Below are 113,944 nucleotides of genomic sequence, written 5' to 3' on the forward strand. Positions count from 1 at the left end.
CCGACACGGAGACGTGAAGCCGACATCGCCATGAACGCATCAGACACATGGTCCGGGGCGCCCGTGCTGGTGCCCGCCCCCGCTCCCTCGCTGGAAGTCGGGATCCCGTCCGCCTGGAACCACAACGGCAAGTCCTCGGGGCGCCTCATCGGCGAGATCGACCTCGCCGCCACCCCGCCCGCCGTGCGGCTCGGCCGCTCCTACGTCCGCGAGCTCGTCGGGCAGCACTTCGGCGCCGACCGGTCCGAGCTCGGCGACCTGGAACTGCTGACCAGCGAGGCCATGACCAACTCGGTGCTGCACGCGCGGCCGCGCCGGGACGGGACGATCACGCTGACCGTGCTGCACGTCGACCGGTACGTGCGGGTCGAGATCACCGACGGCGGCGCCGCCCACGGGCCGCCCCGGGTCGTGGACGATGCGCTGCCGACCGGCGGGCGCGGGCTCACCCTGATGAAGGCCCTCGCCACCGACTACGGCACCTGCCGCGGCAAGAGCGGGACCTCCACCTTCTGGTTCGGCGTCGGCGTCCGGGACGGATGGCGGCTGCCGTGACCTCCGGGGCGGCGCTGACCCCGACCCGCCGGGCCGACCCGTCCCCTCCCGGGGGCGGGCCCGCGCTCAGCACGACGTCGGCCAGCGTCGCCCGCATGTGCAACTACCTCCTCGGCGGCAAGGACAACTACGCCGCGGACCGCGAGTCCGCCGAGCGTGCGCTGCGCAGCTGCCCGTCGGTGCTGCGGCTCGTCCAGGCGAACAGGGGCTTCCTGGACCACGCCGCCGCACTGCTCGCCGGGGAGGCGGGACTGCGGCAGTTCGTCGACGTCGGCTGCGGGCTGCCGACCGCCGAGAACCTCGGCGACCTCGTCCGGAGGACCGACCCGGACTGCCGCGTCGCCTACGTCGACAACGACGCGATGGTGCTCACGCACGCGCGGGCACTGCTCGCCGTGGACGCCGGCACCGGCGCCTTCGCCGGGGACGTCCGCGACCCGGCCGCCCTGCTCGCCGACCCCGGCCTGCGCCGTCTGATCGACCTCTCCGAGCCCGTCGCGGTGTTCCTGCTCGGCGTCCTGGACTTCGTTCCCGACGAGGACGACCCGGCCGGGATCGTCGCCGCGCTCGCCGAGGGCCTCACCCCCGGCAGCCATGTGGTGATCAGCCACGCCGAGCGGTCGCCGGAACTGGACCCGATCTCCGGGCCGTGCGAGGGCGTCGACACCCCGTTCCGGCCGCGGAGCGCGGACGAGATCGCCCGCATCTGCGCGAGCCTGCGGATGCTCGACCCCTACCCGGCCCGGCTGCCGGGGCCCGCCCCCCTGACCGACCTGCGCCCGCTGCCGCTCATCGGCTGCGTCGGGCGCGTACCGGGGTGACGACGGCATGTCCCCCGCGGTACTCGCCGAGACTTCTGTCGATCGTCCGTCCCCCGCCCGCGGTGCTTCGCTACCATCGAACCGCCAGCAACTGCCACATCTAGGGCGAGTGATGACAGCGGACGGCGAGCCGAAGTCTCTCTCCGACATCACCAGGGACATGGGACTCAACATGTCCGACGTGGCGGCCTTCTCCGGACTCGACGAGAGCACGATCTTCCGGTTGTGGGACAACGCGGAATGGCTCGACCGGGTCAGCGGGCGGTCGCTGCAGAGCCTCATGTCGTCCGTGCCGGGAATCGCCGAGTACTCGATGGCGCACGCCGTCAGGAAAAGGCGCGACGGGCTCGTCGCCGACCTGCACGGCCAGGGGCTCACCGTCGATCTGGAGGCATTGCAGAACTCGTCCGTCGCGCAGCAGCACCTGCTGAACGCGCTGGAGGCCGGGCTGCACATCATGCGCGGCCAGGCGACCCAGAAGACGTCCTCGTTCATCGCCCGTTTCTGGGGGCGCGAGCAGGACACCGCACTGGAGGCGCTCTATTCCACCGAGGCCGGCCACGGCCTCCTGAGGGACCCCCAGAAGCTCTTCGACTCGTCCATCGACCTGGCCCCGCGGCTGAACCGCAAGACCTACTCGTTCCATTCGATCCTCGCGCTCAACATCCTCACGCACCAGGTCAGCAAGGTGACCGGGGCACTGGAGGCCGACCTCGGCTTCGAGGTGCCCGGGCGGCAGACCGCCTTCATGATGCGCGGCGTGGTGATGGGCTCCCTGATCAGCTCGAACGACTTCGACCTGGCCGAGCGCTACCGCCAGGAACTCGACGCGACGCCCGTCTACGCGGCGCTTGAGGAATGGTCGTTCCCCACCTATACGCGAGACGGCCGGATCAGCAGCGACTTCACCCTTCCGAGCTCCCTGTCGCTGCGCAACACGGCCACCGAGGTGCTCCGCGAGATCGCGGTCTACAACGACGCCTACCTCTACTACCTGGTGTCGACGTACATTCCGCTGGCGCTCAAACGCGATCCGGCGTTCGGCGGAAAGCTCCCCGAGTTGATCCAGGCGCTGGAACTGCGCGGGGTCGACTGCCGGGACAGAAGGATCAGACAGACCTGCAACACGCTGGTGCGGCGGCTCAAGGGCCTTGCCTGAGCCAGGCCTTGGAGAATGGGGAGCCGGTGGAGGACACGGCGCAAGCCATCGCGAAACTGACGCGTGCGCGATGGGAAGCGAACGCGCAGTACTGGGTCAAGGTCATCAGGGAGCGCCGCGACCGGTACCGGACCGAACTGACCGACGCCGCCGTCCTGGAGGCCGTCGGCGACTGCGCCGGCCAGAGCGTCCTGGACGCCGGATGCGGCGAGGGCTACCTGTCGCGCAGGCTCGCCGCCATGGGCGCCGAGGTCACGGGCGTCGACGCGGCGCAGGGCCTGATCGACGCGGCCGCGGCGCACCCGGCGCAGGAGGGCAAGGCCACGTTCACCCGCGCCAGCGTCGAGGACCTGCCGCTGGAGGACGACCGGTTCGACCTAGTCCTGTGCAACCACCTGTTCAGCCACCTGCAGGACCCGACCCGCGCCATCGGCGAGTTCTCGCGCGTCCTGCGCAGCGGCGGCCGGCTGGTCCTGCTGACGCTGCACCCCTGCTTCTACGTGGAGAACGCCGAGCAGGGCGCGGCGAGCAGCGTCCCGGCGTCGCAGTACTTCACCCCGCGCGGGATCGACCAGCGGTTCATGGTGGACGGCCTGGAATCCCCTTCGATGATCACAAGCTGGCTCCGGCCGCTGGAGTACTACGCTGGAACGCTCCGAGACGCCGGATTCGTCATCGCGGACCTGCGCGAGCCGCACCCGACGGAAGAGCAGCTGCGGGACGACCCGTGGTGGCGCAAGGGCTTCCCCACGGCCATGTTCATGCTCTTGATCGCGGAGCGCCGTTAGAGTCGTCCCATGGAGGACGTGCCGGCGGAATTAACGGGGCATCCGGACAGGCTCCGGTGGAACGAGAAGTACGCAGAGTCGTCCGGGTCGTCGCGGGCCCACCCGCTCGCGGAGCGGGCGCTGTCGCTCGGGATGCCGGACGGCGGAGTGCTCGACCTGGCGTCGGGACCCTCCGGCAGCGCCCTGCTGGCCGCCTGGACGGGACGCCGCGTGACGGCCGTGGACATCTCCGAGATCGCCCTCGCGCGGCTTGCCGCGGAGGCCCGGCGGCGCGGGCTCGGCCCGCTGGTCACGCTCGTCCAGGCCGACCTCGGCGCCTGGCGGCCGGGCCCGGACCGGTTCGCGCTCGTCCTGTGCACCGGGTTCTGGGACCGCGCCGTGTTCGAGCGCGCGGCCGGCGCCGTCCTGCCCGGCGGCCTGCTGGCCTGGGAGGCCTTCACCGAGGCCGCCCGCCGGGACCGGCCGCGCCTGCCCGCCGAATGGTGCCTCAAGCCCGGTGAGCCCGCCTCGCTCCTGCCGGACGGCTTCACCGTCCTCGACCAGTACGACGAAGGCGGCAAGCGCCGCTTCCTCGCCCGCCACGACGGCTAGCGCCCCGGATCTGGCCGAAAGAAGATGTTCCGGCGAGCGGGTGCGGCACGAAGCCGCCCCACTCGCCGGAACACTGATTCACCTGCCGCGAGGCGTCAGACCTTCAGGCGTCAGCCCTCGGACTTGACCTCTCCGGCCGTCAGGAACGCCTCGACCAGGGGGTCGGGGGTACCGGATTCGACCGGCGCGGGCTGCTCGGTACGCCCGGTGTCCGCGGCCGAACCGGCGCTGCTCCCGCTGCTGTGCGGAGCGACGCTGTAGGAGCGGCCGGTCGGAGCCCTGTCGTAGTCGCCGTGGTTCGGGGCGTTGTTGATCGCCATGGTCAGTTTCCTTCCCATATCTCTCGGTTGCGTCCTGCTGATGATCAGCCGGACCTCGGCAAGAACCGTGCGGCGTTCGGCGCGATCCGCAAGGCGCGAGGTCAGTCGAGGTCGACGACGACCGGGGCGTGGTCGGACGGGCCCTTGCCCTTGCGGGCCTCGCGGTCGACGTAGGCGGAGGCGACACGTCCGGCGACGTCCTCGCTCGCGTAGAACAGGTCGATGCGCATGCCCAGGTTCTTGTGGAAGGCGCCGGCCCGGTAATCCCAGTAGGTGTAGGGGTGGGGGCCCTTCAAGATCGTCGGGACGACGTCGTGGAGGCCGAGGGCCTGCAGGTCGGCGAGCGCCTGCCGCTCGGGGGGCGTGACGTGGGTGGAGCCGGCGAAGACGGCCGGGTCCCAGACGTCCTCGTCCGTGGGGGCGACGTTGTAGTCGCCGCAGGCGACCAGCGGCGCCCCCACGGCCAGTTCCTCCGCGAGGGCGTCGCGGAGGGCCGCGAACCACGCCAGCTTGTAGGTGTAATGGGCCGATTCCGGGGTGCGGCCGTTGGGCGCGTACAGCGACCAGACCCGCACGCCGCCGCACGTGGCGCCGAGCGCGCGGGCCTCGGGCGCCAGTAGGACGGGCTCGCTCAACTCCATCTGCTCGTCCTCGCCTTCGGCCCCCGCCTCGCCCGCGTAGGCGGGCTCGCCCGGAAAGCCGTTCGAGACGTCCTCGATGCCGACCCGCGAAAGGACGGCCACACCGTTCCATCGTCCGTCGCCGTGCGCGGCCGTGGCGTACCCGAGTTCCTCGACCTCCGCGGCGGGGAACTGATCGGCGCGGCACTTGGTCTCCTGGAGGCAGACCACGTCCGGCTTCGTCTCGTCCAGCCAGGTGAGAAGGCGCGGAAGGCGTGCCTTGACGGAATTGACGTTCCACGTCGCGAGGCGCATCCTCCCAGCCTGCCATCCCCGGCGGAGCTATCCCGTCAGGTTGCAGTCGGGGACCCAGCCGACGACGTTAGTGGCCACGTTCCGCCCGTAGATCCAGAAGTTGCTGGTCACTCCGTTGTCGCAACGGTAGTAGTCCCAGGGGCCGCTGCCGCGGATCGCGTCGAACTTCTGGCCCGGATAGCCGAGGTCACCCAAGGTCCCCACCCTGCGCCAGATCACCTCTCCGCAGGGCCTGGCCCAGGACGGCGCCCTGGAGACCATCCAGTGGCGCAACGGCGGGCAGGTGCGTCTGATCGAACAGATCCCCGTCCGGCTGGCCGTGTTCGACCGCACGACCGCCATCATCCCGCTCGACCTGGACGTGTTCTACAACGGCCTGCTCGTCATCCGCGACCCCGCGGTGGTCAAGGCGCTGTTCCGCCTGCACCACCACTCGTGGGGTTCCGGCGACGCCCTGCCCGCCGACCAGGGCCCCGACCTGCCGCCGGCCCATCTGGTCCCGATCCTGGTCTGCATGCGGGACGGGCTGCCCGACCGCGCCGCCGCCGCACGCCTGGGCCTGTCGGCACGCACCTACGCCCGCCGGGTCAGCGAGCTGCTGAGCCTTCTCGGCACCACGAGCCGCTTCCGAGCCGCGATCACCGCCCAGCGCCGCGGTTGGATCTGACCGCCCCCGGCACCGTCTCCGGCGGCGTGGGGGGCGTGTGTCACTCGCGCGACGGGGATATCCTGACGCCTTCCCCTGTCCCCTGCCAGATGACACCGCTCCTTGTGTGTGACCGGTAGATTGCGGGTCGGCCTCCTTTACCCGGTTTTCACGCTGTGCTTAGCCCGGCCCTGGAAGGGTGGTCACGGTTGTGGTGTCGTCGAACCCGGAGCAAGTGAGGAAACATGTCCGAGGATGACAAGCCCCGGGGCAAGCCGGCGGTCAAGGCGAAGGCGAAGATTCCGAACGCCCAGAGCATCCGCAGCCCCGAGTTCACTCCGCACGGCATCAGCGCCGGCCGCGGCAGCGGGCTGAACCGGCCGTCCGCGCTGACCGCCAAGGAGGCCAAGAAGCGCCGGCTGATGGTGATCGCCGGGATCGTGGTCGCGGCGCTCGCGGTCTCCGGCGGGGTGTACTGGTGGGTCAGCCGCCCCGGCCCGAAGATCGAGGTGACCGGCAAGTTCGCCGCCGAGCCCAAAGTCGCGATCCCCACGAAGCTGGAGCCGACCAAGACGCTCAAGGTGAGCACGCCCATCAAGGGCGGCGGCCCCGTCGCCGCCGAGGGCGACACCGTCTACGTCCAGTTCGCCACCTACAAGTGGTCGAAGGACAAGGACGAGGAGAACTCGCGGGTGAAGAGCTCCAGCGAGAAGGTCCGCTCGTCCTACGAGGAGGGCCAGCAGCAGGGCGGCGGCGGCCCGATGCACCTCGTCATCGGCAAGAGCGGCCTCAAGGACATCGACAAGAGCCTCGTCGGCAAGTCCGCCGGCAGCCGGCTCGTCATGCAGCTCCCGCCGTCCAAGGAACTCACCCAGCTGAGCCCGCAGCAGATCACCGCCAAGGACGCGATCCTGTTCATCATGGACGTCCAGGCGGTCGTCCCGAAGAGCCAGCAGCCGCAGGGCACCGCGCAGAAACTGGACGACGCGTCGCTGCCCAAGGTCGAGGACAAGGGCGCCGGCAAGGAGCCCAAGGTGACGGTCCCGGACAAGGACGCGCCCAAGAAGCTCCAGGCCAAGACCCTCGTCGCCGGCAACGGCCCCGCGCTGGCCAAGGGCGACGAGGCGGTCGTCAACTACACCGGCAAGATCTGGAAGTCCGGCGACAAGTTCGACTCCAGCTGGGACAACAAGCAGCCCGCGACCTTCCCGATCGGCACCGGGCAGACCATCCCCGGCTTCGACAAGGGGCTCACCGGCGCGAAGGTCGGCAGCCGCGTGCTGCTCGTCCTGCCGCCGGAGGAGGGCTACGGCAAGAAGGGCAGCCCGCCCAAGATCAAGGGTGACGACACCCTGGTCTTCGTGGTGGACATCCTCGCGAAGGTCTACAAGTGAGCTGACCGAGGCGCGGCCGTGCGCGGGAGCGGCGGGGCACCCGGTCGGGGTCCCCGCCGCTCGGCTTTTCACGAAAGACCGCCTACTGCGACATCCGTCACGACAACCGGAGAGGCGGATTGCCCGTCCTCCTTTGGGAGGCCGCGGAAGCGCATTGGGCGGTCGACGCACGGATTCCCTCAGGTATCGTCTGTAACGCATTAATCACGGGGGGCTTGTGAGCGACAGCGAGAAGATCCCGGAGCGCGAGGAACGCTCCGGGACGGGCCAGGCGGACCGGCACGAAACCGCGGCCGGGGCACCGGCCGGCACGGACGGTCCCGCGACCGCCACGCTGACAGCGGACATCGAAGGCGCCGCCGGAGAATCCACCGGCGACGCCGAATTCGTCGACGAGAGCGACATATCTCGAAACGGCGACAAGGAGCGCGAAGAGGCCGCCGGCGCGAGCGAGGGTACCGAATCGGACGCCGCCGATAACGCCACGACCTCCGCCGATACCGCCGCGGATTCCGCCTCCGACGCCCCCGGCACCGCTGAGACGCCGCCCCCGCCCGCCGAGGCCGGTGACCCCGAGGCCACGACGACGACCGCCGACACCCCCGCCTCCGACGCCCCCACCACGCCTGACGACGTCACCGCATCCGACGATGACACCGCGTCGACCGAAGCCACCGCGATCGATCAGGTGATCGTGCCTGACGACGTGATCGCTTCGGACACTGGCGGCGCGGCCGATGGGGTGGGTGCGTCTGTCGAGGTCAGCGCGGCGAACGAGGTCGGTGCGTCTGATGAAGTCACTGCGGTTGATGGTGTCGATGGGGCGGTGGCCGGAGATACCAAGAGCATGGCCGCCGCCAAGCGCGACTCGACCCAGCGGGGCTCCCATGAGGGGGGCCAGCCGCCCGGTTCCGGGCGCGGTGGGGGCGGCGGGGGCAAAGGGCCCGGCAAGCCGCGCAGCCGCAGGTCGCGGTTCCTGCGCCGGGCGCTGTTCCTGATCCTCGGCTTCATCGGGTTCTGCATCGCCGCGTTCGGCGTCGCCTACGTGTTCACGCCGGTGCCGTCGGCGCAGGAGCAGGCGATCGCGCAGGGGCCGACGTTCTACTACTCCGACGGCAAGACGCAGATCGCCAAGACCGGGATGAACCGGGACGCGGTCAAGCTCGACAAGATCCCCGAGAGCACGCGGGCCGCGGTGATCGCCGCGGAGAACCGCAGCTTCTACGACGACCCCGGGGTGTCGGTCCAGGGCACGGCGCGGGCGCTGTGGTCCACCGCGACCGGCAAGCAGCTGCAGGGCGGCTCGACGATCACGCAGCAGATGGTCCGCAACTACTACGGCGGCATCGGCAAGGACCGCTCGGTCACCCGCAAGCTCAAGGAGGTCATGGTCTCCCTGAAGGTGGGCCGGGAGAAGGACAAGGACTGGATCCTCGAGCAGTACCTCAACACCATCTACTTCGGCCGCGACGCCTACGGGGTGCAGGCCGCCGCGCACGCGTACTACAACAAGGACGTCTCGAAGCTGACGCCCGCGGAGGGCGCCTACCTCGCCGCCGCGATCCAGCAGCCGAGTAACTTCGCCGACCCGACCGGTCCCCGCCGCGCCTACTCCGAGCAGCGCTGGCGCGCGATCGTCGGCAACATGGTCCGGGACGGGGCGCTCACCTCGTCCGAGGCGGCCTCGCTGACCTTCCCGGCCCCCGGCAAGGAGAAGATCACCGACGTCCTCAAGGGCCAGCGCGGCTACATGGTGAACGTGGCCAAGAAGGAGCTCACCGAGCGCCGCGGCTACAGCGAGGACGAGATCAACCGCAGCGGGCTGAAGATCACCACGACGTTCGACAAGCGGCTGATGGACGCGATGAAGCAGGCCGTCGCGAACAACGCCCCGAACGGGATGAGCAAGAAGATCCGCACCGGTGCGGTGTCGGTCGACCCGAAGACCGGGCAGGTGCTCGCCTTCTACGGCGGCCGCGGCTACCTGGAGGAGGCGCTGAGCAGCGCCTTCGGCGACTGGGCGCAGGCCGGGTCGGGGTTCAAGCCGATCGCGCTGGCGGCCGCGCTGGACGACGGCAAGACGCTGTCGACCAGCTACGACGGCAGCTCCCCGCAGTACTTCCACGGCTCGTCCATCCACAACGACAGCAACGAGAACTTCGGGACGGTCAACCTCGTCACCGCCACCGAGCACTCGATCAACACCGCCTACGTCAACCTCGGCCAGGACATCGGCAACAAGAAGATCGTCGCCATGGCCGAGAAGATGGGCATCCCCGGGTCGCAGATGAAGCCGGCGCAGCGGGACGCCGCCACGTTCCCGCTCGGCGTCGTGTCGCTGCACCCCGTCCAGCAGGCGGGCGTGTACTCGACGTTCGCCTCCGAGGGCGTGCACCGGACGCCGTTCGTGGTGAAGTCGGTCACCGACAACGAGAACCACAAGCGCACGTTCGCCGAGAAGGGCGAGCGGGCGTTCAGCCAGCAGGTCGCCCGTGACGCCACCTACGCCATGCAGAAGGTCGTGCAGGGCGGCACCGGCACCGGCGCGCAGCTGCCCGACGGCCGCGACGTCGCCGGCAAGACCGGAACCACCGACGAGGGCCGCGCGATCTGGTTCAACGGGTTCATCCCGCAGATGGCGACGACGGTCTCGATGTTCCGCAGCGACGGCAAGCCGCTGAACATCCCCGGGTACGGCGCGTACGGCGGGCAGCTGCCCGCCCAGATGTGGCGCTCGTACATGTCGGACGCGGTGAACATCAAGGGCTACGAGCCCGAGTCCTTCGGGGAGCCGTCGATGACGCCCGGCGGCGGCTGGGGCGGGCCGACGCAGGACGTCCCGCCGGGCGGCACGCAGCCGCCGGACACGGGCGGGCCGGTCGAGCCGCCGCCGTCCACGGAACGTCCCGACATCCCGACGCCCCCCACCGACCTGCCGACCATCATCCCGCCGCAGCAGCCCGGCGGTGGCGGCGACGGGGGCGATGGAGGCGACGGAGGCGACGGTGGGACCGGCGGCGACCCCGGAGGCGGAACGGGCGACGGGCCGCTCGGCCGCCCCGGCACCGGCGGGTAGCCCCCGCGCCCGCCTCTAGTCGCAGGCCTTGCCGATGGTGGCCGGCGTCTCCCTGATCACACTGTCGAGCTGGGAGACGTCGCCGGTGCCGACCCCGGGCGCGGCGGCGCGGAGCCTGCCCGCCTCCGCCTTGAGCGCCTTGCTCAGGTCGGCGTCGTCGGCCTGCTTCGCGAGCCCGTCGACGCGTCCGGCGAGCTGCTCGGTCGCCTGCCGCCACTGCGCGGGCTCCGCCGCCGGAAGGCTCCGCACCTGGGTGACGTACTGCTGGAACGCCTTCTTCGTGTCGGTGCACACCTGGCCGGAGTTGCCGCCGCCCAGCGCCCCGCACCCGCTGAGGGCGCCGAGCACCAGCGCGCCGCCGGCCAGCGTCCGAACCACCCCGTACCGCATCGCACCCTCCCCTTGATCCCCGATCGGCTCCGCATATACTTCCGCATGAGGTCATGAGCGCCAGCGCAAAGCCCCGGCTTGCTGGCCGGCAACCCTTCGTCCGCGATGGGGTGCCCCGGGTGAGGACCTGGCCGGACGCGGCACCGCGTTCCGGCAAGCGCGGATCCCGACGGACATCCCGGGGTCCCCGACCCGGAAGGTTCCGGCATGCCCACGCTGCTCGCCCGCTCCCCCATCACGCCTGCTGTGACGCGCCCCGAGGGGGTCCGGGTTCGCCCGCTTCCCCGCGTCATCGGAGCGGACGTCCCGGTTCCGGTGCGGGACGGCCGCCACGTCCCCTACGCCAACTTCGACTACGCCGCCAGCGCCCCCTGTCTGGAGGCGGTGCACGAGGCCGTCACCCGCGCGCTGCCGTACTACAGCAGCGTCCACCGCGGCGCGGGGTACGCGTCCCAGGTCACGACGTCCGCCTACGAGGACGCGCGGGAGACCGTGCGGTCGTTCCTCGGCGCGTGGCGGCGCTCGGCCGTGGTGTTCACGCGCAACACGACCGACGCGATGAACCTGCTCGCGCACGCCGTCCCGGCCGGGACGAGCGTCGTCGTCTTCGAGAGCGAGCACCACGCGTCGCTGCTGCCGTGGAAGCGCGCCGTGCGCCTCCCGGCGCCCGCCACCCCGGCCGAGGCCCTCTCGGCGGCCGACCGCGCGCTGCGCTCGTGCCCGATCGGGTCGCGGCTGCTCGTCGTCACCGCCGCGTCCAACGTCACCGGCGAGCTGTGGCCGATCGAGGAGCTCGCGCACGTCGCGCACCGCAACGGCGCCCGTATCGCGGTGGACGCGGCGCAGCTCGTCCCGCACCGCCCCCTCGACATGACCGCGCTCGGCCTCGACTACGTCGCGTTCTCCGGGCACAAGCTGTACGCGCCGTTCGGTGCGGGCGTGCTCGCCGGGCGGGCCGACTGGCTGCGCGCCGCCGAGCCCTACCTCAAGGGCGGCGGCGCGAGCGCCTCGGTCGGGGAGACGACCCGGTGGGCGCCCTCCGCCGAGCAGCGGCACGAGGCGGGCTCCCCGAACGTCCTCGGCGCCCTCGCGCTGGCCGCCGCGTGCGAGACGCTGTCCCCCGCCTGGGACGACCTGGCCGCTCGCGAAGAGGAGCTGGTGGAACGTCTGCGGTCGGGACTCGCGGCGCTCCCCCGCGTCAGGGAGCTGACGCTGTGGGGGGAGCGGGCGCCGCGCGTCGGAATCGTGTCGTTCACCGTGGACGGCTGGAACGCGCGGGACGTGGCGCTTACGCTGTCCGAGGAGCACGGCATCGGGGTACGCGACGGGAAGTTCTGCGCCCACCCCTTCGTCCGGCACCTGCTGGGCGAGGACCGGAGCGCCGTCCGCGCGAGCATCGGCATCGGGACGGACGAGGAGCACATCGACCGGCTGCTCACCGCCCTCGCCGCGTTGACTGCGCGCTGACAGCCTCCGACCTGGGAACTCTCGCGCGCAGTCAGATGATTATGCTCTTTGGTCCTGTTCGCCCATGTAGCGTAGGCAGTCGCGCGGGGACGAGCACGCTAGAAACAGGGGGTGGCGACCGTGGCCGACGCGTGGCGACCCACGTCGGAACTGGAGCACCGACTGCAGGAGACCGTACGGGCCGGCGACCAGGAGAGCTACTTCCGCCTCCTCGCGGACGCCGACCTCGTCGTTCCCGTTCCGCCCGACCTGGTGGACGGCGTCCTCGCGGGGGAGGCCCAGCCGTCGTGGCCCACCCAGGAGGAGGACGGCCGGGTCCACGTCCTGGTTTACACGTCGGCGGCGGCGATGCGGGCGTGCCTCGGGCCGTCCTACCAGCACTTCATGACCGTCCGGTTCGGCGACATCGCCGAGAGCTGGCCGGACAGCCGCTGGTGGCTCGCCGTGGACGCCCCCGCGCGCGGAGTCCCCGCCGCCCTGCCGATCGAGGCGCGGCTGCCGGCCTGGTTCGTCCGGCAGGTCGCCGAGGGCGACGGCCGCCCCCCGCAGGTCGGCCGCGCGTCCCCGCCGTGGGAGGAGCTGCGCGACCAGCACCGCGACCTGCCCCGCGAGGCGCCGCGCCCGGAGTTCCAGCCGGCCAACGACGTGGAGCGCGAGCTGCTGCGGGCCGCCGCGAACAACGACCACGACCTGTTCCTGCAGACGCTGGCGGCCACCGACGTGCTGCTGCCCGTCCCGGACGACATGGACTTCTCACTGCGTCCGGGCCGCCCCGGCTTCCCGTGGCAGACCCGTGAGGTCGACGGCTCCACCGTCGTCCCGGTCTTCACCTCGCCCGAACGCCTGGCCGAGGCGTCCGGGCCCGGCACCGAGCACATCGCGCTGCCGTTCACCGTCGCGCTGCGCTACTGGCCGGACCACCACTGGCTCCTCGCCATCAACTCCGGCTCGCCCGCGGGCGGCACCGTCCTCGCGCAGCAGCTCCCCGGCCTCGCCACCTGGGCCGACCAGCGCGCCGCCCAGCGGATGACCGACCGCTTCGAGCCCCAGAACGACATCGAGCAGCGCCTCTTCGACGCCGCCCGCCGCCGCGACACCGAGACGTTCTTCAAGATCCTCCTCGGTGCCCAGGTGCTCGTCCCGGTGGACGCCGAGACCCCGTGGGGCATCGTCCCCGGCGACCCCGAGTTCCCGTGGCGCCCCGTCCCCGTCCACGGGCGGACGTCGATCCAGATCTTCACGTCGCTGAAGTGGATGAACGAGGCGATCGGTTCGTCGCGCTTCATCATGCCGAGCCTTCTGGAGATGGTCACCGCCTGGCCGGACGCCTCGTGGACGCTCGTCCTCAACCCGGGCACGCCCATCGACGCGTCCATGCCGGGCGAGCAGGTCCGCACCCTCAGCGGCCCGCCCGCTCCCCCGTCCGCCGCGACGCCCCCGCCTCCGGACGCGCCCTCGGTTCCGGTGGCCCCCGCCGTCCCGGCCGCCCCCGCCGCCGGCCCGGGCCGGCACGCGGGCCCGCCGCCCGCGGACGAGCCCGCCGTCCCCGCGCCCGCGGAATCAGGCCGCCACCATGCAGGAACACCTGGCGGCGCCGCGCAGCTCGGCCTTCCTGAAGCCGTGCCCCCGGCCCCCGCGCACTTCGGCGAGGCGGCCGCACCCCATCCGGCCGCACCCCATCCGGCCGCGCCCGACACGGCGGTTGAGGCGGGCGACGTCTCGGCCGCCGATGTTCCGGGGCCCGTACCGGGCGTTCCGGGGAGCCACTTCGCGGATCCGTCCAGCACTGCCATCGACCCAGGCCACATGGCCGGACCTGTGCCGGCGGCCACCCCCGGCACGGCCAACCCGCCCGGCGGCCTCCCCGACCCCGCATCTCAGGGCACCGACCCCCTCAGCGCCACGCCAGGAGCGCCGGCAGACGCGGGCCGTCCTTATTCCGGCGCGCCCACTCCCGTCACGCCCGACCCGTCCGGCATCGAAGAGCCCGGCCTCCCCGAACCCGCCCCTCAGGGCACCGAACGCCTCGGTGCCGCGCCAGGAGCACCGGGAGACGCGGGCCGCCACCTCGCGGACGCGCCTTCCAGCGCCCCCGCTCCTGGACCTGCGCCCCAGAGCACCGAGCCTCCAAGCACCGCACCGGGCCTGCAAGACGACGCCAGCCGATCCCACCTAGGCGCACCCAGCGCAACCACCCCCGGCGGCGTCCCGGAGCCTGGCCTCCCCGGGCCTACGGCTCAAGGCGCCACGCCCCTCAGCGATGCGCCGGACAAGCCGGACGACACGGACGCGCCCAGCGCACCGCCGCTCCCAACTCCTCCCGGACCTTCGGCTCAGCGCGTCGAGCCCCTCGGTGCTGCACCGGGTGCGACAGACGACGCGGGCCGCCACCTCGCTGACGCGCCTCCCAGCGCCCCCGCTCCCCAAGGCACCGAACCACCAGGCGCCGCACCGGGCCTGCAAGACGACACGAACCGACCCCACCTAGGCGCACCCAGCGCCACCACCCCCGGCGGCGTCCCGGAGCCCGGCCTCCCCGGGCCTACGGCTCAAGGCGCCACGCCCCTCAGCGATGCGCCGGGCAAACAGGACGACACGGACGCGCCCGGCGCACCGCCGCTCCCAACTCCTCCCGGACCTTCGGCTCAGGGCGTCGAGCCCCTCGGCGCCGCACCGGGCGGCCGAGACGACGCGGGCCGCGCGCCCGGAATACCGTCGGGTGCGGCCGACGATCCGGGGCATATGGCCGGGCTTGGTGGCGCCGTCCCCAGCCCGCCGGAAGGCACCGACCGTCGCGTTGCGGGGTCCGACCACGGCGTTCCCTCGTCGAGTGGCGGCCCCGTGGAAACCGGGCCCACTGGTGTCGGCGCCCAGGGCAACGAACCTCCAGGTGCCACATCTGGCACCCCGGAGGAAGCGGAAGTTCACCACGCGGGCGCGCCGACGGTTCCGCATGGCGCGTCCGGCGGTGAAGCGGCGCCGAGCGGCCTCGCGGCGGTTCCTCAGGATGCCGCGCACCCTGGCCGGCCGGAGAGGCATGATGCGGCCGACGCCGCCGGCGGGGGTGACGGCGGTGGAAGAGGTGCGCCCACTGGAGGGCCGGGGGCGGGCCGGGCGCTGCGTGCCGTCGGGGAGCCGGAGCCCGCGTTCGAGCCGGGGAACCGGATCGACCAGGACCTGTACGAGGCGGCTTCGAGCGGTGACTCCGACGCGTTCCTGCGGGTGCTGCTGAACGCGAACGTGCTCGTGCCGATTCCCGATGACGCGCCGCTTGAGGTCACGCCGGTACAGCGGGAGTTCCGATGGGACGCGGCGCTGCGGGACGCGGTGTCCGTGCAGGTGTTCACGTCGATGGTCCGGTTGCGCGAGGTGCTGCCGGAGTCCCGGTTCGTGTACGCCGACTTCCGGGAGCTGATCGGCGCGTGGCCCCGGGAGGACTGGGCCATGGTGCTCAACCCGGGGACGCACATCGGGGCGTCGCTGCACGGCGACCAGGTGCGGTCGCTCAGCGAGTGGGCGGTGCGGGTCGGGCTCGTCCAGGCGCGGCCGGAGGTTCCGCTGCCGCCGCCGCGGCGGGAGCCGGTGCCGCAGATGCCGTCCGACCCCGAGGACCGCGTCGCCTCGCCGGTCATCATGCAGAAGGTCGTCCCGCACAGCCACGTCTCCTGGTACCTGGAGCAGGGGTACGACCGCGTCGGCGGCTTCGTCCACTCCACGAACGACGTGGCCGAGTTGCAGACGCCCGCCCAGATCTACGAGGCGCTGGGGCTGCTGTTCTCCGACTCCTCGTTCTCCCCCGACGACGAGGGCGTGTACGTCATCCGGTGGCCGGCGTACTGCCCCGACCTCTACCTCGTCCCGTTCGGCGGACGCGACGAGGAGGAGATGGCCTCCTGGGGCGAGTCCGGCTGGGTCATCGAGCGGCCGCCGTTCACGGGGAGCGGCTTCGCGCCGGGAAGCGCCGGGTCCATCCGCGAGTACAAGGTGACCAGCGTCCGGCTGCCGTACGGAGCGGAGATGTACTTCATCGGCAGGGACCGCTCCGAGCGCTTCATCGCGATGTACGACCCCGACCGGCTCGCCTGGCTGCGGCCGGACGCCGGCGCCGAGGCATGGGACGGACGGACGGAGGCCGCGCAGTGATCCGGGACGGGTACGTCGCGCGGTGGCTCGGCCGCGACTTCGAGGCCGCGCCGGGCGCCGACGGCGAGATCAGGCTGTACGCGCCCGAGCCGACGGACGGGTTCGAGGAGCTGCGGCCGGGGCGCTTCCGCCGCATCGTCCCCGCGTCCGAGGTCGAGGAGCTCCGCTACGTCCGGACGACGTGCCGCTGGCGCGGCGAGCGCTTCGTCATCGTCGGAGAGCACGAGACGTGGGTGCGGGTCGAATACGCGGGAGGGCGGGCCCCGGTCGCCGAGAGTCTCGGGCTCGACCGCGTCGACCAGGGCATCTGGCAGGCGTGGGCGCCCGGGGCAGAGATTGAGGACGTCCGGGAAGAGTTCGTCTGACCCGGGCGGGGTTGATTTGGCCCTTGGATCCGTGTTCGCATGTGTCCCGAGGCGATCCCTCGGACACAAGCGCTCAACGGCGACGCGACGGAGGTGCGGCGGCAGTGATCTGCCGAGCGACGGTGAAACCGATCTTTGTTGGGCTCGGCACGGCGGCCATCCTCGCCGCCGGCGGCGCGTCCGCCGTGGCCGACGCCGCGCCCTCCCCCTCAGGGTCGGATCCCGAGTCCCCCGCGACGGGCCGGCTCCAGCTGAACGTCGCCTCGACGGCGACCAGGCTGGACCCCGGTGACTCGCTCGACATCACGACGACGGTCACGGCCGTCGGCGGCGCCGTGGCGAACATCAAGGTCACCAACATCACGGCGACCCTCAAGGGCACGACGGTGACCGGTGACTGCGGCGCGCCGTTCGAGTCGGCGGGGTGCGCCGTCGGTGACCTGGCCGAGGGCAAGAGCGGGGCGCCCGTCAAGTCGCACGTGACGGTCCCGAAGGAGGGCCCGGACGCGACGACCGTCTACACGATCATCGTGACCGTCGACGCGACCGACCTCTCCCCGGTCGCCGGGACCACGACGTTCAAGTACGTCGTCCCGTCCAAGCCGCCCACGAAGACGCCCACCCCGACCCCCACGCCCTCGAAGACGCCCACGAAGTCGCCGTCGCGCACGCCCACGAAGCCCTCGCCCACGTCGTCGCACTCCTCGTCGTCGGGGACGTCGCACGGCGGGTCCGGCGGGGGAAACGGCTCCTCCGGGAACGGCACGGGGACGAGCGGGTCCGTCCAGACGTCGCCCAACTCGTCGTTCGAGGCGCAGAACCCGCAGGTGGCGCTGCCCTCCATCCAGGCGCCCAACCCGTCCGTCGCGCCGAGCCCGGACCCCGGGGCGGGGACGCCGCAGAGCCGGCTCCAGGGCAACAAGGCGCCCGTCGCGCAGGACCTGACGTTCGAGCGGATGGCCAGCACGCAGATCGCGTGGCTGGCGGCGCTGATGGTGGCGTTCTCGCTGCTGCTGACGCAGCTGCGCCTCGGCCGCCGGCGGCTGCCCGCCGGGGCCCCCAGGCGGCCCAGGGGAACGCACCGCCGGCCGCGAGGCGGCATGTTCGGCCGGTGACGCCGGGACGCGCGCGTCTTCACCCAGATGATCAGCGCAGGTCATGCGCCGGTCGCGCATTCGACGAGTGGCGCGCGTTCGTTTATGGCATGCCCCGTGGAACTCGACCGCCGGTGCCGGCACCACATCGAGGACGGCCCCGGAAACGGCGGATCCTCGAAAGAGAATCTCACGCACGCCCTTCCCAGACGTCGGGGAACGGGGCCCGGAAATACCCGTACCCGGTGACCCCGACCGTCCGGGCCGACGCGCGTCGTTCCCCGGCGAACGGCCGAACCCACTGATGCGGAACGACGGACTCCGCGTCCGCCGTCGGGCGGCGCGGCGCCGATCGTCCCGTTCCAAGCCGAGCGAAAACCCCGATTCGCGTAGCGCGTCTTGACGATTGTGGGCAGGCGTGCGGGATGCCCGGCGAAACGGCGGCGACCGCGTGACCGTCCTCTCGGATTCAGGAGCACGGATCGGCCAACTCGCTGGAAGGAAGCGGTTTGAGGCCCTCTGAAATGGACACTTTCCCGAAGCGACTGTTCCTTGCCAGCGCCCTTGCTGCCCCCGGAAGAGGTGACCGGTAATGGAAATTCGGACAAACGGTGACGTGCCGAACCAGGACGAGATCGCGGAGCTGCGCGCCCGGGCGGAGGCCGGCGACCGGAACGCCGCCGGACGGCTGGGTGAGCTGCTGGCGAAGCACGGCGACCTGGAAGCGGCGTTGCACGTGTGGGCCCGCGCCTACGGGGAGGCCTCGCCGACGACGAGGCGCCTGGCCGACCTGCTGGCCGACCGCGGCGACCTGAGGGCCGCCGTGGAGGTGTGGCAGTTCTCCGACCCGGTCAGGCAGAACCCGTCCGGCCTCCACGAGGAGTTCAACGCCGGCCTGGACGTCGACGAACGCGTCGACTGGGAGGACGACCCGGAGGACTGGGCGTTCATGGAAAGGGAGCGCCTGACGAGGCTGCTGGCCGACCGGGACGACGAGGCCGCCGTCGCATAGACGGCGCCCCAGCGCCCCGTCCTCCTCAGGAGGGCACCCTGCGCATGAGGGTGTGGCAGGCGATCGCGGCCGCCGCGGTGACGTTGAGCGAGTCGACTCCGTTGGACATGGCCTCCGCGCTCATGGGGATGCACACGCGCTCGTCGGCCTCGTCCAGCCAGTGGGAGGAAAGGCCGTCCCCCTCCGACCCGAGCATGAGCGCGGCGCGGTCGCCGATGGGCACCTCGTCCAGCGGCGTGACCGACTGGTCCGGAGTCAGCGCCAGGAGGCTGAACCCCGCCGCCCGCACCTTGCCGAGGCCGTCGTGCCAGCTGGTCATCCGGGCGTAGGGGATCGCGAAGACCGCGCCCATGGAGACCTTGACCGCGCGCCGGTACAGGGGATCGGCGCACCTCGGCGACAGGATGATCGCGTCGACGCCCAGCGCGGCCGCGCACCGGAAGATGGCGCCGACGTTGGTGTGGTCGACGATGTCCTCGCAGATGACGACGCGGCGGGCCGTGCCGAGGACGGTGTCGACGGGCGGCAGGGGGAGTCGTTCCAGGGAGCCCAGGGCGCCGCGGTGCACCTGGAAGCCCGTGATCGCTTCCATGGTGGCGTCGTCGGCAAGGTAGGCGGGGGCGTCCACGCCGTCCAGCAGGTCGGCCAGCGGTCCGGTCCAGCGGCGGGCCATCAGCAGGGAGCGGACGGGGTGCCCGGCGCCGACCGCGCGGCGGATCACCTTCTCGCCCTCGGCGACGAACAGGCCGTGCTCGGCCTCCAGGCTCTTGCGGAGGTTGACGTCGCGGAGGCGGACATAGTCCGCGAGGCGCGGGTCGGCGGGGTCGGAGACGGGGATCAGGCTGGCCATCCCCCCAGTCTGCCGCCGGGCACGCGGTGCCCCGGCTGCGTCGCGGCCGGATCCGGCCGCGAGAGGCCCTGAATCCGGTTCTAGAGAGAGATTCGCGTACTCTCGTACCCCTCCGATCGCTGGGCGGGGCGGCCGCGTACGCTGCCAGGTTCGTCGGGGCTCACGCTCATGACCTGCGTCATTATCAGTTTTGAGTCCTTTGTAACCTCTGTGGCGTACTACTACAGTGCCGGGGAACATCGGCGGGTTTCAGGCGAATCGAGGGCAGCCGTGAGCGGACGTCATCGCAATGACTTCCCCGGAGGGGCGGGCGAAGGCGGGTACGACCCGTCCACCCCTGTCTTCGGCCCGGCCAACGACGGGTCGTCCGACTGGTTCGGGGCGCGGGACAGCCAGGGCCAGCCGCTCGCCCAGCCCCAGGCGGGCCCGCAGGGCGCCCCGCCCGGCATGGCGCCGGGCGCGTCCGGTGAGACGCCCGAGTGGTTCACGCCCCGGAGTTCGTCCGAGCAGCCGGTCTACGGGCAGGGCCGGTACGGAGAGGAGCCGGGGACCGCGTCCCCGCAGGGGCCTCCCCCGGAGTCCTCGCCGCTGGCCGGGACGGGTTACAGCGAGTACGACGCCATCAGCAGGTCGGACGGCGGCCAGGCCGGGTTCTTCGGCGGTTCCGGCGGGTCGGGTGACTCCGGCGGATACGGCGGCGGTTCTGGCGGTTCAGGCGGTTCTGGCGGTTCAGGAGGCTCGGGGGGCTCGGGCGGCTATGGCAGCGGATCGGGCGGCTACGAGTACGGGCGGCGCAGGCGCAAGCGCAGCGCGACCGCGCTGATCGGGCCGATGGCGGGCGCCGTGGGCCTGGCGCTGCTGCTCGGTGTGGGCGTCTACGCCTTCGCCGAGAGCGGCGGCGGCTGCTCCGGCGACGGCGCGATGAACCTGTCCGTGGCGGCCGCGCTCGACATCGCGCCGGTCGTGGAGAAGGCCGCCGGACGGTTCAACGACGGCAAGCACGAGGTCGACGGCAAGTGCGTCAAGGCGACCGTGAAGCGGGTCGAGCCCTCGGCGGTGACGACGCAGCTGTCCGGGCAGGCCGTGGCGAACGACCGGCCGGACGTGTGGATCCCCGACTCGTCCCTGTGGATCTCGCTGGCGCAGACCGACGGTGAGAACGGCGACAAGAGCGGCGTCGTGTCCACCAAGACCTCGCTCGCGACCAGCCCGATCGTGGTGGGGCTGCCGCGGACGCTCGCGCTGCAGCTGAAGGAGCAGGGCATCACCGCCAGCCCGTCGTGGGACAACCTGCTGAAGGCCGCGGGCGGCGTCGCGGGCGGCGCGGTCACCAAGAACCAGATGATCCCGGCGGGGTCGGTGCGGCTCGTCGTGCCCGACCCGATGAGGAACGCCGCGGGCATGGGCTCCCTGATGGTCACGAGCACGCTGCTGGCCAACGACCCGAACCGGGACTCGATCTTCACGGGCATCGTCCGGACCGTCCGGGAGAGCACCGTCCCGAACGTGAAGGCGGAGTTCGAGCACTTCCGCAAGGACCGCACCGGCAAGCAGCCGATCTCGCTGTCGTCGGAGCAGTCGCTCTACTCCTACAACCGGAGCAAGCCCGCCGAGCCCGCGGTCGCGCTGTACCCGATCGAGGGCACGCTGTCGATGGACTACCCGTTCACCGTCACCGCCAAGGGCGACGGTGAGCGCAAGGCCGCCCGCCTGCTCGAACAGGCGATGCGGACCGAGGCGACCCGCAAGGACGTCCTCGACGCCGGGTTCCGGGCGACCGACGGCAAGGCGCCGCCCGGGTTCGGCGAGGCGGCCGGCGTCAGCCCGGCCCGGCCGCGGCAGCTGCCCGCGCCGAAGAGCGAGGACGTCGCGAAGGTCATGCAGGCGTGGTCGAAGCTGTCGCTCGGCCTGCGCATGCTCACCCTGATCGACGTGTCCGGGTCGATGGCCGAGAAGGTCGGGCCGGACGTCAACCGGCTCCAGGCCATCGCGCAGGTGTCGCAGGGCGGGCTCAGCATGATGTCCAACGACACCGAGCTCGGCCAGTGGCTGTTCTCGACGAACATGGACGGCAAGACGCCGTACAAGGAGACGGTGCCGGTCGGCCCCCTCGGCGAGCGGGTCGGGTCCAACACGCGGCGCGGCCTCGTCCTGTCCACGCTCAACCAGATGAAGCCGAAGCCGGACGGCGACACCGGCCTGTACCGGACGATGCTGGCCGCGTACAAGAGCATGAACGACTCCTACAAGCCGGAGTTCGGCAACTCGATCCTGCTGCTCACCGACGGGAAGAACGACGACCCGGACGGCCCGTCGCTGAAGGACACGCTGGAGCAGCTGAAGGACATGCAGGACCCGAACAAGCCGATCCAGGTGAACATGATCGGGTTCGGCAAGGGCGTGGACCGGGGCGAACTGGAGCAGATCGCCGCGGCGACGAACGGCAACGTGCAGATCGCCATGACGCCCGGCGAGATCTCCAAGATCTTCCTCAAGATGCTCTCCCGCCGGATCCAGTGATCACCATTCGGTGATCTTCCGAATGCGCCAGGTAGTTCTTGATTTTTCCCTGAAATCCGTGTCAACCGGGCGCCCGATTCGACCGTCAATCTATGTGGAGGCCCGACGGGGAGCGGGGCCGTCGGGCCTCCGACCTACATCCCTCCCTGGCCCGTGACGGGGAGGCGGCCGCCGGTCGGACGACCGACCGGGGCCGGGAGAGCGAACCGCTCCCTCTGAGATCTTCCAGCCCGTCCCCGGCGTCCACGACGCCCCGGACGAGGATTCCCAGCACAGCCCGCGGGAGGACTTCGTGTCCGGTTGGCCCAGTCTCGACCGCGCCGACGACGAGCGCCTGGCGCGGACGCTCGCGGCAGGCGATCCGAGCGCCCTCATCCAGGTCATGGACCGCTACGCGGCCCGCCTGTACGACTACTGCCACGCGCTGCTGCGCGACCAGGACCAGGCGGCCGGCGCACTCCACGACGCGCTCATCGCCGCCTACGCGCACGTGTCCGGCCTGCGCGAACCCGACCGCTTCCGCGGCTGGCTGTACGCGCTCGTCCGCAACGAGTGCATGCGGCGGCTGCGCGACCCCGACCGTCCCGCGCAGCGCCACGAGGCGCCCGAGGTCGAGGACGGCTTCCTGGACGACGCGGAGCTCGCCCGGCGCCAGGAGGCCCGGCGGCTCGTCCACGCCGCCCTGTCCGGCCTGCGCGGACGCGAGCGCGAGTCGGTCGACCTCATGCTGCGGCACGGCCTGGACGCCGACGAGATCGGCGGCGTCCTCGGCATGGACGCGCAGCAGGCCGCGGGGCTGACCGCCGAGGCCCGCGCCCGTCTGGACGACTCGCTCGCCGCCGCCTACATCGCCCGCGCGGGACGCGACGACTGCTTCGAGGCCGCGGCGATCGTCGACGACGCGGGGTGGCCGCTCCCGCCGCCGGTCGTGCACAGGCTCGTCCAGCACATCGAGTCGTGCGGCGTCTGCGGCCCCCGGCGCGACCGCACGGTCTCGGCGGCGCGGCTCCTGCAGGTGCTGCCGGTCGCGATGATGCCGAACGACCTGCGCGGGCTCGTCATGGCGACCGCCACCGACCCGGCGCTGGCGCCGGACCTCGCCGCCGTCGCGCACGCGGCCCGGCCGTTCGACGACTGGGGCTGGCCCGCCATGGTCGAGCAGGAGCCCGTGCGCGCCGCGTCGTCCGGAGGCGGCGGCCGGCGCGGGGTGTGGGCCGCGCTGGCCGCGGCCGCCGCCGTCATCGCGGTCGTCGCGGCGGCGTACTACCTGATGTCCGGCTCGTCCGGCGAACCGACGGCCGCGCAGGGCCCCTCGGACGGGACGTCGGCGTCCTCCGTCTCGCCGTCCTCCCCGACCGAGTCGCAGGAGCCGTCCGACACCCCGACGCCCACGCGGTCGGCCACCCCGACGCCGACGACCTCCTCGCCGACGCCGACCCCGACGAAGACGCGTGAGCCGTCGCGCTCGCCCCGCCCGACCGCGACCCGTACCCAGCCCAGGACCGGACGGTTGTCGATCGGCTCCTGCGCCATCGAGGGCGCGGGGCCGGGCAGCTGCACCATCACCGTGCGGGCCGTCGGCGGCACGGCCACCTGGTCGGTCACGGGCGCGTCCGGCGGACTCAGCGCCAGCGGCGGCGGCACGCTGCGCAGCGGCCAGGTCGGCTACGCCCGCGTCAGCGGGACCTGCACCCCGCCCGGCGGCTCCGGGACGGTCGGCTTCTCCAACGGGGACGTGCGCACCGTGACGCTGACGTGCCCGCCGGAGGACGGAGACGGCCCCGGCGGCGGCCGGCGGTCCAGCTGATCGAAAGGTGATCCAGATCACTTTCGCGCGCGGGAGGGCCGCCCCACGAGGCGATACGGCCACGGGGCGTACCGGATTCGTCACTTAAATCTGCTCATAAGGGAGAAATCCCAGCAACTTGGTGGCAAGATCAGGCAACCTGAGCCGGCCGACGCGCGTCGGGGCTCGTCGGGGGCAGATCTTCGATGACCGATTTCGACTGGGAGGGTTCCCGTGGCCGGTGAGTCAGGGGCCGCGCAGAATGACGACCTCAGGCTGGCGGACTCGCTGCGAGCCGGGGACGTCATCGCGCTGACCGAGGTCTACGACACCTACGCGCCGTTCCTCTACGACTACTGCCACGGCCTGCTGCGCGACCGCGTCGAGGCGTCCGGGGCCCTGCGCAACGTCGTCATCGCCGCCCGCGAGCACGTGGACCGGCTCACCGAGCCGGCCCGGCTGCGCGGCTGGCTGTACGCGATCGCCCGCAAGGAGTGCATGCGGCGCCGCGACAGCCCGAACCGGCACACCGGTCAGGAGGCCCCGGAGGCCGAGGACGAGCTGACGCCCGAGCAGCTCGCCCGCCGCGAGGAGCGCCGGCTGCTCGCGCACAGCGCGCTCGCCGCGCTAAACGGGCGGCAGCGCGAGGCCATCGACCTGTCGGTCCGCCACGAGCTGGACGAGGTGGACCTGTCCGGCATCTTCGGCATGCCGCTGGAGGAGACGCTCGCCCTGGCGCAGCAGGCCCGCGAGGACCTCGCCGCCGCGCTGCACGCGTCCCTCATCGCGCAGAACCACTGGAAGGACTGCCCGAGCGTCGCGGCCCTGACCGAGTCGTGGCCGCTGTCCCCGCAGACATCGGCGGCGCTCGTCCGGCATGTGGAGAACTGCCCGGTGTGCGGGGCGCGGGAGACGCCGCCGCTGCCGCCGGACCGGCTGCTGTCGGTGCTGCCGATCGCGGCGATCCCCGCCGACCTGCGGCTGGACGTGCTGACCGCGGCCACCGCCGAGGACCGGGCCGGGAACCGCCGCGCCATCGCCGCCTGGACCGAGCCTTTCGACGAGTACGGCTGGCCGCTCCCCTACCAGCAGACCGCCCCGCGCGCCCGGGACCGCGCGCCCGCGCGGCGGCGCGGACCACTGCTCGCCGCCGTCGCGGTGGGAGTCGGCGTCCTGGTCCTGTTCGCCGGCGCCATGGCGTGGCTGGGCGGCGGGGACGAGGGGACGAACGCGGCGGCGACCGGGCCCGTGACGCCCGGCGGCACCCCGCCCGGCGGTTCGTCCGCGCCGGAGCCGATACCGACCGACCCGTCGTCGCCCACGTCGCCGACGGCGTCCCCGACCGAGTCGAAGTCGCCTTCGAAGTCGCCGTCGCCGTCGGCGTCCAAGAGCATGTCCAAGCCGCCGTCGAGCAGGCCGCCGGCGCCGCCCACGACCAGCGCGCCGAAGCCGCCCAAGCCGGGCACCCTGTCGGTGAGCGGCTGCGACATGGACAGGAACGACGCGTGCACCGTCACGGTCACCGCCGTGGGGGGCTATGTGAACTGGCAGGTGACCGGCACGTCCGGGCCCGTCAGGGCGGGCGGCTCCGGCCACCTCGACGCGGGCCAGAGCGGCGGCGTGCGGGTGTCGCGCGCGTCCGGGTTCTGCTGGGGCAGGCAGACCGGGACGGTGTCGTTCTCCTCGGGCGGCTCGGCGACGGTCACCTACCGCTGCTGAGCGGGGCGGCTACCAGACCGAGCCCGCGTCGAGGGTGCGGTGGGCGCGGTCCAGCAGGAGCGGCACGCCGCCGCCGACCTGGTCGAAGCCCTCGCCTACCGTCGCGTTCTGCAGGTAGCGGGCGTGGATGCCCTCCAGGATGACCGCGAGCTTGAAGCACGCGAAGGCGACGTAGAAGTCGAGGTCGGCGAGGTCGAACCCGGTCAGCTCGGCGTACCGCCCGGCGAACTCGCGGCGCGTGAGGAAGCCGGGCGCGGAGGTGATCGTGGCGCCCACCGGGAGCTGCTCGGCGTCGGCCGCCTCCGCCCAGTAGACGAGCGTCAGCCCGAGGTCGGACAGGGGGTCGCCGAGCGTGGACATCTCCCAGTCGACGACGGCGGCGATCTGCGGGCGCGGCTCCAGGCGCGCGAGCGCGTTGTCGAGCCGGAAGTCGCCGTGGACCAGGCGGGCGGGGGCGTCGGCCGGCAGCCTCTCGGCCAGCCGCGCGACGAGCCGGTCGTACTCGGGCAGGTCATGGGTGTCGCCGGTGGCGCGGACGGCCTCCTGCGAGCTGTCCCACTGCTTGCCCCAGCGCTTGAGCTGGCGCTCCATGTAGCCGCTCGGACGCCCGAAGTCCCCCAGCCCGACGGCCTCCACGTCGACCGTGTGGATCGCGGCGAGCGCCTCGGCCAGCGCGTCGCTGAGGCCGCGCGCCTGCTCGGGAGTGATGTCGGCGGCGTCCTCCCGGGTGCGCAGGACGCGGCCCTCGACGAAGTCCATGAGGTAGAAGCGGGCGCCGACGACCTCCTCGTCGTCGCAGAAGGCCAGCGTCGTCGGCACCGGCACCGCCGTCCCGTGGCCGAGGGCCGACAGCACGCGGTACTCGCGGCCCATGTCGTGCGCCGTCGGCAGGACGTGGCCGAGCGGCGGCCGGCGCAGCACGATGCGGCGGCCCCCGTCCAGCGTGAGGCCGTACGTGAGGTTGGAACGCCCGCCCGCGATCAGGTCGATCGCGCTGATCCGTCCGGATCCGGGCAGCTCACGGGCCAGCCAGGCCGCCAGCCGGGGGACGTCGATACCGGGCACCCCGGCGGGCAGTTCTGCGTCAACGGTCATGACGCACTATTAGAACGCGGCTCGGTCAGGGCTGTGAACCCCACCCCCGTACCGGCGTCCGGTCCCTGAAACCCCGGCCACTTCCGGCCGACTTGCGGCCGCGTGTAATCCGTTTTCCAGAGTAGGGCTTGACCTGCGAGAACACGGGGAGCCTCAGCCTCTCTTCCGCCCAGGGTGAGCAACTCGACCGAACCCCCGGAGGAAAAATGTGACACAAGGTGGAATGCTCGGACACGCGGGGTGCCCGTCTGCCACCACACCGGATCAAACCCGGCTCAGTGGGCGTCAGCCGTCATCCCGCCACAAGGCGGCGGGCTGGACTTATGGGTCTCGCTGGGCTAAGAGAAGTAACTGATACCACTCGGGGGTCAGACCGCCCGATTGGGGGGGACGCACCGTGGCAGACGCATGGCTGCCAACAGCCGGCCGCATGCCGGCACCGAACGATGGCGGAGCGTTGCGGGGAGGTGCTCCCCGCGTCGTCTGGTGCGCCGAGGAGCACGACCCGCACACCGTCTCCGCGCGCTCGGTGGCCGCCGACCTGCTGAAGGAGAACCGGCCCGCCCACCTGGTGTGGCACCCGGGCACCGGTGAGATCGTCCAGCTCCTGCCGATCACCCGCGCGGCCCGGCTGCTCGGCGGCGCCCTCGGGCGGGAGGGCCGTGTCTGCGCGCAGATCATGGTGGTGGGCCAGTCGCGTTCGCCGTTCACCGGCTGGCCGCTCAGCGGCGTCGAGGCGATCGTCCAGTGGCTGGACGCGTGGGGCGTCGCGCGCCGCTGGCCCGCCGGCCCCCCGCTGCCGTCGCCGCAGTCCTACCACGCGCAGCGCAGCCGCAGGGACTGGGCGCGCGGCGGGCACTACGGCGCGTCCCAGGTGCCGCTCCTGGACCGTCCCGACCCCGGCGGGATCGACGTCCGGCGCATCACCGGGCCCGACACCCCGGTCGCCCCCATCCCGAAGCCCCGGCTCCCCGGCACCCCCGCCGGCCCCCGGCTCGTGACGGCGCGGCCGCGCACGCCCGAGACCGTCCGTCCGGCGCCGAGCGACGCGCCGTCCGCGCGTCCCGGACCGCTGCACCCCGCGGTGGAGCCCGTCCCGGTAGGCCCCCTGTCCAACTGACCTGCGGCGCTACCCGGCGAGCGTCCGGACGACCTCGCACCCCGCGCGCAACTCGGCCAGGGTCGCGGCGGAGCCGTAGCCGATCACCAGTCCGGAGGCGCGCACCGGGCCCATGTGGTGGCGGTCCAGCGTCTCCACCACGACACCGCGCCGGGCGGCCTCGTCCACGGTGCGCGCGGCCACCGTCTCCGGGACGTCCACCACGAGGTGCAGGCCGGCCGTGTCGCCGCGCAGGGGCAGGCCGTCCAGCGCCTGCACCACCACCTCGCGGCGCCGCGCGTACTCCCCGCGCATCCGGCGGACGTACCTGTCCAGGTCACCCCGTTCCAGGAGGAGCCTCAGCGCGTCCTGCGGCACCACGGCGGTGCGGTCGTTCAGCTCCTCCCTCCGGAGCGCCACCTCCGCCACCAGGTCGGGACGGCCCCCCAGCCAGCCGACGCCCATGTCCGCGGTGAGGATCTTGGCGGTCGTGCCCAGGTAGACGACGACGTCCGGGTCCAGGCCGTAGAGCGCGGGCAGCGGCGCGACGTCGTAGCGGAACTCTCCGTCGTAGTCGTCCTCGGCGATGAGCGCCCCGTTGCGCCTCGCCCATGCCAGCAGGGCCTGCCTGCGCGGGACGGGCAGCACGCCGCCCATCGGAAACTGGTGCGACGGCGTCGTGTAGACGATGCGCAGGTCATCGGGCAGGGCATCGACAACGAGGCCGTGCTCGTCCACAGGGCAGGGAACGAGCTCCGCGCCACGTCCCGTCAGGACAGCACGCGCTCTGCTGTAGCCGGGCTCTTCCACACCCACCCGGTCCCCGGGGCGCAGGACGGTCGCGGCAAGCAGATCGAGCCCGTTCGTCGCTCCACGCGTGATGAGAAGGCCGTCCAAGGGACAGGTCACGCCGCGACTACGCCTGATGTAGTCGGCGAGAGCCTGCCGTAGGCCGAGCAGACCATGCGGGTCCTGACGCTGCTGCGGCGGCATCCCCGCAGCGAGCCGCCATGCCCTACGCCAAGCGGGTGTGTCCAGGGCCCCGATCCAGGCGAGACCGGGCCTCAGGTCGATCTCGTGTGGGGCCGCAGCCCTCCGCACCGATATCGTCTCCGGCACCTCATGCCTCGGCACAGGCGCGGCGGCGACACCCTCGGTCACATAGGTGCCGGACCCATGCCGCCCTTCCAGCCAGCCCTCCGCATAGAGCTGCTCATACGCCTCCGTCACCACCGTCCGGCTCACACCGAGCAGACCGGCCAGCGCCCTGCTGGACGGAAGCCGCTCGCCCGCGGCGAGCCGTCCCTCCCCCATGGCGGAACGCAACTGCGCGACGAGTTGCGCGCTCATCGGCCGCCGAGCGTCCCGCTCCACGGAAAGAGGCAGATCGATCGACAAAGTGGTCACCTGCTATACGCGCCAAGTGGCCATACCGGCCAGGCCACTCGCCTCCTAGCGTAAACGGACATGAACCCGCTCTCCTCAACCGCCCGCACCCGTCTCGGCCGCCTCCCCGAACGCTCCAGCACCGACCGTTCCGTCCTGTACGAGATCCTCGACGACGGCATGATCTGCCACCTCGGCCTCATCGTGAACGGTTCACCCCGCGTCGTCCCCACCGGCTACGGCCGCCTGGACGACACCCTCTACCTCCACGGATCCACCGGGGCGAGCAGTCTCAGGGCCGGGCCGTCCCAGGACATCTGCGTCACCGTCACCCACCTGGACGGGCTCGTCCTCGCCCGCTCCCTGTTCCACCACTCCATCAACTACCGCAGCGCCGTCGTCTACGGGACGCCCCGCCTCGCCGACGACCCGGAGGAGAAGCTGACCGGCCTCCGCGTCATCACCGAGCAGCTGACCCCCGGCCAGTGGGACGTGGCGCGCCGGCCCAACCGCAAGGAACTGGCCGGCGTCTCCGTCCTGGCGCTCTCCCTGGACGAGGCGTCCGTGAAGGTGCGGCAGGGCCCGCCCGGAGACGAGGACGAGGACCACGCCCTCGACGTCTGGGCCGGCGTCCTGCCCGTCACCCAGGCCTTCGGCACACCGGACCCCGATCCGCTGCTGCGTCCCGGCATCCCCATCCCCGGACATATCGCCCAGCGCGTGACCTCCTAATTCGATCGCCCGCTATGCCCCGCGCAGTCGTTCATGGCCGTAGGGTGAGTGCATGAACGAGCGGCTGGTCTGGATCGACTGCGAGATGACGGGACTCGACCTGCGCGACGACGCGCTCATCGAGATAGCCGCCCTGGTCACCGACAGCGAGCTCAACATCCTCGACGAGGGCGTCGACGTGGTCATCAAGCCTCCGCCCGAGTCGGTCACCCAGATGACCAAGGTCGTCCGCGACATGCACACCACGTCGGGCCTGCTGGAAGCGCTCCCCGGCGGGGTCACCCTCGCCGAGGCCGAGGACATCGTCCTCGCCTACATCAGGGGCCACGTGAAGGACGCCAAGAAGGCGCCCCTGTGCGGCAACTCCATCGCGACCGACCGCTCGTTCCTCGCCCGCGACATGCCGGCCCTCGACTCCCACCTCCACTACCGCATGGTGGACGTCTCCTCGATCAAGGAGCTGGCCCGGCGCTGGTACCCGCGCGTCTACTTCGCCAGCCCCGAGAAGAAGGGCGGCCACCGCGCCCTCGCCGACATCACCGAGAGCATCCAGGAACTGCGCTACTACCGCGCCGCCGTGTTCGTCCAGCAGCCCGGCCCCGACTCCGAGACGGCCCGCGCCATCGCCTCCCAGGTCGCCTCCGGCTGACCCACCCCGAAGAAACCGCTACACTACTGGGAGCCGGGATCGATCCCGGCCACGGTGGGTGTAGCTCAGCTGGCAGAGCACTTGGTTGTGGTCCAAGATGTCGGGGGTTCAAGTCCCCTCACTCACCCCAACGAGAAGCCCTGGTCATCACGAAGACGACCAGGGCTTCTCTGCGTCCTGCGGCAGGCTCCCCCTCTCGGACGTCCGATTCCGGGAGCGATCCCGCGTTGACGGCGGCCACGAACTCACTCATCGCGGTGGACATCCGCCTTCGGTTGCGCACGGTCTTCACCAGCCCTGGTCATCAAGGGCTGCTCCGCACATGCGGAGGCCGAAACAAAAGACCGAAGGTCGTATTTTCATGCGCAAATCCGTGAACGCCGCGTTGAACACCGCGGCGGCCATCACTGCCTCTGCCCTGGCCCTCTCCACCGGGGGTCTCTATGGCCTCACCATCGACCTGGCGAACGGCGGCTTGAACGACCCCATCGACGATGGCCTGTCGAAGGGGGTCCTCGCCGTCGCCGTCGCTCTCGTCGTCGCTCTCGTCGTCGGCAGTGCGCTCCACCTGAGCGGACCGTACGTCGCCAAGATCAAGAAGCGCCGCGTGGCCACCCGGAACAGCCGGGACGCGGCCAAGCGCCGGAACGAGGCAAGGCGGGACCGCCAGCACTGGAAGATGGTGTACTGGAACCGGACCCACTGAGCCCCAGCCCAGCAGTACCTGGGGCGTAAGCCCCTTCCAACAGGAGCGGCCCGCCAGGGCCGCTTCTTCATGTGAGCCATCGAGCCAGGCTCGCCGAGGACGCCCGCTACAACGGCGCCCGGCCATTCCTGCCACCGCCTGGCGGAGTCACGGGAGTTCCGGCCTGGCTGCCGGCCGCCGCGGTCGAACGGCTCACCCCGCCACGAGTGGACGCGGCCCGCAGCAACGAACAAGCACGGTCCCCGCAGAACGGCCACTCCCTCGCATCGCCGCCCTGGTCGCACGAGGCCAGCGGCCTGGGCGTCCGACGATCAGGTCCTGACGTCGTTCCGGTCTCGATAAGGCGTCCGTAGTGGCGGGCTCATCGACCTTCGAAGATCATCCGGTTATGCTCCGACCCTAGAAATGTCAACGACACGCCAAGGGCGATGGATGAGCGTCGACGAGACGGCCCCGCTGCGCGTACTCGTGGTGGACGGTGACTCCCAGGGCAGGGCCGGCGTCATCGCCGTACTGGAGGCCAGCGACGAGTTCCAGGTCGTGGCCGAGTCCCCCGATCCCGCAGCGGCGGTTCCGCTGGCCGAGCGCCTGCGGCCCGACATCGTCCTGCTGGACGCGGCGGCCGCCGACCACGTCCTGCCCCTCAGCACATCCTCCCGCGTCTTCGTCCTCGGCTCGGACGACCAGCCCGCCGTCGAGGCCGCCCTCCGCGCCGGCGCCTGCGGCCACCTCGTCCCCGGCTCGTTCACCGCGCACGACCTCGTCCGCGGCGTCCGCCACGCGTCCCGCACCACCCTCGGCCTGTCCGCCCGCGAGGCCGAGGTCATGGACCTCATCGCCACCGGCCGCTCCAACGGCGAGATCGCCCGCCAGCTCTTCCTCAGCGAGAAGACGGTCAAGAACCACGTCAACCGCATCTACGCCAAGCTCGGCGTCGGCTCCCGCGCCACCGCCATCGCCCTCTGGCGGGGCATGATGAGCGTCCTCCCGGCCAGGGACTAAACCGGTTCGCACTGGTCCGCAGGGCCTGATACTGTTCTTCCTGTCGCGAGGGACCCCGGCCCACCGCCGAGGCCCGTACGACAGGCGCCGTTAGCTCAATTGGCAGAGCAGCGGACTCTTAATCCGCGGGTTCGGGGTTCAAGTCCCTGACGGCGCACCCGCTACCACCAGCGACGACGTCCCTCCCGGGAGTCGTCGCTGCTTCTGTATGGGGCCGAATTGAGGCCGACCTGCGCCCGCCACTGTGCGTGCGATCAAGGCGAGATCGTTTCGGCCCTTTTGAGGGCGTCCAGCGTCCGGGACGCACGCACGTGGACCCATTCGGATCGCCCCCGCATGGTGTTCAGTCGTCCTTTCGGCATCGCCGGGTCAACGCCATGGAACCGAAAAGCGCCCCTTTCGCCCGCGTCGTTTGTTGCGGGCCGAGGCGCGTCGGCGGTGGGCAGGACGTAGATCTCATCGGCGGCGTTCGCGGACGAGCGGCCCCGGCGACCCGGAACGCGGAGGTCCCGCCCCCCTCGTGCAGCCAGACCAGCCGCTGGAAGTCCGGGTGGCGCGAACCGACCTTCTCCATCCGCGACGGCGGAAGGTGACGGCGTGGTGACGGATGACTGCGGATGCCTCCACAACGATCAATCAGACGTTATTGTCTTTTTGAGAGGGAGGTGTGCCGTGAGACCCCTGGAGGCGTCCGATCCCCGCCAGATCGGGCATTACCGAATGCTGGCCCAGCTCGGCCGCGGAGGCATGGGACGGGTACTGCTCGGCAGCGCGCCGGACGGGCGGCTGGCCGCGGTCAAGCTGGTCGACGAGCAGTTCGTGCACGACGACGGGTTTCGCGGCCGGTTCCGCCGCGAGGTCCGCGCCTCCCGCCGGGTCGCCGGGGCCTACACCGCGGCGGTGATCGACGCCGACCCCGAGGCGGCCGAGCCCTGGCTGGCCTCGGTGTACGTTCCGGGCCCGTCGCTGCACGAGGTCGTCGCCGCGACCGGTCCGCCGGCGGCCGGATCGGCGCTCCGGCTCGCCGCCGGCCTCGCCGCCGCGCTGACCGAGGTGCACCGCACCGGGCTGGTGCACCGCGACCTGAAGCCGTCCAACGTGCTGCTCACCGAGGACGGCCTGCGCGTGATCGACTTCGGTATCGCGCGGGCCGTCGAGGGCGAGGAGGGCACCCAGCTCACCCGTACCGGCGCCCTGGTCGGCACGCCCGGCTTCATGTCCCCGGAGCAGGCCCTGGGGCGGGATCTGACCACCGCCAGCGACGTCTTCTCGCTGGGCTCGACGCTGGTGTACGCCTGCACCGGCCACGGCCCGTTCCACGCGCGGAGCACCCCGCAGACCCTGCAGAACGTGATCCACGCCGATCCCGTGCTGGGCGACCTGCCGGACCGGATCCGCGAGATCGTTTCGGCCTGCCTGGCCAAGGACCCGGCCGCACGGCCGGCGCCCGCCGAGCTGCTGCGGTGGATCGGCGATGTACCGCCGTCCGCGCGGCCCTGGCCGGACGTGGTGCACGATGCGATCGCGCGGCAGGGCACCGAGGTCGCGTGGCTGCTTCAGGCCCCGCAGGCCCCGGCGCCGCACGTCCCGCCCGCACCGGCGCCTACACCCACGGCCGTCGCGCCGGCGCCGGACAGGAGGCGGTTCCTGCTGATGGCGGGCGGTGGCGCCCTCGGCCTCGCCGCGCTCGGCGGCGCCGCCGCCTGGGCACTGCGCGGTGACGGCGAGCCGGCGTCCGGCCGGAAGAGCGTGTCCGGCGGGAGCGGCGGTACGGACGCGAAGCCGCTGGCGGTCTTGGAAGGCCATGCCGGTTCCGTGCACCACGCGGAGTTCGACCGCGCGGGTGCTCTCCTGGTCACCGCCGGGGAGGACGGCACCGTACGGTTGTGGGACGCCAAGACCCGGCGGCCGTCCGGCCAGCCGCTCAAGATCGCCCCCAAGTCGGCCCTCAAGGCCAGGTTCGACAGGGCGGGGCGGCTGCTGCTCACCGCCAGCATGGACGGCGGCGTCAAGGTGTGGGACGTGCGGACCCGCCGGCAGATCGGCGCGACCCTCGGCATCCCCATGTTCGACTTCAGCGACGATCCGGCCCCGGTGAGCGACGTGGCCTTCAGTCCGGCCGGGGACCGGCTGGCGGCCACCGGCTCCCACCTGAAGGTGTGGGACACCGAGTCCCGCAAGGAGGTGAGCGGGCTCACCTTCGACAAGGCGAACATCATGTCGTTCATCGCGTTCAGCGGGGACGGGCGGCTGCTGGCCTTCACCGAGCGGGATCTGGTGCGGGTGTTGGACGTGAGTTCCCGCAAGGTGGTCGGGCAGCCCCTGCGCGGGCACACCGTCCAGATCACGGAGGCGGTGATGAGCCCGGACGGCCGGACGCTGGCGACCGGGGGCGCCGACATGACCGTGCGGCTGTGGGACGTCCGGCGTGCGGCTCCGCTCGGTGAGATAGTGCCCGCGAGTGACCATGCCCCGCAGGGTCTCGCGTTCAGCGGGGACGGACGGCTGCTGGCCAGCGTGGGCAACGACACCACGGCGCGGCTGTGGGACGTGGCCGGGCGCAAGGAGGTCGGGAAGCCGATCAGCCTCCCGAGCAAGGCATCCGCCGTGGCGTTCAGCCCGGACGGGAAGGTCCTCGCGGTCGGCGGCGACGAGAAGGTGTGGCTCTACGACGTCGCCGGCCGCACCCGCGCCTGAACCACCGGTGAGCGAGGTGACCATGCGACCGCTCGCCGCGTCCGACCCGCGGCGGGTCGGGCACTACCGGATGCTCGGCGAGCTCGGCCGCGGCGGGATGGGCCGGGTGCTGCTGGGGGCCGCGCCCGACGGGCGGCCCGTCGCGGTGAAGCTCCTGCACGCCCGGCTGACCGGCACCCCCGGCTTCCGGGAGCGGTTCCACGCCGAGGTGGCGGCCACCCGCAGCGTGTCCGGCGCGTACACGGCCGCCGTGCTCGACGCGGACGCCGACGCGCCGACCCCGTGGCTGGCCTCGGTGTACGTGCCGGGGCCGTCGCTGCGGGACGCGGTCCGGGCGGCCGGGCCGCTGCCGGAGCCGGCCGCGCTGCGGCTGGCGGCCGGGCTCGCGGCCGCGCTCGTGGAGATCCACCGGGCCGGGCTGGTGCACCGCGACCTCAAGCCGTCCAACGTGCTGCTGGCCGCCGACGGCCCGAAGGTGATCGACTTCGGGGTCGCACGGGCGGCCGAGGGCGACGGCCGCGACGGGCAGACCGGCGTGCCGGCCGGAACGCCCGGGTACATGTCGCCGGAACAGGCCGAGGGAGGGTGGGCGACCGCGGCCGACGACGTCTTCTCGCTGGGGGCGGTGCTGGTGTACGCCTGCACCGGCCGCGGCCCCTTCGACGGGCCCGGCCCGGCGCAGGCGCTGTACAACGTCGTGCACGCCGAGCCCGACCTGTCCGCCGTACCGGACCGGCTCCGCCCGGCCGTCGCGGCGTGCCTGGCCAAGGACCCGGCCGGGCGGCCGAACCCCGTCCGGCTGAGGGCGATGCTCGGTGCGGTCGCCCCGGCCGCGCAGCCGTGGCCGCCCGCGGTGCAGCGAATGATCGACGAGCGGCGGGCCTGGATCGGGTGGGTGCCCGGCCCGGAGCCCGTGGCGACCCTGGTCTACGCGCGCCGCCCCCGCTCCGGCCCTTTCACCGTCCTCGGCTCCCCGCGCGGTGCGCTGGCGGCGTGCGCGGCGGTGGCCACGGCCCTGGTGGTGGCCCTCGTGGTGACGGCCCTGGTGGTGGCGCCTTGGTCGGGGTCCGCTGCCCGGAGCGACCCCGGGGCGCACCGGTCCACTGCCCCGCCGCCGAGCCGATCGCTGCGCGGGCACACCGCGTCCGTGCGCGACCTGGTGTTCACCCCGGACGGCCGGACTCTGGCCAGCGCCGGCGACGACGCCACGGTGCGGCTCTGGAACGTCGCGGACGGGAAGCAGCGCCGCGCGCCCCTCGACCACCCCGACGGCGTCAACGCGCTGGCGATCAGTCACGGCGGCAGCACCCTGTACACCGCGGGCGACGACGGTAGCCTCCGCCTCTTCCCGGTGTCGGGCAAGGGTGAACCAGGCGACCTCGACATCGATCTCGGGCCCCTGACGTCCCTGGCCCTGAGCCCGGACGACCGCGTCCTGGCCACCAGCAACACGGACCAGTCCGTACGGCTGTGGGACCTGGACGACGGGAAGGTGGGCCCGCTCCTGGAGACCGGCGCCGGCAACGTGCAGGCCCTGGCGTTCGCCCCGGACAGCCGGATGCTGGCGATCGGCACGACCGGCACCGAGGAGGATCCCGGCACCGGGAACACCCGCGGAGTGACGCAGCTGTGGGAGGTGTACGACCGCAAGAAGCTCAGCGGGGACCTGTCCGGGCACGACTCCTGGACCGAGGACGTGGCGTTCAGCCCCGACGGGCAGACACTGGCGACGGCGGGCGGTGAGACCGTCCGTCTGTGGGACGTGGCCCGGAGCCTGCAGAAGGGCACTCCGTTCCATTGCGACGGCCGCTGCCACACGGCGGTGTTCAGCCCGGACGGCCGCATCCTCGCGGCCGGGGGCTCGGAAGGGACCGTCCGGCTGTGGGACGTGACCCGCCACCGGCAGCTCGGCCCGACGCTCACCGGGCACGACGGCGCCGTCCTCAGCGTGCGCTTCAGCCCGGACGGCCGTACCCTCGCCACCGGCGGCCAGGACGGCACCATCCGCCTGTGGAAGGTGCCCGGTTCGTTGGGGCCGTGACGTGAATCGTGCAGGCGGTAGGCGTCACCTGTCAGGTGTCGCGGCGTGCCGTCGTCACGACCCCCATGACGGCAGGCACGCCGCGAACACTTGGTATTCGGAGGGATGGTCACGGTTGGATGCGTGACCAGATCCACTTTCCGCCGGCCGGGTCGCCCGTGACGCCGCACTTGCTCGACAGCGCCTGGACGATGTGGAGGCCCCAGCCGCCGTTGTCATCGAACGCCTCCGCGGACAGGTCCAGGTCTTCGAGGGTGAGCTCCTTCATCGGCTTGGACTGAGGGAGGGCGTAGTCCGCGTCCCAGACGGCGATGACGATGCCGTGCGCGTCCCGGCTGAGCTGGAGGCGGATCTCCTGGTGCGGCGTCTGGCGCGCCGCGTTGGTGACGAGCTCCGAGACGACGAGAAGCGCATTGTCGAGAATGTGGAAATAGGTCCAGTTGCGGATTCTTGCGTCCACAAGGGTACGCGCCAGCCCCACCGCGGACGGTGTGCCCATAAGGGGCAAAAGTAGATCCCCGGTAGCCGTCATCACCATCGCCCCACCCTTGCCCGAATTTTCGAATTCATGCGGCAAGGGTCACCGCCACGTTCTACGGTTTCGTTGTTAACGGGAGAAGTGGAAACAGGAGGAACGATGCCGATCGTCCGGGACCCTCTCGACCCCAAGATCTCCATGTGGCACTTTCTGGCCTTCTGCATGCGCTTCTTCAGAGAGAAGATGGGGCTGTCGCTGACCCAGTGTGGCGAGATCATCGGTGTGGCTCGCTCGACTGTTTCCAATCTGGAGGCCGGACGACGGCGCCCGCAGGATGATCAAATGCGGCTGCTCGACCATGCGTACGGGACCGGAATGCTTTTTCAGGTTCTTCTTTGGTTTGCCCGAATGGCGCATGATCCAGACTGGGCCCGCCAAATCGACAAGTACGAGGAGGAAGCCGTCTCGATCAAGACCTACCACGGCCAGGTCGTCCCGCTTGCACTACAGACTGACGACTACACCTGGGCGTACGTCAAGGCGAGCAGATTCAAAGACCTGGACGCGATCATGGCGGTCCGCATCGCAAAGAAGAAGGCGTACTGGGAGAAGGGTGACTCGCTACTCACCTGGACAGTGATCGACGAGGGTGTCCTGGCTCGCCCGGTGGGCGGGGTAGAGGTCATGAAGAGGCAGCTGGAACACCTGCTGAAGATGGCTGAACTGCCCCACGTGAGCTTGCGGGTCATCCCCTTCACTTCAGGGGAGTACATGGGCGTTGACGGGTCTATGCAGATCATCGGCCTTGAGGACCGAGACGTCGCGTACTCCGCCGCTCAGAACGGCGGACGGTTGATCGAATCACCTCGCGAGGTTCGGGAGCTGTCCGTTATGTTCGATCGCATCGGAGTGAAGGCTGCTTCCGAGGAAGCCTCCCAAGAGATCATCAAGCGGTACTTGGAGCACTACGAATGATCGTCAAGTGGCGCAAGAGTTCGTACACCGGTGGAGCAAACGACAATCAGTGCGTTGAGCTGGGACGACTTGCCCCAGGGGTCGGAATCGGCGTGCGGGATTCGAAGGACCCGGATGGAGGCCGCCTCGCCCTCTCCCCCGCCCAGTTCGCCAGCCTGATCGAGCAGATCAAGCAGGAACCGCCCCGCTGACCGTCCTCTCGTCCGACTCGCTCTCCACACGCCGTTTTTCAGTCGTCCGTGCGCCGGATGGTGAGAGCCTCGTCGAGCAGGGCGAAGGAGCGCACTACGTCCTGGTCGATGATCGTTTGCGGGTGCTGGGGGCCGTCGAAGGCGGTCGTTTGGAGGCGGAACCGGCCGGTGTTGCCGATCTTCAGCGCGCGCAACTTCCAGGGTTCGTCCGGGTCGGCTTCAGCGTGGAGCCGCTCAAGGCTGGGCTTGCTCTCCGGCCTCGAAGATCGCGGCCGTTCTCGTGCCAGGGCCGCACCGTCCAATGAGCTTGATGCACCTACACCTGAGCGCTGATCCGCACCGGTCCGAACCATCGCGTGTAACCCCACGCCGCCGCGTTCACCTGGCGCTCGCTCGGCGGCCTCGGTACGAACCTCTCGTCGAGGGCCTCTCTGCCCATCCTGAGACCTGGCGGAGGAGGTTGCCCCGGCCAGTTCGCATGCCCGCACCCCTTGGAGGAGCCGAAGACACTAGGTTAAGGCTATCCTTAATTTTCGAAGGGGGACGTCTTGGCCTGGGCGGTGAAAGTGACCGAGGAGTACGCGACGTGGTTCCGCACCCTGATCAAGGAGGATCTCGGCTCCGCCACGCAGGTCGCCCAAGCCGTGGCGGCGCTACGTGAAGAGGGCCCGACCCTGGGCAGGCCCCTGGTCGATCGCCTCAAGGCAGCAAGCTGCATCACCTCAAGGAGCTACGACCCGGTTCTCGCGGCCGATCCGAGATCAGGACAATCTTCGCCTCCGACCCGTCCCGGTCAGCGCTCCTATTGCTCGAAGGCGACAAGGCGGGCAACTGGGAGCGGTGGTACCGCGACAAGATCTCACTGGCCGAACAGCTCTACGTCGACCACACCGCCCAAGAGGAGGAGTGACCGTGCCCAAGCGCACTCCGCAGGACTGGGAGACCCTAGAACAGGAACTGCACGCGGCCGGCGTCTCCCCCTCCGAGGTCGAGGCCGGAGCGCGCAGGCTCCTCGCCGAAGCGCGCGGACACCAGCTCGCCGAAGCCCGCAAGCATGCCGGCCTCGGCCAGAAAGACCTCGCCGCCGGGATGGGCGTGAGCGTCGCCCGCGTCTCCCAGATCGAGCACGGTGAGGTCACCTCCATCGAGGTCATCGCCCGATACGTCGAGGCGCTCGGAGGCCACCTTGACCTGGTGGCCGACTTCGGCGACCACACCATGAGGCTCCCCGTCACCGACCGGCCCACCAACGCCGCCTGACGCCGCACCGCAACCACCATGGCATCAGACGCCGGTGGTGGATTTCGTCTTAGCTGCGGCGGCCTTGTCTCGGCGTGCTCGGGGTGAGCGTCGGCGGCCGCGCCGTGTTGGTGGCCGGGAGCCTGTTGCGGCGGGGTGGAGGGTCAGGAGGTCGTTGTCGCGTTGGATCGCCTCCAGGGACAGCGTGCGGTAGCCGGCCTCCTCGAAGAGGACGGTGATCCGGTCGGGTTCCACCCGCATGACCGTTCCGGTTCCCCACGCGGCGTGCTGCACCTCGGAGTGCAGAGGGAACGGGGCCTCGTCGGTTTGGTCCGGCGGGGTGGCCGTTTCGTTGGGACGGTCCGGGGTGGCGGTCGCCCCTGTTTGGCAGACGTCGCAAGTCCCGCATGAGCCCGCGTGGGGCTCGCCCAGGTATTCCAGCAGGAAACGGCGGCGGCAGTCTGTTGTCTCCGCGTAGGCGCGCATCATGTCGATGCGTGAGTCGTCGACGCGGCGGCGGTTCTCGTCGAGTTCCGTGGCGCGTGCGACGGCCTCCTCGGGCCGTGGCCCCTCCTGGACGTATCGCAGATCTCCCCGGCCGGTCGTCTCCACAGCTCCGGTCTGCTCCAGCAGATTCACCAGGCTGGTGAGCTTGGATGCGCCGACGCCGAGGGTGGTGCGCATCTCGCTCGCCGGAACAGTGCCACCATGGGCCTGAAGGAGCGTCGCGGTCTGGAGCATTTTCTCTTCGTCCGGCTTACCTGCGGCGAAGAAGCGGCGCAGTCCGAGGTCCTGCGACCGGTAGAACAGGACGGCGGCCGCGGGCTCCCCGTCTCGCCCGGCACGGCCGATCTCCTGGTAGTACGACTCCGGGGACTCCGGCGGGGCGGCGTGCAGCACGTAGCGGACGTCGGGCTTGTCGATTCCCATGCCGAACGCCGAGGTGGCCACCACGACATCGAGCTCGTCGCCCTGGAACGCCTCGTGCACCCGGTGACGGTCGGCCGCCTTCATCCCGGCGTGATAGGCGGCCGCACGCAGCCCGGCCGCGGCCAGCTCCTCGCCGTAGGCCTCGGCGTCGCGCCGGGTGGCGACGTAGACGAGGCCCAGCCCCGTTCGACCTGCGGCGTCCTCGACCAGCGCCCGCCTCTTGTCCGCCTCCTCGTGGAACCGCCGTACCTCCAGGGACAGGTTGGGCCGGTCGAAACCGCGGACGATCTGCCGTGCCTCGCCGAGCCCGAGCGTCGCGAGGATGTCATCGCGTACCGGCGGCGAGGCGGTCGCGGTCAGCGCGATCACTGGAGGATGCCCGAGGCGCTCGATCACCCGGCCGAGCCGCTGGTAGTCCGGCCGGAAGTCGTGGCCCCACGAGGAGACGCAGTGCGCCTCGTCGACGGCGACCAGCGAGGGGCGCACGGCGGCGAGCCGCTCCACGACCGACGGCTTGGCCAGCTGCTCGGGTGAGAGAAAGATGTACTCCGCTCTGCCCGCCCGGATCTGGTCCATGGCGTCCTCGCTCGCGCCGTCGGACTGCGCGGAGTTGACCATCACGGCGCCGCCGGCGTCGCGACCGGCGAGCGCGACCATCTGATCCCGTTGCAAGGCGATCAGGGGCGAGATGACCACGGTCGGCCCGGGAAGCAGTTGGGCGGGGACCTGGTAGACGGCGGACTTGCCGCCGCCGGTCGGCATGACCAGCAGCACGTCACGCCCCCGCAGCAGGTGTTCCATCGCCTCGCCCTGGCCCGGACGCAGATCCGGCCAGCCGAAGACCTCCCTGGCCACCCGGCGCAACCGGCGACGCCTGCCCAGCCGGCCCCAGACAACCCGCTTGCCCATCCAGTCCTCCTTGCGCAGTGTCCCCGCCGCCGAGTTCGAGGAGCGTGTGTCGGCGCGGCGCCGACCGTCCTCCCTCGCCGGAAGCGACGAAACACGCGGATCTCTCCCTCAGGAACACTCTGCGGAAACCTCCGGCGGCATTGCGCTGCGGAAACGTCCGTCGGCCACCCGCAGGCGGGCCCGCTACGAGAGGTCGGCGGCGGTCGTTACCGGGAGGTGCGTACGCGGTGGACGAGGTCTTCGGCGGCCTCTTGCCAGTGGGGGTGGTGGAAGGTGAAGTCTGCTTCGAGTAGGCGGCCTGGGATGACGCGGCGGCTTTTCAGGAGGAGTTCGGTGTCCGAGCCCAGTGCGAGGGCGCCGAGTTCGGCCATCCATTTCGTTGCGGGCAGGCCCACCGGGACGCGGCATGCGGTGCGCAGTGTTCGCATCAAGGTGCGCTGCGGGACGGGGTCGGGAGCCGCGAGATTCACCGGTCCGGCGAGGTCGTCCTGGCCGATCAGGAACTCGACCGCGCGGACGAAGTCCTGGTCGTGGATCCAGGACACGTACTGGGCACCGCCCGCGACCGGGCCGCCGAGGCCGAGCCGGGCCAGCCAGAGCAAGTAGTCGAAGACGCCGCCGCGATCGGGGCTCATCACCATGGCGGAACGTAGGGCGACCTTGCGGGTGGACGGTGTCTCGGCCTCCTGCTGCGCCCGCTCCCACTCCTTGGCGATCTTGACGCTGTAGGCCCAGTAGCCGGGCACTCCGGGCTCGGTGCCGCCGAGCACGCCGGACGCCTCGTCGTTGGGCGCGTCGTAGCGGTGGGCGTAGATGGTGGCGGTGCTCATCTGGAGCCAGACCCGGGGAGGCTTCGCGGCGCCGGCGATCGCCGCACCGACGACCTTGGTGGAGCGCACCCGCGAATCCATCATGGCCTGCAGGGTGGCCGGGGTGTACCGGCAGCTCACGCTGCGTCCGGCCAGGTTGATCACGACATCGCTGCCATCGATCGCCTCGGTCCAGGGACCCGGCGTCTCGCCGTCCCACGGGATCTCGTGCTCGTGTGACGGGCGCCTGGTCAGGACCACGACGTCATGGCCGGCGGTCGTCAGCGCGCGGTTCAGGATCGCGCCGATCTGGCCGGTTCCCCCAGGTATCACGATCCTCATGGCGGCTCTCCCCGTCTCGTGCACGAGCCTGACCTCTGTATTTGAACACGTTCAATAGCTGGTCGCAAGGCGATCAGACGGGGGGCGACCGTCGCAGGGCGCGCAGGAGAGCGGTCGACAGCGCCGGCGGGTGGCAGTCGAGATGCGAAGTTACGCCGTGGCGTCGCGGTAGGCGTAGAAGGACAGGAACATGTCGACTCCGGAGTCGATGAGGCGCTCGGTCGTGTGGCGGTCGAGCGTCGTTCCGTAGGTGCCGTGCACCAGGTGCGGGTAGAGGACGAGCGCGTAGAGCTGGAGGATCGCGGTCTCCACGTCCGGCATGGTCAGCCGCTCGGCGGCGATGAGGCGTTCGAACGCCGCCGCCAGCGCGGGACGGGCGCGGTCCGGGCCGTGGTGGCGCCAGGCTTCGCCGAGTTCCGGGAAGCGGCGGACCTCACTGGCGACCAGGCGGCGCAGGGCCACCATGTCGGGCCGGGTCATGCTGTCCACCCACGCGCGGGCGGTCCATTTGAGCGCGGCCCGCAGGTCGTCGGAGTGTTCCAGCCGTTGCGCGGTGCCGGAGATGGCGTCGGCGAGGGCCTCCTGGAGGGCTTCGCCGATGACGGCGACGAAGAGGGTCTCCTTGCTCCCGTAGTGGTTGTAGACGGTGACCTTGGAAACGCCGGCGTCGGCGGCGATGGCGTCCATCGCGGCGTCGAAGCCGTCCCGGACGAAGGCCGATCGGGCCGCCTGGATGATCACCTGCCGCTTGCGCGCCGCCCGGTCGCCGGTGAGAACGCGCGGAGACTCGGCGCGTGACCCTGCGCGCTGCGGGGGTGCCGGCATCATCGCTCCTTCGTCGTCGAGGTCCAGCGTACCAAAACCTGAACTGTACGGTTGAGTTCAACTGAACTGTTCCGTACAGTACAAGACAAGGCCGCGGGCTGGACGTGTCCTCCCCGCGGCAAGACCTGAACACTGGAGTGACGCCATGCACGACACCCGTGTCCCACCGAAAGCACGCGACCCGCACGGTCGAGGTGGTGCTCACTCCAAGACGGCCGCCTTGGCGCTGCTGTCGTTCGCGATGCTGATCGTTTCCCTCGATCAGTACATCGTCGTCGTCGCGCTGCCGGACATCGGCCGCGAGCTGGGATATTCGACGCGGACGCTGCAGTTGGTGGTCAGCGCGTACGCCGTCGCCTCAAGCGGATTCCTGCTGCTGGGCGGCCGCGCCGCCGACCTGCTCGGCCGGCGCCGGATGCTGGTCGCCGGGCTGACCCTGTACGCCGTGGCCTCGCTGGCCGGCGGGCTCGCCACCGGTCCGGCGCCGCAACTGGCGGCCCGGGCGGTCCAGGGGCTCGGTGGGGCGCTGGTCTTTCCCAGCACGCTGGCGATCATCAACACCACCTTCGCGGAGGGTCGTGATCGCAACCGCGCCCTGGGCGTCTGGGGTGGCTCCGGCGCCGCCGGGCTGGTGGTCGGCGTGCTGCTCGGGGGCGTGCTCACCCGCATGCTCGGCTGGGAGGCGGTGTTCTTCGTCAACGTCCCCCTCGCCGGAGCGGCGCTGGTCTCGGCCTTCCGGCTCCTTGAGCCGGACCGGTCGCGGGAGGCGGGCCGGGTGTTCGATCTGCCGGGCGCGCTGACCTCCACCGGCGCGGTCACCCTGCTGGTGTTCTCCCTGGTCCAGGGCCCGGCCCTCGGCTGGGACTCGCCCTGGACCATCGGCACCGCGGCCGGGGGGCTCCTGCTGCTCGCGGCGTTCGCCGTCGTCGAGCGGCGCAGCCCGGACCCCCTCGTGCCCATGCGGCTTCTCGCCAACCGCGTTCTGTGCGTGGCCCTGGTGGTCGCTTTCATGTTCACGGCGACATTCGGGGCCCTCCTGTATTTCCTGTCCATCTACTTCCAGGATGTCCGCGGCTATGACCCGCTGCAGACCGGTGTGGCGTTCCTGCTCCCCACCGCGGTGGTGGTGGCGGGCTCGACCTTCGCCGGCCAGGCCGTGACGCGCTTCGGCCTCAGGCGCACCCTGGTCGCCGCGCTCGCCGTCGGCGCGGCCGGCGCGGTGGCCGTCGGCCTTGCCGTCTCCGCCGACGGCTCCTACGCCGCGCTCGTGCCGGGGCTCGTCGCGGTCAGCATCGGCGACGGCGTCGTGTTCACGATGATGTTCATCGCCGCTGGCACGGGGGTGGCCGACCACCGGCAGGGGGTCGCCTCGGGCATGGCCTCCACCAGCTCCGGCATCGGCGCCGTCGTCGGGCTCGCCGCACTCGTCCTGGTCGCCAACGCCCGCACCGATGGACTCGCCGGTGAAGAACTGCGCGTCGCCACCGCCGAAGGCATACAGGCCGCCGTTCTCGTCATCGCCGGAGGGATCGTCGCCACCCTCCTCGTCGCCCTCAACCTCCGCACCCCGTCCACTCGCGTCCGCCGGCCCCGGACCGGTCCCGCCACCGATTCGCAGCCGTCCGTCACAATGTCGGAATGATCCGCTCCCGGCTCGGTGTAGGGACTGCCGCCCTCGTGCTCCTGGTTTCCACGGCGGGGGCCTCCTGCTCTGGTACCTCTCTGAAGCTCCCGACCCGCGAGGGCCCGCCCGCGGCCTGGTCCCTGACCGTGCCGACCGGCGAGAACTCCACGGCGGTCACCGGGCGGGTCGCGGTGATCGCCAACGACCGGGCGGTCCTCGGCGTCGACCCCGGGTCCGGCCGGGAGCTGTGGCGGGTGCCCTCCGGGGAGGACGATGAGGTCGATGTGGCAGGCGCCCTGATCGTGCACCGGCGCAAGGCCTCCACGACCGACGCGGTCCGGTTCAGCGTCATCGACCCGGCGAACGGCCGGACGCTCTGGCAGGACGGTCCGGTCACGAAAGTGCAGGTCACGACGGACGCCGTCCTCACCACCGTCTGCGGCGCCGGGGCCACCTGCAAGATCACCCGGAAGGATCTCCGCACCGGGAAGGTCGGCTGGAGCCTCCGGGGCGACGACGTGCGGTTGGCGAACGCGGCGGTCGGAGTGCGGCGGCCGTCCGTCCCGGACACCGGCCAGATCTTCGTTTCACACCGCGGCGACGACCGGCCCCTGCCACCGGCCGAAGAGGGTGGACCCGACAGGAGCGGCTGGTACTCGGTGGTGGTCGGGCGGACGCTGATCAGCACCGACCACGATCCTCCGTCCGGCGACGAGAACTGCACGGTCACCGTCTCCGCGGCCGAGGCGGGGGCCGCCCGCCGCACATGGACCCGGAAGGTCTACGCGGGTCGCAATGCTGATGGCGAGTGCGAGAAGCGGCTCGCCCCGTCCAGCACGGGACTCGACCTCATCGGCGACGGCCGACGGATCGCCGCGTCCACCGACACCGGAAGGCCGCAGGTCTTCGATCTCGGCTCGGGACGGACGGTCTGGCGCGGCGACGCTCCGGGCGTCCCGATCGACGGTGACGGGCACACGCTCCTGGTCCGTCAGCACGCGGACACCGGCGCCCTTTCCCTGCTGGACTTCGTTTCCGGCCGCGTCCTGTGGAAGGCGCCCGATCCCGGCCTGCCGGGGGAGTCCGCCAGCTGGGAGACCGCCGTCACGCAGCGGCGCGTCGCCGTCAGCGGAGCCGAGGGCGACCGCCCGTTCGTCCTCGTCTACGACGCCGCCACGGGCCGTCGCCTCGGCCGCTTCCCGGGATGGCTGCAAGGGCTCGGGAACGACTGGGTCGCGATAGGCCACGACGCCAAGGTGAACACGCTCACCTTGGACTTCATCCGCGTCTGAACGGCCTGCCGCGGCCCGCTCAGGCGAGCGGAACACGATGGGCGTCGGACTCCGGCGTCACCGGCACCTTGTCAGGCGCCGAGGAGATCGACGGTGGCCGGAGCGATCCCGATATCGGGGGTGATGGACCAGGCCGTGCGCAAGGTCGCCGTCAGCGCGCTGATGGTGAGCCGAACGAGATCTTCTCGCGGGATGTCGTGGTGGTGGATGTGGTCGACGATGAGTTCGTCGAGGTAGCCGACCCAGCCGCGCATGGAGGCGCGGAGCACGGGGTGGACGGGCTGGTCGACGCCGAGGGCGTTGAGGATGCGGAGAGCACCCTGCCAACGCAGCTCCTCGATGATGGCGCGGACCTCGGGGTCCGAACCGTTGCCGCCGCGGATGAGGGTGAGGAACCCCGCGGCGTGGCGGTCCATGTAGGCGATGTGCCGGCTGATGGCGTTGCGGAGCCGCTCGGCCGGCGTCTCGCCGTCGGGCGGGGTCTCCTGAAGAGTCTGGAGTGCTTCGCCGGCCGCACGGATGGTGGCCAGGTAGAGCCCGCGCTTGTTGGTGAAGTGGTGGGCGATGAGCCCGTACGCGACGCCCGCCCGGCCGGCGATCTCGGTGGTCGTCACCTCGTCGTAGGCGCGCTCTGAGAACAGCTGCGAGGCGGCCGTGATGAGCCGGGCACGCCGGTCGATGCGGGGTGTCCTGGTGCCGTCGAGGCGCGGGCCGGTCATGGAAAAAGCCTAGAGCGCGGCGGCCGACGGCCGCGTGGGCTCGGGCATGGCGGAGTTCGCCGACGACAGCGGCAGGGCGCGGGCCGACAGGGGCCTGAAGGTCACCGGTTTCATCGAGGTTCCCCTTGCTTGACGATCCGGAACGGCAGGACTACCGTCCCAAACTGATTGATAATCAGTCAATAGGGAGGCCCGGATGGGCAGCGGCACTTCGGTGGGAGCAGGAGGGTGAGCCGCCGATCGGTGGCAGAGGCGCCGATCCTGGTGACGGGCGCTTCGAGCGGGATCGGCCGAGCGGTGGCGTTCGCCCTGGCCGAGCGGGGTGGACGGTTGGCGATCGCCGCTCGTCGCCGGGCGGTCCTGGAGGAGACCGCCGACCAGATCGAGGGCGCCGGCCTGGTACGGCCACACGTGATCGAGGCGGACCTGTCCCGTCCCGGCGCGGCCGCCGAGCTGGCGCGGAACGCGATGTCCGCGCTGGGCAGGGTGCAGATCCTGATCAACAACGCCGGCACCGGCCTGGTGGCCGCGCAGTGCGCCATGGGTGACGACGATCAGGCACGGGCGCTGTTCGAGACGAACCTCTGGTCTCCGCTCGCCCTGACCCGGCACCTGTTCCCGACTCTGCGCTCCAGCGGTGGTCTGGTGGTGAACGTCACCTCCACCCTGCGGGCCGTGCCGATCCCGCTTCTGGGCTACTACGGCGCGTCAAAGGCCGCCCTGGCGCATCTGACCGTCACGCTGCGACACGAACTGCAGGGCACCGGTGTGTCGGTGCTGGAGATCGTGCCCGGTGCCACGGACACCGCCGCCCGTGACATCGATCTGCTCCCCTGGCGGGCCGGTCCGATGCGAACCCCGCCGCCGGTCTCGCCCGAGTCGGCGGCCAAGGCGATCGTGAAGGCCGTCGAGCGTGGCGAGCATCGCCGCAGCCATCCGGCGACGTCGCTCCTGCCACTGGAGATACCGGCCCTGGGCCGGCTCATCGCCATGGTCGTGACGCGACGGGTCGACCTCAGGTGAGGGGGCCGGTGGCCACCGTGATGGTGCCGCCGGGGAGCCAGCTGGTGCCGGTGTGCGGGTGTCGCGCCGGGGCTCTCGACGGCATGAAGGTGACGAGGGAGGCCGAGTACAGCCGAGGCGGGCCGGCGTCTCCCCTGCCGCCGCGCCATGCCCGGTAACCGGCGGCGGAAGGGGTTTCGTCAGGGAACCGGGCCCGTAGCTCGGCGGCGTAGCGAAGCGGTTCCGGGTCGCGTGGGGAGAAGCGCAGCGGGAGCATCTGGGCGGCCGGGATGGCCAGCAGCGGTGCGCTGAGCAGCCAGGGCGCCAGGTAGGCGCCCTGCCCCCGCAGACTGCCGCGCGCCATCTGGCGGAGGGCCGCCTCCCCTTCGGACCAGCCTGAGACGAGGATGACCGGACGGTTCGCGCCCGCCGCCGTGAGCTTCATCCCGGCCCGCGTGCTCGCCTCCCGGACGACCAGCGCCGCGGCCCGCGAGCGGGGTGACCCGTCGCCGACCAGGTGAACGGAACGGACCCCGCGGCCGGCGAGGAACGCGACCGTCGCGCGGAGGGCGGCGGCGTCGGCGGCGTCGAGCCGGCCGGCGGGGCACGGGACCGCCGTGCGACCGCCCGAGACGAGAGCGCCGAGGGCAGCGCTCGCGCATTCCGGGCCGTCCGCGCCCAGCTGCGGCGACGTGGCCGGGCCACGGCCGGTGTCGACCGTGAGGGAGGTCGTCCGGCCGCCGGAGCCGAGGCTGATCCGGCTGCGGCCGGTCGGGAGCCACACCTGCCGCCAGGTTCCCGGCGCGCCCGGCATGCGCGCCGTGGCGCTCGCCGGAGCCCGGGAGGTCCCCACCGAGACCGGACGGTCGCCGGTGTGGACGAGGTTCCAGCCGGGGCGCTGCGGAGTCACCAGGATCGGCAGGCGCTCCCCGGCCAGGTCGACCTCGCGCAACAGCGGAACACCGGGGGTGACCCGGTCCCGAACCACCGTGAGCGAGCCGCCCACGGTGAGCGCCGCGAGCGCGGCGGCCAGCACCGCGCCGGACGCGACGGAGCGCCGGGGGTGCTGGAGCGCGCGGGGCGTCGTGAGCGCCACCGCGGCCAGCGCGAGGGCCACGAGGACGCGGTCCACGGCCACCAGGTACCCGACCGCCGCGACGGCCGCGACGACGGAGACGAGCACGGTGAGCCCGCGGGACGGCGGGCCGGTGCGCGGACGGAGCAGCGCGGCGCCCGCCACGACGGCGGTGGCGAGCAGGGCGACGACGCGGATCGCCGTGGTGGCCCGGCCGCCGTCCGGCACCGCGCCGTGACCGCCGTGACCGCCGTCCGCCCACGCCGGGGAGGCGAGGAGCAGCAGCGCCGCGGCCGTCCACACCCCGGTGGACGGCAGCGCGCGTCGGACGTCAGCGGACGTCGGCATCGGAGACCGCGAACAGCACGCCGTGCGGCCGGGCGTCGCCGGTCTCGCCGTGCGGCCACGCGGACCGGTCGAACTCCACGCAGGGGCGGCGGGTGTGCTCGTCCTTGAAGCTCCGGTCCAGGGAGAGCTGCTGCCGCGGCGAGATGTCGACCATGCAGACGCGGTGGTCGCCGTCGAACGGCGACGCGGCGACGAAGTAGTTCGCCAGCACGAGCCGCGTCGGCTGCCGCGTCTCCTGGTAATGGCCGCCGGGGCCCTGCCGGAAGTTGTCCAGCGCCGCCCAGTGCGGGGCGCCGGTCGTCGGGTCCTCGACGGGCAGGACGCTCACCAGGGACGGGCAGTCGGGCTCGGCGCCGCCGCGCGTCACCTCCTCCAGGGTGTCGATGTTGCACCGGGTCCGCCTGCCCGCGTCGACGAGCTTGCGGACGTCCAGCACGTACACCATGCCGGTGTCCTTGCCGCCGGACGACTCGTCCCCCCGGCGCATGACGACGTGGTACAGGTACCGGTCGTCCGCGCTGGTCTGGAGCCAGGAGCCGCCGTCCATGCCGACGCGGTTGTCCAGCTCGGGGGCGAGCCTGGTGAACGCGGTCGTGTCGTCGAAGACCTCGCGCCACGTCGGCTTCGGGTCGGTGATGTCGGGGGTGTAGTAGACGGACGCCCCGCCCATCGTCGACACGAACCCGCCCCGGTGGCGGCGTTCGTTGGTGAGCGCCGTCTCCATCACCACGCGCGGTTCCTCCTCGATGAGGAACGGCTCCTTGCGCGGGCCGTCCGGGAGGCGGGAGACCGACAGCAGCCGGGGGCGGTCGCGGTGCGCGATGTCGTAGATCCGTACCGTGTCGCGGGCGATGTAGAAGTCGGCGGTCGGGAGCAGCATCAGGCTCCGCACCTCGGCGAAGTCGCTGGTGACCAGCCGGTCCAGGTCCTCGCGCACCCGGATGCCGTGCGGGTTGGCGCAGGTCGGCGGGTCCACCTGCGGGATGCTGTGGCAGGTGTCGGGCTCGGCCGCCTCCGTGGCCGCCGGGTACTCGACCCGCACCTTGCCGGTCTGGTCGATCCGGAGCACCTCTCCCGGAGTACCCGCCGCGCCGTTACCGGTCCTGACCTCGCCGTGCGTGTACGTGCAGGGGCCGGGGACGTTGGGGCCGCCCATGTAGGCGCCGTAGACGGTGCCGTCCTTCAGGGTCGTGAACGCGTCCGGGGCCGTGCCGCAGGGGGTGTCCGTGGCGGTGGTGACGCCACTGAGCCTGATCCGGGGCAGCCGCCCCACGTCGAACACGTAGGTCGTGTCGCTGAGCAGCCCGCCGGCGAACACCTTGTCGCCCTTGTGCCACACGTACTGCATGTGGTGCGGCTCGTTCTGCAGCAGCGGGCCGATCGTCGCGGTGTTGACGACCTTGCCGTAGTCGCGGGACCCCTTCGTCGCGTCGATCACGGCGAGGAAGTCGGGGTCCCCGGAGCCCTCGACGTCGGACTTCCGGTGGGCGGTGTGGCCCGCGGCGCCCACCGGGCCGCCCGGGACGCTCGCGTCACCCGTCCAGACCAGCAGCCATTCCTTCCGGCGGCCTTCGCCCTTCGTTCGGACGACGTGGTTCGTGACGGTGTAGGTGGTGCCGTCGCGTCCCTTGACGCTGGACGTGCTGACGGCCACGTCACCGGCCCCGGCGTCGGCCCCTGCCATGGGCTGGAACGCGAGCAGACCGGCGGCCGCCGCCGCCGCGATGAGAACGATCACTCTTCGGCGCAGGTTCGTGAACGGTGCAATGCCGACCATGGCCTTCTCCCCCGTGTTCCTGCAGGCGGGATCGCCGATCGGCGTCAATTTACTATACTAATTACTAGCGATCCAGAGTCCGGCGCACAGTGCCCCACCCCGAAGGCGGAAGGGCGCGCGGATTGCCTCGCTGCCGTCCACAGATGCCCGGACGTGAAGGATTCCGCGTCCCACGACGCCATTCCGCACGGTGCAGCCAGTCGGCGACCTGGCCGGCGGTCACGCCGCACCTCCCCGCCATTCCCCATAAGCCACGCTCGCGGGCCGCGACTTTGCTACATAATCCTCCAGTTGACCGAATCCGGCCCGCCGTCCGAGGTTTGAGCGAAGCGCTTCGACGACCCTTACGCACGGACCACATTCTTGGGCGTCGAGTTCACTGCCCGATCCGCCCTGCGGCTCGCCTCGCTCGACAGTGCGAACTCGGTTGAGGGTCTCGCCGCAGCGGTGTCGATTTCGGGGGCGGGCGTTCGTGTAGGGGGTGAGGGGCCGCAGCAGGACGGCCCTCGCTACGGAAGGGATCAGCTCGATGCGTTCGATCAGCGTCACGATGTTCGTCACCCTCGATGGAGTGGTCCAGGGGCTGGGGCGCCCGGACGAGGACACCCGCGGCGGCTTCGCCCACGGAGGCTGGGGCCCGCGGTACAACGACGAGGTGATGGGCCGCGAGATGGCCAAGGGGATGGCCAACGCCGGGCACATGCTGTTCGGCCGCCGGACGTGGGAGGACTTCCTCCGAGCGTGGGGACGGGCCACCGACGGCAACCCGTTCACCGAGCACATGAACGCGGCCACGAAGTACGTGGCGTCGAGGACGCTGGACGACGTGGACGCGTGGCAGAACTCGATCCTCCTGCGCGGCGAGGCCGCCGAGACGGTCGCGGAGCTGAAGGCCCGGCCGGGCGGCGATCTCGCGATCAACGGCAGCGCCTCACTGGTCCAGAGCCTGCACGCCGCCGGCCTGATCGACCGCTACACGCTGCTCATCCACCCGCTGACCCTCGGCGCCGGCAGGCGCCTCTTCGAAGGCCCCGCCCCGCTGACCGAGTTCGACCTCACCGGAAGCGTCACCACCCCCAAGGGCGTGATCATCGCTCACTACACCCGCCACTGAGACCGGGCGAACCGCTTTTGCGGGTCTCCGTGCCCAATGCGCGCCTAGCCGCGGTCTTACGAATCTATCCTGGGGGTCACCCCGGTCTCCGGTGCGGCGGCTCAGCGAAGATTGGCCTGCAACCCGTGACCTGGCGTCACAATGACGCCTGCGAAGTACCTGTTCAATGAACCGAGGCGTGACTTGTGTCCGGTGCCTGGACGCTCATCGCCGGCCGGAGGGCGGGTCTACGGGGTGGAGCCCGAAGACGTACCGCCCTTTCGGCGTGTCCGCAGCCCTTCCGATCTTCATTGGCTGAGGGCTACCTTCCAAAGTAGCTCGCAGCCCGAGCTCGCTGAAGACCGTGGAGGCTCCACCCTCCCTCCTCTCAGCACCGTGAGCACTGGCGGCGGGTCAGCCCTGCATCGGCACGTCCAGGCACCGGCACAAGAGGAGACCGCCCTTGGCCTCACAGGATCCGAACACGGGCGTGGTCATCGCCGTCGTGGTGATCGCAATCGCGCTCTTCGTCCTTATCGGTTTCATCGTGCATCGCGCTCTCACCGCCCCGGCCCTCAGGCCCGTGGCGGTACTCACGGCCGCCGCCGCCGTTCTGGCGGCGGTCGCCAGCGTCATCGCCGTTCTTCCCGTCATCATTCGCGCCCTCAACGGCGGGTAGATGGCCGAAGAGATCTCACGCAGGGGAGGACGCGGACGCGCCTCCGCGGACGCGTCCTCCCTCCGGCGTGGATTCTGGTACGCCCTCCAGCCCGAGCAGCGCGCCGCGCTCCGCGACGTGGGGCGTCTACGATCCTTCGAAGCCCGGACGCCCTTGGTGTATGAAGGCGACGAGTCCGACCACGTGCTCATCATCCAAGAGGGCTGGTCCAAGGTGACCAGCAGCACGGAAGACGGTCACAACGTCGTCTTGGCCGTGCGGGGCCCCGGCGACCTGATCGCCGAAAGTGCGGTTCTAGGCGCCCGGACTCGTTCGGCGACGGTCACTGCCCTTTCCCCCGTGTACGCCCTAGTGTTTCCCGCAGCGAGATTCATCGCCTTTCTGGACGCTCATCCCGAAGCATGGAAGCTGGTCAGCGGAACGTTCGTGAGACGACTCGATGACGCGGATCGGCGCCTGGAAGTACATGTCACCAGCACGGGGGCCCAGCGCCTGGCAATGCTGCTCCTCGATCTGGCCGAGTTCTCCGCCATGCACAGCCCCCCAGGGGCGGACGGCAGCATCGACATAGCACCTCCTCTGTCCCAAGAGGAGATCGGCAGTTGGATCGACGCCTCCCGCGAAACCGTCGCGCGATCCTTGGCGCGCCTGCGCAGCCGAGGTCTGATTCGTACTGGCTGGCGCAGAATCACGGTAGTTGATCTGCACAAGCTAAGGGCCTTCGCCCAGAACAACGAAGACACAAGCCCTCACGAGCAGTAGCGAACTCGCAGTCTCAGCGATTCCACCAGGTAGCACGGCATCCATATGAGGCGGTACGAAATCCCCTGGGCCTGGGGGTTGGTGGGGACGTGGGGGGTTGGTTAGCTTTTGGGCTGACTGCTCCTGGTGAGGAGACTCATGCTCCCTGCGAAAGCGTCTGGTCGGCGTCCTGCGGCTGCGGGCGGTGGGGGGGCGGCGCTGGCGTTGCTGTGCGGGTGCCAGCTCACGTTGGTGGTCGACGCCTCGATCGTGAACATCGCGTTGCCCGGGATCCAGCGGGGGCTCGGCTTCAGCGACGCCGGGCTCTCGTGGGTGGTCAACGCCTACACGCTCGCGTTCGGGGGGTTGCTGCTGCTCGGGGGACGGGCCGGTGATCTGCTCGGGCATCGGCGGGTGTTCGTCGCGGGGGTCGGGGTGTTCACCGTCGCCTCGCTGGTCGGGGGGCTCGCGGTCTCGCCGGGGTGGCTGCTGGCGGCCCGGGCGACGCAGGGGGTCGGGGCCGCGCTCGCGGGTCCGGGGGCGCTGGCGCTCATCGCGACGACGTTCCAGGACGCGGAGCGCAGGAGCCGGGCGCTGGCCGTGTTCTCCATGGTCGCGAGTGTGGGGATGGTCGCCGGGCTGGTGCTCGGGGGCGTCCTGACGGCGTGGGCGTCCTGGCGGGCCGTGCTGTTCGTCAACGTGCCGGTGGGCCTCGCGATCGTGCTGCTCGTGCCGCGGGTCGTGCGGGAGTCGGCCAGGCAGGAGGGGCGGTTCGACGTGGGCGGGGCGCTCACGTGCACCCTCGGGTCGACGCTGCTGGTGTACGGGTTCATCCGCGCCGCCGAGCAGGGATGGTCCGGGGCGCTCACGGTGGGCGCCTTCTGCGGGGCCGGGGCGCTGCTGGTGCTGTTCCCGGTGGTCGAGGCGCGGGCGCGGCAGCCGATCGTGCCGCTGGGGCTGTTCGCCGACCGGGACCGGGTGGGCGCCTTCCTCATGCGGTTCCTTCTCACGGCGGCCATGAGCGGGATGCTGTTCTTCCTGACGCTCTACGTCCAGGGGGTGCTGGGGTACGGGCCGCTGGCGACGGGGTTCGGGTTCCTGCCGACGACGATCGCGCTGATCGCCGCCAGCAGGGCGGTGCCCGGGCTGCTGCCCCGGTACGGGCCGCGGCCGATCATGGCGGCCGGGGCCGTGCTGTGCGTGGCCGGGATGGTGTGGCTGACCCAGGTGGCGCGGGACAGCTCCTACCTCGCGATGATCCTCGGGCCGGTGCTGCTGTTCGGGGCGGGGACGGGGCTGGTGGCGGTGGCGGCGACGTTCGTGGCGATGCGGTCGGTGCCGCCCGGGGAGTCCGGGGCCGCCTCGGCACTGCTGCAGAGCATGCAGCAGATCGGCGGGTCGCTGGGCGTCGCCGTCCTGGTCACCGTGGACCACGCCGGTTCGTCCAAGGTGGACGGCATGCGGGACGCGTTCACGGCCGGGGTGGCGTTCACCGGCTGCATGCTCCTGGCGCTGGTCGCCTTCCGCGCTCAGGGACGTTCCGGATCGCAGAGCTGAAGGCGCAGCTCGCAGCTGTAGCGCCGCCCCTTCGCGTCGGGCAGCCACGCTTCGTCCAGGTCCGGCAGGAGTTCGGTGAAGACGACGGGGACGTCGTCGCCGGAGGACGCGCGGGCGGCGCGGAGCAGCGTGGCGAACGAGGAGACGTACCGGGGGCCGGTGAAGTCGACGTACACCGGTTTGACCTCCGTGCCGACCTTCGCGAAGACGCGTTCGGGCATGCCGAGGGAGCGGCGCAGGCGCCGGGCGGCGAGGTACTCGCGGGCGCCGTGCGCGGGCGCGATGCCCGTCCCGCCGACGGTCGTGCGCCAGGTCTCGCGGGCCACGACGAGCCCGTCCAGGGTGAGCCGCGGGTGGTGGGGGCCTGCGCCGGCGAGCTTGAACGCCTCGGCGCCGAGCCAGCCGAACAGCAGCGCGAACACCTCGCGGAGCGGGCACCGGAGCCCGTCCGGTCCGGTGACCTCCAGGGTTCCGGCGTGCTCGGACACGGTGAGCGCGACCAGCGGCAGGGCGCGGGCGGGATCGGCACCGGGGGCCGCGGCGAACGCGAGCTGGCGGTCGGTGACGCCGAGGACGGGCGCGATGCGCGCGGTGTAGTGGGGCCACCAGGTCGGGTACAGCGGCCGGAACTGGGGGCCGATGTCCTCGGCCGCCGCGGCGCGCAGCCGGCCCGGGTCGGGGTGCCGGTCGGCGAACACGGCGCAGTCGAGGGTCGGCCACGCGGTGTGCATCTCGCCGAGAACGAGGGTGAACTCCCCCGCCGCCATCGCCTCGGCGCCGGCCGCGCCGAGGCAGAGGTCGGGACTGTGGATGCGGGCGCCCGCCCAGCCGGGACGCTCGGCGGCGAACAGCCGGGCGGCGGGCTCGTCCAGGTCGGCGGCGGTGAAGGCCAGGCGGCGCTCGCCCGGCGCGCCGTCCAGGCCGAACAGCGCGTTCCAGCGGCGGGCGAACTCGGCGGCGACCGCGTCCACCGGGCGGTCGTGCCCCGTCAGCAGGGCCTGGGCGGCGTCCCAGAACACCGGCATCGGCACGCCGTCGGCGCCCGGTTCGAGCAGGTCGCGGTACAGGTCGCGGAAGGCGGCGTCGTAGGCGTCCGCGAGAGTGGCCGAGAGCCAGCGCGCGGCGGGCAGCAGGACGGACCCGAACGGGCCGGACAGCGCGTCCAGGAGCGGGCGGCCGAACGTGACGTCCAGGTCGCGGACGGTGTCCTCGTAGCAGAGCCGCCGCCCCGCGTACATCTGCCCGCTGCGCCGCTCCGGCTCCGCCCCGGTGACGGCGGTGAACTCGGTGTCCAGGCGTTCCAGGGCGGCGGCCAGGGCGTCGGCGTCGCCCGCCGCGGCGGCCACGGACGCGCGCGCCCGGTCGAGCCGGGCGAGTCCGGCCAGCGCCCGCTCCCGGGCCTTCGGCTCGGGAATCGCGTTGAGGGTGTCGCGCAGCACGCTTTCCGCCCTCGGGTTGTACGGCATGTTCACGCCCCGCCAGACGATTCCGTCGTCCACCAGCCGATCCAGCGCGGTGGCCAGGTGCGGGTCGGAGGCGATCTCGGCCACGGCGCGGGTGCCGTCGCAGCGGGACACCACCTCGGCCTCGGCGGCGGTCAGGGGGCGCGGGCCCTCCCCCGGCCGCAGGACGCGGTCTCCGTCGGCGAGCAGGTGCGGGTGGACGCCGGCCGGCAGCCACCGCGCCACGTCCAGGTCGTCCAGGAGTGCGGCGACGTACGCCTCCAGTGCCCAGAACTCGTAGTCGACCCTGCGGGACCGCACCAGTCCCCCGCCGGGCCGCGCCTCGACCGCGTCCGCCGCCTCGGGGTCGAGCGTGCCCCAGGCGACGGGGCCGAAGAACCCGGCGGTGTCGTTCTTGCCGCAGTAGCGCTGCCAGTAGCGGACGAGCGTGTTCTCCCGCCCCCGCCGCTTCTTGCGCTCCAGCCTCGGGTTCTTGCCCGGCCGGACGGCCGGGCCGTCGGCGAGACGTGCCAAATGCACCGCCGCGGCGGGGTTCTGCCATGTCACCGCCTCGCGGAAGAGCGGATCGGCGGCGATCTTCGCGGCGGCGCGGCTCGCGTCCGCCAATGCGGTGTCCATGGCCTGCGTGAATTCGGTTTCACCGGTGGCGCCGTCGAGAAAATCGTCGGCGGTGGCGGCGCATTCCGGCGCGGCGAAAAGCGCGAGCCCGTCCGCGGGGAATCCGGTGGAGCGGATCAGCACATCTCGCCAAACCGACCATCGCGTTCCGGGTAGCGGCACCGAGTGCCGTCCGTCGCCCACTGCGATCTCCCTCCGCCACCGGAAACGGCTCTCGCCCCGCAAAGAAGATCAACATAATGTGTGATTTGTTTGCCGTCACCCTCTCGGAGGTCCGCACATGCGCTGCGACGGTCTGTTCCTCGCCGGGCTCGCCCACCGGCTTCCCGAGGCCGTGGAGGTGGACGGGGCGGTGGACGGCGGCCGCTACGACGCCGACGACCGGAAGGCCGACGCGTACGCCTCCGTCGCCGTCGCCACCGACGAAGCCCCGCCGGAGATGGCGGCCGCGGCGGCGCGCCTCGCGCTGGACCGGTCCGGGCTCCCGCCGTCCGGCGTCGCGCTCCTGCTGCACGCGTCGGCCTGGTTCCAGGGGGTCGACTACTGGCCGACCGCCTCGTACGTGCACCGCGAGGTCCTCGGCGACGACGGCCGGCGCGCGCCCGCGCTGGACGTCCAGCAGATGTGCGCGGGCGCCCTCGGCGCGCTGGAACTGGCCGCCTCCTACCTGGCCGCCGACGCCTCCCGCGCGTCCGCCCTGGTCACGACCGCGGACCGGTTCACCGACCCCGGGTTCGACCGGTGGCGCGGGGACGTGCGCGGCATCGTCTACGGGGACGGCGCGGCGGCGGCGGTGCTGGCCCGGGAGGGCTTCGCCCGGCTGCTGGCCGTCTCGACGGTCGTCGACACCGCGCTGGAGGGCATGTACCGCGGCGACGAGCCGTTCGCCGCGGCGCCCGGCCGCCGGGTGGACGTGCGCGCCCGCCGCGCCGCCTTCGCCGCGCACGCGAGGCAACTGGTGGGGAGCCTGGCGGAGCGGACCACCGCCGGTCTGAGCGAGGCCGTCGGACGGACGCTGGACGAGGCCGGGCTGAAGCTCGCCGACGTCTCCCGCTTCGCCTTCCCCAACGTCGGCCTGCACGTACTGCGCACCCGGTACGCCGAGCCGCTCGGCCTGGACGTGGAGCGCACCACCTGGGACTGGGGCCGCCGCACCGGCCACGTCGGCGCGGCCGACCAGCTCACCGGCCTGACCCATCTGGTCGAGACCGGGCGGGTGGGGCCGGGCGACCGGGTGCTGCTGGTCGGGATCGGCGCCGGGTTCGCCTGGACGTGCGCCGCCGTGGAGATCAGCGAGCGTCCCGGCTGGGACGGCTGACGGCCGCCGATATTGCGGAGCGCTGGTCGCCCCCGCCATCACGACCGCCCTCTGTTATGTCATGAAGTCACAAAAAGACGAATCAATCCTGTTCCTCGCGTGACGGTTCCACTTTACGGAAGATCATGTTTTTATGTTCCCGACCAGCTTGTGCCGGTACACCCCGGAGGGTCGCAGTTTGCCAATGAAGGTGCTTTACATCACCGGTTGGTGTCGCAGCGGCAGCACCATGCTGGGCAACGTCCTCGCCGAGGCCCCGGGCATCGTGCACGTCGGCGAACTGCGTTTTCTCTGGCTGAACGGGGTCCTCGGAACGGGCAGCAACGGCAGGTGCGGCTGCGGGCTCGGCCACCGCGAATGCCCGTTCTGGTCCGAGGTGCTGGAGGAGGTCCGCCCGCCCGGGACGTCCCTCGAACGGCACGCCGCCGAGGTCGTCGCCTGGCAGGAGGCCTACCGGACCCGGCACACCTGGCGGGTGCTGCGCGACCCGCCGCGCAACGGGTGGCCGGACGCGCTCGCCGCCACCTACCGCGCCATCGCACGGGTCTCGGGGGCGCGCGTCATCGTCGACAGCTCCAAGTTCGCCTCGGACGCCGCGCTGCTGGCGTCCCTGCCGGGCGTCGAGGGCCGTTACGTCCACCTGATCCGCGATCCCCGCGCGGTCGCCTGGTCGTGGCTGCGGCCCAAGGCGTACACGGGCCGCCGCTCCGCGCTGAACAGCACCTGGCACTGGACCGGCTTCAACCTGGCGGCCGAGGCGGTCGGCCGCGCGCACCGGGACCGCTCGCTGCACATGCGCTACGAGGCCCTGGTGCGCAGCCCCCGCGCCGCCGTCGGCACCATCCTCGACCTGCTCGGGCACGAGGGGCCGAACCCCGTCGACGCCGACGGGACGGTCGAGTTCGGCGGCAACCACACGGTCACCGGCAACCCCGACCGCTTCGGCCGCGGCCGGACCCGGATCGAGGAGGACCGCAGGTGGCACGCCGCGCTCCCGCGCCCCCAGCGTTCCGCGACCACGCTCATGGCGCTCCCGCTGCTGCACCGGTACGGCTACGAGAAGAGGGTGTGACGTGGACCTCGGACTGAACGGCAAGGTGGCCCTGGTCGCGGGCGGGTCGGCGGGCATCGGGCTCGCGATCGCCCGCGACCTGGTGCGCGAGGGCGCCACGGTGTCGATCGCGGGCCGCGACCCCGGCCGGCTGGCCAAGGCCCGCGACGGGATCCTCGCGGACCTCGGCGCGGAGGTCGGGACCCGCGCGCTGGACGTGCGCGACACCGCGGCGGCGCGGGCCTGGGTGGACGACGCCGCGGCCGAGCACGGCGCCGTCCACATCATGGTCACCAACGCGGGCGGGCCGCCCGCCGGGCCGACCGGGGCGTTCGGCCCGGACGACTACCGCGCCGCGCTCGACCTCGGGATGGTCTCCCACATCGGGCTCGTGCAGGCGGCGCTCCCGCACCTGCGGGAGGCCGGCTGGGGCCGGGTGCTGATGGTCACCAGCGAGACGATCCGCGACCTCATCCCCGCGTTCGCGCTGTCGGGGATCGTGCGGACCGGGCTGGTCGGCTACGCCAAGACCCTCGTGCACGAGCTCGGCCCCGGGGACGTCACCGTCAACGTCCTCGCGCCCGGGTACACCGCGACGGACGCGCTGCTGTCCGGCATCACCGGCGAGCCCGAGGCCGAGACCGCCCGCGTCGCGCGGGAGGCGGGCATCCCGCTCGGCCGGGTCGCCCGTCCGGAGGAGGTCGCGGCGGCCGGGGTGTTCCTGCTGAGCGCCCGCGCGAGCTTCGTGACCGGCACCGTCCAGGTCGTCGACGGCGGCCGTTCCCTGGGGGTCTGACCATGTCCGATGTGCCCATGTCCGACGTGCGCATGATGCTGGACGATCCCGAGCTGACCCGGCGCAGCCCGGGCGAGGAGTTCGCGCTCGCCCACGCGCGGCACGGCCCGGACGCGGCGGTCGGGCTGCGCGCCTCCATCAGCGACCTGTTCCCGCCGGCCAGGCGCCGTCCGCGCCTCACCGTCCGGCACCTGCTCCGCAAGGCCGTCGTGGACGCCGACGAGGTCACCGTCTTCACCGAGCGGGCCGAGAACACCTCGCCGGACGACGCCGCCCCCGAGTGGGAGTTCGAGGTGGGCTCCGCGACCGTCCGGACGCAGGTCGTGCGGGCCTCGGTGCCGGTGCCCAAGGAGATCCTCGCCGACCCCGCCGCGCTCGCCGCGTTCGTCGACTACCGCCTGCTGGTGCGGCTCGGCACGGCGGAGAACGACGTCCTGCTCAACGGAACGGGACCGATTCAGGGCCTGCTGCGCGTCCCCGGGTTACGGCGGCGTCCCGCCGACCCGGCGGACGGCGGGTCGGCGGCCCGGACGCTGCTGGCGACGGCGGCGCTGTGCGAGTGGTACGGCGGGTCGGCGGACGGGATCGTCATGCACCCCGACGACTGGTGGCCGCTCGTGGGGGACGGCGCGTTCCTGGAACGGCTCGCCGTGCAGGGCGTCAAGGTCAGCCGGACCCGCATGGTGCCCGCGGGCATGGCCCTGGTCGGCGACTTCACCGCCGCGGCGACGCTGCTGGACCGCAGGTCCTCGACGATCCGGCTGGACGGGGACGCGCTGGTGGCCGAGATCCGCGAGGGGCTCGCCGTCCACCTGCCCGGCCATTTCGTGCTCACCTCGCTTCCCGGCGGGCGCTGATGGGCGCGCCGGCACCGGCCGGTCCGCCGGCGGCGGACCTGCCGGCGGTCGCCCACCGGGTCCGCGAGCACATCGTGCGGATGTGCGCCGGGCCGGAGGGCGGCCACCTCGGCGGGTCGATGTCGCTGGTGGAGATCCTCACCCTGCTGTACTTCGAGGTGATGCGGGTCGATCCGCGCCGTCCCGCCGCGGTGGAGCGTGACATCTTCCTCCTCAGCAAGGGGCACGGCGCGATGTGCCTGTACGCGGTGCTGGCCGAGCGGGGCTTCTTCCCCGTCGCGGAGCTGGCGGAGTACTCCCGGCCGGGCAGCAGGCTGATGGGCCATCCGGTCCGCGCGGTGCCCGGGGTGGAGATGCCCACCGGATCGCTCGGGCACGGGCTCGCGCTCGCCAACGGGTTCGCGGTCGCCGACCAGGGCCGCCGCTGCTTCGCCGTCCTCGGGGACGGCGAGCTGCAGGAGGGCGCGGTCTGGGAGGCGGCCATGGCCTCGGCCGCCCTCCGCCTCGGCAACCTCACGGCCGTCGTCGACCGCAACCGCCTTCAGATCACCGGCCCCACCGAGGACGCGATCGGACTGGAGCCGCTGGCGGACCGCTGGCGCAGCTTCGGCTGGACGGTGCGCGAGGTGGACGGCCACGACTTCGGCGCGCTGCGGGAGGCGCTCGCCCCCGGCGTGACCGGGGAGGGGCCTCCGGTGGCGGTCATCGCCCGCACGGTCAAGGGGCGCGGCCTGCCGTCGCTGGAGGCGAAGACGCGCAGCCACTACGCCAAGCTGAGCGGCCGCCAGGCCGAGCGGTCCCTGGCCGTGCTCCGGGCCCGGCGCAGGAGGGCCGTCTCATGACGGCCGACCGCCCCGCCCCCCACGAGACGTCCCGGCCGCGCTCCGCGCGGGAGGTGTACCGCGACCTGCTGCCGGAGCTGATGCGCGCCGACGACCGGCTGTACTGCCTGGACAGCGACACCGGGCTGTTCGATGCGGCCGCCTTCGCCGAGGTCCCCGGCCGCTACCTCAACCTCGGCATCGCCGAGCACAACCTCATGGGCACGGCCGCGGGCCTGGCCGCCAGCGGGAACGTCCCGTACGTCACGACGATGGCGACCTTCGCCGCGACCCGGGCACTGGAGGCCATCAAGATCGACATCGCGTACAACGCGCTGCCCGTCCGCATCGTCGCCACCCACGGCGGGCTGGCCGCCGGGCACCTCGGCCCGACCCACCACGCGCTGGAGGACCTGGCCGTCATGCGGGCGCTGCCCGGCTTCACCGTGGTCGTCCCGGGCGACGCGGGGCAGGCGGGCGAGGCCGTCCGGCAGAGCGCGGCGCTGCCCGGCCCCGTCTACATCCGGCTCGGCCGGTCGGCCACCCCCGGCCTGGACGGCGCGGCTCCCGGGGGCGGCCCCTTCGAGATCGGCCGGGCGCAGTGGCTGCGGCGCGGCGGGGACGTGGCGCTCATCGCCTGCGGACCGCATCCGGTGCTGGCCGCGGCCCACGCCGCCGACCGGCTCGCCGGGCGGGGCGTGCGGGCCGCCGTCCTCAACCTGCACACGCTGCGCCCGCTCGACGCCGCGGCCGTGGTCGCGGCGGCCGAGGGCACCGCGGGCGTCGTCACCGTCGAGGAGCACTGGCGCTCGGGCGGCCTCGGCGGCGCCGTCGCCGAGACCCTCGCCGAGCACGCGCCCGCCCGGGTGGCGCGCGTCGGCATGCCCGACACGTTCGCCGAGCGCGCGGGCGGCCAGGAGGACCTGCTCGACCGGTACGGCATCACGGCGGACGCGGTCGTCGCCGCGGCGCTGAACCTGACCAGCGGAACCCATGGAGGTGGCAACCATGACCCAGACCTGTCCCGAGTGTGAGGGCCCGGTCCAGCTCGCCGAGCCGGTCCGGCTCAGCGAGATCGCGCAGTGCGCCGACTGCTCCAGCGAGCTGGAGGTGGTCGGCCTGGAGCCGGTGACCCTCGCGCTCGCCCCCGAGATCGAGGAGGACTGGGGCGAGTGAGGCCGGTGGCCGTGCTGGCCTCCCGGGTGCGGTACGAGGAGAAGCGCATCTTCGCCGCGCTGGAGCGCCGCGGGGTGCCGTACGCGCACGTGGACACCCGCCGGTTCAGCGCCGAACTGGGCGGCGGGACGGCGCCGGGCGGCCGGTCGGCGGACGCGGACGGCCCGCTCTACGCGGCGGCGCTGAACCGGGAGATCTCCCACAGCCGCGGCCTCTACGCGTCGATGATCCTGGAGGCGCGCGGGGTGCCGACGGTCAACCGGTCGGAGGTGATCGCCGTCTGCGGCGACAAGCTGCGCACCTCGCTGGAGCTGGAGCGCGCCGGCGTCCCGGCGCCGCGCACGGCGGTCGCGCTCACCCCCGACGAGGGCGCCGCGGCCGCCGAGCGGCTGGGCTTCCCCCTGGTGATCAAACCGCTGACGGGATCGTGGGGACGGCTCGCGGCGGCGGTGCGCGACCGGGACGCGGCGCAGACCGTCCTGGAGCACCGGGCCGCCCTGCCCTCACCGCTCCAGCACATCGTCTACCTGCAGGAACTCGTCGACAAACCGGGACGCGACATCCGGGTGATCGTGGCCGGGGACACGGTCGTGGGCGCGACGTACCGCTACGCGGACGGCTGGCGCACCAACACCGCCCGGGGCGCGCGCTCCGAGCCCTGCCCGCTCACGCCCGAGCTGGTCGAGCCGGCTCTGCGGGCCGCGCGGGCCGTGGGCGGCGGGATCCTGGGCGTCGACCTGATCGAGGGGCCGCAGGGGCCGCTCGTCCTGGAGGTCAACCACAACGTCGAGTTCCGCGGGTTCCAGGACGCGCACGGCGAGGACGTGGACGTCGCGGACGCGATCGTCTCCCACGTGCTGGAGGCGGCGTGATCCGGGCCGCCGTCATGGGCGCCGCCGGCTACCTCGGCGGCGAGCTGCTGCGGCTGCTCATCGGCCATCCGGGGACGGAGGTCGCGCACGCGGTCTCGACCCGGTTCCCCGGCCGCCGCGTGGACTCCGTCCACCCCAACCTGAGGGCCCAGACCGACCTGCTGTTCAGCGCCCCCGACGACCTCGACGCCTGCGACGTGCTGCTGATGGCGACCCCGCACAAGGCCACCATGGGCCTGCTGCCCGAGATGAGGGGACGGGCCAAGACGGTCATCGACCTCTCGGGGGACTTCCGCGACCCCGACCCCGCCGTCTACGAGCGGTACTACGGCGTCCCGCACACCGCGGCCGAGCTGCTCGGCGCGTTCGTCCCCGGCGTCCCCGAGCTGTTCCGCGCGGAGCTGGCCGAGGCCGACCTCATCAGCGTGCCCGGGTGCATGGCCGCCGCGGCGATCCTCGCCCTGCACCCCCTGACCGGGCTGATCGGCCCGGACGTGCACGTCGACGCGCGCACCGGGTCGAGCGGGTCGGGCGCGCTCGCCGGGGACGCCAACCTGCACGCCGAGCGCAGCGGCGCGCTGCGGGTGTTCGCCCCGGTGCGGCACCGCCACGAGGCGGAGGTGGCGCGCCTGACCGGGCTGAACGCGAGGATGACCGCCACCGGGGTCGAGGCCGTGCGCGGAGTGCAGGTCGTCTGCCACGCCACCGGCACCGGCTCCGTCGACGAGCGGGCCGTCCGCCGCGCCTACCGCGAGCGCTACGCCGGCGAGCCGTTCGTCCGGATCGTCGCGCACCGCTCGGGGACGCACCGGCTCCCCGATCCGAAGCTGCTGTCCGGCTCCAACTACTGCGACGTCGGCTTCGCGGTGGACGGCGACCGGATCACCGCGATCGCCGCGCTGGACAACCTGGTGAAGGGCGGGGCGGGCGCCGCGGTGCAGTGCCTGAACATCCGCACCGGCCAGCCCGAGACCCTGGGCCTGGGGTTCCCCGGCCTGCACCCGGTCTGATGGGCTCCGGTCTGATGGGGATCGTCGTGGTGAAGTGCGGCGGCGCGGTGCCCGCCGAGGCGGTGTGCGCGGACCTCGCCGGGCTCGCGGGCCGGGTCGTCCTCGTGCACGGCGGCGCCGCCGACGTCGACCGGCTCGCCGGGGACCTCGGCGTGCCCGCCCGCACCCTCGTGTCACCGAGCGGCGTGAGCAGCCGGCACACCGATCCGGCCATGCTGGAGGTGCTCACGCTGGCGCTCGCCGGGCGGGTCAAGCCGCGGCTGCTACGCGCCCTGGCCGCGAACGGCGTCCCGGCCGTGGGGCTGACGGGGCTGGACGGCGGGCTGCTGCGGGCGCGGCGCAAGCCCGCGCAGCGCACCGTGCGCGACGGCCGCACCGTCATCGTCCGGGACGACCACAGCGGGCGGCTCACCGGCGTTCGGCCCCGGGTACTGAACGTGCTGGTCGGGGCCGGGTTCGTCCCGGTGGTGTCGCCGCCCGCGCTGGGCGAGGACGGCGCGCCGGTGAACGTGGACGCCGACCGGGTCGCGGCGGCGGTCGCGGGCGCGCTGCGCGCCGAACGGCTGGTCCTGCTGACCGCGGCGCCGGGCGTGCTGCGCGACGCGTCCGACGAGGACTCCCTGCTCGACCGCTGCCCGCTTCCGCGCGAGGGCCCCGTCCCCCACGCGGCGAGCGGCGGCATGCACCGCAAGCTCATCGCCTCCCGCGAGGCCCTGCTCGCGGGCGTCCCCCGGGTGTCGATCGGCGACGGGCGGCTCCCCCGCCCGGTCACCGCGGCCCTGGACGGCGCCGGCACGACACTGGAGATCATATGAGCGGCCCCGTCGACCTGCTGCACGCCATGCTGTCCATCCCCTCCCCGTCCGGCCGGGAGGACGAGCTGGCGCGGTACCTGGAGAAGGTCATGAACGACCTCGGCATGGCCGCGGGACGCGACGAGGCCGGCAACGTGATCGGCGACATCGGCACCGGCCGGGGACCGGTGGTGATGCTGCTCAGCCATCTCGACACCGTCGACCGGCCGCTGCCGGCGCGGCGCGAGGGCGGCCGCCTCGTCGGCCGGGGCGCCGCCGACGCCAAGGGGCCGCTCGCCGCGATGATCAGCGCGGCGGCGGCCCGGCCCTCGTTCCCCGGCACGCTGCGGGTGGTGGGCGCGGTCGAGGAGGAGCGGCTGTCGCGGGGCGGCGAGCACCTGGCGCGCACCGTCCCCGCGCCGGACGCGCTGCTGGTCGGGGAGCCGAGCGGCTGGTCGCGGGTGGTGCTCGGCTACAAGGGCAAGATCGACATCGAGTACCGGGTGGCCCGCGCCGCGACGCACTCCACCAACCCCGCCGCCAAGGCCACCGAGGTCGCGGTGGCGTTCTGGCACGACCTGCTGGAGGCGCTCGGCCCCGAGCGCGACCACGGCGCGTTCGGGCTGCCCGCCGCCACCCTGCGCGGCGTCCGCGGCGACCTCACCGAGGCGCGGCTCGACGTCGACTGCCGCGTCCCGCCCGGGTACGACGCGGAGGCCCTGGCCGCGCGGCTGCGCGCCCGCGCGGACGGCGGGGAGGTCACGGTCGTCCGGCACGTCCCGGCGGTGCGCCGCGGGCGGACCGACCCGGTGGTCCGGGCGGTGTCGGCCGCGATCCGGCGGCACGGCGGGACGCCGCGGCCGACCCTCAAGACCGGCACCTCCGACATGAACACCGTCGCGCCGCACTGGGACGTGCCCATGGCGACGTACGGGCCGGGCGACAGCTCGCTGGACCACTCCGACGAGGAGCACATCGAGATCGCCGAGTTCCTGAAGGGCGTGGACGTGCTCACCACCGCCCTCGACGAGCTGGCCACCACGCTCTGACTGGCTCGTCTTCAGCGGGCCGGGGCGCCGGCCGCGGTGGTGAAGGGGTGACGGCCGCCGGGGACGCCGGTCCGGGTCTCGCCGCCGCTCTCGTAGGGGAACGCGAACGGCAGGCCGGCGGCGGCCATCGGGCGCGGGCGGTCCATGAGGTGGAAGTGCAGGTGCGGCTCGGAGGAGTTTCCGGAGTTGCCGACCTCGCCGAGGACGTCCCCGGCCCGGACGCGGTCGCCCTTGGAGACGCGCGGCGAGCCGCGGCGCAGGTGGGCGAAGACCGCGTACACGCCGTCGCCGAGGTCGAGGGTGACGGAGTTGCCGACGACGAACCTGCCCGCCGACAGCGTCAGGAGCGACAGCAGCTGGCGGAACACCATCCCCTCGACCATCAGGTAGACGACGCCGGGCCAGGAGTTCCGGCTCCAGTGGTCGCGCTGCCACCCGCTCACCTGGACGACGACGCCGTCGGCCGGTGCGAGGACGTCCCGCCCGAACGAGGGGAACGTGTCCGGACGCGCCGCGAGGGGCCGGCTCCGCAGGGCGCTCCAGCCGCCGTCCGGGACGTGGACCAGGTCGATCGCGTAGGTCTGGCCCAGCTCGTGGGTTCCGTGGCTGGGCACCTTGTCGGCGGGGCTGTTGACGGGCACCCAGCGTCCTTCGACCGGGCTGCGCAGGGCGACCGGTTCGGTGTCCGAGGGACCGCTGCGCACGAAGAACACGACGAACCCGGCCACGATGAGGGCCATCCCGAGCCACGCGAGCACGTCGATGCCGTGCAGGGGCGCGGTGAGAGCCAGCACCAGCCCAAGCAGGATGAACAGAGTCCTGAATCGTGCGAGTGTCCTGGGCATCGTCCCTCCATCGGGTCGGTCAGCGGCGGGTGGCCGCCAGCACGGTGAGAATCGGCACCACCCGTTCGCCGGGGACGCTGTAGCGCCCGCGCCCGGTGGTGCGCAGCCACCCGGCCGCGACCAGCTGGCGAAGGTGGTGGTAGAGCTGCCCGGTCGTGCCGAGGCTCTCGTGGGCGGCCAGCTCGGCGGCGGTGCGCGCGCCCTGCAGGATCTCCCGGAGCAGCAGCAGCCGGACGGGGTGCGCGAGCGCCGACAGCGTCTCGGCGTTCTGCGACCAGTCGTCCGCCAGCAGGTCGCCGGTCGGGTGCCCCTGCTGCCATTCGTAGTGCTCCCCGGACGGGAGCGTCACCGAGCCGGTGAACAGCACCGCGCCGGGCTCGGCGACCCGCTCCTTCAGGGCGTCCAGGGCCCAGAACGTGCCGGCCGGTTCCGGGCGTCCGGCGCCGGGCGGGGTCCCTTCGAGCGCGGTCACGCGCTCCTCCAGGCGCGCGACGCGTTCCGCCAGCGTCTCCTCTGTCACCGCTCCACTATTACGTAAGTACGTAGATTCGACAAATCACGCGGCTCAGTCGGTCGCCGGGCGCGCGAGGGGACGGGACGTGCGGTGGCGCGCCAGGTAGGCGCGGTGGTCCCAGTCGTCCAGGAAGCGGGCCGCGGCCTCGCGACCGGCCGCATAGAGACGGTCGCGGGTGGCGGCGTCGAGGTCGAAGTCGGTGGCGAGGACGCCGCCGGTGTGGGCGAACATCGTGCGGGCCACGATGGCCGGCTCGTCCATCTGCACCCTGTCGTGCGCCTCCGCCATCGTCGTCACGAGTGCGCGGCCGTAGCCGGCGGGGCCGCGGACGGAGCGCCACTGCGGGAAGACGCCGCCGGGAAGGGGACGGGCCGACAGCTTCACGCCGAACGTCGGCCAGCGGGGCTCGCGGTCCTCCCGGTCGAAGATGGTGATCGGGTAGTTGGAGAGCATTCCGCCGTCCACCTGGACGCATGCGCGACCATCGTTCCGGCGGACGCGGCGCGGCCGGAAGAACACCGGGATGGACGCCGAGGCGCGCACCGCGTCCGCGACGGGCTGCTCGTCGGGGTCCAGTCCGTACCGCTCGTAGTCCCACGGCAGGCGGACCATTCGCCCGCTGCTGATGTCGGAGACCACGACGACGAGTTTGTAGGCGTGCCGCGGCGGGAGCGCCGAATCGGGGTCGTGCATTTTCAGCTGCCCGAACGTCTCGACGCCGCATTCCTTCAGGCGCGCCGAGATCCACCCGTGCAGGGCGTCGCCCTTGTGCAGTCCGAGAGTGGTGAGCAGGGACAGGCCCCGGACGACGGCGAAGCGCGAGCCGTCCTGGAACGACCGGTAGTCGAGCCCGCGCATCAGCTCGACCATCTCCGGGACCGGCATCCCGGCCGCCAGCAGCGCTCCGACGATCGCGCCGGCGGACGTCCCGGCGACGCGGGCCGGCGCGCCGAGCCGGTACCCCCGCGCCTGTGTCTCGGCGATCGCGCCGACCAGCGCGATGCCCTTCACGCCGCCGCCCTCCAGCACGAGGTCGGCGCGCGGCACTGCCGAAGAGTCCATCGATCTCCCTTCCCCCGCGGCGCCCCACGGCACCACGGATCACTTTTCGGATGAAAACAGAAAACACTCGTCTTACGAATGAATCCGTTTCGTCGCTCTCTTATGAGATGCCCTATCGATCAATCTTTCACTGGTCCGCGGCGGGTATTTTTACGCACCCTTTTCTGAACGGCGCGGCGGCGACGCGGACGCGACACCCATCAGCGACCAGGCGCACGGGGAGGGTGGGACACCGGACCACGGCCGAGGCATCGAAACATTTCGAAGGACGGTTCCGCGGTAGGGCACACCCTATGCATGCCTGCCCTTTGAAAACAGGAAACAACCGGTTGACGCTCGGGACCCCCGGGGTTACTTTCCTGTCGGTTGCCGAAAAGTATCGAAACTTTTCGAAGCCCCTCATCCTCCCACCCCTGCAAGGAGAACGAGACCATGAGGAGAGCATTCATCGCGCTGCTCAGCGCGGGCGCACTGCTCCTGGCGGCGCCGGTGGCCGTCGCGCCTCCCGCTCTGGCCACGACCAAGGAGGCCGCCCCGGGCACGCTCAAGGAGGCCGCCGCCGCCAAGGGCCGGGTCTTCGGCACCGCCGCCGCCCAGGCCCACATGGGCGAATCGGCGTACGCCTCCACGCTCGACCGCGAGTTCAACCAGCTCACGCCCGAGAACGAGATGAAGTGGGACACCACCGAGCCGTCCAGGAACTCGTTCAACTTCGGCGCCGCCGACCAGATCGTCGGCCACGCCCAGGCCCAGGGCATGAAGATCCGCGGGCACACCCTCGTGTGGCACAACCAGCTGCCGGGCTGGGCCGGCGGCATCTCGTCCCGGGACGACCTGCTGAGCGCCATGCGCAACCACATCGCGAAGGAGGCCGGCCACTTCGCGGGCAAGATCGCCTACTGGGACGTGGTCAACGAGGCGTTCCAGGACGGTTCCGGCGCGCGGCGCGACTCGGTGTTCCAGCGCGTCATCGGCGACGGCTACATCGAGGAGGCGTTCCGGGCGGCGCGCACGGCGGACCCCGCCGCCAAGCTCTGCTACAACGACTACAACATCGACGGCCAGAACGCGAAGAGCAATGCGGTCTACGCCATGGTCAAGGACTTCAGGGCGCGCGGCGTCCCGATCGACTGCGTGGGACTGCAGGCGCACCTGACGCTGGGGAACGTCCCGTCCGACATGCAGGCCAACATGCAGCGCTTCGCCGACCTGGGCGTGGACGTCCACATCACCGAGCTGGACATCCGCATGTCCACGCCCGCCGACGGCTCCAAGCTCGCCACCCAGGCGAACGACTACAAGAAGGTCGTCTCCGCGTGCCTCGCCGTGTCGCGCTGCACCGTCATCACCGTCTGGGGCATCACCGACAAGTACTCGTGGATTCCCGACGTGTTCCCCGGTGAGGGCGCCGCGCTGCTGTTCGACGACAACTACGGCAAGAAGCCCGCTTACAACGCGTCCCTCGAAGCCCTGGGCGGCACGGACCCGGGCGACCCCGGCGACCCGGGCGACCCCGGCGCCGTCACCTGCTCCTACACCCGCACCGCGCAGTGGGACACGGGCTTCAACGGCCAGGTGACCGTCAAGGCGGGCTCCAGCCGCGTCAGCTCGTGGACGGCCGTTCTGACGATGGGCTCGGGCCAGCAGATCAGCGGCCTGTGGAACGGAACCCCGAGCACGAGCGGCAACGTCGTCACGGTGAAGCCGGTCGGCTGGAACGCCGACCTCGCGCCGGGCGCGTCCGCCTCGTTCGGGTTCACCGTCAACGCCCCGGGCGGCAACCAGGCGCCCCCGGCCCTCACCTGCAGCAGTCCCTGACGCCCGCTCTGTAAGACCGTCGTCCGGCACGGCGCCGGCTCCCGTGCCGCCGTGCCGGACGGCTCACGCGGCCGTTCTCCCAGCGCGCCCCGCCGGAGCGTTCGCGGACGACCTCACCCCCCATCCGGACGATAGGAAAGTCGTTGTCACCCTCGCCGAACAGCCCCGCCAAATAAACCTCGCAAATACTCTCAAGACCGAATCTTTCCGGCGTTCGAATGCGGGAAAAGCCGTGCGAGCGGTGCCGCGTCCGGCCAGGATGCGGGCATGACCTTCCCGCTGATGCACGGGTACGATCACATCAACGTGGTGGCCCGGCTCGATCCGGTCGCGGACGTCCGAGATCGGGAACTCGGTGAGCGGATTCAGGGATATCCAAAGCTCTTTCCCGCGGGATCCCCCGAGTTCGGTTACGCAGTGCAATTCGGGAAAGAATGGCGGATCGGGTCGCTGGGCGCGGACGGCCCGGCCACCGCCCGCTACAACCTCGCGATCGACCTCCGCACCTCCGCCGCGCAGGAGACCGATCCCCCGACCGTCCGGGCGATGCTCGCGGCGGCCGCGCGGCTCGACCCCGAGGAGGGCGAGCAGCTCGCCAAGGACGAGTGGGAGATCGGCGACCGCCGCTACCGCGTCGTCCGGGTGGAGAAGTTCATCCTGCTCGGCGACCGGGTGATGGAGCCGCCCCGGTCCACCGACGCCGACCTCACCGCCGACGGCCTGCTGCGCGACCACCTGCTCGACCCGCCGGCGCCGTGCGGCCCGTGGGAGGCGCAGCTCCGGCTGAACCTCGTCGGGCGGCTGCCGGTCGCCGGCACCGTCCCGGACATGATCCGCACGGAGGCGCGGCACGCGATCCGCACGCACCCCGGCGTCGTGCTGCTCCCGCCCACCTTCATCGCGGTGGAGGTCGACGGCGCGGCCTGGGCCCCGCTCACCGGCGGCGACGACCCGGAGGAGGCCCGCGACCGGCTGGCGCGCCACTTCACCGACCTGATGCCGAGGCTCCGCGAGTTCCAGGGCGACACCCCGTCGGACGCCGAGCTCGCCGAGTGGACCGCGATCGCCGACGGCATCCGGGCGACGTCGGGCCACCTGTTCAGCGTCCGGGGCCGCGAGTTCCGCACGGTCCGCGTCTGCCGCATGCTCCGCCTCGGCCGCGACGGCCCCGAGGCCCCCCGCCCGTCCGACCAGGACCACTACGGCCTCCCCACCTTCGGCTGACCGACGCCGCGAAGAGGGGTCAGCCGATGTTCAGGTCTCCGTGGACGTCCCTGAGTTGGATCACCTTCCCGGCCCGGCCGTTGAGGACATTGACCACGCCGTCGTTCGTGGCGGCGGCGTTGGTCTGGGCCTGGTTCCAGAGGTTACGCAGCTCTGTGCCGAACTCGGGCTCCTCGCTCATGAGGCGTTGAACGGCGCCTGCGAGGGCGGCGATCCGGTCGGGCGCCGGATCGCCGGTCGCCCTGGCCAGGGCCTCCTCATCGGTCGGACGGCCGCGGAATCTCTCCCGGACCCGCCGGGAGAGTTCGGCGACAGCGGCCCGGACGGGTTCACCGGCGACCTCGACGGCCTTGCCCGCCATCGCGGTAGCGACTGCAACGGTCATCGGATCTGTCACCCTCACAGTTCATCATGAGGCCCGCGACAATCCAATCACCAAAACCGGCATTACTCACTGAATTTTTCCGACCAAAACGGCAATTAATGCCGACTTAAATTGCCGATCCGGAACAGCGAGAGGTAAGTTGAACAGCGGATCGGACGCGAATCCCCTCGTCCGCCATGTCATGGGATGGATCGATGGTGCAGTCTCCGGATGAACGGGACCGGTGGGCCAACGAACTGACCGGAACGATAGCGGGTTCCAGCGTCCAGGCGGGTTCCATCGCCGGCGGTGTCCATATCACCATGCCGCGCAGCGCGTCCCTTCCTGCTCCGGCTCAACTGCCGGCGCCCGGTCTGTTCGCCGGCCGCCACGATGAAATGGCGGAACTGCGGACCCGAGCAGGTCGGCAGGGGCTCGTGGTGATCACCGGACCGGGCGGTGTCGGAAAAACCACGCTGGCCCTGAACTGGGTACACGAGCTGAAAAGCGAATACGAGGGCCAGCTATTCGTCGACCTGCGTGGATTCTCCGGAGCCGAGCCGCTCCCCCCGGATGAGCCGTTGGAACGCTTCCTGCGGGCGCTGGGCGCCCTCCCGGAGGACATCCCACCCAGCATCGACGAGCAGGCGGCACTGTTCCGTTCTCTGACAACGGGACGCCGCCTTATTGTCTTTCTGGACAACGCGGTCTCGGCGGCCCAGGTAAGGCCGCTGCTGCCCGGCGCAGGCGGGTCGCTCGTTGTGGTCACCTCCCGGCGGCGGCTGTCCGGGCTCGTGGTGGACGGCGCACGCTTCGTGGACGTCGATCCGCTCGGTGTACCGGGTGCGCTGGAACTGCTGGAGCATCTTATCGGCGCGGACAGGATCGGCGCCGAACGCGAGCACGCCCGATCGCTGGTGGCACTGTGCGGGACGCTGCCGCTCGCGGTCTGCGCGTCGGGCGCCCGCCTCGCGGCCCGGCGGCGGTGGCCGCTCGCCCGCGCCGTCGCCGAGCTCGACGACGAAGCGCGCCGTCTTTCCGCCCTGCGTACGGGAGAGGGAGACATCTCGGTGGATGCCGTCTTCAACACCTCCTACAAGGCGCTCGATGATGCGCAGGCGCGCGCGTACAGGCTGCTCGGCATCCATCCCGGGCCCGACTTCGACGTGGCGACCGCCGCGGCCTTGATCGGAGCCGACGAAGACCACGCTGCCGAACTGCTGGACGGCCTGGTGGACGCCAACCTCTTACTCGAGGGTGGAGACGAGCGCTATCAGTTCCACGACCTGGTCCGGCTGCATGCTCGAGACAAGGCCCGCGAACCGGCAGCGGTGCCCGACCGCAAGACGGTGCTGGCCCGACTGGCCGACTCGTATCTGACGACCGCAGTCACCGCCGACCTCCTCCTGATGCCGGCGCGATGGCATCTAGGTGACCGTTACACCACCGGTCAGCGAAACAACACGCTCAGGGACCGCCCTGCGGCGCTGGCCTGGCTCGAACAGGAGCGCGACAATCTGGCCGCCGTGGCGCGGGAGGCGCACGAGGTCGGGCTGCATTCGGTCACATGGCAGCTCAGCGAGGCGATGTGGCCGTTGTTTCTCCACCGCAAGCACTACCGGGCGTGGATCCGGACGTACGAGCTCGGACTCGCCGCCGCCCAAAGCTGCGACGACTCGCGCGCCCAGGCGCGGATGCTGGAGGGTCTCGGCGTGGCCTGGCTCAACCTCCAGGACTTGGAGGCCGCCCGGGACCGGTACGAGGCCGCGCTCGCGTTGGAACGGCGGTCGGGCCACCGCCTCGGCGAAGCGGCAGCGCTGGAGGGGCTCGGTATAGTCGCGCTCGCCACCGGCGACCTGATGCGCGCTGTCGACCTGTTCACGGAGGCGCGGGACGTGCACGCGGCTCTCGGCCGACCGCGCGGCATCGCGCTGATGGACCGGCACATCGGCGAGGCGCTGAGCGCGGAGGGGCGGCACAGCGAGGCCGACGCGGTGCTGACCAGTGCGCTCGAGACGTTCACACGACTCGACGAGCCGTACCATCAGGCCCGGACCCTGACCTGTCTCGGCCAGGCCCGCCTGGTGGCAGGACGCCCGGACGAGGCCACCGACGCATTCCACGCGTCCCTTGGCGTCGCCCGGGAGTCCGGCGCGCGTCATGTGGAGGCCGGCGCGTTGCAGGAGCTCGCTCGGGTGGCAGCGCACCAGAATGCCCCGGCGGACGAGCGCCGCTACCTGGAGCAGGCGCTCGCCATCTACACCGAACTCGGCTCGCCGCAGGCCACGCCGGTCAGGGCGCGGCTCGGCGAGATTCCGCCTGGACGGTCGGAGTCGCCGGTGCCACCGGAGCCTGAACCCTGACCCTCGCGAGGGCATTTCCTCGAACCACGGTGAGGCGGGTAAGCGCGCCAAGCGGGCGGCCCGCCACCATCCAGGCGTGCAACACCGACGCATACGCCAACGCGTCCTCGTCCGTGCACCTCTCGCCGAGGACCGGGACGAGCCGTGCTGACCAACAGTCCGTGGCCAGGAGACATCCGTGCCGCGTGTTCTCGGCCACCACCAGACACCCCGGAACGGCCGCCCGGCGCAGGGTCGGCTCGCCGACAGCGCGAACGATCACGTCTGCGCAGGACAGCAGGCTTTGGGACGTCTCACCGGGCCCTGCCACCAGATGCTCGTCCAGCGGCGGCCGGGACGGGGGACCACTGCTTTCCAGGACGCGCACCAGCCTGAGTGCCTGGCCTCCGGCCAGGACGCGTACCGTTTCCGCGTCTCGGAACTCGGTCGGGCCTTCCCAAACCCGAACCAGCGCGGCCATCACGCCGCCCGCATGCGGGTGGGCGGACACGGCACCGGAACGGGTAACACGTCCGGCGGGCGCGCTTGGTCACGGAGCCGCATCAGCCGGTACATCTCAGCCCGGATCAGGCGGGCCGCCTCCCCGGGCCTGGAACTCAGGTCCTGACGCATCTCATCGTGAACTCGCCCGGTGAAAGCCAGCGCGGCTTCGCCGAGTTGAGAAACGAGCGGCCGAGTCCAGTCGACCCGAGGAGCGACCGTGCCGAGCCTCGCGGTATGCGTTCCAGGTGCCACGCTGTCCTCCGGGAACGCGCCGAGAAGCACCGGCACGCCCAGCGCCGCGCCGTAATACGTCACCGATCCGTGGTCGCCGATGACCCGGTCCGCGGCGACCAATGCGGCGCGCCAGCCCTCCTCCGGCGGCAGCAGCCGAACGCCGAGCCGCGTGCAGTCCGTGTGCCATGACAGCACCTGCCTCCTGCCATACCACGACCAGATGTGCGGGTGAAGTGCCGCGACGATCTGATATTCGTCGCGCGGCAGCTCGGACGCAACCCGTAGGAGCACGTCGGGGTGCGACCCGAACAGCGAGTCCCGGTCCCAGGTGGAGCTGACGAAGACGAGCCGCCGGTCGCGCTGGACGCCCAGCGCTCGCCGGTAGGCCTCGCGGTGGGGCAGGCTCGCCGTCAACCTGTCCAGACAGGGGTCTCCGCAGACGAAAGCGACGGGCCGCGCCTCCGGGCACTCGTGGTCGAGCATTCTCAGATGCCGCTCGTGCGCCAGGGCCATCGCCGAGGGCACGACCCGTCCCGCGACGACGATCCGCTCCCTGATCAGGCCCGTGACAGGTCGAGCGGCGGGTGGGCCAATGCCGCGAAGGCGGCCGAGCAGCTTGCCGGGACCGCCCCCGTGCAGGATCGTCATGACGGGCCCGTGCAGGTTCTCCAGCAATCCATGACTCGCCGCCACGACGAGGTCGAACCTGGTCGTGACCGCCTGCCGCCACGGCAGCACCAGTCCGCCGAGGTCCCGCAGATGCGAGTCCAGTCCGCCGGTGAAGATCGACGCCGGTGCGGCAGTGTAGGCGACGGCCACCCTCCGGTCGGTTTCCAGCAGCGGCATGACGTCCGCCAGCCGCGTCGCCGCCGTCAGATGGTGCGCCACCGCAAGGACGCTGCGCTGCGCCGGCATCGTCGAGCCCCTACGGGCGTCGAGCCCGAACGGACCCTGCTCCCACGAATCAGTCGTGCCGTCCATGCTCAGCCTCCTTGACAAGCGTCGATCGGATGGTCAACAGGGCACTCGATGCGGAAGGGCGGCGAAACCGGATCCGCGACCGGGATCGTCGCGGGCTGCGGCAGCCGCAGGAGCCTGTACATAGTGCGGCGTATCGCGCGGTCGAAACGCCCCGGCTCTGACGTGATCCGCCGGGCCGCCTGCCGGACGCGGTCCGGCCTCCAGTGCACCGCCGCATCGGACAGCTGCTCCAGGACAGGGCGATGCGGCATCAGCCGGACGCCGCATGCGAACGGGCTCGGGAAATCGTGTGCCACCGCATGAGGCGGCGTGTCCGTGAGCAGCACCGGAACGCCGGTGATCGTGCCGTACCGCGTCACCGGGCCCGGAGCGCCGATGATCCAGTCTGCGGCGACGAGGGCCGCACGCCAGTCCGCCTCCGGCGGCAGGAGCCCGAGACCGCCACGCAGATCGGCCACGCTGAGCCCACCTGTACAGGGATGGAGTCCCGGCTCATAGAGGCTCAGGACCTGGTGGCCGACGGGTGTCAGCTCGGCGAGCAGGCGTTGCACGAGAGTTCCCGCCTCGCATTGGACACCCGCACAACGGGCCCGGGGGGCGGCGGCCGGAAGCGCCACGACGACGAGTTTGCGATGCCGGTTCACCCCGAGTGCACGCCTGTAGAAGTCCCGGAACGGAAGGCTCGCGACGATCCGGTCATGGACGGAGTCACCGACCACGACCACCTTCGTGGCCGCGCTGTCCCCACCCGGCATAGGACGGTCCAACTCGTGAGCGCAAGCGAGGACCACCGGCCCAGCGTGCCCTCTCGCAGGCGCCTTGTGTGGCGTGGGTTCCACGTTCATCTGCGGGAGCACGATCATCGGCGCCGCCGGCCCGCCCCTGGGGGCGGGAGACGCGGCTACCACCAGTGCGAAGTCGCCGGCTCTCGCCTCACGCCAGGGTAGCGGGACGGTGCCCGCGTCCCTGAGGAGCGCGTCAGCCGCGGCCTCGGCGGGCCCCGGGAGCGCTGTGAAGAGCACCCGCAGGCGCGGATCGGCGCCTGCCAGTCGCGCCACGTCCAGGGTGGGCTGGCCGAGTTCGGGCGAGCCCACCACCACGAGCAGGGTGCGCCGATCCCCCAGGCCGCCCCACCAGCCGACATCGAAGCGGCTCAGGGCCCGGCGCCATTCGAAACCCATTGTCCCCGTCAAGGAACCCCCTTTGACCTTGGATGTTGCCATCCGTTCCTCCGTCGCGGATCGGAAATGACCCGCCCTCCGGATTCGAGTGTCGATCGGGGAACTTGACGAAACCTTGCAGTCGGCCTGACTCGGTAAGTGGGACGGCCCCTGATGGCCATGTGAACTATGACCAAAACCCTGGTCATACCGGGCGTCCGATGCAAAAATCGACTCAGGAGTACATTTCCACAAAGGGGCGCCGGTGGAGTTCCGCGTCATAGGCCCCGTTGAGCTGTGGATCGACGGCCAGCGGCGCGACCTCGGAACGACCAAGGAGCGATGCGTGCTCGCCGCGCTCTTGTTGACTCCGCGGCAACCCGTACCCACTGAGATTCTCATACGGCGGGTATGGGGCGATACCCCGCCAGCCAAAGCCCGGCAGGGTCTGCACTCGTATATGACGCGTTTGCGGCATCGGCTGGAAGGCGCCGAGGGCGCCGCCCTAGTGTCCCGGCAGGGCTCCTATCTGATCGACGTCGCGGACGAGTCAATCGATCTGCACTGTTTCCGATTGCTTCGCGACCAGGCACGGGCGATCGCCGAGAGCGGCGACGACGAGTACGCCCTGGACCACCACCGCAGGGCGGCCGCGCTCTGCCGCGCCGAACCGCTCGCCGACCTGACCGGCGACTGGGCCGAGCGCACCCGCCACCTGCTGGAGCAGGAACTGCTCGCCGCCGCCTTCTACCGCATCGATCTGGAACTCCAGCGCGGTAACCACGCCGACCTCATCCGCGAGCTTTCGGACCTCACGGAACGGCACCCGCAGGACCAGCGACCCGTCGAGCGGCTGATGGTGGCCCTGTACCGGTGCGGGCGACAGGCCGAGGCTCTGGAGGTGTACCGGCGCACCCACGACCTCCTCGTGGAGAAGTCCGGGACGGATCCGGGGCCGGGGCTCCGGCAGCTCCAGCAGCGCATCTTGCGGTCCGATCCGGCGCTGCTGCGGGTCCCCGGAACCCAGCTGAGCGTCGACCGGCGTCCGCACAACCTGCCCCACGACCCGCGGGTGTTCGTCGGACGCGACGAAGAGCTCCGGCACCTCATCGACATGGTGCCGGCCCTGCAGGACCAGGGGTCCGACAGCTCGCCAAGCGCGTCCACGGTCACCGTCATCACCCTCGACGGAATGGCTGGCGTCGGCAAGACGACGCTCGCCGTCCGCCTCGCACACCGCCTGGCGGACCACTTCCCCGACGGGCACATGTTCCTCTCGCTGCACGCGCACGACCCCCGGCAGAAGCCGCTCGAACCCGCGGACGCGCTCGACACGCTGCTCCGCATGATCGGGCTCCCTGCGACCCGGGTGCCTCGGGCGCTGGACGAGCGGGCCGCCCTGTGGCGCTCCCAACTGGCGGCAAGCCGCGCGATCCTCGTCCTGGACGACGCCACGGGCTACGACCAAGTCAGGCCGCTGCTGCCCGCGTCCGCCGGATGCCTGGTGATCGTGACCAGCCGCCGCCGGCTGACCGGGCTGCACGACTCCTGGCCGCTATCCCTGGACGTCCTGCCGGTCCGGGACGCCACGGACCTGTTCACCGGCATCGCGGGGGCCGGGCGCGCGGAGGCAGGCGACGACGTCACCGAGGTGGTCGAACGCTGCGGGCGGCTGCCGCTCGCGGTGGGCATGGCGGCGAGCCGGCTGCGGCACCGCCGCGCGTGGAGCACACGCGACCTGCTCGCCCGCCTGACTCCCGACGACCGGAGACTCGACGAGTTGCGGGACGAGGGCCGCGAGATCACCACCGTGTTCGAGGTCTCCTACCGCGGACTTCCCACACCGCTCCGGGACGCCTTCCGAGCCTTCGGGCTGCATCCCGGCCCCGATCTGACGGCGCACGCGGCCGCGGCCGCGCTCGCCCGCCCGGTCCGGGAGGCCGAGCGGATCCTGGAGGAGCTCCTCGACCGCCACCTGATCATCGAACCGGTCAGCGGCCGCTACCGCTTCCACGACCTCGTGCACGACTACGCCCGACGCCTCACCCGCGTGGCCGATCCGGACGAGGAGCGGCGCCGGACCCTCCACCGGGTTCTCGACTTCTACCTCGCCACGGCCGAGCGGGCCGACCGGCTGCTCTTTTCGCACCGCCCCGCGCGCGACCCGCTGCCGGTCGTCCCGCTCCCGGAACTCCGATCGCCGGCGGACGAGGCGGAAGCCGCCGCCTGGTTCGCCGCCGAGCACCACTGCCTGCTAAACGCCGCCGCCGAAGCCGACCGCGCCGGGCTGCCCGGCCACGTCGCCGGACTCGCCCGGGTCCTCGCCGGGTACCTGGAGTCGCAGGGGCATTGGGACACGGCGGAACGGCTCCACTCTCGCGCCATCACCGCCCTCCACGACACCGGCGACCGGCTCACACTCGGCCGCGCGTTGTCGGATCGCAGCCTCGTCCGGTTCCGCAGTGGCGAGTACGACAGCGCCCTGGACGACGCCGGAAAGGCGCTGGCGGTTTTCCGGTCGATCGACGAGCGGCACGGCGAGGCCAACATCCTCGATCACATCGGCCTCATCCTCTGGCATCGCTCCCGCTTTTCCGAGGCGCTCGCCCACGTCGAGGAAGCGCTCGCCATCTACCGGTCGTTAGGCGACCGGCGAGGCGAGGCGAAGAATCTCGACCACACCGCGATATTCCTGGAGTACAAGGGCCGGTACCGGGAGGCCGAGCGACTGCGCCTGCGGGCCCTGGCCATCTTTACCGAGATCGGGGACCCGCGCGGCGGGACGATGGCCCTCAACAACATGGGCGATCTCATGCTCCGCATGGGAGCCGTCGATCGGGCAGTGGACTACTACGGGCGGACGGCCGCCGCGGCGGCGGAACTCGGCCCCCAGCACCGGGCGATCATGCTCATCAACCTGGCCAACGTCAGCAGGCACACGGGCGACCATGAGACGGCCTTGGCGAACTACCGGAAGGCGCTCGCCCTGGCGATGGAACTGGGCGACCGGCGAACCCAGGTCGAGACACTGATCGGCATCGGTGCCACGTTCCACAATATCGGCCGATACAGTGAATCTCTTATTCACCATGAACGGGCGCTGGCGATCTCACAGTCCATCAACGAGCGGTATGAGGAGACGCTCGCCCTCCGGCATCTGGGCGAGACGCTGACGGCGTCCGGCCGTTATCCGGCCGCCGTCGACCATCTCCAGCGGGCCCGCGACCTCGCCGCCCGCATCGGCGTGCCGGACGAGATCGGCAAGACGCTGGAGAGTCTCGGCAGCGCCTTCCTGCACCTCGAGGGCCAGGACAAGACCCGGGCGTACTGGCAGGAAGCCGCGCAGATCTTCGACTCGCTCGACCTGCCCGATGCTGAGATTCTCCGAAACCGCCTCCGCCGCCTCGACGAGGCCACGGGGACGTAAGGATTGATCCGCGCACTAAAACACCAATTGCGCTAATTCGTGCAAAATTCTGACATAAGCCCCATAATCGTATTGATCGCTCGACTTGCCGATCAGTCATCCCGTCCCGCCCTCAAACCCCCTATACTTTCCTTACGACCCGAGGAACCTTCGGATTCATTGGAGAGGATAGGCTTTCCACGATGAAACGCCTCCTGATATTTCCCCTGACGGCTGCCCTCTGGGTGCTCACAACGGAGGTGGCGCACGCCGCTGGAACGGTGCACATGACCTGAGCTGCTCAACTGCGCATCAGGTGGGTTCGCCAAGTGCGGGCCCACCCGATCGCTGTTGGGGCGGCTCTCCGCGATGTCTATCGCAAACGTCGATGTATCTTGCACCGATGTTAGCGTGCGAGCATCCAGGTTTTAACCGTGCGCGCGCCATGATCAATCGCACCGTGGTCAACGAGAGGGCGAGCGAATGGCGCGTAAGCAGGTGGCTGCGGCGGCGGCAGTCGTGGCGGTCGGCTTTGGAGGGATTCCGGCGCGAGCCGATGTGCCCCCGCCGCCGGGCGGCGACGGGGCGGGGTCGGGTGAGCGGGCGGACGCGGCGGGGGCGCGGGCCCGGGTCTCGGCCGAGGTCGGGGACGTGCGGTTCACCTCCTCGGAGAAGCTCGCGTCCGGCGCGACGTTCCGCAGGTTCGAGACGTCCGGGGCCGGCGGCCGGGTCGCCGGGGATCTGGTGGGCGTCGACCTGCGCAGGGCCGGGGTCGGCCTCCTGCGGCCGCCCGTGGTCGCCGCGCGGCGCACGGTGTCGGCGATGGCGGACGCGCAGCACGCCGTGGCGGGCGTGAACGGCGACTTCTTCAACATCAGCGAGACCCATTCCGGGGTGCCGCCCACGGGGTCGTCGTCCGGGCCGGAGGTGGACGGCGGCCGCCCGCTCAAGGGGGCCGTCCCGGACGGGCAGCGGTTCGGCCCCCCGCTGCCGCCCGGCACGTCCGCCGAGGACGTCATCGGAGTCGGCGCCGACCGGCGGGGGCACATGGCGCGCCTGCGCCTGACCGGGACGGTCCGCTCCGGCAAGACGTCCATCGCCCTGCGCGGCCTCAACCAGTACGCGCTCCCGGTCGGCGGCGTCGGGGCGTTCGGCCCCGCATGGGGGGAGGTGTCCCGGCAGCGCGCGGTATGCGGGACGGACAAGGTGCGCAACGACCCGTGCAGCACGAACACCGCCGAGGTGACCGTGCGCCGGGGCGTGGTGACGGGGGTCTCCGGCACGGTGGGCGGCGGCGCGATCCCGTCCGGCACGACCGTGCTGGTCGGGAGGGAGAAGGGCGCCGAGGCGCTGCGCCGCCTCAAGCCCGGCGACCGGGTGCGGGTCTCCTACCGCTTCACCGGGCCGGTCCGCTTCCGGTTCGCCGTCGGCGGGTTCCCGATCCTGCGGAACGGCAGGCCGCTGGACGGCCTGAGCGCCACCGGCCCGGCGCCGCGCACGGCCGCCGGGGTGAGCCGCGACGGCCGCCGCTTCTACCTCGTGGTGGTGGACGGAAGGTCCGAGCAAAGCGGCGGGGTGACCGTCGCCGAGCTGGCTTCCCTGCTGGACAAGGCGGGTGCCGACGACGCCGTGAACCTCGACGGCGGCGGTTCGTCGACGTTCGTCGCGCGATCCCCCGGCGAGCCCTCGGTGACCGTCCGCAACGCCCCCTCGGACGGATCAGAACGCGCGGTCGCCAACGGCATCGGCGTCTTCACACCGGGCGCCCGGCGCTGAAAGGGCCCACGGCCGCTCGCTGGAGGCACTGGCGTCGAGGACGAGGGACGGTGCCCCGCATCGCATGCCCCACCGATCACCCGTCGCGCACGAACGCCTGGCGCGGGGGGCTAGGACGGCTTCTTGTCCTGGTGGCGCTTGTCGCGGACGTAGATGATGTTCGCCTTGCCGTCACCGGGGCTGCGGCGGTCCAGGACGAACAGGGTCGTCGCGGCGATCAACTCGTTGAGCTTCACGTAGCCGTAGTTGCGGGAGTCGAACTCGGGGCGCTGCTTGGTGATGATGTGGCCGACGGACGCGAGGGCGGCCCACCCGTCCTCGTCGGACGCCGCCTCCACGGCGTTGCGGAGAAGGTTGACGAGGGCGGCGTCCTTCTTCAGCTTGGCGGCCGGTGTCGGGGGCGCCGGTTTGAGCGTCACGGCGGTCGGGGTGGTCGAACTCTGGTCGTACAGCAGGTTCTCGATGTAGATGAACTTGTCGCACGCCGCCACGAAGGGCTTGGGCGTCTTGCGTTCACCGAACCCGTACACCGTGAGGCCCGACTCACGGATGCGCGCGGCCAGGCGGGTGAAGTCGCTGTCACTGGAGACGAGGCAGAACCCGTCGAAGCGGTCCGAGTACAGCAGGTCCATCGCGTCGATGACCATCGCCGCGTCGGTCGCGTTCTTGCCCTTGGTGTAGGCGAACTGCTGGATCGGCTGGATCGACTGGTCGAGCAGCTGCTCCTTCCAGCCCCGCAGGCTGGTGCCGGTCCAGTCGCCGTAGGCGCGCTTGACGTGCGCGGTCCCGTACTTCGCGACCTCGGCCAGCAGCGCCTCGACGATCGCGGGCTGCGCGTTGTCGGAGTCGATGAGCACCGCCAGCCTGGCAGTGTTCTCGCTGACCATACGCGCCCCCCGAAAGCCTCCGCCCCGCTCGCCCCGAGCGGGTTCACCATGTCAAAGGTCGTACACCCCTTGCTCGACCTGCGCCGGCAAGGCGACCCCGGCCTCATTATCCAAGGCCGGGACCCCACCCGCAGGCTCCTTGCCGTCCCGCACCTCGCCGACCATGAGGTTGTTCCGTGGCCGAGGATGCCGAGGACGGCCTATCATCTCCGTCCCAAGGTCAGAAGCGGCTACTGGCCGCGCCACCCGGAGGAGACCCGGCATGACGGTCCAGCGGATGGACAACGTCCTCATCGTCGTCGACGACCTTGAGGCCGTCATCGCGTTCTTCGTCGAACTGGGCCTGGAGCTGGAGGGCCAGGGGCCACTCGAATGGCGCGGGGCCGAGCGTGTCATCGGGCTCGACGACGTCCGGCAGGACGTCGCCATGCTGCGGGTCCCGGACGGCCCCGGGCGAGTGGAGCTGGCGAGGTTCCACAGGCCGAAGGCCATCACCCCCGAACCGAAGGACGCGCCGGCGAACACGCTCGGGCTTCGTCGCGTCATGTTCGCCGTCGACGACATCGAGGACGTCGTCGCCCGCCTGCGGGCCCGCGGCGCCGAACTCGTCGGCGAGATCGTGCAGTACGAGAACATCTACCGGCTCTGCTACGTCCGCGGCCCCGAGGGCATCGTCGTCGGACTCGCCGAGCAGCTGAGCTGAGAGCCGCCGACGCGGACCCGCACTTGGCGGGCCTACTCCGCAGGTCCGGCCTGTAAGGTCGGCACGCATGACAGCAGAATCACCGGCGCAGACCGTACAGCGTTTGTTCCCGCTGCTCGCCGAGGGGAAGAGCGCGGAGGCGGCGGCGTTGTTCGCCGACTCGGTGTCATTCTCGATCCCGCACCCGCCGGGCATTCCGTGGGTACCGGAGGTCGACTCGGCGGACGGCATGCGGGCGTTCTTCGAGCTGCTTCAGACCCATGTGCAGGCCAAAGAACTCGACCTCCACCAGGTCGTCGCCGAGGGCGACGATGTCGTGCTCATCGGGCACATGGTCTCCGAGGTCAAGAAGACGGGCCGGGACATCGACACCGCGTTCGTCCTGCACACCACGGTCCGGGACGGGCGGATCACCCGCTACCACCTCTACGAGGACACCTACGCCGTCGCCAAGGCCTACTTCGGCGACTGACCGTCCGTCCGGCTCGCGCGACCGCTTCCCGCGCGAGCCGGACGTGATCCTGGCCAGGGCCACCGCGACTCGGCTTCGACCGGCCGGTGGCCCTGCTCCTTCTCGAATTCTCGGTCACCTGACCGACGGCGAGGACCCCGCAGGCATCCTCGCCCGCGTGATCGCCTGTGACGTCGAGGCGGGCGGTGTCGCCCACAACCTCCGCTCCCCCGAGCGGGCGCGCATCTTGCCGCCCCTGCCGCCCTCCCAGACGAGGCCGGGGACGGTCGTCACGGCGGGCGGCCCATGAGCCCCACGAACGAAGATTCCGCAGACGCGAAAGCGGCGGCGCCCCGAAGGTCTTCCGGCCGCCTGGATCTCACTGGGCGGGAGGGGGAGGCGGGGGTGGCGAGGGGCGGTTACTCTACCAAACAGTTGTTAGAAAGAGGGTCGCATGGATCTTGAGTTCGGGGCGGCGGACGAGGAGTTCCGCGGCGAGGTGCGGGCGTGGCTGCGCGAGCACGTCCCGGCGCGCCCCCTCCCGTCGCTGGAGACCGGGGAGGGCTTCGCGGCGCACCGGGAATGGGAGCGGACGCTCGGGGCGGCGCGGCTGGGCGTGGTGTCGTGGCCGGAGGAGTACGGCGGGCGCGGCGCGTCGGTGCTGCAATGGCTGGTCTTCGAGGAGGAGTACTACGCGGCGGGGGCGCCGGGACGGGTCAGCCAGAACGGCATCAACCTGCTGGCGCCGACGCTGCTCAAGCACGGGACGCCCGAGCAGCTCGCGCGGATCCTGCCGCCGATGGCGGCCGGCGAGGTGATCTGGGCGCAGGCGTGGTCGGAGCCGGGCGCGGGCAGTGACCTGGCGGCCCTGCGGTCGACGGCGACCCGCACCGACGGCGGATGGCTGCTGGACGGGCAGAAGACGTGGAGTTCGCGCGCCGCGTTCGCCGACCGGGGGTTCGGGCTGTTCCGGTCCGATCCCGAGTCGTCCGGAAACGAGCGGAGCGAACCGGGGGGTGTGGGGGGTCGTCCCCCCACAGTGAACAGACACAAGGGGCTCACCTATGTGATGTTCCCGCTGGACACCGAGGGCGTGACGGTCCGCCCGATCGGGCGGCTGGACGGCAAGCCCGCGTTCGCCGAGCTGTTCCTCGACAGTGTCTTCGTCCCCGACGAGGACGTCATCGGCACGGCCGGGGACGGCTGGCGGGTCGCGATGGCCACCGCCGGCAACGAGCGCGGCCTCACGCTGCGCAGCCCCGGGCGGTTCACCGCGGCGGCCGAGCGGCTCGTCGAGCTGTGGAAGGAGCGCGCGGACACCTCCGGCGACGCGCTGCGGGACCGGGTCGCGGACGCCTGGATCAGGGCGCGGGCCTACCGGCTCAAGGGGTTCGAGACGGTCTCGCGGGACGACGACATCGGCGCGGAGTCGAGCCTGAACAAGGTGTTCTGGTCGGAGCTGGACGTGGCGCTGCACGAGACCGCGCTCGACCTGCTCGGCCCGGACGGCGAGCTGGAGTCCGAGTGGCTGGAGAACTACGTGTTCTCGCTGGCCGGGCCCATCTACGCGGGCACGAACGAGATCCAGCGCAACGTGATCGCCGAGCGGCTGCTCGGCCTGCCGAGGGGGTCCCGGTGAAGTTCGTTCTCTCCGCCGAGCAGCGGATGTTCGGCGAGACGCTGCGCAAGCTGCTGGGCGGGCCCGGCACCGCCGAGGCGGCCCGCGCCTGGGCGGACGGGGACGCCGGGCCGGGGCGCGCGCTGTGGTCGGCGGTCGCCGAGGCCGGGGCGTTCGCGGTGGCCGTCCCGGAGGAGGCGGGCGGCGCCGGACTGCTGCCGGTCGAACTGGCCGTCGCGGCGGAGGAGCTGGGGCGGGCCGCCGCGCCCGGCCCCTACGTGGAGACGCTCGCCGCCGCCGAGCTGCTCGGCGGGTCGCCGTGGCTGCCGCGCATCGCCGAGGGCGAGGCGGTCGTGACGCTCGCCGTCCCGCACGCGCTGGACGCCGACGTCGCCGACCTGGTGCTCACCGTCGACGGCGTCGAGCGCAGGGCGACCGGGGCGGCCGTGACGTCGCTCGACCCGGCGCGGCGGCTGTTCCGCGTCCCCGAGGGGGCGGGGTTCACCGACCTCGGCGTGCTGCTGTGCGCGGCGCAGCAGGTCGGGCTCGGGCGGGCGCTGCTGGAGGTGTCCGTCGAGTACGCCAGGACCCGGCGGCAGTTCGGCCGCCCGATCGGCGAGTACCAGGCGATCAAGCACCATCTGGCGAGCGCGATGGTCGAGCTGGAGTTCGCCCGCCCGCTGGTGTACGGGGCGGCGCTGGCGTACGGGACGCCGGACTTCGCGCGGGACGTGTCCGCCGCGAAGGTCGCCGCGTCCGAGGCGTCCTACGGGATGGCCAAGACCGCGCTCCAGGTGCACGGCGCGATCGGCTACACCGACGAGTACGACCCGTCGCTGTGGATCCGCAAGGCGCGGGCCCTGTACTCGGCGTGGGGCACCGTGGCCGAGCACAGGGCGCGGGTCGTCGCCGCGCTCTAGACGCGGTCAGAGGCGCTCCTTGAGCTTCACGCGCCAGATCTTGCCGGACGCGGTCTTCGGGAGGTCGTCCACGAAGACGACCTCCCGGGGGACCTTGAAGTTCGCGAGCCGCTCCCGGCAGTGCGCGACCAGCTCGTCCTGCGTGGCCGTCCTGCCGTGGCGGAGCCGGACGTAGGCGCGCCCCACCTCGCCCATGCGCGCGTCCGGGACGCCGACGACGCCCGACTCGGCGACGGCGTCGTGGCGGGCGAGGACGTTCTCGACCTCGGCCGGGTACACGTTGAATCCGCCGACGACGTACATCTCCTTGGTGCGGCCGGTGATGGTGATGTTGCCGCGCCCGTCGACGCGCCCGCGGTCGCCGGTGTCGAGCCAGCCGTCGCGGACCGTCTCGGCGGTCGCCTCCGGGTCGTCCAGGTAGCCCTTCATGACGTTGTAGCCGCGGACGAGGATCGCGCCGTCGGTCCCGGCCGGGACCCGCTCGCCCTCGCCGTCGACGATCGCGACCTCGACGTCGGCGATGGGCCTGCCGGACGTGGTGGAGATGGTCTCGTCGTCGTCGTCCACGGAGCACGCCGAGACCGTGCCGGACGACTCCGTCAGCCCGTACGCGGTCACGACCTGCGGGAACAGCTCGTCCTTGATACGCCGCACCAGCGCGACGGGCACGTCCCCCGCGCCCGTCACCGCCAGCCGGAGGGACGACAGGTCGCGCTCGTCCCGGCCGGGGGCGTCCAGGAGCGCGGTGTAGATGGTCGGCGGCCCCGGCAGGACGGTGATCCTCTCCCGCTCGATGAGCCGCAGCGTCTCCGGGACGTCGAACGTGCGCTGCAGCACCATCGTGGCGCCCTGCATCACGCACGCCAGCACGCCGGCCTTGTAGCCGAACGTGTGGAACATCGGGTTCACGATGAGGTAGCGGTCGCCGGCCCGCACGCCGGTGCGGCCCGCCCACGCCTGGTAGGTGCGGACGTTCTGCTCGTGCGTGACCATGGCGCCCTTGGGCCTGCCGGTGGTCCCGGAGGTGAACAGGATGTCGGCGACGTCGTCCGGCGCGACGGCCGCCGCCCGCGCGTCCGCCTCGTCCGGGGGCGCCGCCTTGGCGGTGAAGTCGTCCCAGGAGATCACTCCCGGGCGCGCGGCGCCGTTGAAGGTGACGACCGTCCGCAGCGCGGGCAGCCCGGGGACGCCGGATCCGTCCGCGCCGAGCATGCCGGGATAGTCGATGCCGAGGAACCCGTCCTCCACGAACAGGATCTTCGCCCCGGCCTTGGAGAGCGGCCACCGGGCCTCGTCGCCCTTGTAGCGGGTGTTGAGCGGGACGAGCGTCGCGCCCGCGCCGAGCGCGCCGAGCACGGTGACGATCCAGCGCAGGCCGTTCGGCGCCCAGACGGCGATGCGGTCCCCCGGCTCGATCCCCGCGCCGGCGAACGCGCCCGTCGCCTGGCGGACCTGCTCCCGCAGCTCGGCGTAGGTGACCCGGACGTCCCCGTCCACGACCGCCTCCGCGTCCGGAAACTCCCTCGCCGCCCGCGCCACCAACCCCGGAACCGTCAGCTCGCTCATGAGCCACCATCATCCCGGCCGCGCCCCCGCCCGGCCGCCGACGTCCCGGTGACCGGTACGCCGGTCTCGTCCGCACGCGCGCAAGGTGTAGGCGCGGTCTGGACCCATCCGGCCCGCGTCCGGGTTGCCGAAGATCGCGTGGCGCGGACGATCTTCACCGAGATGCGACCGACGGTCGCCCAACCGAAAGGATCGACGCGATGCATCACGCCACGCTCTGCGCCACGCCGTACCCGCCTCCGCTTCCGAAGCCGCCGCAGACCCCGGGCGGGCCGGGGGCGCCGCGGCCGCCGGCGGCGCTGTGAGCACCAGCGCTGAGTAAGGGCTCCGCCTGGGCGGAACCCTGATATCGAATCCCGGTGGGGTGGTCGTGCGCCACTCCCACCGGGACTCTTCTCTCTTTGCAGGTCGTCGCCTCAGGTCGGAGGCCTGGCCGTCGCGCGCGTGCCGCTCGCCTGACCGGCGACGATGTGAGGACTATTCACATTTTCTCGGATCGGTGTTTCACTCGGCTGAGAGCCACTGGACGTCTCCCCGGCCGAGGTGCCCCATGCCCGTCCGCCGTGCCACCTGCGTTCCGATCCTCCTCGTTCTCCTGCTCGCTCTTCTGCCCGTCCCCCGCGCGCATGCGGAGGGCGAACCGCGCGAGGTGCGCGGCTACATCGACGCCCACAGCCACCTGATGGCGTACGAGGCGTTCGGCGGCGCGCTCATGTGCGGCAAGCCGTTCGACCCGCGCGGCATCCAGGAGGCGCTGCGCGACTGCCCCGACCACGCCGGCAACGGGGTGCTCGCCTGGTGGGAGAACTTCCTCAGGTACGGCAGCCCGTTCGGGACCCACGACCCGACCGGCTGGCCGACGTTCAAGGACTGGCCCGCCTACGATTCCCGCACCCACCAGCAGGTCTACTACGAATGGCTGGAGCGGTCCTGGCGGGCCGGGCAGCGCGTCCTCGTCAACCACCTGGTGGACAACCGGCAGCTCTGCGAGATCTATCCGCTCAAGCGCACCCCCTGCGACGAGATGGCCTCGATCCGGGTCCAGGCGCAGCGGATGCGGGAGATGCAGAGCTTCATCGACGAGCGCAGCGGCGGCCCCGGCAAGGGCTGGTTCCGGATCGTGCGCGACTCGGCGCAGGCCCGCCAGGTCATCGAGGAGGGCAAGCTCGCCGTCGTCCTCGGCATCGAGACCTCCGAGCCGTTCGGCTGCCGGCTCGTGGGCGGCGCCCCGGCCTGCACCCGCGCCGACATCGACCGGGGTCTGGACGAGGCGCGGAGCCTCGGCGTGGCCTCGATGTTCGTGTGCCACAAGTACGACAACGCGCTGTGCGGCGTGCGGTTCGACGGCGGCGTGGCGGGCGCGTTCGTCAACCTCGCCAACTTCGTCGGCACCGGGCGGTTCTGGCAGGCCGAGACGTGCAAGGGCCCCGCCCACGACAACACGATCGCCCCGGCGGGCGAGGTCGGCGACGCCCTCGAACCGATCCTGAAGCTGCTCGGGCTCGCGGGGATCACGCTCCCGATCTATCCGAGCGCCCCGCACTGCAACGTCCGGGGGCTCAGCGACCTCGGCGCGTACATGATCCAGGGGATGATGAAGCGGCACATGATCGTCGAGATCGACCACATGAGCGCCAAGGCCGCCGGCCAGGCCCTCGGCGTCCTGGAGGCCGCGCGGTACCCCGGCGTCATCTCGTCCCACAGCTGGATGGACGCGACCTACCTGCCCCGCGTCTACCGGCTCGGCGGCATGGTGGCCGGGTACGGGAGCGCGGCCGACCGGTTCACCGACGAGTGGCGGCGCAACAAGGCCCAGCGCGATCCCGCCCGCCCGTTCGGCTACGGGTACGGGCTCGACGCCAACGGCATGGGCGCGCTGCCGGAGCCCCGCACGGGCGGTGACGCGGGCCCGCTGCGCTATCCCTTCACCTCGCCGATCGACCCGGCGGTGAAGCTCGACCGCCTCCGCGCCGGGCTGCGCACCTGGGACCTCAACACCGACGGCGTCGCGAACTACGGCCTCGTCCCCGACTGGATCGCCGACCTCCGCGCGGTGGGCGGACCGGAGATCACCGAGGACATGGCGCGCGGCGCGGAGGTCTACCTGCGGCTGTGGCGCGGCGCCGAGACCGCGCCCTCCTGAAAGATCGGTAGCCTGGGGCCATGCGTTGACCCCTGCCCGCGAGCCGGGCACCGCCGACGTCTCCTTCGTGACACCCGACCGAGAACGGAACCCACGAAGGAGACGTCACCATGAACACGTCGATCCGCATCGACGTCCCCGAGGCGCTGGCCGCCTCGTACAGCAAGCACAGCGGCGCGTCCGGGCGCGCCTGGATCGCCGCGCTGCCCGACCTGGCCGCCGGCTTCCTGGACCGCTGGACCCTGCGCCTGGACGGTCCGGGACGGCACGGCATGGCCTCGCTCGTGCTCCCGGTGACCCGCGCGGACGGCACGCCGGCCGCGCTCAAGCTCCAGACGGTCACCGACGAGCACGCCACCGAACCGGTGGGCCTGCGCGTATGGGACGGCGACGGGGCGGTGCGCCTGCTCGACCACGACCCGGACACCGGCACGATGCTGCTCGAACGCCTGGACGCGACCCGGCCGCTGTCATCGGTGCCCGACGACGACACCGCCGTGGGAGTCCTGGCCGAACTGCTGGTGCGCCTGGTCGCGCGGCCCGCGCCCGAGGGGTTGCGCCACCTGGCCGACATCGCCGCCGCCATGCTCGACCAGGTTCCCGCCGCCGTGCCCGTGCTGGGCGACCCGGCCGACCGGCGGCTGGTGCGGACGTGCGCGTCCGCCGTGGCCGAACTGGTCGGCGAACCCGGCGACCGCCTGCTGCACTGGGACCTGCACTACGACAACGTCCTCGCCGGGGAGCGGGAACCCTGGCTGGCCATCGACCCGAAGCCCCTCGCCGGCGACCCCGGCTTCGACCTGCTGCCGGCGCTGGACAACCGCTGGGACGAGGTGGTCGCGAGCGGCGACGTCACCCGCACGGTCCTGCGCCGCTTCGACCTGCTGACCGAGGCCCTCGGCCTGGACAGGCGGCGGGCGACCGGCTGGACGCTCGGCCGCGTGCTGCAGAACGCGCTGTGGGACGTCGAGGACGGCGAGACCGCCCTGGACCCCGCCCAGGTCGCCATCGCCACCACTCTCCTCCGCCACCGGGCCGGATGACCTGGGAGAGGCGGGCCGTTGCTCAGGCGCGGCGGGTCGCGAGGCCCGGGTACTCCAGCACGAACCCCGCGTCGTCGTAGACGAGCCGGGCGGTGAAGTCGAACGCGGGGGCCGCGTAGTCGTAGGCGGCGCGGCCCCCGCGCGTGTAGGTCTGTTCGAGCCGGCCGACGCTCAGATCGGCGGCCCGGACGTAGACCGCCGGGACCTCCGCGGTGCCGCCGGCGGGCAGGTCGAGCCGGTGCACCGGAAGCGCGTTGGTCATCGCCGAGGACTCCAGGTCGACGTCCAGGCAGCCGTCCAGGTCGGGCGCGGGCCGGCCGTCGACCGTCCAGCGTCCCTCCCGGACCTGGCGGACGACCACCTCTCCCGGACCCCCGTCGAGCAGGTTCGAGACCCTGGCGGAGCGGGTGCGCCAACGCCCGTCGACCTCGATCACGTAGTCCACGGTCCACGGCGCGCCGTCCTCCACGGCGGTCGTCGTGCCGTGCAGCCGCCAGCCTCCGCCCGACCGCGCGATCTGGAGGACCTCGAAGCCGGTGCGCGCCTCACGATGCTGCCAGGCGGCCGTTTCCGGGGGTTCCGCGAACGTCATGCCCGCCATCCTGTCACCAGGGGAGGACACCAGCAGGGCCGGTCGGAGGACGCCGCACCGGCGCCCGCGAGAGGGTTCTCGCGGGCGCCGGTGCGGGCGGTGGGACGGTCGGTCAGCAGGTGCCGAGCATCGTGTTGAGCGCGCTCTTCTCCGCGCTGTCCACGGTGAGGCCGTAGTACCACTTCACCTGGATCCAGGCGCGGGCGTAGGTGCAGCGGAAGGAGCCGACCGACGGCTGCCACTCGGCCGGGTCCTTGTCGCTCTTCGCCTGGTTGACGTTGTCGGTGACGGCCCACAGCTGGGGGCCGCCGAGGTCGTTGGCGAACGACTGGCGGCGGGACGTCGTCCAGGACCAGGCGCCGGACGCCCACGCCTCGGCGAGCGGCACCATGTGGTCGATGTCCAGGTCGGACGCGAGCGTCCAGGTGGCGCCGTCGTACGGCGAGTGCCAGCTGCCGGACGTCGCGGCGCACGCGGAGTCGGTGGTGACGTTCGTGCCGTCCCGCTTGAGCACGGTCTCGCGGGTGTTGCACGTCCCGGAGATGGTGATCCAGTGCGGGAACAGGTCGCGGTCGTAGGTGCTCCCGTGCGATTCGGCGGCCACGGTGAGGGTGGCCAGGCGGCTCGCGGCCGTGGCGGCGGACGGGATGTTGGGCGGTGTGGCGGACGCGGGCGCGGCCGCCGCGCCGAGCAGTGCCGCGCTCAGGGCGGCGGGGAGCGCGAGCGTGAGAAGTCGTCGCATCGGTGCCTTTCCGCTGTCGTCCCGGGCCGGGGCGGGGGCCCCGAGGGGGAGCGGGAACGACGGCACTGCGACGGTTACATTTTCGACAAATCCGAATAAATGTCACGCTTTGCCCATGCGCGGTGCCGCCGTTGGTCGGAAGGTGACGTCTCTCGCCGCTCGAACGCCGCTGAGCTGCGACAGCACCGGAGAGGCCGGTCCCGTAACGGCGGATGAAGAGTTTTCGAACCCGCGACCCGGCGCGGGCAGAGCCCGCTCTGGCGCTACACGGTGGCGAGGACGGTTTCGGCGTCGTCCCAGAGGCGGCGGGCGAGGGCGCCGTCGCGGGCCCTGGGCTTGAGCGGCTTCTCCCTGGCGACCTGGAAGTACCGTCCGGTGCCGCCGGAGTCCACCAGGTCGACGACCGGTGGGGCGGCCCTGGCCACCGGCTTCAGCGCCGGCCTGACCACTCTCATGATCACGCCGAGGGGCCCGCCCCGCGTGGTGAGCTCCGTGCGCAGCACGCCCGGGTGCACCGCGTCGATCGTCACCCCGGCGTCCTTCCACCTCTCGGCGAACAGCGGGACCATCAGCAGGTTCGCCAGCTTGGTGTTGGCGTAGGTCCGGACGGGGTGGAAGTCCCTGCCCTCGGGCGTCCGCTCGGGGTCGACCCGGCCCGTGGTGTAGAGGGCGGCGCTGACCTGCACGACCCGGCGCAGCCGCTCCTCCAGCAGGCGGTTCAGCAGGAACGGCGCCAGGTGGTTGGTGAAGAACGCCTGCTCGAAGCCGTCCTCGTTGACCTCGCGCCGGTGGGGCCAGAGCGCCGCGTTGTGCACGAGCACGCCCGGCCCGGGATCGGCCGCGGCGAGCGCCCCGGCCAGGTCACGGACCGTGCGGACGGACGACAGGTCGCCCACGACGAGGTCCGCGCCGATCTCCCGCGCGGCGGCGGCTCCCGCGTCCGGCCGCCGCGCCACGATCGTCACCCGGTGCCCCCGCCGGACGGCCTCCGCGGCGACCACCCGTCCCACACCCCGGTTCCCACCGGTCACGACGACGCTCGACGGCTCGTCCATGGTGCCGCAGCCTAGCGGGCCGCGGCGAAATGAGCCCGTCCGCCCGAGATGACCGTCAGGCCGTCCACGGCCGCCTCGAAGAGGACAGCGTCACCGTCCTGCCAGGTGCTGACCTGGAGCACGTCGCCGGGGAAGACGGGCGCGGCGAAGCGGCCTTCGAGCTCGGCGAGGTCGGCCGGGTGGGCACCGAGGGACTCGGCCAGCGGGAGGGTGACGGCCGCGAGCGTGCACAGGCCGTGCATGATCGGGCGCGGCATCCCGGCCGCCTTCGCCGCCTCCGGGTCGATGTGCAGGTGGTGGCGGTCGCCGAGCAACCGGTAGAGGGCCGCCTGGTCGGACGATGTGCGGACGGTCAGCACGCCGCCCGGATCGGCCTCGGGACGGCGGCGGGACGACGGGCCGCGCTCGCCGCCGAAACCACCGCTGCCCGGCGCGAACAGCGACCACGTCGCCTCGAAGTACTCGCTCTCGACCGCCACGTCGAAGACGGCCGCGGAGCCCTTGTCCCACACGTCGGTGACGCGGGCGCTCATCTCCACCGAGCCGGAACGCGGCAGCGGCTTGAAGACGCGGAGGCGCTGGGTCCCGTGGACGGCCGTCCGCACGTCGAACGCGCCCGCCGAGCCCAGGGCGTCCGGCGCCCACTGGGCCAGGGTCAGCACGAACGTGGGCAGGACACGGAGCCTCTCCTCGAACACCAGGTCCAGGTCCGAGGCGCCCGCGCCCACCGCGAGCGCGTAGAGGATGGGCCGCGTCTCGTCGTAGGTCACCGTCCGCGCGCCGAGCGCACGCCCCTGCCACGCGCTCATGCCCCCGGCAAGAGGACGGCCCCCCGGTTCGCTTCGCTCGTTCATTGGTCGGCTCCCAGGATCAGACCGCTGGTCGGGACGCCGGTGCCGGCGGTGACGAGGACGTTGTGGATGTCGCCCGGCTGGTTCACCGAGGTGCCGCGGACGAGCCGGACGGCCTCGGCGATGCCGTTCATCCCGTGGATGTAGGCCTCCCCGAGCTGGCCGCCGTGGGTGTTGATCGGAAGCCTGCCGCCGAGCTCCAGATTGCCGTCGGCGACGAAGTCCTTGCCCTCGCCCTTCGCGCAGAAGCCCAGCTCCTCCAGCTGCGGAAGGACGAGCGGCGTGAAGTGGTCGTAGAGGATCGCGGCCTGGACGTCGGCCGGCGTGAGGCGCGACTGGCCGTAGAGCTGCCGCCCGACCAGGCCCATCTCGGGAATGCCGGTGATCTCCGAGCGGTAGTAGCTGGTCATCATGTGCTGGTCGTTGCCGGAGCCCTGCGCCGCGCCCCAGATCACGGCGGGCCGGTGCGGGAGGTCGCGGGCGCGCTCGGCGGAGACGACGACGAGCGCCTGGCCGCCGTCGCTCTCCTGGCAGCAGTCCAGGAGGCGGAGCGGCTCGGCGATCCAGCGGGACGCCTGGTGGTCCTCCAGCGTGATCGGCCGCCCGTAGAACCACGCTGCCGGGTTCGCGGCGGCGTGCCTGCGGTCGACGACGGCGATGCGGCCGAAGTCCTCGCTGGTCGCGCCGTACTCGTGCATGTAGCGGCGGGCGAACATCGCGACCCACTGGGCGGGGGTCGAGAGGCCGAACGGGTTCATCCACGCGTACGCGGCGCTGTCGGCGCTGACGTCCATCGGGCGGTCGGCCTGCCCGAGGCCGTAGCGGGTGCCGGACCGCTCGTTGAACGCGCGGTAGCACACGACCACGTCGGCGACGCCGGTCGCGACGGCCATCGCCGCCTGCTGGACGGTGCCGCAGGCCGCGCCGCCGCCGTACCCGATGCGGGAGAAGAACTTCAGCTCGCCGATACCGAGGTTGCGCGCGATGTGGATCTCGGAGTTGGTGTCGGCGGTGAAGGTCACCATGCCGTCCACGTCGGACGGCTGGAGCCCCGCGTCCACGATGGCGGCGAGCACCGCCTCGCAGGCCAGCCGCAGCTCGCTGCGGCCCGACTCCTTGGAGAACTCGGTGGCGCCGATCCCGGCGACCGCGGCCGCCCCTGGCAGCACGCTCATGCGCCGCTCCCCTGTGCTCCGACGGCGGGTGCTCCAACGGCGGGCAGTTCCACCACGACGGTGCCGGTGACGTGCGGGCCGATCGCGTTGACGCCGCGCACGGCGATCTCGACCCGGCGGCCGGTGTCGTGCTTGGCGGCGACGGTGCCGGTCAGCACCATCGTGTCGCCCGGGTAGTTGGGCGCGCCGAGCCTGATCCTGATGGCCTTCACGACCGCGGCGGGCCCGGCCCAGCCCGTCACGTACCGGTCGACGAGCCCGTTGGTGGTCAGGATGTTCATGAAGACGTCCCGGGAGCCGCGCTCGACCGCGAGCGACGGGTCGTGGTGGACGTCCTGGTAGTCGCGGCTCGCCAGCGCGGTCGCGACGATCATCGTGCGGGTCAGCGGGATGCTCAGCTCGGGGAGCTCCTCCCCCACCGCCACGTCCTCGTATCCCCTGTTCACGGCGTCCGCGCTCACAGGGCCGCCCCCAGCAGCTCCAGGTCGGAGGACGCGCCGCCGAGCGTCCCGGAGATCTGCTTGCCCCACAGGAAGTGGCGGTGCACCGGGTAGTCGACGTCCACGCCGATGCCGCCGTGCAGGTGCTGGACGCGGTGGACGACGTTCAGCCCGCCCTCGTCCGACCACCACTTGGCGACGAGCACGGCGGTCTCGGCGTCCTCCCCGGCGTCGACCAGCGAGAGGGCGTGCCAGAGGCAGACGCGCAGCGCGTCGATCTCGATGTAGCAGTCGGCGAGCTGGTGCTGGGCGGCCTGGAAGGTGGCGAGGGGGCGGCCGAACTGCTCGCGGCCCGACAGGTAGTCGGCGGCCATGCGCAGCGCGCCCTCCGCGACGCCGACCTGGACGGCGGCCAGGGCGAGGCGGGCCAGCCGCAGCGCCGTGGCCAGCGCGCCGTCCGGAAGGGCGCGTGCCGGGGCGCCGTCGAGGGTCAGGTGCCCGGCGACGTCGCGGCTGGTGGTCTCGGCGCGCTCCCACGACACCCCGGAGGCCGAGGTCTCCAGCAGGAACAGGCCGGGCCCCTCCGGCGACGCGGCCGAGACGAGGACGTGGCTCGCCCCGAACGGCGTCGGGACGGCGGCCTTCGTGCCGGTCAGCAGCCAGTTCTCGCCGTCGCGGGCGGCCGCGCAGCGCGGCGCGGCCGGGTCGGCGGGGCCGAACTCCTCCAGGGCGAGGGTCGGCCGGGACGTCCCGTCCGCGAAGGCCGCGGGGACGTCCTCGCCGTGCGAGGCGAGCGTGAGCGCGGCGACGACGGCGGGCCAGATCGGGACGGGCGCGACGGTGCGGCCCTGCTCCTCCAGCAGGACGGCCAGGCCGGCGGCGCCGAGGCCCGCACCGCCCGCGGCCTCGGGCAGCGCGACGCCGAGCAGGCCCGTCTCGCCGAGCTCGGCCCACAGGCCCTCGTCGTATCCGTGCCCGGACCCTTCGGCGTCCTTGATCCGCGCCTGCGTGGCGCGGTCGGTGAAGATCTGCCGGGCGAGGTCCCTGACCGCCGCCGGCTCTTCGCCGAGCGTGAAGTCCATCAGCGCTCCTTCGGTCCGGCCGGGCGGAACGCCGGCAGGGACAGGTCGGGGTCCGGGTCGATCCAGTCGAGGACGACGGGCATGCCGATCTCGACGTCCTGCGGCGCGACCCCGGTCATGTTCGCGATCAGCCGCGTCCCCTCGGCCAGCTCGATCACCGCGACGACCAGCGGGTAGTCGAACGCGGGGTGGCGCGGGTGGTGGTTGACGACGTAGCTGTGGACGTGGCCGTCGCCCGACGCCTGGACGGTGTCCCAGTCGAACGAGCCGCACTGCGGGCAGCACGGCCCCGGCGGGTGCCGCAGCGACTTGCAGTCGGCGCAGCGCTGGATGACGAGCCGGTGCTCGCGGGCCGCCTCGAACCAGAACGCGTTGTCCGGGTTGATCGCCGGGCGCGGGCGCAGCGCCTTCGGCTCCGTCTTCTCGCCGGGCTTCTCGGCGGGCTTCTCGGCGGGCTTCTCGGCGGGGCGGAACCTCAGGAGGCGCCACCGCTGCGTGGCGACGACCTCGCCCGCCCCGTCCCGGTAGGTCTTGACCGTGCTGACGAAACGTCCCGCACCGAGCGCGGTCCTCTTCTCCGGGGAGATCGACTCGACGGTCTCCTCGACGCTGACGCGGTCGCCCGGCACCAGCTCCCGGTGGAACTCGAACTCCGAGTCGGTGGCGACGACGGAGGTGTAGCCGCCCTCGGCCAGTAGCTCGGTCAGCTCGTCCGGTCCCGCGGGGTCGGCGCGGACGGACGCGGCGTACCCGCGCATCGTCCACGCCTGCATCATCGACGCGGGGGCCACGACACCGTCGCGGCCGGTGGCCCGCGCGGCCTCCTCGTCCAGGTAGACGGGATTGCCGTCCTCCATCGCCTCGACCCAGTGCCGGATCATGGGGACGTTCACCGGGTCCTGTCCGACCCGTGGCGCGCCGTAGGGCCGCCCGACCCACGCCTGGAGCCGCGCCTCGTACTCCTCGCCGTTCCCGCTCATGACCGCCTCGACCTCGGCAGACCCAGTCCCTGGACCGCGACCATGTCGCGCAGCACCTCGTTGACGCCGCCGCCGAAGGTGTTGACGATGCCCTGCCGCGACAGCTGCTCGATCTGCCCGTGCAGCACGGCCCCCGGCGACTCGGGGCGGATCCGGCCGGCGGCGCCGAGGACCCCGGTCAGCGTCCGCTGGACCTCGATGTGCGTCTCGGTCCCGTAGGACTTGGCGGCGCCGGCCTGCGCGCCGGTCAGCGTCCCGGCGTCCACCGCCATCGTCATCTTCCAGTTCATCAGCCGCATCGCCTCCAGCTTGGCGTGGGTGCGGGCGAGGTCGGCCCGCACCCAGGGCAGGTCGATCACCCCGTTCTCGCGCGCCCAGTCGCGCACGTCCTCCCACAGCCGGATCATCCGGCCGCCGAGTGCGGCGAGCCCGATGCGCTCGTGGTTGAGCTGCGTGGTGATCAGGCTCCAGCCGCCGTCGACGTCCCCGACCACCGACGACGCGGGCACCGCGACGCCGTTGTAGTACGTCGCCGTCACGACCATCCCGCCGACCGTCGGGATCGGGCTCCAGGAGAACCCGTCGGCGTCGGTCGGGACGATCAGGATCGAGATGCCCTTGTGCTTGGGCGCGTCCGGGTTCGTGCGCGCCGCGAGCCAGATGTGGTCGGCGGTGTTGGCGCCGCTGGTGAAGACCTTGCTGCCGTCGATGACGAACCGGTCGCCGTCCCGGACGGCCCGGGTGCGCAGCGAGGCGAGGTCGGTCCCGGCCTCGGGCTCGGTGTAGCCGATCGCGAAGACGAGGTCGCCGGACAGGATGCCGGGCAGGTACGCGCGCTTCTGCTCGTCGGTGCCGAACCGCATCAGCGTGGGGCCGACCGTGTTCACGGTGACGAAGGGGAACGGCAGCCCGGCGCGCTGCACCTCGTCGAAGAAGACGTACTGCTCGGCGATCGACCTGCCCTGCCCGCCGTACTCCTCCGGCCAGCCGTAGCCGAGCCAGCCGTCGTTGCCGAGCATCTTGACGATCTCGCGGAACCGCTCGCCGCCCACGCCCTGCTCGCCGGCGCGGCGCCGCACGTCCTCGGGCAGCAGGCCCGCGAAGTACGCCCTCAGTTCCGCGCGCAACTCGCGATGCGCCTCGGACTCACGCAGATCCATACATGCCCTTTCTCGGTCAGGGGAGGAAGCGCCCGCGGCCCGCGGCGGCGAACTCCTCGCGGAGCGCGGCCTTGTCCGCCTCGGTCATCGGGACGTACTCCGGCGAGCCCCGGCCCGCCCACCGGAACACGGGGTCGGACGTCCGCCAGCCGTCGAGCTGCAGTTCCTTCTTCTTGAGCTTTCCCGACCCGGTCGTCGGCAGCGCGTGCGAGACGCGCACGAAGCGCGGCGCGCCCTTGGTGCCGAGGTCGTCCTGGCGGGCCAGGAAGGCGGGCAGGTCCAGGTCCTCGAAGCCGACGCCCTCGGGGATCTCGATCGCCGCCATCACCTGGTCGCCGGAGCGCGGGTCCGGCACGCCGAACGCGACCGCGTCCACGATCTTCGGGTGGCGGCGGACGACGTTCTGGGTGAGCAGCGCGGAGATGTTCTCCGAGTCCACCCGGATCCAGTCGCCGGACCGCCCGCCGAAGTACAGGAACCCGTCGCCGTCGACGTAGCCGAGGTCGCCCGTCCAGTACCAGCCGTGCCTGACGCGCTCGGCGTCGGCCTCCGGGTTCCTGTAGTAGCCCTCGAACCTGGCCGCGCCGTGCACGTCGACGATCTCCCCGACGGCGGCCTCGGCGTTGGTGACGCGGCCGTGCCCGTCCAGGACGGCGGGCGCGCAGGTCTCGCGCGTCTCGGGGTTGACGATGCGGACGCCGTCGTGGGCCGGGCGCCCGAGCGCGCTCGGCGGCGCCTGCGGATCCCGCTTGATCATGCCGGCGCTCTCGCTGGACCCGTAGCCCTCGACCAGCCGCACGCCGAAGCGGCGCAGGAACTCGGCCTTGTCCTCCGGGGACGCCTCCGTCCCGAACCCGTGCGTCAGCGTGTTGTCGCCGTCGTCCGGGCTCTCGGGGGTGGCGAGGACGTAGCCGATCGCCTTGCCGACGTAGGTGAAGAACGTCGCGCCGTAGTACCGGACGTCCGGCAGGAACCCGGACGCGGAGAACCTCCTCGCCAGGACGACGGTCGCGCCGACCGCCAGCGACGGCGCCCAGAGCGCCATGAGCGCGTTGCCGTGGAACAGCGGCATCGGGCAGTAGCTGACGTCCTCGCGCTTGACGTCGTACTTGGCGCTGTTGTTGCGGCCCAGCTCGGCGAGCCGTCCCTGCGAGCAGCGCGCCGCCTTCGACGCGCCGGTGGTCCCGGAGGTGAACAGCAGCAGCAGCTGCGTCAGCGGGGTGATCGACTCATCGGCCTCGGGCTCGCAGGCGTGGGCCGCGACCAGCTCCGGGTAGCCGTCGTCGTCGATCAGCAGGAAGCGGTCGCGCGGGACGCCGATGTCGAGGCCGTCCAGCAGCTTCAGCCCGGCCCGGTCGGTGACGACGAGCTGGAGGTCGGTGTGCCGGACCTCCTGCTCCAGGTAGGCGCCGGTCCGGGTGGAGTTGATGCCGACGATCGTCGCGCCGCCCAGTGCCGCCGCCCCGAGCCACAGGACGTACTCCGGGACGTTCTCCAGCAGTACGCCGATGTGGAACGGGCTGTTCCGGGGGGAGTGGGGGGTCGCCCCCCCACAAGAAACAGGGCTGTCGCGGCGCAGTGATCGGGCCAGGGACGCGCGGGCGGCGCTCTCCCGGACCACCTCGTCCCATGACCATGTCCGTTCGCGGCTCCGCAGGCCGGGGCGGGCGTCGCCCAGCCGGGCCAGCAGCATCGCCGCGATCGTCTCGTCACGCACGCGCGGCGCCCCAGGCCGGCTCGGTGGACAGGACGCAGTGGGTGCCGCCGTAGATCGCGGTCATGCACTTGTTGCAGTGGATGCACAGCGACCGGGTCGCGGGCTCGTCCTTGATCCGGTTGATCAGGTCGGGCTCGCGCAGCAGGGCGCGGGCCATCGCGACGAACGCGAAGCCCTCCGCCATCGCGGTGTCCATGCCCGCCCTGTCGGTGACGCCGCCCAGCAGGATCATCGGCAGCTTCACCGCGGCGCGGATCTGCCGGGCGTCCTTGAGCAGGTAGAGGTCCTCGTAGGGGTAGGACTTCAGGAAGTGCTTGCCGATCAGCTTGATCCCGAGCTTGGTCGGCTGCTTCATGACCGAGGCGAACTCGTGCAGCGGCGCGTCGCCCTTGAACAGGTACATGGGGTTGAGCAGGGAGCTTCCGGCGGTCATCTGGAGGGCGTCGACCGTGCCGTCGGCCTCCAGCCACCGCGCCACCTGGATGGCCTCGTCGATCCAGAAGCCGCCGGGCACGCCGTCGTCCATGTTGAGCTTCGCGGTGATCGCGATGCGGTCGCCGACGGCGTCGCGGACGGCGCGGCCGATGTCGCGCGCCAGCCGGGCGCGGTTCTCCAGCGACCCGCCGTACTCGTCCCCGCGGTGGTTGATCTTGGGGCTGAGGAACGCGCTCGTCAGGTAGTTGTGCCCCATGTGGATCTCGATGGAGTCGAACCCCGCCTCGATCGCCATCCTGCCCGCGCGGCCGTGCGCCTCGACGACGCGCTTCAGGTCCGCGTGCGTGGCGGCCTTCGCGACGGTCTGCGTGGTCAGGTGGAAGTGGCGGCTGGGCGCGAGCGCGGGGAGCTTGTTGCTCTTGGGGTTGGCGACCGGACCGGCGTGCCCGATCTGCGCCTGGACCGCCGCCCCCTCCGCGTGCACGGCGTCGGTCAGCCTGCGGAGGCCGGGCATCGCCTCGTCCCGCCAGTGGATCTGCCTGCGGTCGGTGCGGCCCTCCGGCGCGACCGCGCAGTACGCGACGGTGGTCATCCCGACGCCGCCGCGCGCGTGCCGGACATGGAAGTCGATCAGCGCGTCGGTGACCTGGCCGTCCTTGGTCAGCCCCTCGTACGTCGCCGCCTTGACGATGCGGTTCCGCAGCGTGACGGGCCCCAGCTTGGCCGGGGTGAACACGGCGGGCCCAAGGGCGGTCGCCGGGGGGTGCGTGGGGTCGTCCCCCCGCGTGCGGGTCGCGGCGGTCGCCGGGGGGTCGCCCGCCCGCAGGCGAGTCGGGTCGTTCATGTGAGAGTCCTCCATCCGGACTAGACGTTAATCAGCGGGATGTCCGGGCACTCCGGACATCCCGCTGACCGGGAGCGTCGGGCCGCTAGGCGTCCCCGCGCAGCGCGGCGGCGATCTGGTCGGCCTGGGACTGCTGCTCCACGAGCTGGCGCAGCAGCCACAGGCGCAGGACGCGGGTGACGGCGGCGGCCAGGTAGAGGGCCGCGCCGAGGACGGTCACCGCCAGGAACCCGACGGCGAGCGTCTGCAGCGAGCCCACGTCCCGCAGGTCGTCCTTGGTGAGGGAGACGTTGTAGGCGACGAAGGTCCCGGCGATTCCGGCGATCATGGCCAGGACGCCGGCGATCCGCGCCGCCCCGTCGAAGCGGGGCCGGTCGGTCCTGAGCCGCTGGCGCGCGACGTCGTCCTTGAACCGCTGGCGCCGTTCCTCAGTGAGCATGATGGGTCAACCTCCCAGGTAGTCGCTGGACAGCCGGTCTTCGATCTCGGCGGGCGGGCCGGCCGCCACCACGCGCCCGTGCAGCATCAGCGCGGCGGTGTCGGCGATCGGCAGGACGGCGCGGGCGAACTGCTCCGCGACCAGCACCGACAGGCCGCCCTCGACCAGCCCGGCGACCGTCTCGTACATCCGGGTGACGATCATGGGCGCGAGGCCCATGGACAGCTCGTCGAGCAGCAGCACCGCGGGGTCGCTGCCGAGAGCGCGCGACAGCGCGAGCATCTGCTGCTCGCCGCCGGACATCGATCCGGCGAGCTGGTGGCGGCGCTCGCCGAGGATCGGGAAGCGGGCGTAGGCCCGCTCCTCCAGGTCCTCCAGCCGGGCGCCGGTCCCGGTGGCGGCCCACAGGTTCTCCCGCACCGTCAGGTTGGGGAAGATCCCGCGGCCCTCGGGGACGGCGCAGACGCCGAGGCGCGCCGCGTCCTGCGCCGACACGCCGTTCACCCTCCGCCCGGCGAACAGCAGTTCGCCGCCGGTCGGCGGGTGTAGGCCCGCGCAGACCCGCATCGTGGTCGACTTGCCGCCGCCGTTCGGGCCGAGCAGCGCCAGCAGCGAGCCGGGCCGCAGCGCCAGGTCGACGCCGTGCAGGACCTCGATGGCGCCGTAGCCCGCGCGGACGCCCCTCAGTTCGAGCAGCGGTTCCGGCGGTGCCGTGGCGGCCGGTTCGGCGACCGCGTCCGGTTCAGGCATGGCTCCCCTCCTCGGTGCCGATGTAGGCGGCGATGACCTCCGGCGACTCCTTGATCTCCCGGGGTGCGCCGGACGCGATGAGCGCGCCGTAGTCGAGGACGTGGATGGTGGAGCACAGCCGCATGACCAGCGGCAGGTCGTGCTCGACCAGGCAGATGGCGAGGCCCTCGGCGGCGAGGCCGGTGAGCATCTCGGCGAACGCCTCCGTCTCGCGCTCGGTCTGGCCGGAGGCGGGCTCGTCCAGCAGCAGCACGCGCGGCGAGGTCATCAGCGCGCGCGCCACCTCCACGACCCGGGCCCGCCCGATCGGGATGTCGGACACGTCGCGGTCGGCGACGTCGGTGAGGCCCGTGCGCTCCAGGACCCGGTCGGTCTCCTCGTTCAGGTCGAACCGCCTGCGGGACGTGGCGCGCAGGACGTCGCCCGCGACGCGGACGTTGTCGCGCACGGACAGCGACAGGAACAGCTCCAGCCGCTGGAACGTCCGCGCCATGCCGCGCCGCGCGCGCTTGGCCGGGGACAGGCGGGTGATGTCGTCCCCGTCCAGGAGCACCTGGCCGGACGCGGGCCTTTGCAGCCCGGTGATGGTGTTGAACATCGTGGTCTTGCCCGCGCCGTTCGGGCCGATGAGCCCGGTGATGCGGCCTTCGCCCATGGTGAGGCTCACGTCGTCCACGGCGGTGTTGCCGCCGAACCGGACGGTGACGCCCCGGGTCGCGAGCAGGGGCGGGGTCTCAGGCATGGACCGTTCCCTTCAGGCCGAGTTCGCGGTCGAGGCGGACGCGCAGCGCGTCGGTGTAGGGCTCGTCCACGCCGACGAGCTCCAGCGGCACCGGGCGGCCCCCGCGTCCCTCCTCCAGGTAGGCGCGGCCCACGGCGGGCAGCAGCATGACGACGCACAGCGCGGCCAGGGCGAACGTCCAGGTGCCGATCACGCCGGTCAGCGCCAGGACGTACAGGACGGCGCCCAGCGCCCCCGCCCCGAACAGCAGGGGCCTGGCGGTCCGGATCGCGCGGTAGCCGTCGACGAGGTCGTGGACGAACCCGCTCGGGTTCCGGCCGACGCCCATCCCGACCAGCGCCGTCCCGACGAGGACGAGGTGGCCGAGCGCCCGGTAGACGGTGGCCATCCCCTCGTTCTCCAGGGCGAGGTCGCCGAACGTCGAGACGAGGACGGCCGAGCCGACGCCCGCCATCAGGCCGCCGAACAGGGCGCCGCTGAGGTAGCCGATGCCCGCCACCACGACGAGCATGAGCAGGGCGAGGCTGCCGACGAAGGAGAAGTTCTCCTGCGCGACGGTCCCGGTCGCCGCCGACATCAGCACGCCGCCGAGCCCCGCGATCGCCGCGGAGATCATGAAGACGCTCAGCTTCAGCCGGACGAGGTTCTGCCCGAGCATCGCCGTCGCCGCCGGGCTGTCCTTCATCGCCGCGAGCCGCCGCCCGTAGCCGCTGCCGCGCAGCGCGGCGAGCCCGACGGCGATGAGCGCGAACAGCGCGGTCGCGGTCATCAGCGAGGTCGTTCCGTCCCGCAGATCGAGCGGGCCGACCTTGAGGGGCGGGACGACGAGCGCCCCGTCCGGGAAGAGGGTGAACCGCATCCCGAACAGTTCGTGCTCGGTGGTGTCGCGCAGCACCATGTTCGACAGGAACTCGCCGAACGCCATGGTCGCGAGCGCCAGGTACAGGCCGCGCAGCCGCAGCGCCGGCAGCGCGACGAGCCCGCCGACCAGCGCCGCCGCCGCGACGGCGAGCAGCACGCCCTGGATGTTCGTCCGGGCTCCGAGGCCGCTGCCCTGCACGCCGAAGTGGAACGCCACCACCGTCGCGACCGCCCCGAACGCCAGCGGCGCGAGGTTCAGCTCGCCCGCGTAGCCGGTGAGGACGGTCAGCGACAGCGCGATGATCGCGAACGTCATGCCGAGCGAGAACGTCGTGACCGCGCCGTCCGACAGCAGCAGGCTGTAGAGGTAGACGACCGCGACCAGGACGAGCCCCCACACCGCCGCCGACCGGACGGTCGGCGGCCGATACCGCTCACGGGTCCGGATCGCGGCCCCGCGCAGCCGGTCCTGGGGCAGCACCACCAGGACCACGAACAAGATGATCATCGGGAGCGAGACGCGCAGGTTGCCGGTGAACGTGCCCGCCGACGGCAGGTAGGCCAGCACGTAGTTGGCGGCCAGCCCGAGCACCATCGCGCCGGCGAAGGTGCGGGGGATGCTGCGCAGCCGCCCGAACATCGCCGCCGCGAACGCGTCGATCACCAGCAGGGTCAGCGCGCCCGCGTCCAGCCCCCCGCCGCTGATCGGCACGATCAGCACCCCGGCCAGCACGGCCAGCGTCGACCCGAGCGCCCACGACAGCATCGCGGCGCGCTCCGGGTCGTGGCCGTTCAGCCGCAGCAGGTCGGGGTCGTCGACGGACCCGCGCATCACCACGCCCACGCGGCTGCGGGTGAACAGCACCCGCAGCCCCGCGGCGATCGCGACGGCGGCGACCAGGCACACGATCTCGTGGTACCGGACCACCACCCCCGCGACCGTGATCTTCGAGCCCGCGCCGAAGAACATGCCGACGGTGTGGGCCTCGTCGGGGTTCCAGATCCACTGCGCCAGGTAGACGGTCCCGAGCAGCACCGCCACCGTCACGATGATCTTTGTGACGTCGGCGGTGCCGCGCAGGCCCCGCATGATGGCGGCGTGCAGGGCGGCGCCCATCGCGGGGCCGGCGATGCCGACCACGACGATCAGCGCGAGCCACACCGGCCAGCCCCACCGCTCGGTGCAGTGCCAGTACAGGAACGTTCCGAACATGGCTTGGGCGCCATGCGCGAAGTTGAAGATTCCCGAGGTGTTGTACGTCAGCACGAGCCCCGAGGCCGCGATGGAGTACACCGAGCCGAGGACCAGGCCGAGAATGGTGTAGGTCAGGAACGTGGTCACGTGGTCACCGCCACTTGTTCACCGCCATGGGAGGACGCTCCGGCCGCCGTCGCGGTCAGGACGTCTGGGGCTTGATGACGTCGCCGGTCAGGAACTTGGTGGAGATCCGGTCGCCGTTGAGCTGCGTCCCCCACGTCTTCGGGTCGGTCTTGACGACGAAGTCGCCGCCGCACTCGAACTCGCCCGCGTTCTTCGGGTAGACCTGCTCGTACCTGGTCTTGTCCAGCTTGACCATGAGCGAGCACGACGCCGGCTTGTTGGCGCCCGGGTCGGTCGGCGCGTGCAGGCCGCCGCCCGTCCACTCGTGCACCTTCGACAGTTCGTTGATCACGCACTGCCGGGTGAGGTCCGAGCCGCACTTGCCCGCGGACTGCGCCCACAGCAGGAACGCCGAGGTCGCCTGCATGCCGAGCAGCGCGACCTTGCCCTTCTCGGCGCTGACGAGGTCGGTGTACTGCTTGACCGCCGGGACCTCGTCCGCGTTCTCCAGCGGCTGGAAGATCATGCCGACGTGCAGGCGGTCACCCGCGCCGGAGGTGTTCCACTTGGAGACCAGCGAGCTGTACCAGGTCGCCTCGAACACGTAGGTGGGGTCGGCGCCCGCCCGATCGATCGACTCCAGCAGGTTGAACTGCCCGGGGTCGGGCGAGTCGGACGTCCACAGGTACTTCGCCCCGCAGTCCTTGATCTTCTTGGCGAACGGCATGTAGCTGCTCTCGCCCGCGTCGTTCAGCCGGACGCCGCACTCCAGCGGCTTGACGCCGATCCCCTTCATCGCGCTCGCGACCTTGTTGGTGCCGGTGCTGACGGCCGGGGACGTCGACAGCAGCAGGTCCGTCTTGTCCTTGTAGTCGGGGAACATCTTCTGCGCGATGCGCAGCGCCCCGATGTTCATCATGTCCACCGGGTACGGGACGGCCTCGTACTTCATCGGGCCCATCGCCGCGTTCGGGCCGACGGTGAAGCCGGCGACGGTCGGCAGCTTGCAGCCCACCCGGTACTGCTCGGCGGCCTCGTCCATCGCGAAGCCCTGCCCGACGAGCATGAAGTCCTGCTTGCAGGACTCCTGCACCACCTTCGCGGACTGCATGTAGGCGGCGTCGTACTGGTTGCCCTTGATCTTGCGCCCGTTGATGCCGCCCTGCCCGTTGCACCAGTCGATCATGGCGCTGACGGCGTCGCCCATCTCCTTGGACAGGCCGGGCGCCGAGGTGAAGCCGCGGTCGTCGCCGAACCCGATCGCGATCTGGTCGTCGGTGACGCCCTGGTCCGTCCTGCCCTTGGCGTCGCCCGGTCCGCACGGCGACGGCAGCGTCCCGAACGCCTTGGCGCCCGCGCCCGCGCTCGCGCCGCCGCCAGGCCCGTTCCCGGCGGCCGTCCCGTCGGTGCCCGAGCGGTCGCTGGCACAGGACGTCGTCACGAGCGCGACCGCGACGGCTCCCGCCGCGAGGCGTCCGATCTTGTCGAGCTTCATACGGACGTACTCCTTTCACCGGCGCGCGCGCACGCGGCCGGTGGCATGGGGTGGTGAGGTGATGTCAGGCGGGGGGCGTGGTCTGTGTCGCCGCCGGTTCAGCCGAAGTGGGCCTGGCCGCCGTCAAGCGGGATGGTGGCTCCGGTGAGGTAGCGCATGGCGGGCTGGACGAGCGCCACCACGGCCCTGCCGATGTCGTCCTCGCAGTCGCCGATGTAGCCGAGGGGGATCGTCTTGCGGAACTCCTCGGCCTCCTCGGGGTTCGTCTCCGCCCACCACTTCAGCCCGGGAGAAAGGGCGTGCGGGGCGATGCTGTTGGCGCGGATCCCGTCCGGCCCCCACTCTGCGGCGGCCGTGCGGGTCAGCGACCGGAGCGCCTGCTTGGCGGCCGCGTAGGCGCCGAAGGTGGTGGGATCCCAGCGGACCATGGCGGAGGTGACGAGGTTGACGATGCTGCCGCCGCCGCGCGCCTTCATGTGCGGGTGGCACGCCCTCATGAACGCGAACGCGGCGAACGGGCCGGTCGTGAACCCCTTCCGGAACGCGCGGTCGCTCGTCTCCAGGAGCGGCCCGTAGGCGCCGGAGTAGGCGTTGTTGACGAGGATGTCGACGCCGCCGAACGTCTCGGCGACCCGCTCGACCACCGCGGGGATCGCCTCGGTCTCGGCGACGTCGCACACGAACGCCTCGGCCTTCGCGCCGCGCGCCCGGACCAGCTCGCACGTCGCGTCGAGCTTGGCCCGCGTCCTGCCGAGCACGGCGATCGCCGCGCCCTCCGACGCCAGCGCGAGCGCGATGCCCTGCCCGACGCCCTGTCCCGCTCCGGTCACGATCGCGACCTTGCCGCTGAGGCTTCCCATGAAACGACTCCGCTCAGTCCTGCTTCGCGCCCAGCCCGGTCCCCCGCGCCGCACGCGGCAGGGCCCGGACTGAATCAGTCCTGGTGAGGGCCCATGGTGATGTGATGGGGACCACGCGAAGTGACCAGTCCCGCTCACCGGGAATCACCGCGACCTGAGGTGCGGGCGGCGGTCCCGCTGAGCGGAATGCCCTGGTGAAGCCCGTGGTGGGGCGGCCGACAATGAGCGCGTCCGGCGAGGAGGAGGGGTCCCCATGGAGATCGTCCGGAGGCTGACCGGTCCCGGTGGCGAGTTCGAGCTGCGGGAGGAGGACGTGCTCGGCGCCCGGATCCCGGTGTTCGCGAACCGCGCCCGCAGCCTCGGCGAGGTGCTCGTCGACTCGGCGTCCCACGGCGACCGCGACTACATCGTCACCGCGGACCGGCGGCTGAGCTTCGCCGAGCACGCGGCCGCCGTCGCCTCCATGGCGAAGGCGCTGCGGGACGACCTCGGGGTGCGCCCCGGAGACCGCATCGCGATCGACGCCGCCAACAGCCCCGAGTGGATCGTGTCGTTCTGGGCGGCGATCGCCGCGGGGGCGGTCGCGGTCGGCTACAACGCCTGGTGGGCGCCCCGCGAGATCGAGTACGCCCTCGGGCACACCGACCCGAAGGTCGTCATCGCCGACGAGAAGCGGGCCGCGCTGATCTCCGAGGACGTGCTGACGGTGGAGCGGGACGTCCCGTCGCTGACGCGCCGCTACCCGGACGCCGTCCTGGAGCCGCCGCGGGTCGCCGAGGACGACCCGGCGGTCATCCTCTACACCAGCGGGACGTCGGGCCGCCCCAAGGGGGCCGTCCACTCGCACCGGAACCTGACCTCGGTGATCGAGTACCACCGCTTCAACGACGCCCTGATGCGCGCCTTCGGCGACCCGGTGGACCCCGCGTCCCGCCGCTACCTGCTGGCGCTGCCGCTGTTCCACATCGCGTGCCTGCACAACCTCGCCGTGCCCCGGCTCGCCACCGGCACCGCCGTGATCATGCACGAGGGCGGCTTCGACGTGGACAAGGTGCTCGGCCTCATCGAGCGGGAGCGCGTGACGAACTGGGGCGCCGTCCCCACCATGGCGCACCGGATGATCGAGCACGGCGACCTGGCGAAGTACGACGTCTCCTCGCTCACGGCGTTCTCGCTGGCCACCGCGCCGTCCTCACCGGCGTTCAAGGAGCGGCTGCGCGCGGTGTTCCCGCCCGCGAAGGGCGGCCTGGTCGACAGCTACGGGCTCACCGAGTCGTGCACCGGCGTGTCCACCGCCACCCCCGCCGACCTGGCGGAGGCGCCGGGGACGCTCGGCCGCCCGTCGGTCGGGGTGCAACTGGAGATCCGCGACCCCGACGACAAGCCGCTCCCCGACGGCGTCGAGGGCGAGGTCTGCGTCCGCAGCGCCTACAACATGGTCGGCTACTGGCGCGACCCGGAGGCCACCGCCCGCGCGTTCGACGCCGACCGCTGGCTGCACACCGGCGACATCGGCATGGTCGAGCAGGGCCGGCTGCGGCTCACCACCCGCCGCTCCGACCTGATCATCCGCGGCGGCGAGAACGTCTACCCGGCGGAGATCGAGAACGTCCTCGCCGAGTACCCGGGGCTGCGCGAGTGCATCGTCATCGGCGTCCCGCACCCCGATCTCGGCCAGGAGGTCGCCGCGGTCGCCGTCTTCGCCGACGCCCCGCCCACCGCCGAGGATCTGGCCGACTTCGCCCGGGAGCGGCTCGCCTACTTCAAGGTCCCGTCCCGCTGGCACGTCACCACCCACCCCCTCCCCCGCAACGCGACCGGAAAGGTGCTCCGCAAACAGGTCGAGACCGAGGTCCTCTGACCCGCCCGCGCTCCCGGCGACAGTGGAGGCATGCTGCGGGACGAGTTGTCACGCCGTGCGGAACGGGACCAGCGGGTCCGGGAGCCGGCCGCGCGCACGGGACGGCCGACGATCGTGCAGGAGCTGCGAGATGAGCACGAGGTGCCTCACCCCCGCGCGCTACGCGGCGCGCACCATGTTCCGCGCGACCACGTCATCGCCCTTGCTGCCGTCCGCGAGGTGCATGACGCGCCGCACTCCCAGGCCGCGGGTGGCCAAGATGACTGGATGCCATGACTGTGCAGAGCGGATTCGTATGGGATCGGCACGTCCACTGGTCATGACCGCTCCGTTTCGAGGGCGGCGACCACAACTCTGCCCCTGAATTGCATTTCTCCATGATAGAAGAAGTCACCTCAGGGCAGTTTCCGGGAACGCCAAAGCCGCCCACCATCGCCATTATTGGACGGCTGGACGGCAGGCGATCTGAACCGGCACGAAGAACGCGCCATTCTCGATCCATACAGATCGACGACAAGGAGGGGCTCCGACACCCGCCACGAGGGGCGGGTGCCGGAACCCGGTTCTGCGGCGACGGTTCACCGCAGGCGACTATGTGAGCACCACCGGTGATAGTGGCGGTCTATTGTGCCTTAACCGTGCGGGCAGCTTCCCTTGGGAGCGCGGCAGATCGGGCACTCGTCGGGCTTCACGTTCCTACCTCCGTTTGTAGAGACGTCAGCGCTTCGCCGCTGACGCTGTGAACTGTGTTCGAGAACGACACATCGGCAACCATTTGTGATACACGCCACCGCCAATGGGCCGATTGTCAGTGATCTTTATCTCATCCATTCGAAGAGTGTCACAGGCGATCGCACAGGGACCGCATGTGACCATCTTCTTCGGTTCTGTAATCGTCGCAGTCAGGCTGGGCCGCTACCGGCGCCAGGCGGCGATCACGTCGTCGGGGCCCCAGCTCAGGGCGACGTCACCGGTCATGTCCGTTCCGGAAAGGGACACCACGACGAGGTCCGCGGTCGCCGGGTCCAGGCCGGGCACCGCGGTGGCGGCTCGGCGGAGGGTCGCCAGATCGCGGTCGTCGAACGGGCCGTTGAGCCATTTGATCGAGCCGGCGAAGTGGATCCGGTTCGCCACGGGCGCGCGGTCGGCGCCGACGAGGTCGATCTCCGGGTCGAAGCGGCGGTTCCACCAGCCGCCGACCGCGCCGGCGTCCGGCCAGGGCAGGTCCGCCAGCTCCAGGGCCTGCCGGACGAGCGGTTCCACGGCTCTGCCCCGCCAGGACGTCCAGCGGCGTTCGATCAGGCGGAAGCCCGCTTCCGGCCGTCCCCGGCGGGCCTGCTCGTGGGCCGACCGGAGGACCGCCAGGTAGAGGCGCATGTTGCTGTCGGCGATGCGGTACAGGGCGGGCCTGCCGGACTTCACGGAGAGGGGGTGGTCCTCGACGAGGACGTGCTTCTCCCTGGTCAGCCGGCGCAGGAGAGGCGACAGGGTCCCGGACGGGAGCGCCTCGCCG

The 113,944-nt window shown here is 71.9% G+C and carries 101 protein-coding genes, 2 tRNA genes and 1 riboswitch (1 of these 104 running past the window's edge); of the genes, 61 read left to right on the forward strand and 42 right to left on the reverse strand.

Annotated features, from left to right (window positions below):
* Positions 1-30: 30 nt before the first annotated feature.
* The 5 genes from AB0H37_RS02340 to AB0H37_RS02360 all read left to right on the forward strand — a co-directional run bounded on the left by AB0H37_RS02340 (position 31) and on the right by AB0H37_RS02360 (position 3,914).
* Positions 31-555, forward strand: a complete 525-nt coding sequence (locus AB0H37_RS02340; RefSeq protein ID WP_179836963.1) for an ATP-binding protein — start codon at positions 31-33, stop codon at positions 553-555.
* Positions 540-1,376, forward strand: coding sequence for an SAM-dependent methyltransferase (locus tag AB0H37_RS02345; protein ID WP_360610818.1), 837 nt, complete (start codon positions 540-542; stop codon positions 1,374-1,376). The genes AB0H37_RS02340 and AB0H37_RS02345 overlap by 16 nt, the downstream gene beginning before the upstream one ends.
* 160 nt (positions 1,377-1,536) lie before the next feature.
* On the forward strand, positions 1,537-2,535 hold the full coding sequence (locus AB0H37_RS02350; protein WP_360610820.1) for a hypothetical protein: 999 nt from the start codon (positions 1,537-1,539) through the stop codon (positions 2,533-2,535).
* A 26-nt stretch (positions 2,536-2,561) separates the two neighbouring features.
* Positions 2,562-3,323 (forward strand): class I SAM-dependent methyltransferase, encoded by a 762-nt coding sequence (locus AB0H37_RS02355; protein WP_360610822.1) that lies wholly within the window; start codon positions 2,562-2,564, stop codon positions 3,321-3,323.
* Positions 3,324-3,332: 9 nt separating this feature from the next.
* Positions 3,333-3,914 (forward strand): class I SAM-dependent methyltransferase, encoded by a 582-nt coding sequence (locus tag AB0H37_RS02360; RefSeq protein WP_329086762.1) that lies wholly within the window; start codon positions 3,333-3,335, stop codon positions 3,912-3,914.
* A gap of 110 nt (positions 3,915-4,024) precedes the next feature.
* Here the strand turns inward: AB0H37_RS02360 and AB0H37_RS02365 are convergent, their stop codons facing one another.
* The 3 genes from AB0H37_RS02365 to AB0H37_RS02375 all read right to left on the reverse strand — a co-directional run bounded on the left by AB0H37_RS02365 (position 4,025) and on the right by AB0H37_RS02375 (position 5,373).
* A complete protein-coding gene (locus AB0H37_RS02365; RefSeq protein ID WP_360610824.1) occupies positions 4,025-4,234 on the reverse strand; it encodes a hypothetical protein in 210 nt (69 codons plus the stop codon).
* 101 nt (positions 4,235-4,335) lie between these two features.
* Positions 4,336-5,169 (reverse strand): exodeoxyribonuclease III, encoded by an 834-nt coding sequence (locus AB0H37_RS02370; protein WP_360610826.1) that lies wholly within the window; start codon positions 5,167-5,169, stop codon positions 4,336-4,338.
* A gap of 27 nt (positions 5,170-5,196) precedes the next feature.
* Positions 5,197-5,373 (reverse strand): hypothetical protein, encoded by a 177-nt coding sequence (locus AB0H37_RS02375; protein WP_360610828.1) that lies wholly within the window; start codon positions 5,371-5,373, stop codon positions 5,197-5,199.
* A gap of 79 nt (positions 5,374-5,452) precedes the next feature.
* Here AB0H37_RS02375 and AB0H37_RS02380 point away from each other — a divergent pair, with 79 nt between their 5' ends.
* From AB0H37_RS02380 to AB0H37_RS02390, 3 genes are all read left to right on the forward strand, one after another.
* Complete coding sequence (locus AB0H37_RS02380; RefSeq protein ID WP_329086755.1) at positions 5,453-5,836, forward strand: hypothetical protein; 384 nt, start codon at positions 5,453-5,455, stop codon at positions 5,834-5,836.
* Positions 5,837-6,060: 224 nt separating this feature from the next.
* Positions 6,061-7,209 carry an FKBP-type peptidyl-prolyl cis-trans isomerase gene (locus AB0H37_RS02385; protein ID WP_329086754.1) on the forward strand — a complete coding sequence of 383 codons (1,149 nt, stop codon included), beginning with the start codon at positions 6,061-6,063 and terminating at the stop codon, positions 7,207-7,209.
* A gap of 217 nt (positions 7,210-7,426) precedes the next feature.
* Positions 7,427-10,285: a transglycosylase domain-containing protein gene (locus AB0H37_RS02390; protein ID WP_360610830.1), complete on the forward strand. Its 2,859-nt coding sequence runs from the start codon at positions 7,427-7,429 to the stop codon at positions 10,283-10,285.
* Positions 10,286-10,300: 15 nt separating this feature from the next.
* Here AB0H37_RS02390 and AB0H37_RS02395 read toward each other — a convergent pair whose 3' ends face one another.
* Positions 10,301-10,675, reverse strand: coding sequence for a hypothetical protein (locus AB0H37_RS02395; RefSeq protein WP_329086750.1), 375 nt, complete (start codon positions 10,673-10,675; stop codon positions 10,301-10,303).
* 49 nt (positions 10,676-10,724) lie between these two features.
* Positions 10,725-10,841, forward strand: a riboswitch (SAM riboswitch).
* A 41-nt stretch (positions 10,842-10,882) separates the two neighbouring features.
* On the opposite strand from AB0H37_RS02395, the gene AB0H37_RS02400 reads away from it, so the two are divergent.
* The 5 genes from AB0H37_RS02400 (at position 10,883) to AB0H37_RS02420 (ending at position 18,756) form a co-directional block, all read left to right on the forward strand.
* Positions 10,883-12,142 (forward strand): aminotransferase class V-fold PLP-dependent enzyme, encoded by a 1,260-nt coding sequence (locus AB0H37_RS02400; RefSeq protein WP_360610832.1) that lies wholly within the window; start codon positions 10,883-10,885, stop codon positions 12,140-12,142.
* Positions 12,143-12,253: 111 nt separating this feature from the next.
* Entirely contained in the window at positions 12,254-16,285 is a 4,032-nt protein-coding gene (locus AB0H37_RS02405) for an SseB family protein (protein ID WP_360610834.1), read from the forward strand.
* Positions 16,282-16,650, forward strand: coding sequence for a hypothetical protein (locus tag AB0H37_RS02410; RefSeq protein ID WP_179836979.1), 369 nt, complete (start codon positions 16,282-16,284; stop codon positions 16,648-16,650). The genes AB0H37_RS02405 and AB0H37_RS02410 overlap by 4 nt, the downstream gene beginning before the upstream one ends.
* Positions 16,651-16,754: 104 nt before the next feature.
* The gene (locus tag AB0H37_RS02415; RefSeq protein WP_360610836.1) at positions 16,755-17,765 is read left to right on the forward strand and encodes a hypothetical protein; all 1,011 of its coding nucleotides are present in this window, start codon (positions 16,755-16,757) and stop codon (positions 17,763-17,765) included.
* 571 nt (positions 17,766-18,336) lie between these two features.
* A complete protein-coding gene (locus AB0H37_RS02420) occupies positions 18,337-18,756 on the forward strand; it encodes a hypothetical protein (protein ID WP_179836981.1) in 420 nt (139 codons plus the stop codon).
* A gap of 25 nt (positions 18,757-18,781) precedes the next feature.
* On the opposite strand, the gene AB0H37_RS02425 is transcribed toward AB0H37_RS02420, so the two are convergent.
* The gene (locus AB0H37_RS02425) at positions 18,782-19,606 is read right to left on the reverse strand and encodes an RNA methyltransferase (protein WP_360610839.1); all 825 of its coding nucleotides are present in this window, start codon (positions 19,604-19,606) and stop codon (positions 18,782-18,784) included.
* A 270-nt stretch (positions 19,607-19,876) separates the two neighbouring features.
* On the opposite strand from AB0H37_RS02425, the gene AB0H37_RS02430 reads away from it, so the two are divergent.
* The 3 genes from AB0H37_RS02430 (at position 19,877) to AB0H37_RS02440 (ending at position 25,631) form a co-directional block, all read left to right on the forward strand.
* Complete coding sequence (locus AB0H37_RS02430; protein ID WP_360610841.1) at positions 19,877-22,126, forward strand: substrate-binding domain-containing protein; 2,250 nt, start codon at positions 19,877-19,879, stop codon at positions 22,124-22,126.
* A gap of 292 nt (positions 22,127-22,418) precedes the next feature.
* On the forward strand, positions 22,419-23,933 hold the full coding sequence (locus tag AB0H37_RS02435) for a sigma-70 family RNA polymerase sigma factor (RefSeq protein ID WP_329086736.1): 1,515 nt from the start codon (positions 22,419-22,421) through the stop codon (positions 23,931-23,933).
* A 213-nt stretch (positions 23,934-24,146) separates the two neighbouring features.
* On the forward strand, positions 24,147-25,631 hold the full coding sequence (locus AB0H37_RS02440; RefSeq protein ID WP_329086734.1) for a sigma-70 family RNA polymerase sigma factor: 1,485 nt from the start codon (positions 24,147-24,149) through the stop codon (positions 25,629-25,631).
* A gap of 9 nt (positions 25,632-25,640) precedes the next feature.
* On the opposite strand, the gene AB0H37_RS02445 is transcribed toward AB0H37_RS02440, so the two are convergent.
* The gene (locus tag AB0H37_RS02445; RefSeq protein WP_360610844.1) at positions 25,641-26,726 is read right to left on the reverse strand and encodes a phosphotransferase family protein; all 1,086 of its coding nucleotides are present in this window, start codon (positions 26,724-26,726) and stop codon (positions 25,641-25,643) included.
* A 430-nt stretch (positions 26,727-27,156) separates the two neighbouring features.
* Between AB0H37_RS02445 and AB0H37_RS02450 the strand changes: the two genes are divergently transcribed.
* Positions 27,157-27,846: a hypothetical protein gene (locus tag AB0H37_RS02450; RefSeq protein WP_329086730.1), complete on the forward strand. Its 690-nt coding sequence runs from the start codon at positions 27,157-27,159 to the stop codon at positions 27,844-27,846.
* Between the two features lie 9 nt (positions 27,847-27,855).
* Here the strand turns inward: AB0H37_RS02450 and AB0H37_RS02455 are convergent, their stop codons facing one another.
* Positions 27,856-29,175: a PLP-dependent aminotransferase family protein gene (locus AB0H37_RS02455; protein ID WP_329086728.1), complete on the reverse strand. Its 1,320-nt coding sequence runs from the start codon at positions 29,173-29,175 to the stop codon at positions 27,856-27,858.
* 117 nt (positions 29,176-29,292) lie between these two features.
* Between AB0H37_RS02455 and AB0H37_RS02460 the strand changes: the two genes are divergently transcribed.
* The 8 genes from AB0H37_RS02460 to AB0H37_RS02495 all read left to right on the forward strand — a co-directional run bounded on the left by AB0H37_RS02460 (position 29,293) and on the right by AB0H37_RS02495 (position 37,038).
* Positions 29,293-29,943 (forward strand): pyridoxamine 5'-phosphate oxidase family protein, encoded by a 651-nt coding sequence (locus AB0H37_RS02460; protein ID WP_360610846.1) that lies wholly within the window; start codon positions 29,293-29,295, stop codon positions 29,941-29,943.
* A 52-nt stretch (positions 29,944-29,995) separates the two neighbouring features.
* A complete protein-coding gene (orn, locus tag AB0H37_RS02465; RefSeq protein ID WP_329086724.1) occupies positions 29,996-30,592 on the forward strand; it encodes an oligoribonuclease in 597 nt (198 codons plus the stop codon).
* A 54-nt stretch (positions 30,593-30,646) separates the two neighbouring features.
* Positions 30,647-30,722: transfer RNA gene (locus AB0H37_RS02470), tRNA-His, on the forward strand.
* A 231-nt stretch (positions 30,723-30,953) separates the two neighbouring features.
* A complete protein-coding gene (locus tag AB0H37_RS02475; RefSeq protein WP_360610849.1) occupies positions 30,954-31,298 on the forward strand; it encodes a hypothetical protein in 345 nt (114 codons plus the stop codon).
* A gap of 432 nt (positions 31,299-31,730) precedes the next feature.
* Positions 31,731-32,300 carry a response regulator transcription factor gene (locus AB0H37_RS02480; protein WP_329086720.1) on the forward strand — a complete coding sequence of 190 codons (570 nt, stop codon included), beginning with the start codon at positions 31,731-31,733 and terminating at the stop codon, positions 32,298-32,300.
* Positions 32,301-32,384: 84 nt separating this feature from the next.
* Positions 32,385-32,457: transfer RNA gene (locus AB0H37_RS02485), tRNA-Lys, on the forward strand.
* Positions 32,458-32,972: 515 nt separating this feature from the next.
* The gene (locus AB0H37_RS02490) at positions 32,973-34,997 is read left to right on the forward strand and encodes a serine/threonine-protein kinase (RefSeq protein ID WP_360610852.1); all 2,025 of its coding nucleotides are present in this window, start codon (positions 32,973-32,975) and stop codon (positions 34,995-34,997) included.
* A gap of 22 nt (positions 34,998-35,019) precedes the next feature.
* Positions 35,020-37,038 carry a serine/threonine-protein kinase gene (locus AB0H37_RS02495; protein ID WP_360611207.1) on the forward strand — a complete coding sequence of 673 codons (2,019 nt, stop codon included), beginning with the start codon at positions 35,020-35,022 and terminating at the stop codon, positions 37,036-37,038.
* A gap of 109 nt (positions 37,039-37,147) precedes the next feature.
* On the opposite strand, the gene AB0H37_RS02500 is transcribed toward AB0H37_RS02495, so the two are convergent.
* Positions 37,148-37,537 (reverse strand): ATP-binding protein, encoded by a 390-nt coding sequence (locus AB0H37_RS02500; RefSeq protein ID WP_329098578.1) that lies wholly within the window; start codon positions 37,535-37,537, stop codon positions 37,148-37,150.
* A gap of 138 nt (positions 37,538-37,675) precedes the next feature.
* On the opposite strand from AB0H37_RS02500, the gene AB0H37_RS02505 reads away from it, so the two are divergent.
* Together AB0H37_RS02505 and AB0H37_RS02510 are read left to right on the forward strand one after the other, a co-directional pair.
* On the forward strand, positions 37,676-38,491 hold the full coding sequence (locus tag AB0H37_RS02505; RefSeq protein ID WP_360610854.1) for a helix-turn-helix transcriptional regulator: 816 nt from the start codon (positions 37,676-37,678) through the stop codon (positions 38,489-38,491).
* Positions 38,488-38,682, forward strand: a complete 195-nt coding sequence (locus AB0H37_RS02510; RefSeq protein ID WP_360610856.1) for a DUF397 domain-containing protein — start codon at positions 38,488-38,490, stop codon at positions 38,680-38,682. Before AB0H37_RS02505 ends, AB0H37_RS02510 begins: the two co-directional genes overlap by 4 nt.
* A gap of 38 nt (positions 38,683-38,720) precedes the next feature.
* On the opposite strand, the gene AB0H37_RS02515 is transcribed toward AB0H37_RS02510, so the two are convergent.
* Complete coding sequence (locus AB0H37_RS02515) at positions 38,721-38,876, reverse strand: hypothetical protein (RefSeq protein ID WP_360610858.1); 156 nt, start codon at positions 38,874-38,876, stop codon at positions 38,721-38,723.
* 575 nt (positions 38,877-39,451) lie between these two features.
* On the opposite strand from AB0H37_RS02515, the gene AB0H37_RS02520 reads away from it, so the two are divergent.
* On the forward strand, positions 39,452-39,592 hold the full coding sequence (locus tag AB0H37_RS02520) for a hypothetical protein (RefSeq protein ID WP_360611209.1): 141 nt from the start codon (positions 39,452-39,454) through the stop codon (positions 39,590-39,592).
* Between the two features lie 2 nt (positions 39,593-39,594).
* Positions 39,595-39,942: a helix-turn-helix transcriptional regulator gene (locus AB0H37_RS02525; protein ID WP_360610860.1), complete on the forward strand. Its 348-nt coding sequence runs from the start codon at positions 39,595-39,597 to the stop codon at positions 39,940-39,942.
* A gap of 24 nt (positions 39,943-39,966) precedes the next feature.
* On the opposite strand, the gene AB0H37_RS02530 is transcribed toward AB0H37_RS02525, so the two are convergent.
* From AB0H37_RS02530 to AB0H37_RS02540, 3 genes are all read right to left on the reverse strand, one after another.
* The gene (locus tag AB0H37_RS02530) at positions 39,967-41,760 is read right to left on the reverse strand and encodes an ATP-dependent DNA helicase RecQ (RefSeq protein WP_360610862.1); all 1,794 of its coding nucleotides are present in this window, start codon (positions 41,758-41,760) and stop codon (positions 39,967-39,969) included.
* Positions 41,761-41,966: 206 nt separating this feature from the next.
* Complete coding sequence (locus tag AB0H37_RS02535; protein WP_360610864.1) at positions 41,967-42,911, reverse strand: TIGR01777 family oxidoreductase; 945 nt, start codon at positions 42,909-42,911, stop codon at positions 41,967-41,969.
* Positions 42,912-43,061: 150 nt separating this feature from the next.
* The gene (locus AB0H37_RS02540; RefSeq protein WP_360610866.1) at positions 43,062-43,739 is read right to left on the reverse strand and encodes a TetR/AcrR family transcriptional regulator; all 678 of its coding nucleotides are present in this window, start codon (positions 43,737-43,739) and stop codon (positions 43,062-43,064) included.
* A 142-nt stretch (positions 43,740-43,881) separates the two neighbouring features.
* On the opposite strand from AB0H37_RS02540, the gene AB0H37_RS02545 reads away from it, so the two are divergent.
* Both AB0H37_RS02545 and AB0H37_RS02550 read left to right on the forward strand, forming a co-directional pair.
* The gene (locus AB0H37_RS02545; RefSeq protein WP_360610868.1) at positions 43,882-45,378 is read left to right on the forward strand and encodes an MFS transporter; all 1,497 of its coding nucleotides are present in this window, start codon (positions 43,882-43,884) and stop codon (positions 45,376-45,378) included.
* A 128-nt stretch (positions 45,379-45,506) separates the two neighbouring features.
* Complete coding sequence (locus AB0H37_RS02550; protein WP_360610870.1) at positions 45,507-46,652, forward strand: PQQ-binding-like beta-propeller repeat protein; 1,146 nt, start codon at positions 45,507-45,509, stop codon at positions 46,650-46,652.
* 71 nt (positions 46,653-46,723) lie between these two features.
* Here the strand turns inward: AB0H37_RS02550 and AB0H37_RS02555 are convergent, their stop codons facing one another.
* On the reverse strand, positions 46,724-47,371 hold the full coding sequence (locus AB0H37_RS02555) for a TetR/AcrR family transcriptional regulator (RefSeq protein ID WP_360610872.1): 648 nt from the start codon (positions 47,369-47,371) through the stop codon (positions 46,724-46,726).
* Positions 47,372-47,614: 243 nt separating this feature from the next.
* On the opposite strand from AB0H37_RS02555, the gene AB0H37_RS02560 reads away from it, so the two are divergent.
* Positions 47,615-48,394: an SDR family NAD(P)-dependent oxidoreductase gene (locus AB0H37_RS02560; RefSeq protein WP_360610874.1), complete on the forward strand. Its 780-nt coding sequence runs from the start codon at positions 47,615-47,617 to the stop codon at positions 48,392-48,394.
* Here the strand turns inward: AB0H37_RS02560 and AB0H37_RS02565 are convergent.
* Positions 48,387-49,796: a hypothetical protein gene (locus tag AB0H37_RS02565; protein ID WP_360610876.1), complete on the reverse strand. Its 1,410-nt coding sequence runs from the start codon at positions 49,794-49,796 to the stop codon at positions 48,387-48,389. The two genes, AB0H37_RS02560 and AB0H37_RS02565, sit on opposite strands and share 8 nt — an antisense overlap.
* On the reverse strand, positions 49,780-51,573 hold the full coding sequence (locus AB0H37_RS02570; RefSeq protein WP_360610878.1) for a hypothetical protein: 1,794 nt from the start codon (positions 51,571-51,573) through the stop codon (positions 49,780-49,782). Before AB0H37_RS02570 ends, AB0H37_RS02565 begins: the two co-directional genes overlap by 17 nt.
* A 529-nt stretch (positions 51,574-52,102) precedes the next feature.
* On the opposite strand from AB0H37_RS02570, the gene AB0H37_RS02575 reads away from it, so the two are divergent.
* The 4 genes from AB0H37_RS02575 (at position 52,103) to AB0H37_RS02590 (ending at position 55,643) form a co-directional block, all read left to right on the forward strand.
* On the forward strand, positions 52,103-52,687 hold the full coding sequence (locus tag AB0H37_RS02575; RefSeq protein ID WP_360610880.1) for a dihydrofolate reductase family protein: 585 nt from the start codon (positions 52,103-52,105) through the stop codon (positions 52,685-52,687).
* A 442-nt stretch (positions 52,688-53,129) separates the two neighbouring features.
* The gene (locus tag AB0H37_RS02580) at positions 53,130-53,345 is read left to right on the forward strand and encodes a hypothetical protein (RefSeq protein ID WP_360610882.1); all 216 of its coding nucleotides are present in this window, start codon (positions 53,130-53,132) and stop codon (positions 53,343-53,345) included.
* Positions 53,346-54,107 (forward strand): Crp/Fnr family transcriptional regulator, encoded by a 762-nt coding sequence (locus AB0H37_RS02585; protein WP_360610884.1) that lies wholly within the window; start codon positions 53,346-53,348, stop codon positions 54,105-54,107. It abuts the gene before it with no gap.
* A gap of 138 nt (positions 54,108-54,245) precedes the next feature.
* Positions 54,246-55,643 carry an MFS transporter gene (locus AB0H37_RS02590; protein ID WP_329086688.1) on the forward strand — a complete coding sequence of 466 codons (1,398 nt, stop codon included), beginning with the start codon at positions 54,246-54,248 and terminating at the stop codon, positions 55,641-55,643.
* Here AB0H37_RS02590 and AB0H37_RS02595 read toward each other — a convergent pair.
* The gene (locus tag AB0H37_RS02595; RefSeq protein WP_360610886.1) at positions 55,616-57,847 is read right to left on the reverse strand and encodes a lantibiotic dehydratase; all 2,232 of its coding nucleotides are present in this window, start codon (positions 57,845-57,847) and stop codon (positions 55,616-55,618) included. The two genes, AB0H37_RS02590 and AB0H37_RS02595, sit on opposite strands and share 28 nt — an antisense overlap.
* Before the next feature lie 157 nt (positions 57,848-58,004).
* On the opposite strand from AB0H37_RS02595, the gene AB0H37_RS02600 reads away from it, so the two are divergent.
* From AB0H37_RS02600 to AB0H37_RS02650, 11 genes are all read left to right on the forward strand, one after another.
* Positions 58,005-59,042: a ketoacyl-ACP synthase III family protein gene (locus AB0H37_RS02600; RefSeq protein WP_360610888.1), complete on the forward strand. Its 1,038-nt coding sequence runs from the start codon at positions 58,005-58,007 to the stop codon at positions 59,040-59,042.
* A gap of 184 nt (positions 59,043-59,226) precedes the next feature.
* Positions 59,227-60,114, forward strand: coding sequence for a sulfotransferase (locus tag AB0H37_RS02605; protein WP_360610890.1), 888 nt, complete (start codon positions 59,227-59,229; stop codon positions 60,112-60,114).
* 1 nt (position 60,115) lies between these two features.
* On the forward strand, positions 60,116-60,889 hold the full coding sequence (locus tag AB0H37_RS02610; RefSeq protein WP_360610892.1) for an SDR family oxidoreductase: 774 nt from the start codon (positions 60,116-60,118) through the stop codon (positions 60,887-60,889).
* Between the two features lie 17 nt (positions 60,890-60,906).
* Entirely contained in the window at positions 60,907-61,746 is an 840-nt protein-coding gene (locus AB0H37_RS02615; protein WP_360610894.1) for a family 3 encapsulin nanocompartment shell protein, read from the forward strand.
* Positions 61,746-62,588 (forward strand): transketolase, encoded by an 843-nt coding sequence (locus AB0H37_RS02620; RefSeq protein WP_360610896.1) that lies wholly within the window; start codon positions 61,746-61,748, stop codon positions 62,586-62,588. The genes AB0H37_RS02615 and AB0H37_RS02620 overlap by 1 nt, the downstream gene beginning before the upstream one ends.
* On the forward strand, positions 62,585-63,601 hold the full coding sequence (locus AB0H37_RS02625) for a transketolase C-terminal domain-containing protein (protein WP_360610898.1): 1,017 nt from the start codon (positions 62,585-62,587) through the stop codon (positions 63,599-63,601). The genes AB0H37_RS02620 and AB0H37_RS02625 overlap by 4 nt, the downstream gene beginning before the upstream one ends.
* Positions 63,576-63,743 carry a lysine biosynthesis protein LysW gene (gene lysW, locus AB0H37_RS02630; protein ID WP_141582295.1) on the forward strand — a complete coding sequence of 56 codons (168 nt, stop codon included), beginning with the start codon at positions 63,576-63,578 and terminating at the stop codon, positions 63,741-63,743. The genes AB0H37_RS02625 and lysW overlap by 26 nt, the downstream gene beginning before the upstream one ends.
* Entirely contained in the window at positions 63,740-64,615 is an 876-nt protein-coding gene (gene lysX / locus AB0H37_RS02635; RefSeq protein ID WP_360610900.1) for a lysine biosynthesis protein LysX, read from the forward strand. Before lysW ends, lysX begins: the two co-directional genes overlap by 4 nt.
* On the forward strand, positions 64,612-65,625 hold the full coding sequence (gene argC / locus AB0H37_RS02640) for an N-acetyl-gamma-glutamyl-phosphate reductase (protein ID WP_360610902.1): 1,014 nt from the start codon (positions 64,612-64,614) through the stop codon (positions 65,623-65,625). Before lysX ends, argC begins: the two co-directional genes overlap by 4 nt.
* Entirely contained in the window at positions 65,625-66,440 is an 816-nt protein-coding gene (locus AB0H37_RS02645) for a [LysW]-aminoadipate kinase (protein WP_179837016.1), read from the forward strand. Before argC ends, AB0H37_RS02645 begins: the two co-directional genes overlap by 1 nt.
* On the forward strand, positions 66,437-67,468 hold the full coding sequence (locus AB0H37_RS02650) for a M20/M25/M40 family metallo-hydrolase (protein WP_329086663.1): 1,032 nt from the start codon (positions 66,437-66,439) through the stop codon (positions 67,466-67,468). Before AB0H37_RS02645 ends, AB0H37_RS02650 begins: the two co-directional genes overlap by 4 nt.
* Positions 67,469-67,479: 11 nt before the next feature.
* Here the strand turns inward: AB0H37_RS02650 and AB0H37_RS02655 are convergent, their stop codons facing one another.
* From AB0H37_RS02655 to AB0H37_RS02665, 3 genes are read right to left on the reverse strand one after another with little or no spacing between them, the layout of a single operon-like run.
* Positions 67,480-68,313 carry a M23 family metallopeptidase gene (locus AB0H37_RS02655; protein WP_329086661.1) on the reverse strand — a complete coding sequence of 278 codons (834 nt, stop codon included), beginning with the start codon at positions 68,311-68,313 and terminating at the stop codon, positions 67,480-67,482.
* Between the two features lie 19 nt (positions 68,314-68,332).
* Positions 68,333-68,833, reverse strand: a complete 501-nt coding sequence (locus AB0H37_RS02660) for a helix-turn-helix domain-containing protein (protein ID WP_179837019.1) — start codon at positions 68,831-68,833, stop codon at positions 68,333-68,335.
* 45 nt (positions 68,834-68,878) lie between these two features.
* A complete protein-coding gene (locus AB0H37_RS02665; RefSeq protein ID WP_329086659.1) occupies positions 68,879-69,889 on the reverse strand; it encodes a patatin-like phospholipase family protein in 1,011 nt (336 codons plus the stop codon).
* Positions 69,890-70,321: 432 nt separating this feature from the next.
* Between AB0H37_RS02665 and AB0H37_RS02670 the strand changes: the two genes are divergently transcribed.
* Positions 70,322-71,707: an endo-1,4-beta-xylanase gene (locus AB0H37_RS02670; protein ID WP_360610905.1), complete on the forward strand. Its 1,386-nt coding sequence runs from the start codon at positions 70,322-70,324 to the stop codon at positions 71,705-71,707.
* Positions 71,708-71,974: 267 nt separating this feature from the next.
* The gene (locus tag AB0H37_RS02675) at positions 71,975-72,931 is read left to right on the forward strand and encodes a DUF5954 family protein (RefSeq protein ID WP_329086654.1); all 957 of its coding nucleotides are present in this window, start codon (positions 71,975-71,977) and stop codon (positions 72,929-72,931) included.
* 19 nt (positions 72,932-72,950) lie between these two features.
* Here the strand turns inward: AB0H37_RS02675 and AB0H37_RS02680 are convergent, their stop codons facing one another.
* Entirely contained in the window at positions 72,951-73,316 is a 366-nt protein-coding gene (locus AB0H37_RS02680; RefSeq protein ID WP_360610907.1) for a hypothetical protein, read from the reverse strand.
* 194 nt (positions 73,317-73,510) lie between these two features.
* On the opposite strand from AB0H37_RS02680, the gene AB0H37_RS02685 reads away from it, so the two are divergent.
* Positions 73,511-75,658 carry a tetratricopeptide repeat protein gene (locus AB0H37_RS02685; protein WP_360610909.1) on the forward strand — a complete coding sequence of 716 codons (2,148 nt, stop codon included), beginning with the start codon at positions 73,511-73,513 and terminating at the stop codon, positions 75,656-75,658.
* A 459-nt stretch (positions 75,659-76,117) separates the two neighbouring features.
* Here the strand turns inward: AB0H37_RS02685 and AB0H37_RS02690 are convergent, their stop codons facing one another.
* Positions 76,118-77,356, reverse strand: a complete 1,239-nt coding sequence (locus AB0H37_RS02690; RefSeq protein ID WP_360610911.1) for a hypothetical protein — start codon at positions 77,354-77,356, stop codon at positions 76,118-76,120.
* A gap of 2 nt (positions 77,357-77,358) precedes the next feature.
* Positions 77,359-78,579, reverse strand: a complete 1,221-nt coding sequence (locus tag AB0H37_RS02695; RefSeq protein WP_360610913.1) for a hypothetical protein — start codon at positions 78,577-78,579, stop codon at positions 77,359-77,361.
* Between the two features lie 202 nt (positions 78,580-78,781).
* Here AB0H37_RS02695 and AB0H37_RS02700 point away from each other — a divergent pair, with 202 nt between their 5' ends.
* The gene (locus tag AB0H37_RS02700; RefSeq protein WP_360610915.1) at positions 78,782-81,943 is read left to right on the forward strand and encodes a tetratricopeptide repeat protein; all 3,162 of its coding nucleotides are present in this window, start codon (positions 78,782-78,784) and stop codon (positions 81,941-81,943) included.
* Between the two features lie 462 nt (positions 81,944-82,405).
* Positions 82,406-83,698 carry a phosphodiester glycosidase family protein gene (locus tag AB0H37_RS02705; protein WP_360610917.1) on the forward strand — a complete coding sequence of 431 codons (1,293 nt, stop codon included), beginning with the start codon at positions 82,406-82,408 and terminating at the stop codon, positions 83,696-83,698.
* Between the two features lie 110 nt (positions 83,699-83,808).
* Here the strand turns inward: AB0H37_RS02705 and AB0H37_RS02710 are convergent, their stop codons facing one another.
* Positions 83,809-84,585, reverse strand: a complete 777-nt coding sequence (locus AB0H37_RS02710) for an NYN domain-containing protein (protein ID WP_179837024.1) — start codon at positions 84,583-84,585, stop codon at positions 83,809-83,811.
* A 262-nt stretch (positions 84,586-84,847) separates the two neighbouring features.
* Here AB0H37_RS02710 and AB0H37_RS02715 point away from each other — a divergent pair, with 262 nt between their 5' ends.
* The 5 genes from AB0H37_RS02715 to AB0H37_RS02735 all read left to right on the forward strand — a co-directional run bounded on the left by AB0H37_RS02715 (position 84,848) and on the right by AB0H37_RS02735 (position 88,277).
* Positions 84,848-85,288 carry a VOC family protein gene (locus tag AB0H37_RS02715; protein WP_329086651.1) on the forward strand — a complete coding sequence of 147 codons (441 nt, stop codon included), beginning with the start codon at positions 84,848-84,850 and terminating at the stop codon, positions 85,286-85,288.
* 67 nt (positions 85,289-85,355) lie between these two features.
* A complete protein-coding gene (locus tag AB0H37_RS02720) occupies positions 85,356-85,760 on the forward strand; it encodes a nuclear transport factor 2 family protein (RefSeq protein ID WP_360610920.1) in 405 nt (134 codons plus the stop codon).
* A gap of 157 nt (positions 85,761-85,917) precedes the next feature.
* Positions 85,918-86,049, forward strand: coding sequence for a hypothetical protein (locus tag AB0H37_RS02725; protein WP_360610922.1), 132 nt, complete (start codon positions 85,918-85,920; stop codon positions 86,047-86,049).
* 144 nt (positions 86,050-86,193) lie between these two features.
* A complete protein-coding gene (locus AB0H37_RS02730; RefSeq protein ID WP_360610924.1) occupies positions 86,194-87,378 on the forward strand; it encodes an acyl-CoA dehydrogenase family protein in 1,185 nt (394 codons plus the stop codon).
* Entirely contained in the window at positions 87,375-88,277 is a 903-nt protein-coding gene (locus AB0H37_RS02735) for an acyl-CoA dehydrogenase family protein (protein WP_329086645.1), read from the forward strand. The genes AB0H37_RS02730 and AB0H37_RS02735 overlap by 4 nt, the downstream gene beginning before the upstream one ends.
* 6 nt (positions 88,278-88,283) lie before the next feature.
* On the opposite strand, the gene AB0H37_RS02740 is transcribed toward AB0H37_RS02735, so the two are convergent.
* A complete protein-coding gene (locus tag AB0H37_RS02740) occupies positions 88,284-89,843 on the reverse strand; it encodes a FadD3 family acyl-CoA ligase (RefSeq protein ID WP_360610926.1) in 1,560 nt (519 codons plus the stop codon).
* Between the two features lie 550 nt (positions 89,844-90,393).
* On the opposite strand from AB0H37_RS02740, the gene AB0H37_RS02745 reads away from it, so the two are divergent.
* Together AB0H37_RS02745 and AB0H37_RS02750 are read left to right on the forward strand one after the other, a co-directional pair.
* Positions 90,394-91,986, forward strand: a complete 1,593-nt coding sequence (locus AB0H37_RS02745) for a Coagulation factor 5/8 type domain-containing protein (protein WP_329086641.1) — start codon at positions 90,394-90,396, stop codon at positions 91,984-91,986.
* A 110-nt stretch (positions 91,987-92,096) separates the two neighbouring features.
* Entirely contained in the window at positions 92,097-93,029 is a 933-nt protein-coding gene (locus AB0H37_RS02750) for an aminoglycoside phosphotransferase family protein (protein ID WP_360610928.1), read from the forward strand.
* A 22-nt stretch (positions 93,030-93,051) separates the two neighbouring features.
* Here the strand turns inward: AB0H37_RS02750 and AB0H37_RS02755 are convergent, their stop codons facing one another.
* From AB0H37_RS02755 to AB0H37_RS02835, 17 genes are all read right to left on the reverse strand, one after another.
* Positions 93,052-93,621, reverse strand: a complete 570-nt coding sequence (locus tag AB0H37_RS02755; RefSeq protein ID WP_329086637.1) for a putative glycolipid-binding domain-containing protein — start codon at positions 93,619-93,621, stop codon at positions 93,052-93,054.
* 112 nt (positions 93,622-93,733) lie between these two features.
* A complete protein-coding gene (locus tag AB0H37_RS02760; protein ID WP_179837033.1) occupies positions 93,734-94,363 on the reverse strand; it encodes an HNH endonuclease family protein in 630 nt (209 codons plus the stop codon).
* Positions 94,364-94,626: 263 nt separating this feature from the next.
* The gene (locus AB0H37_RS02765; protein WP_360610931.1) at positions 94,627-95,418 is read right to left on the reverse strand and encodes an SDR family NAD(P)-dependent oxidoreductase; all 792 of its coding nucleotides are present in this window, start codon (positions 95,416-95,418) and stop codon (positions 94,627-94,629) included.
* Positions 95,419-95,429: 11 nt separating this feature from the next.
* Entirely contained in the window at positions 95,430-96,227 is a 798-nt protein-coding gene (locus AB0H37_RS02770; RefSeq protein WP_360610933.1) for a MaoC/PaaZ C-terminal domain-containing protein, read from the reverse strand.
* A gap of 41 nt (positions 96,228-96,268) precedes the next feature.
* Positions 96,269-97,444 (reverse strand): lipid-transfer protein, encoded by a 1,176-nt coding sequence (locus tag AB0H37_RS02775; protein ID WP_360610935.1) that lies wholly within the window; start codon positions 97,442-97,444, stop codon positions 96,269-96,271.
* Positions 97,441-97,905 carry a MaoC family dehydratase gene (locus AB0H37_RS02780; protein WP_360610937.1) on the reverse strand — a complete coding sequence of 155 codons (465 nt, stop codon included), beginning with the start codon at positions 97,903-97,905 and terminating at the stop codon, positions 97,441-97,443. Before AB0H37_RS02780 ends, AB0H37_RS02775 begins: the two co-directional genes overlap by 4 nt.
* Complete coding sequence (locus tag AB0H37_RS02785; protein ID WP_360610939.1) at positions 97,902-98,966, reverse strand: acyl-CoA dehydrogenase family protein; 1,065 nt, start codon at positions 98,964-98,966, stop codon at positions 97,902-97,904. The genes AB0H37_RS02780 and AB0H37_RS02785 overlap by 4 nt, the downstream gene beginning before the upstream one ends.
* The gene (locus AB0H37_RS02790; protein WP_360610941.1) at positions 98,966-99,946 is read right to left on the reverse strand and encodes a MaoC family dehydratase N-terminal domain-containing protein; all 981 of its coding nucleotides are present in this window, start codon (positions 99,944-99,946) and stop codon (positions 98,966-98,968) included. The genes AB0H37_RS02785 and AB0H37_RS02790 overlap by 1 nt, the downstream gene beginning before the upstream one ends.
* A complete protein-coding gene (locus AB0H37_RS02795; RefSeq protein ID WP_179837038.1) occupies positions 99,943-101,106 on the reverse strand; it encodes an acyl-CoA dehydrogenase family protein in 1,164 nt (387 codons plus the stop codon). The genes AB0H37_RS02790 and AB0H37_RS02795 overlap by 4 nt, the downstream gene beginning before the upstream one ends.
* A gap of 16 nt (positions 101,107-101,122) precedes the next feature.
* The gene (locus AB0H37_RS02800) at positions 101,123-102,823 is read right to left on the reverse strand and encodes an AMP-binding protein (RefSeq protein WP_360610943.1); all 1,701 of its coding nucleotides are present in this window, start codon (positions 102,821-102,823) and stop codon (positions 101,123-101,125) included.
* Positions 102,816-104,102, reverse strand: coding sequence for an NADH:flavin oxidoreductase (locus AB0H37_RS02805; RefSeq protein ID WP_360610945.1), 1,287 nt, complete (start codon positions 104,100-104,102; stop codon positions 102,816-102,818). Before AB0H37_RS02805 ends, AB0H37_RS02800 begins: the two co-directional genes overlap by 8 nt.
* Before the next feature lie 85 nt (positions 104,103-104,187).
* A complete protein-coding gene (locus AB0H37_RS02810; RefSeq protein ID WP_360610947.1) occupies positions 104,188-104,541 on the reverse strand; it encodes a hypothetical protein in 354 nt (117 codons plus the stop codon).
* 6 nt (positions 104,542-104,547) lie between these two features.
* Positions 104,548-105,291 (reverse strand): ABC transporter ATP-binding protein, encoded by a 744-nt coding sequence (locus AB0H37_RS02815; protein WP_360610949.1) that lies wholly within the window; start codon positions 105,289-105,291, stop codon positions 104,548-104,550.
* Positions 105,284-106,033 (reverse strand): ABC transporter ATP-binding protein, encoded by a 750-nt coding sequence (locus AB0H37_RS02820; protein WP_329086615.1) that lies wholly within the window; start codon positions 106,031-106,033, stop codon positions 105,284-105,286. The genes AB0H37_RS02815 and AB0H37_RS02820 overlap by 8 nt, the downstream gene beginning before the upstream one ends.
* Positions 106,026-108,236 (reverse strand): ABC transporter permease, encoded by a 2,211-nt coding sequence (locus AB0H37_RS02825; RefSeq protein WP_360610951.1) that lies wholly within the window; start codon positions 108,234-108,236, stop codon positions 106,026-106,028. The genes AB0H37_RS02820 and AB0H37_RS02825 overlap by 8 nt, the downstream gene beginning before the upstream one ends.
* A 55-nt stretch (positions 108,237-108,291) precedes the next feature.
* Positions 108,292-109,710 carry an ABC transporter substrate-binding protein gene (locus AB0H37_RS02830; RefSeq protein WP_360610953.1) on the reverse strand — a complete coding sequence of 473 codons (1,419 nt, stop codon included), beginning with the start codon at positions 109,708-109,710 and terminating at the stop codon, positions 108,292-108,294.
* A 98-nt stretch (positions 109,711-109,808) separates the two neighbouring features.
* Entirely contained in the window at positions 109,809-110,570 is a 762-nt protein-coding gene (locus AB0H37_RS02835) for an SDR family oxidoreductase (protein WP_360610955.1), read from the reverse strand.
* Between the two features lie 253 nt (positions 110,571-110,823).
* Here AB0H37_RS02835 and AB0H37_RS02840 point away from each other — a divergent pair, with 253 nt between their 5' ends.
* Both AB0H37_RS02840 and AB0H37_RS02845 read left to right on the forward strand, forming a co-directional pair.
* Complete coding sequence (locus AB0H37_RS02840) at positions 110,824-112,431, forward strand: class I adenylate-forming enzyme family protein (protein WP_179837047.1); 1,608 nt, start codon at positions 110,824-110,826, stop codon at positions 112,429-112,431.
* Positions 112,432-112,461: 30 nt separating this feature from the next.
* The gene (locus AB0H37_RS02845) at positions 112,462-112,707 is read left to right on the forward strand and encodes a hypothetical protein (RefSeq protein ID WP_360610957.1); all 246 of its coding nucleotides are present in this window, start codon (positions 112,462-112,464) and stop codon (positions 112,705-112,707) included.
* 639 nt (positions 112,708-113,346) lie between these two features.
* On the opposite strand, the gene AB0H37_RS02850 is transcribed toward AB0H37_RS02845, so the two are convergent.
* On the reverse strand, positions 113,347-113,944 hold the end of the coding sequence (locus AB0H37_RS02850; RefSeq protein ID WP_360610959.1) for an ATP-binding protein. It continues 824 nt past the right edge of the window; the window shows 598 of its 1,422 coding nt (coding positions 825-1,422); its start codon lies off the right edge, out of view; it ends in the stop codon at positions 113,347-113,349.

The organism is Actinomadura sp. NPDC023710, assembly GCF_040639875.1.
Taxonomy (GTDB): Bacteria; Actinomycetota; Actinomycetes; order Streptosporangiales; family Streptosporangiaceae; genus Spirillospora; species Spirillospora citrea.

Bases quoted from the DNA above. Each gene is read 5' to 3' on its own strand.
- AB0H37_RS02770 (WP_360610933.1), bottom strand. From the start codon at position 96,227: ATGAGCGCGTGGCAGGGGCGTGCGCTCGGCGCGCGGACGGTGACCTAC.
- AB0H37_RS02590 (WP_329086688.1), top strand. From the start codon at position 54,246: ATGCTCCCTGCGAAAGCGTCTGGTCGGCGTCCTGCGGCTGCGGGCGGT.
- AB0H37_RS02455 (WP_329086728.1), bottom strand. From the start codon at position 29,175: ATGAGCGCGCAACTCGTCGCGCAGTTGCGTTCCGCCATGGGGGAGGGA.
- AB0H37_RS02495 (WP_360611207.1), top strand. From the start codon at position 35,020: ATGCGACCGCTCGCCGCGTCCGACCCGCGGCGGGTCGGGCACTACCGG.
- AB0H37_RS02715 (WP_329086651.1), top strand. From the start codon at position 84,848: ATGACGGTCCAGCGGATGGACAACGTCCTCATCGTCGTCGACGACCTT.
- AB0H37_RS02840 (WP_179837047.1), top strand. From the start codon at position 110,824: ATGGAGATCGTCCGGAGGCTGACCGGTCCCGGTGGCGAGTTCGAGCTG.
- AB0H37_RS02370 (WP_360610826.1), bottom strand. From the start codon at position 5,169: ATGCGCCTCGCGACGTGGAACGTCAATTCCGTCAAGGCACGCCTTCCG.
- AB0H37_RS02775 (WP_360610935.1), bottom strand. From the start codon at position 97,444: ATGAGCGTGCTGCCAGGGGCGGCCGCGGTCGCCGGGATCGGCGCCACC.
- AB0H37_RS02540 (WP_360610866.1), bottom strand. From the start codon at position 43,739: ATGATGCCGGCACCCCCGCAGCGCGCAGGGTCACGCGCCGAGTCTCCG.
- AB0H37_RS02420 (WP_179836981.1), top strand. From the start codon at position 18,337: ATGGAAATTCGGACAAACGGTGACGTGCCGAACCAGGACGAGATCGCG.
- AB0H37_RS02750 (WP_360610928.1), top strand. From the start codon at position 92,097: ATGAACACGTCGATCCGCATCGACGTCCCCGAGGCGCTGGCCGCCTCG.
- AB0H37_RS02625 (WP_360610898.1), top strand. From the start codon at position 62,585: ATGACGGCCGACCGCCCCGCCCCCCACGAGACGTCCCGGCCGCGCTCC.
- AB0H37_RS02605 (WP_360610890.1), top strand. From the start codon at position 59,227: ATGAAGGTGCTTTACATCACCGGTTGGTGTCGCAGCGGCAGCACCATG.
- AB0H37_RS02845 (WP_360610957.1), top strand. From the start codon at position 112,462: ATGCTGCGGGACGAGTTGTCACGCCGTGCGGAACGGGACCAGCGGGTC.
- AB0H37_RS02510 (WP_360610856.1), top strand. From the start codon at position 38,488: ATGATCGTCAAGTGGCGCAAGAGTTCGTACACCGGTGGAGCAAACGAC.
- AB0H37_RS02400 (WP_360610832.1), top strand. From the start codon at position 10,883: ATGCCCACGCTGCTCGCCCGCTCCCCCATCACGCCTGCTGTGACGCGC.
- AB0H37_RS02340 (WP_179836963.1), top strand. From the start codon at position 31: ATGAACGCATCAGACACATGGTCCGGGGCGCCCGTGCTGGTGCCCGCC.
- AB0H37_RS02730 (WP_360610924.1), top strand. From the start codon at position 86,194: ATGGATCTTGAGTTCGGGGCGGCGGACGAGGAGTTCCGCGGCGAGGTG.
- AB0H37_RS02600 (WP_360610888.1), top strand. From the start codon at position 58,005: ATGCGCTGCGACGGTCTGTTCCTCGCCGGGCTCGCCCACCGGCTTCCC.
- AB0H37_RS02615 (WP_360610894.1), top strand. From the start codon at position 60,907: ATGTCCGACGTGCGCATGATGCTGGACGATCCCGAGCTGACCCGGCGC.
- AB0H37_RS02480 (WP_329086720.1), top strand. From the start codon at position 31,731: ATGAGCGTCGACGAGACGGCCCCGCTGCGCGTACTCGTGGTGGACGGT.
- AB0H37_RS02555 (WP_360610872.1), bottom strand. From the start codon at position 47,371: ATGACCGGCCCGCGCCTCGACGGCACCAGGACACCCCGCATCGACCGG.
- AB0H37_RS02790 (WP_360610941.1), bottom strand. From the start codon at position 99,946: ATGAGCGGGAACGGCGAGGAGTACGAGGCGCGGCTCCAGGCGTGGGTC.
- AB0H37_RS02785 (WP_360610939.1), bottom strand. From the start codon at position 98,966: ATGGACTTCACGCTCGGCGAAGAGCCGGCGGCGGTCAGGGACCTCGCC.
- AB0H37_RS02830 (WP_360610953.1), bottom strand. From the start codon at position 109,710: ATGAAGCTCGACAAGATCGGACGCCTCGCGGCGGGAGCCGTCGCGGTC.
- AB0H37_RS02365 (WP_360610824.1), bottom strand. From the start codon at position 4,234: ATGGCGATCAACAACGCCCCGAACCACGGCGACTACGACAGGGCTCCG.
- AB0H37_RS02820 (WP_329086615.1), bottom strand. From the start codon at position 106,033: ATGCCTGAGACCCCGCCCCTGCTCGCGACCCGGGGCGTCACCGTCCGG.
- AB0H37_RS02795 (WP_179837038.1), bottom strand. From the start codon at position 101,106: ATGGATCTGCGTGAGTCCGAGGCGCATCGCGAGTTGCGCGCGGAACTG.
- AB0H37_RS02815 (WP_360610949.1), bottom strand. From the start codon at position 105,291: ATGCCTGAACCGGACGCGGTCGCCGAACCGGCCGCCACGGCACCGCCG.
- AB0H37_RS02665 (WP_329086659.1), bottom strand. From the start codon at position 69,889: ATGGACTCTTCGGCAGTGCCGCGCGCCGACCTCGTGCTGGAGGGCGGC.
- AB0H37_RS02385 (WP_329086754.1), top strand. From the start codon at position 6,061: ATGTCCGAGGATGACAAGCCCCGGGGCAAGCCGGCGGTCAAGGCGAAG.
- AB0H37_RS02675 (WP_329086654.1), top strand. From the start codon at position 71,975: ATGACCTTCCCGCTGATGCACGGGTACGATCACATCAACGTGGTGGCC.
- AB0H37_RS02690 (WP_360610911.1), bottom strand. From the start codon at position 77,356: ATGGACGGCACGACTGATTCGTGGGAGCAGGGTCCGTTCGGGCTCGAC.
- AB0H37_RS02835 (WP_360610955.1), bottom strand. From the start codon at position 110,570: ATGGGAAGCCTCAGCGGCAAGGTCGCGATCGTGACCGGAGCGGGACAG.
- AB0H37_RS02810 (WP_360610947.1), bottom strand. From the start codon at position 104,541: ATGCTCACTGAGGAACGGCGCCAGCGGTTCAAGGACGACGTCGCGCGC.
- AB0H37_RS02425 (WP_360610839.1), bottom strand. From the start codon at position 19,606: ATGGCCAGCCTGATCCCCGTCTCCGACCCCGCCGACCCGCGCCTCGCG.
- AB0H37_RS02765 (WP_360610931.1), bottom strand. From the start codon at position 95,418: ATGGACGAGCCGTCGAGCGTCGTCGTGACCGGTGGGAACCGGGGTGTG.
- AB0H37_RS02705 (WP_360610917.1), top strand. From the start codon at position 82,406: ATGGCGCGTAAGCAGGTGGCTGCGGCGGCGGCAGTCGTGGCGGTCGGC.
- AB0H37_RS02360 (WP_329086762.1), top strand. From the start codon at position 3,333: ATGGAGGACGTGCCGGCGGAATTAACGGGGCATCCGGACAGGCTCCGG.
- AB0H37_RS02655 (WP_329086661.1), bottom strand. From the start codon at position 68,313: ATGCCCAGGACACTCGCACGATTCAGGACTCTGTTCATCCTGCTTGGG.
- AB0H37_RS02505 (WP_360610854.1), top strand. From the start codon at position 37,676: ATGCCGATCGTCCGGGACCCTCTCGACCCCAAGATCTCCATGTGGCAC.
- AB0H37_RS02345 (WP_360610818.1), top strand. From the start codon at position 540: ATGGCGGCTGCCGTGACCTCCGGGGCGGCGCTGACCCCGACCCGCCGG.
- AB0H37_RS02395 (WP_329086750.1), bottom strand. From the start codon at position 10,675: ATGCGGTACGGGGTGGTTCGGACGCTGGCCGGCGGCGCGCTGGTGCTC.
- AB0H37_RS02545 (WP_360610868.1), top strand. From the start codon at position 43,882: ATGCACGACACCCGTGTCCCACCGAAAGCACGCGACCCGCACGGTCGA.
- AB0H37_RS02745 (WP_329086641.1), top strand. From the start codon at position 90,394: ATGCCCGTCCGCCGTGCCACCTGCGTTCCGATCCTCCTCGTTCTCCTG.
- AB0H37_RS02570 (WP_360610878.1), bottom strand. From the start codon at position 51,573: ATGGTCGGCATTGCACCGTTCACGAACCTGCGCCGAAGAGTGATCGTT.
- lysW (WP_141582295.1), top strand. From the start codon at position 63,576: ATGACCCAGACCTGTCCCGAGTGTGAGGGCCCGGTCCAGCTCGCCGAG.
- AB0H37_RS02450 (WP_329086730.1), top strand. From the start codon at position 27,157: ATGCCGGCACCGAACGATGGCGGAGCGTTGCGGGGAGGTGCTCCCCGC.
- AB0H37_RS02530 (WP_360610862.1), bottom strand. From the start codon at position 41,760: ATGGGCAAGCGGGTTGTCTGGGGCCGGCTGGGCAGGCGTCGCCGGTTG.
- AB0H37_RS02620 (WP_360610896.1), top strand. From the start codon at position 61,746: ATGGGCGCGCCGGCACCGGCCGGTCCGCCGGCGGCGGACCTGCCGGCG.
- AB0H37_RS02710 (WP_179837024.1), bottom strand. From the start codon at position 84,585: ATGGTCAGCGAGAACACTGCCAGGCTGGCGGTGCTCATCGACTCCGAC.
- AB0H37_RS02760 (WP_179837033.1), bottom strand. From the start codon at position 94,363: ATGCGACGACTTCTCACGCTCGCGCTCCCCGCCGCCCTGAGCGCGGCA.
- orn (WP_329086724.1), top strand. From the start codon at position 29,996: ATGAACGAGCGGCTGGTCTGGATCGACTGCGAGATGACGGGACTCGAC.
- AB0H37_RS02350 (WP_360610820.1), top strand. From the start codon at position 1,537: ATGGGACTCAACATGTCCGACGTGGCGGCCTTCTCCGGACTCGACGAG.
- AB0H37_RS02460 (WP_360610846.1), top strand. From the start codon at position 29,293: ATGAACCCGCTCTCCTCAACCGCCCGCACCCGTCTCGGCCGCCTCCCC.
- AB0H37_RS02755 (WP_329086637.1), bottom strand. From the start codon at position 93,621: ATGACGTTCGCGGAACCCCCGGAAACGGCCGCCTGGCAGCATCGTGAG.
- AB0H37_RS02650 (WP_329086663.1), top strand. From the start codon at position 66,437: ATGAGCGGCCCCGTCGACCTGCTGCACGCCATGCTGTCCATCCCCTCC.
- AB0H37_RS02645 (WP_179837016.1), top strand. From the start codon at position 65,625: ATGGGCTCCGGTCTGATGGGGATCGTCGTGGTGAAGTGCGGCGGCGCG.
- AB0H37_RS02500 (WP_329098578.1), bottom strand. From the start codon at position 37,537: ATGGGCACACCGTCCGCGGTGGGGCTGGCGCGTACCCTTGTGGACGCA.
- AB0H37_RS02475 (WP_360610849.1), top strand. From the start codon at position 30,954: ATGCGCAAATCCGTGAACGCCGCGTTGAACACCGCGGCGGCCATCACT.
- AB0H37_RS02565 (WP_360610876.1), bottom strand. From the start codon at position 49,796: ATGCCGACGTCCGCTGACGTCCGACGCGCGCTGCCGTCCACCGGGGTG.
- AB0H37_RS02535 (WP_360610864.1), bottom strand. From the start codon at position 42,911: ATGAGGATCGTGATACCTGGGGGAACCGGCCAGATCGGCGCGATCCTG.
- AB0H37_RS02695 (WP_360610913.1), bottom strand. From the start codon at position 78,579: ATGGCAACATCCAAGGTCAAAGGGGGTTCCTTGACGGGGACAATGGGT.
- AB0H37_RS02720 (WP_360610920.1), top strand. From the start codon at position 85,356: ATGACAGCAGAATCACCGGCGCAGACCGTACAGCGTTTGTTCCCGCTG.
- AB0H37_RS02670 (WP_360610905.1), top strand. From the start codon at position 70,322: ATGAGGAGAGCATTCATCGCGCTGCTCAGCGCGGGCGCACTGCTCCTG.
- AB0H37_RS02585 (WP_360610884.1), top strand. From the start codon at position 53,346: ATGGCCGAAGAGATCTCACGCAGGGGAGGACGCGGACGCGCCTCCGCG.
- AB0H37_RS02805 (WP_360610945.1), bottom strand. From the start codon at position 104,102: ATGAACGACCCGACTCGCCTGCGGGCGGGCGACCCCCCGGCGACCGCC.
- AB0H37_RS02575 (WP_360610880.1), top strand. From the start codon at position 52,103: ATGCGTTCGATCAGCGTCACGATGTTCGTCACCCTCGATGGAGTGGTC.
- AB0H37_RS02740 (WP_360610926.1), bottom strand. From the start codon at position 89,843: ATGAGCGAGCTGACGGTTCCGGGGTTGGTGGCGCGGGCGGCGAGGGAG.
- AB0H37_RS02685 (WP_360610909.1), top strand. From the start codon at position 73,511: ATGGTGCAGTCTCCGGATGAACGGGACCGGTGGGCCAACGAACTGACC.
- AB0H37_RS02445 (WP_360610844.1), bottom strand. From the start codon at position 26,726: ATGACCGTTGACGCAGAACTGCCCGCCGGGGTGCCCGGTATCGACGTC.
- AB0H37_RS02680 (WP_360610907.1), bottom strand. From the start codon at position 73,316: ATGACCGTTGCAGTCGCTACCGCGATGGCGGGCAAGGCCGTCGAGGTC.